Annotated in this window: 98 protein-coding genes and 1 pseudogene (2 of these 99 cut by a window edge); 72 read left to right on the plus strand and 27 right to left on the minus strand. The window is 56.5% G+C overall.

The window, feature by feature from the left end; genetic code table 11:
• The 3 genes and pseudogenes from PH7735_RS04050 to PH7735_RS04065 form a co-directional block, all read left to right on the plus strand.
• Positions 1-394: pseudogene (locus PH7735_RS04050) on the plus strand (ABC transporter substrate-binding protein); it begins 1,105 nt to the left of the window's first position.
• Positions 395-470: 76 nt separating this feature from the next.
• The gene (locus tag PH7735_RS04060) at positions 471-1,841 is read left to right on the plus strand and encodes an FAD-binding oxidoreductase (protein ID WP_058310016.1); all 1,371 of its coding nucleotides are present in this window, start codon (positions 471-473) and stop codon (positions 1,839-1,841) included.
• 15 nt (positions 1,842-1,856) lie between these two features.
• Positions 1,857-3,056, plus strand: a complete 1,200-nt coding sequence (locus tag PH7735_RS04065; RefSeq protein ID WP_058310017.1) for an aminotransferase class I/II-fold pyridoxal phosphate-dependent enzyme — start codon at positions 1,857-1,859, stop codon at positions 3,054-3,056.
• A 14-nt stretch (positions 3,057-3,070) separates the two neighbouring features.
• On the opposite strand, the gene ftrA is transcribed toward PH7735_RS04065, so the two are convergent.
• Entirely contained in the window at positions 3,071-4,057 is a 987-nt protein-coding gene (ftrA, locus tag PH7735_RS04070; RefSeq protein ID WP_082645188.1) for a transcriptional regulator FtrA, read from the minus strand.
• Positions 4,058-4,155: 98 nt separating this feature from the next.
• On the opposite strand from ftrA, the gene PH7735_RS04075 reads away from it, so the two are divergent.
• From PH7735_RS04075 to trhA, 3 genes are all read left to right on the plus strand, one after another.
• Entirely contained in the window at positions 4,156-4,539 is a 384-nt protein-coding gene (locus PH7735_RS04075; RefSeq protein WP_058310019.1) for a nuclear transport factor 2 family protein, read from the plus strand.
• 64 nt (positions 4,540-4,603) lie between these two features.
• Positions 4,604-4,984 (plus strand): VOC family protein, encoded by a 381-nt coding sequence (locus tag PH7735_RS04080; RefSeq protein WP_058310020.1) that lies wholly within the window; start codon positions 4,604-4,606, stop codon positions 4,982-4,984.
• Between the two features lie 190 nt (positions 4,985-5,174).
• Positions 5,175-5,819, plus strand: coding sequence for a PAQR family membrane homeostasis protein TrhA (gene trhA / locus PH7735_RS04085; RefSeq protein ID WP_058310021.1), 645 nt, complete (start codon positions 5,175-5,177; stop codon positions 5,817-5,819).
• Here the strand turns inward: trhA and PH7735_RS04090 are convergent.
• From PH7735_RS04090 to PH7735_RS04110, 5 genes are all read right to left on the minus strand, one after another.
• Positions 5,814-6,914 (minus strand): S-methyl thiohydantoin desulfurase family protein, encoded by a 1,101-nt coding sequence (locus PH7735_RS04090; RefSeq protein ID WP_058310022.1) that lies wholly within the window; start codon positions 6,912-6,914, stop codon positions 5,814-5,816. The two genes, trhA and PH7735_RS04090, sit on opposite strands and share 6 nt — an antisense overlap.
• A gap of 32 nt (positions 6,915-6,946) precedes the next feature.
• Entirely contained in the window at positions 6,947-7,738 is a 792-nt protein-coding gene (locus PH7735_RS04095) for an ABC transporter permease (protein ID WP_058310023.1), read from the minus strand.
• A complete protein-coding gene (locus tag PH7735_RS04100) occupies positions 7,735-8,580 on the minus strand; it encodes an ABC transporter permease (RefSeq protein WP_058310024.1) in 846 nt (281 codons plus the stop codon). Before PH7735_RS04100 ends, PH7735_RS04095 begins: the two co-directional genes overlap by 4 nt.
• Positions 8,577-9,626: an ABC transporter ATP-binding protein gene (locus tag PH7735_RS04105; protein WP_058310025.1), complete on the minus strand. Its 1,050-nt coding sequence runs from the start codon at positions 9,624-9,626 to the stop codon at positions 8,577-8,579. The genes PH7735_RS04100 and PH7735_RS04105 overlap by 4 nt, the downstream gene beginning before the upstream one ends.
• A 61-nt stretch (positions 9,627-9,687) precedes the next feature.
• Positions 9,688-10,737: an ABC transporter substrate-binding protein gene (locus tag PH7735_RS04110; protein WP_058310026.1), complete on the minus strand. Its 1,050-nt coding sequence runs from the start codon at positions 10,735-10,737 to the stop codon at positions 9,688-9,690.
• 186 nt (positions 10,738-10,923) lie between these two features.
• On the opposite strand from PH7735_RS04110, the gene PH7735_RS04115 reads away from it, so the two are divergent.
• Positions 10,924-11,835 carry a LysR family transcriptional regulator gene (locus tag PH7735_RS04115; RefSeq protein WP_058310027.1) on the plus strand — a complete coding sequence of 304 codons (912 nt, stop codon included), beginning with the start codon at positions 10,924-10,926 and terminating at the stop codon, positions 11,833-11,835.
• A 2-nt stretch (positions 11,836-11,837) separates the two neighbouring features.
• On the opposite strand, the gene PH7735_RS04120 is transcribed toward PH7735_RS04115, so the two are convergent.
• Entirely contained in the window at positions 11,838-12,524 is a 687-nt protein-coding gene (locus tag PH7735_RS04120) for a nitroreductase (protein WP_058310028.1), read from the minus strand.
• A 235-nt stretch (positions 12,525-12,759) separates the two neighbouring features.
• On the opposite strand from PH7735_RS04120, the gene PH7735_RS04130 reads away from it, so the two are divergent.
• Together PH7735_RS04130 and PH7735_RS20500 are read left to right on the plus strand one after the other, a co-directional pair.
• The gene (locus PH7735_RS04130; RefSeq protein WP_058310030.1) at positions 12,760-14,628 is read left to right on the plus strand and encodes an AMP-binding protein; all 1,869 of its coding nucleotides are present in this window, start codon (positions 12,760-12,762) and stop codon (positions 14,626-14,628) included.
• Between the two features lie 250 nt (positions 14,629-14,878).
• A complete protein-coding gene (locus PH7735_RS20500; protein WP_058310031.1) occupies positions 14,879-19,855 on the plus strand; it encodes a beta strand repeat-containing protein in 4,977 nt (1,658 codons plus the stop codon).
• A gap of 133 nt (positions 19,856-19,988) precedes the next feature.
• Here the strand turns inward: PH7735_RS20500 and PH7735_RS04140 are convergent, their stop codons facing one another.
• On the minus strand, positions 19,989-20,663 hold the full coding sequence (locus tag PH7735_RS04140; protein WP_058310032.1) for a thermonuclease family protein: 675 nt from the start codon (positions 20,661-20,663) through the stop codon (positions 19,989-19,991).
• Positions 20,664-21,033: 370 nt separating this feature from the next.
• On the opposite strand from PH7735_RS04140, the gene PH7735_RS04145 reads away from it, so the two are divergent.
• Both PH7735_RS04145 and PH7735_RS04150 read left to right on the plus strand, forming a co-directional pair.
• Positions 21,034-22,020: a helix-turn-helix transcriptional regulator gene (locus PH7735_RS04145; RefSeq protein WP_058310033.1), complete on the plus strand. Its 987-nt coding sequence runs from the start codon at positions 21,034-21,036 to the stop codon at positions 22,018-22,020.
• 87 nt (positions 22,021-22,107) lie between these two features.
• Complete coding sequence (locus tag PH7735_RS04150; protein ID WP_058310034.1) at positions 22,108-23,283, plus strand: adenylate/guanylate cyclase domain-containing protein; 1,176 nt, start codon at positions 22,108-22,110, stop codon at positions 23,281-23,283.
• Positions 23,284-23,315: 32 nt separating this feature from the next.
• On the opposite strand, the gene PH7735_RS04155 is transcribed toward PH7735_RS04150, so the two are convergent.
• Genes PH7735_RS04155 through PH7735_RS04165 form a run of 3 tightly spaced genes read right to left on the minus strand, consistent with a single transcriptional unit; the run spans position 23,316 to position 25,614 of the window.
• Positions 23,316-23,885: a TetR/AcrR family transcriptional regulator gene (locus PH7735_RS04155; RefSeq protein WP_058310035.1), complete on the minus strand. Its 570-nt coding sequence runs from the start codon at positions 23,883-23,885 to the stop codon at positions 23,316-23,318.
• A gap of 5 nt (positions 23,886-23,890) precedes the next feature.
• The gene (locus PH7735_RS04160) at positions 23,891-24,946 is read right to left on the minus strand and encodes a flavin monoamine oxidase family protein (protein ID WP_058310036.1); all 1,056 of its coding nucleotides are present in this window, start codon (positions 24,944-24,946) and stop codon (positions 23,891-23,893) included.
• Positions 24,946-25,614 carry a cupin domain-containing protein gene (locus PH7735_RS04165; RefSeq protein ID WP_058310037.1) on the minus strand — a complete coding sequence of 223 codons (669 nt, stop codon included), beginning with the start codon at positions 25,612-25,614 and terminating at the stop codon, positions 24,946-24,948. Before PH7735_RS04165 ends, PH7735_RS04160 begins: the two co-directional genes overlap by 1 nt.
• A gap of 239 nt (positions 25,615-25,853) precedes the next feature.
• Here PH7735_RS04165 and PH7735_RS04170 point away from each other — a divergent pair, with 239 nt between their 5' ends.
• The 22 genes from PH7735_RS04170 to PH7735_RS04275 all read left to right on the plus strand — a co-directional run bounded on the left by PH7735_RS04170 (position 25,854) and on the right by PH7735_RS04275 (position 51,210).
• Complete coding sequence (locus PH7735_RS04170) at positions 25,854-27,923, plus strand: oxidoreductase (RefSeq protein ID WP_058310038.1); 2,070 nt, start codon at positions 25,854-25,856, stop codon at positions 27,921-27,923.
• A gap of 317 nt (positions 27,924-28,240) precedes the next feature.
• On the plus strand, positions 28,241-29,500 hold the full coding sequence (locus PH7735_RS04175; RefSeq protein WP_058310039.1) for a flavin-containing monooxygenase: 1,260 nt from the start codon (positions 28,241-28,243) through the stop codon (positions 29,498-29,500).
• Between the two features lie 408 nt (positions 29,501-29,908).
• Positions 29,909-30,325, plus strand: a complete 417-nt coding sequence (locus PH7735_RS04180; protein WP_058310040.1) for a RidA family protein — start codon at positions 29,909-29,911, stop codon at positions 30,323-30,325.
• A gap of 4 nt (positions 30,326-30,329) precedes the next feature.
• A complete protein-coding gene (locus tag PH7735_RS04185) occupies positions 30,330-31,004 on the plus strand; it encodes a DUF1028 domain-containing protein (RefSeq protein WP_058310041.1) in 675 nt (224 codons plus the stop codon).
• Positions 31,005-31,018: 14 nt separating this feature from the next.
• On the plus strand, positions 31,019-32,515 hold the full coding sequence (locus tag PH7735_RS04190) for an aldehyde dehydrogenase (protein ID WP_058310042.1): 1,497 nt from the start codon (positions 31,019-31,021) through the stop codon (positions 32,513-32,515).
• Positions 32,516-32,543: 28 nt separating this feature from the next.
• Positions 32,544-33,467, plus strand: a complete 924-nt coding sequence (locus tag PH7735_RS04195; protein WP_058310043.1) for a LysR family transcriptional regulator — start codon at positions 32,544-32,546, stop codon at positions 33,465-33,467.
• 160 nt (positions 33,468-33,627) lie between these two features.
• Positions 33,628-34,776 carry an acetylornithine deacetylase gene (argE, locus tag PH7735_RS04200; protein WP_058310044.1) on the plus strand — a complete coding sequence of 383 codons (1,149 nt, stop codon included), beginning with the start codon at positions 33,628-33,630 and terminating at the stop codon, positions 34,774-34,776.
• A gap of 238 nt (positions 34,777-35,014) precedes the next feature.
• The gene (locus PH7735_RS04205) at positions 35,015-36,106 is read left to right on the plus strand and encodes an ABC transporter ATP-binding protein (RefSeq protein ID WP_058310045.1); all 1,092 of its coding nucleotides are present in this window, start codon (positions 35,015-35,017) and stop codon (positions 36,104-36,106) included.
• Positions 36,106-37,032 carry an ABC transporter permease gene (locus tag PH7735_RS04210; RefSeq protein WP_058310046.1) on the plus strand — a complete coding sequence of 309 codons (927 nt, stop codon included), beginning with the start codon at positions 36,106-36,108 and terminating at the stop codon, positions 37,030-37,032. Before PH7735_RS04205 ends, PH7735_RS04210 begins: the two co-directional genes overlap by 1 nt.
• Position 37,033: 1 nt before the next feature.
• Positions 37,034-37,843, plus strand: coding sequence for an ABC transporter permease (locus PH7735_RS04215; RefSeq protein ID WP_058310047.1), 810 nt, complete (start codon positions 37,034-37,036; stop codon positions 37,841-37,843).
• A 20-nt stretch (positions 37,844-37,863) separates the two neighbouring features.
• Positions 37,864-38,901, plus strand: coding sequence for an extracellular solute-binding protein (locus PH7735_RS04220; RefSeq protein ID WP_199534967.1), 1,038 nt, complete (start codon positions 37,864-37,866; stop codon positions 38,899-38,901).
• Positions 38,902-38,964: 63 nt separating this feature from the next.
• Complete coding sequence (locus PH7735_RS04225) at positions 38,965-39,726, plus strand: carbon-nitrogen hydrolase family protein (protein ID WP_145865256.1); 762 nt, start codon at positions 38,965-38,967, stop codon at positions 39,724-39,726.
• 45 nt (positions 39,727-39,771) lie between these two features.
• Positions 39,772-40,602, plus strand: a complete 831-nt coding sequence (locus PH7735_RS04230) for a helix-turn-helix domain-containing protein (protein WP_058310049.1) — start codon at positions 39,772-39,774, stop codon at positions 40,600-40,602.
• Positions 40,603-40,705: 103 nt separating this feature from the next.
• Positions 40,706-42,073: an aminotransferase gene (locus PH7735_RS04235; protein WP_058310050.1), complete on the plus strand. Its 1,368-nt coding sequence runs from the start codon at positions 40,706-40,708 to the stop codon at positions 42,071-42,073.
• A gap of 185 nt (positions 42,074-42,258) precedes the next feature.
• The gene (locus tag PH7735_RS04240; protein ID WP_058310051.1) at positions 42,259-42,738 is read left to right on the plus strand and encodes a DUF2946 family protein; all 480 of its coding nucleotides are present in this window, start codon (positions 42,259-42,261) and stop codon (positions 42,736-42,738) included.
• A gap of 50 nt (positions 42,739-42,788) precedes the next feature.
• On the plus strand, positions 42,789-44,912 hold the full coding sequence (locus PH7735_RS04245; protein ID WP_058311139.1) for a NosR/NirI family protein: 2,124 nt from the start codon (positions 42,789-42,791) through the stop codon (positions 44,910-44,912).
• Between the two features lie 20 nt (positions 44,913-44,932).
• Complete coding sequence (gene nosZ, locus PH7735_RS04250) at positions 44,933-46,846, plus strand: TAT-dependent nitrous-oxide reductase (RefSeq protein WP_058310052.1); 1,914 nt, start codon at positions 44,933-44,935, stop codon at positions 46,844-46,846.
• Positions 46,847-46,850: 4 nt separating this feature from the next.
• Entirely contained in the window at positions 46,851-48,110 is a 1,260-nt protein-coding gene (locus tag PH7735_RS04255; RefSeq protein WP_058310053.1) for a nitrous oxide reductase family maturation protein NosD, read from the plus strand.
• A complete protein-coding gene (locus tag PH7735_RS04260; RefSeq protein WP_058310054.1) occupies positions 48,100-48,993 on the plus strand; it encodes an ABC transporter ATP-binding protein in 894 nt (297 codons plus the stop codon). The genes PH7735_RS04255 and PH7735_RS04260 overlap by 11 nt, the downstream gene beginning before the upstream one ends.
• Complete coding sequence (locus PH7735_RS04265; RefSeq protein ID WP_058310055.1) at positions 48,990-49,811, plus strand: ABC transporter permease; 822 nt, start codon at positions 48,990-48,992, stop codon at positions 49,809-49,811. The genes PH7735_RS04260 and PH7735_RS04265 overlap by 4 nt, the downstream gene beginning before the upstream one ends.
• Positions 49,808-50,332: a nitrous oxide reductase accessory protein NosL gene (locus tag PH7735_RS04270; protein WP_058310056.1), complete on the plus strand. Its 525-nt coding sequence runs from the start codon at positions 49,808-49,810 to the stop codon at positions 50,330-50,332. Before PH7735_RS04265 ends, PH7735_RS04270 begins: the two co-directional genes overlap by 4 nt.
• Positions 50,329-51,210, plus strand: coding sequence for an FAD:protein FMN transferase (locus PH7735_RS04275; protein WP_058310057.1), 882 nt, complete (start codon positions 50,329-50,331; stop codon positions 51,208-51,210). The genes PH7735_RS04270 and PH7735_RS04275 overlap by 4 nt, the downstream gene beginning before the upstream one ends.
• 51 nt (positions 51,211-51,261) lie before the next feature.
• Here the strand turns inward: PH7735_RS04275 and PH7735_RS04280 are convergent, their stop codons facing one another.
• Complete coding sequence (locus tag PH7735_RS04280; RefSeq protein ID WP_233488267.1) at positions 51,262-51,558, minus strand: hypothetical protein; 297 nt, start codon at positions 51,556-51,558, stop codon at positions 51,262-51,264.
• A gap of 178 nt (positions 51,559-51,736) precedes the next feature.
• Here PH7735_RS04280 and PH7735_RS04285 point away from each other — a divergent pair, with 178 nt between their 5' ends.
• From PH7735_RS04285 to PH7735_RS04300, 4 genes are read left to right on the plus strand one after another with little or no spacing between them, the layout of a single operon-like run.
• Entirely contained in the window at positions 51,737-52,189 is a 453-nt protein-coding gene (locus tag PH7735_RS04285) for a c-type cytochrome (RefSeq protein ID WP_058310059.1), read from the plus strand.
• A 12-nt stretch (positions 52,190-52,201) separates the two neighbouring features.
• Positions 52,202-53,569 carry a cbb3-type cytochrome c oxidase subunit I gene (locus PH7735_RS04290; RefSeq protein ID WP_058310060.1) on the plus strand — a complete coding sequence of 456 codons (1,368 nt, stop codon included), beginning with the start codon at positions 52,202-52,204 and terminating at the stop codon, positions 53,567-53,569.
• Entirely contained in the window at positions 53,569-54,396 is an 828-nt protein-coding gene (locus PH7735_RS04295; RefSeq protein ID WP_058310061.1) for a CbbQ/NirQ/NorQ/GpvN family protein, read from the plus strand. The genes PH7735_RS04290 and PH7735_RS04295 overlap by 1 nt, the downstream gene beginning before the upstream one ends.
• 8 nt (positions 54,397-54,404) lie before the next feature.
• Positions 54,405-56,339 carry a nitric oxide reductase activation protein NorD gene (locus tag PH7735_RS04300; protein WP_058310062.1) on the plus strand — a complete coding sequence of 645 codons (1,935 nt, stop codon included), beginning with the start codon at positions 54,405-54,407 and terminating at the stop codon, positions 56,337-56,339.
• A gap of 60 nt (positions 56,340-56,399) precedes the next feature.
• On the opposite strand, the gene PH7735_RS04305 is transcribed toward PH7735_RS04300, so the two are convergent.
• A complete protein-coding gene (locus PH7735_RS04305) occupies positions 56,400-57,128 on the minus strand; it encodes a Crp/Fnr family transcriptional regulator (RefSeq protein ID WP_306341223.1) in 729 nt (242 codons plus the stop codon).
• Positions 57,129-57,376: 248 nt separating this feature from the next.
• Here PH7735_RS04305 and PH7735_RS04310 point away from each other — a divergent pair, with 248 nt between their 5' ends.
• Complete coding sequence (locus tag PH7735_RS04310) at positions 57,377-58,759, plus strand: ethanolamine ammonia-lyase subunit EutB (protein WP_058311141.1); 1,383 nt, start codon at positions 57,377-57,379, stop codon at positions 58,757-58,759.
• Complete coding sequence (eutC, locus tag PH7735_RS04315; RefSeq protein ID WP_058310063.1) at positions 58,756-59,514, plus strand: ethanolamine ammonia-lyase subunit EutC; 759 nt, start codon at positions 58,756-58,758, stop codon at positions 59,512-59,514. Before PH7735_RS04310 ends, eutC begins: the two co-directional genes overlap by 4 nt.
• A gap of 78 nt (positions 59,515-59,592) precedes the next feature.
• On the opposite strand, the gene PH7735_RS04320 is transcribed toward eutC, so the two are convergent.
• Both PH7735_RS04320 and PH7735_RS04325 read right to left on the minus strand, forming a co-directional pair.
• The gene (locus PH7735_RS04320) at positions 59,593-61,965 is read right to left on the minus strand and encodes a trimethylamine N-oxide demethylase (protein ID WP_058310064.1); all 2,373 of its coding nucleotides are present in this window, start codon (positions 61,963-61,965) and stop codon (positions 59,593-59,595) included.
• Between the two features lie 69 nt (positions 61,966-62,034).
• Positions 62,035-63,378: a trimethylamine monooxygenase gene (locus PH7735_RS04325; RefSeq protein WP_058310065.1), complete on the minus strand. Its 1,344-nt coding sequence runs from the start codon at positions 63,376-63,378 to the stop codon at positions 62,035-62,037.
• A gap of 174 nt (positions 63,379-63,552) precedes the next feature.
• Here PH7735_RS04325 and PH7735_RS04330 point away from each other — a divergent pair, with 174 nt between their 5' ends.
• The 6 genes from PH7735_RS04330 to glnT all read left to right on the plus strand — a co-directional run bounded on the left by PH7735_RS04330 (position 63,553) and on the right by glnT (position 70,009).
• The gene (locus PH7735_RS04330) at positions 63,553-64,836 is read left to right on the plus strand and encodes an ABC transporter substrate-binding protein (protein WP_058310066.1); all 1,284 of its coding nucleotides are present in this window, start codon (positions 63,553-63,555) and stop codon (positions 64,834-64,836) included.
• A gap of 48 nt (positions 64,837-64,884) precedes the next feature.
• Positions 64,885-65,520: a helix-turn-helix domain-containing protein gene (locus PH7735_RS04335; RefSeq protein WP_058310067.1), complete on the plus strand. Its 636-nt coding sequence runs from the start codon at positions 64,885-64,887 to the stop codon at positions 65,518-65,520.
• A gap of 190 nt (positions 65,521-65,710) precedes the next feature.
• Positions 65,711-66,601, plus strand: a complete 891-nt coding sequence (locus tag PH7735_RS04340; protein WP_058310068.1) for a class II glutamine amidotransferase — start codon at positions 65,711-65,713, stop codon at positions 66,599-66,601.
• A 3-nt stretch (positions 66,602-66,604) separates the two neighbouring features.
• Positions 66,605-67,291, plus strand: coding sequence for a GltB/FmdC/FwdC-like GXGXG domain-containing protein (locus PH7735_RS04345; RefSeq protein ID WP_082645125.1), 687 nt, complete (start codon positions 66,605-66,607; stop codon positions 67,289-67,291).
• A gap of 10 nt (positions 67,292-67,301) precedes the next feature.
• Entirely contained in the window at positions 67,302-68,627 is a 1,326-nt protein-coding gene (locus PH7735_RS04350; protein ID WP_058310069.1) for an FMN-binding glutamate synthase family protein, read from the plus strand.
• Positions 68,628-68,692: 65 nt separating this feature from the next.
• Positions 68,693-70,009, plus strand: coding sequence for a type III glutamate--ammonia ligase (gene glnT, locus PH7735_RS04355; RefSeq protein ID WP_058310070.1), 1,317 nt, complete (start codon positions 68,693-68,695; stop codon positions 70,007-70,009).
• A gap of 35 nt (positions 70,010-70,044) precedes the next feature.
• Here the strand turns inward: glnT and PH7735_RS04360 are convergent, their stop codons facing one another.
• Complete coding sequence (locus tag PH7735_RS04360; protein WP_058310071.1) at positions 70,045-70,998, minus strand: GlxA family transcriptional regulator; 954 nt, start codon at positions 70,996-70,998, stop codon at positions 70,045-70,047.
• Positions 70,999-71,101: 103 nt separating this feature from the next.
• Here PH7735_RS04360 and PH7735_RS04365 point away from each other — a divergent pair, with 103 nt between their 5' ends.
• The 18 genes from PH7735_RS04365 (at position 71,102) to PH7735_RS04445 (ending at position 92,265) form a co-directional block, all read left to right on the plus strand.
• On the plus strand, positions 71,102-72,352 hold the full coding sequence (locus tag PH7735_RS04365) for a sarcosine oxidase subunit beta family protein (RefSeq protein WP_058310072.1): 1,251 nt from the start codon (positions 71,102-71,104) through the stop codon (positions 72,350-72,352).
• A 9-nt stretch (positions 72,353-72,361) separates the two neighbouring features.
• Positions 72,362-72,649, plus strand: a complete 288-nt coding sequence (locus PH7735_RS04370; RefSeq protein WP_058310073.1) for a sarcosine oxidase subunit delta — start codon at positions 72,362-72,364, stop codon at positions 72,647-72,649.
• Positions 72,646-75,591, plus strand: coding sequence for a sarcosine oxidase subunit alpha family protein (locus PH7735_RS04375; protein ID WP_058310074.1), 2,946 nt, complete (start codon positions 72,646-72,648; stop codon positions 75,589-75,591). The genes PH7735_RS04370 and PH7735_RS04375 overlap by 4 nt, the downstream gene beginning before the upstream one ends.
• Complete coding sequence (locus PH7735_RS04380; protein ID WP_058310075.1) at positions 75,584-76,141, plus strand: sarcosine oxidase subunit gamma; 558 nt, start codon at positions 75,584-75,586, stop codon at positions 76,139-76,141. The genes PH7735_RS04375 and PH7735_RS04380 overlap by 8 nt, the downstream gene beginning before the upstream one ends.
• A gap of 111 nt (positions 76,142-76,252) precedes the next feature.
• A complete protein-coding gene (gene purU, locus PH7735_RS04385; protein ID WP_058310076.1) occupies positions 76,253-77,137 on the plus strand; it encodes a formyltetrahydrofolate deformylase in 885 nt (294 codons plus the stop codon).
• A gap of 150 nt (positions 77,138-77,287) precedes the next feature.
• Positions 77,288-78,001: a FadR/GntR family transcriptional regulator gene (locus PH7735_RS04390; protein ID WP_058310077.1), complete on the plus strand. Its 714-nt coding sequence runs from the start codon at positions 77,288-77,290 to the stop codon at positions 77,999-78,001.
• A 369-nt stretch (positions 78,002-78,370) separates the two neighbouring features.
• A complete protein-coding gene (locus PH7735_RS04395; protein ID WP_058310078.1) occupies positions 78,371-79,750 on the plus strand; it encodes an ammonium transporter in 1,380 nt (459 codons plus the stop codon).
• A 30-nt stretch (positions 79,751-79,780) separates the two neighbouring features.
• Positions 79,781-79,957 carry a hypothetical protein gene (locus tag PH7735_RS20670; RefSeq protein WP_158503176.1) on the plus strand — a complete coding sequence of 59 codons (177 nt, stop codon included), beginning with the start codon at positions 79,781-79,783 and terminating at the stop codon, positions 79,955-79,957.
• 80 nt (positions 79,958-80,037) lie between these two features.
• Positions 80,038-81,171, plus strand: coding sequence for an aminomethyl transferase family protein (locus PH7735_RS04400; protein WP_058310079.1), 1,134 nt, complete (start codon positions 80,038-80,040; stop codon positions 81,169-81,171).
• Between the two features lie 60 nt (positions 81,172-81,231).
• Positions 81,232-81,834, plus strand: coding sequence for a dimethylamine monooxygenase subunit DmmA family protein (locus tag PH7735_RS04405; protein WP_058310080.1), 603 nt, complete (start codon positions 81,232-81,234; stop codon positions 81,832-81,834).
• A complete protein-coding gene (locus PH7735_RS04410) occupies positions 81,831-82,781 on the plus strand; it encodes a PDR/VanB family oxidoreductase (RefSeq protein WP_058310081.1) in 951 nt (316 codons plus the stop codon). Before PH7735_RS04405 ends, PH7735_RS04410 begins: the two co-directional genes overlap by 4 nt.
• A 12-nt stretch (positions 82,782-82,793) precedes the next feature.
• Positions 82,794-83,846 (plus strand): heme-dependent oxidative N-demethylase family protein, encoded by a 1,053-nt coding sequence (locus tag PH7735_RS04415; RefSeq protein WP_058310082.1) that lies wholly within the window; start codon positions 82,794-82,796, stop codon positions 83,844-83,846.
• Between the two features lie 6 nt (positions 83,847-83,852).
• Positions 83,853-84,167 (plus strand): DMT family transporter, encoded by a 315-nt coding sequence (locus tag PH7735_RS04420; RefSeq protein ID WP_058310083.1) that lies wholly within the window; start codon positions 83,853-83,855, stop codon positions 84,165-84,167.
• A gap of 179 nt (positions 84,168-84,346) precedes the next feature.
• On the plus strand, positions 84,347-85,831 hold the full coding sequence (locus PH7735_RS04425) for an alkaline phosphatase (protein WP_058310084.1): 1,485 nt from the start codon (positions 84,347-84,349) through the stop codon (positions 85,829-85,831).
• Positions 85,832-85,903: 72 nt separating this feature from the next.
• The gene (locus tag PH7735_RS04430; protein WP_145865258.1) at positions 85,904-86,377 is read left to right on the plus strand and encodes a hypothetical protein; all 474 of its coding nucleotides are present in this window, start codon (positions 85,904-85,906) and stop codon (positions 86,375-86,377) included.
• Between the two features lie 485 nt (positions 86,378-86,862).
• Positions 86,863-88,209 carry an efflux RND transporter periplasmic adaptor subunit gene (locus PH7735_RS04435; RefSeq protein WP_058310086.1) on the plus strand — a complete coding sequence of 449 codons (1,347 nt, stop codon included), beginning with the start codon at positions 86,863-86,865 and terminating at the stop codon, positions 88,207-88,209.
• Positions 88,202-91,330 carry an efflux RND transporter permease subunit gene (locus tag PH7735_RS04440; RefSeq protein WP_058310087.1) on the plus strand — a complete coding sequence of 1,043 codons (3,129 nt, stop codon included), beginning with the start codon at positions 88,202-88,204 and terminating at the stop codon, positions 91,328-91,330. Before PH7735_RS04435 ends, PH7735_RS04440 begins: the two co-directional genes overlap by 8 nt.
• Positions 91,331-91,470: 140 nt before the next feature.
• Positions 91,471-92,265, plus strand: a complete 795-nt coding sequence (locus PH7735_RS04445; protein ID WP_058310088.1) for an IclR family transcriptional regulator — start codon at positions 91,471-91,473, stop codon at positions 92,263-92,265.
• Positions 92,266-92,330: 65 nt separating this feature from the next.
• Here the strand turns inward: PH7735_RS04445 and PH7735_RS04450 are convergent, their stop codons facing one another.
• Complete coding sequence (locus tag PH7735_RS04450) at positions 92,331-93,962, minus strand: GMC family oxidoreductase (RefSeq protein WP_058310089.1); 1,632 nt, start codon at positions 93,960-93,962, stop codon at positions 92,331-92,333.
• A gap of 132 nt (positions 93,963-94,094) precedes the next feature.
• On the minus strand, positions 94,095-95,141 hold the full coding sequence (locus tag PH7735_RS04455; protein WP_058310090.1) for a LacI family DNA-binding transcriptional regulator: 1,047 nt from the start codon (positions 95,139-95,141) through the stop codon (positions 94,095-94,097).
• A gap of 204 nt (positions 95,142-95,345) precedes the next feature.
• Between PH7735_RS04455 and PH7735_RS04460 the strand changes: the two genes are divergently transcribed.
• The 5 genes from PH7735_RS04460 (at position 95,346) to PH7735_RS04480 (ending at position 101,213) form a co-directional block, all read left to right on the plus strand.
• The gene (locus PH7735_RS04460; protein ID WP_058310091.1) at positions 95,346-96,869 is read left to right on the plus strand and encodes a sugar ABC transporter ATP-binding protein; all 1,524 of its coding nucleotides are present in this window, start codon (positions 95,346-95,348) and stop codon (positions 96,867-96,869) included.
• Positions 96,866-97,885, plus strand: coding sequence for an ABC transporter permease (locus PH7735_RS04465; RefSeq protein WP_058310092.1), 1,020 nt, complete (start codon positions 96,866-96,868; stop codon positions 97,883-97,885). The genes PH7735_RS04460 and PH7735_RS04465 overlap by 4 nt, the downstream gene beginning before the upstream one ends.
• A gap of 96 nt (positions 97,886-97,981) precedes the next feature.
• Positions 97,982-98,938, plus strand: coding sequence for a substrate-binding domain-containing protein (locus PH7735_RS04470; RefSeq protein WP_058310093.1), 957 nt, complete (start codon positions 97,982-97,984; stop codon positions 98,936-98,938).
• Positions 98,939-99,003: 65 nt separating this feature from the next.
• Positions 99,004-100,068 (plus strand): sugar phosphate isomerase/epimerase family protein, encoded by a 1,065-nt coding sequence (locus PH7735_RS04475; protein WP_058310094.1) that lies wholly within the window; start codon positions 99,004-99,006, stop codon positions 100,066-100,068.
• Positions 100,065-101,213 carry a Gfo/Idh/MocA family protein gene (locus PH7735_RS04480; protein WP_058310095.1) on the plus strand — a complete coding sequence of 383 codons (1,149 nt, stop codon included), beginning with the start codon at positions 100,065-100,067 and terminating at the stop codon, positions 101,211-101,213. The genes PH7735_RS04475 and PH7735_RS04480 overlap by 4 nt, the downstream gene beginning before the upstream one ends.
• 47 nt (positions 101,214-101,260) lie before the next feature.
• On the opposite strand, the gene PH7735_RS04485 is transcribed toward PH7735_RS04480, so the two are convergent.
• From PH7735_RS04485 to xylF, 4 genes are all read right to left on the minus strand, one after another.
• Positions 101,261-102,193, minus strand: a complete 933-nt coding sequence (locus PH7735_RS04485; protein ID WP_058310096.1) for a glucokinase — start codon at positions 102,191-102,193, stop codon at positions 101,261-101,263.
• A gap of 22 nt (positions 102,194-102,215) precedes the next feature.
• Positions 102,216-102,968: an ATP-binding cassette domain-containing protein gene (locus tag PH7735_RS04490; protein WP_058310097.1), complete on the minus strand. Its 753-nt coding sequence runs from the start codon at positions 102,966-102,968 to the stop codon at positions 102,216-102,218.
• Positions 102,968-104,269 (minus strand): sugar ABC transporter permease, encoded by a 1,302-nt coding sequence (locus PH7735_RS04495; RefSeq protein ID WP_058310098.1) that lies wholly within the window; start codon positions 104,267-104,269, stop codon positions 102,968-102,970. The genes PH7735_RS04490 and PH7735_RS04495 overlap by 1 nt, the downstream gene beginning before the upstream one ends.
• Positions 104,270-104,338: 69 nt before the next feature.
• On the minus strand, positions 104,339-105,364 hold the full coding sequence (xylF, locus tag PH7735_RS04500; protein ID WP_058310099.1) for a D-xylose ABC transporter substrate-binding protein: 1,026 nt from the start codon (positions 105,362-105,364) through the stop codon (positions 104,339-104,341).
• A gap of 185 nt (positions 105,365-105,549) precedes the next feature.
• Here xylF and PH7735_RS04505 point away from each other — a divergent pair, with 185 nt between their 5' ends.
• Positions 105,550-106,761: an ROK family transcriptional regulator gene (locus tag PH7735_RS04505; protein ID WP_058310100.1), complete on the plus strand. Its 1,212-nt coding sequence runs from the start codon at positions 105,550-105,552 to the stop codon at positions 106,759-106,761.
• On the plus strand, positions 106,751-108,292 hold the full coding sequence (locus PH7735_RS04510) for a CRTAC1 family protein (RefSeq protein WP_058310101.1): 1,542 nt from the start codon (positions 106,751-106,753) through the stop codon (positions 108,290-108,292). Before PH7735_RS04505 ends, PH7735_RS04510 begins: the two co-directional genes overlap by 11 nt.
• On the opposite strand, the gene PH7735_RS04515 is transcribed toward PH7735_RS04510, so the two are convergent.
• The 5 genes from PH7735_RS04515 to PH7735_RS04535 all read right to left on the minus strand — a co-directional run bounded on the left by PH7735_RS04515 (position 108,286) and on the right by PH7735_RS04535 (position 114,695).
• Entirely contained in the window at positions 108,286-109,608 is a 1,323-nt protein-coding gene (locus PH7735_RS04515) for a cytochrome-c peroxidase (protein WP_058310102.1), read from the minus strand. The two genes, PH7735_RS04510 and PH7735_RS04515, sit on opposite strands and share 7 nt — an antisense overlap.
• A complete protein-coding gene (locus PH7735_RS04520) occupies positions 109,596-110,585 on the minus strand; it encodes an aldose epimerase family protein (RefSeq protein ID WP_058310103.1) in 990 nt (329 codons plus the stop codon). Before PH7735_RS04520 ends, PH7735_RS04515 begins: the two co-directional genes overlap by 13 nt.
• Before the next feature lies 1 nt (position 110,586).
• Positions 110,587-111,891: a xylose isomerase gene (gene xylA, locus PH7735_RS04525; protein WP_058310104.1), complete on the minus strand. Its 1,305-nt coding sequence runs from the start codon at positions 111,889-111,891 to the stop codon at positions 110,587-110,589.
• Complete coding sequence (xylB, locus tag PH7735_RS04530) at positions 111,888-113,342, minus strand: xylulokinase (RefSeq protein WP_058310105.1); 1,455 nt, start codon at positions 113,340-113,342, stop codon at positions 111,888-111,890. Before xylB ends, xylA begins: the two co-directional genes overlap by 4 nt.
• Before the next feature lie 318 nt (positions 113,343-113,660).
• Positions 113,661-114,695 (minus strand): LacI family DNA-binding transcriptional regulator, encoded by a 1,035-nt coding sequence (locus tag PH7735_RS04535; RefSeq protein WP_058311143.1) that lies wholly within the window; start codon positions 114,693-114,695, stop codon positions 113,661-113,663.
• A 160-nt stretch (positions 114,696-114,855) separates the two neighbouring features.
• Between PH7735_RS04535 and PH7735_RS20790 the strand changes: the two genes are divergently transcribed.
• Positions 114,856-115,032 carry a hypothetical protein gene (locus PH7735_RS20790; protein ID WP_199534968.1) on the plus strand — a complete coding sequence of 59 codons (177 nt, stop codon included), beginning with the start codon at positions 114,856-114,858 and terminating at the stop codon, positions 115,030-115,032.
• Positions 115,033-115,065: 33 nt separating this feature from the next.
• Positions 115,066-115,343, plus strand: the start of a protein-coding gene (locus PH7735_RS04540) for a TRAP transporter substrate-binding protein (RefSeq protein ID WP_058310106.1). The gene runs 871 nt beyond the window's last position; only the first 278 of its 1,149 coding nucleotides appear in the window; its start codon is at positions 115,066-115,068; its stop codon lies off the right edge, out of view.

Below are 115,343 nucleotides of genomic sequence, written 5' to 3' on the forward strand. Positions count from 1 at the left end.
GGTTTCACGCGAACCCGAAGACGGGTATTGGTCCAACATCTGGGGCAAGAAACCGTTCTTTGCATCGCGCTGGTCGGGGCGAGCAACCGAAGACCTGATGTTGTTACTGGGTTACTCCAAAGAGGCTTTGGGCGGATATAATGCCACCAACTGGGACAATGATGCGTTCAATGTCGCGCTGACAGCTGCACGTTCGGAAAAAGATGATGCCAAACGGCGCGCTCTTTACGCCGAATGCCAGTCGATCGTGGCCGAAGATGGTGGCCTGATTGCGCCGGTCTGGGCAGATTTCCTTGATGCGAAATCAAGCAAAGTGTCCACGCCTGACGCGATATCCGGCGACTGGGATCTTGACGGCAACCGCTGTGCGGAACGCTGGTGGTTTAACGCCTAAGTTTTAGCCCACTCATGATGCGGACCGTGAGAGATCGCGGTCCGCATCCGTTTCTGACACTTACGCAAGATGCAAGATGCCTGACTCCCTGAACAACCTGCTTACGGCCCTGAAACCACAATTCGCGGATCGGCTTTTGACGTCGGACGCGGCTCGCGAACACCATGGCAGCGGTGAAAGCCACCTTACTCCGGCTTGGCCGGACGCCATTGTCATGGTTCAATCCACAGAAGAGGTTTCGGATGTATTGGCGGCCTGCACCTGCTATGGCGTACCGGTCATTCCCTTTGGAGCCGGCTCTTCGATCGAAGGCCAGATCCACGCCCCACATGGCGGGATCAGCCTTGATATGTCCGCGATGCATGCGATCCTGTCTGTGCAGGACACTGACATGGATTGCACCGTTCAATGCGGCGTGACCCGACAGGCCTTGAACGAACATTTGCGCGTCACGGGATTGTTCTTTCCGGTCGAGCTTGGGGCCCACGCAACGTTGGGGGGGATAGCGGCGACGCGTGCCTCGGGAACAACCACAGTGCGCTATGGCTCGATGCGTGATCTCGTTCTCGGGATGACCATTGTGATGCCGGATGGCGAGATTATCAAAACGGGCGGGCGGGCGCGGAAATCTTCGGCGGGCTACGATCTGACCCGCCTGTTTATCGGCTCCGAAGGGACACTTGGCGTCATCACCGAATTGAACTTGCGCCTGTTCGGTGTGCCGGAAGCGACGCAAACCGCCATGTGCAGCTTTGCGACCATCGAAGATGCCACCCAAACCGTTGTTATGGCATTGCAATGTGGTTTGTCATTGAACCGGATCGAACTGGCAGACAGGTTACAAATGCAAGCGATCAACAGGTATTCCAAAACGGATTTACCTGAATCGCCAACCCTTTGGGTCGAACTGACAGGCGCGCCTGCGACGGTTGAAAACGATATGGAAGTGTTTGAAGGGCTCGCAGAAACCGCAAGCCGGTTTGACCGCGCCACAACCGCAGAGGACGCTTCCCGGCTTTGGCGCGTGCGCCATGATGCGCTGTATGCATCCCGTGCGCTGCGTCCTGGCATCAAAGGCATTTCAACGGATGTTTGCGTGCCCATCTCGCAATTGCCCGCAATTATCAGTGAAATTCAGGATGTGATCGCAACGACGTCTATACAGGCCCCGCTTGTGGGGCATGTCGGGGACGGGAATTTTCATCTGGTTCTGCTTTATGACCCTGAAAACCAGGACGAGGCCCAAGAGGCCCGCCATATCAACACGCAACTTGTTGAGATGGCCCTTAAAATGGGGGGGACCTGTACGGGTGAACACGGCGTCGGATTGGGTAAAAAAGCCTATCTTACTGCCGAGCATGGGCCCGCTCTTGGGGTGATGCGCCGCATTAGGAACGCCCTTGATCCAGACAATATCATGAACCCCGGCAAGATCTTCGATCTTTGACCTTTAGGAAATTTTATGCTCGTATCTGCCCCTCATAACCTCATCCGCACAGACGTTACCAAGCTTCCTGACTATAACGCGGGACTGGCGCTGGATTTGTTCAAAGCCACCTATGGCATTAACTGTCTTGCCAAACTCGACAGCAACGAAAGCCCGCTTGGCCCATTACCCCGCGCCATTGCGGCCATGCAGGATGCCGCTGCTGGGGTCGGGCGTTATCCGGACGCTGCAAATACCGCGCTGCGCGACCTGATCGCCAAAACGGTTGGCACGAACAAAGACAACATCATTTTTGGCAACGGGTCCGAAGACCTGATCGGCGCACTGTTTCGGGCTGTTATTCGTCCACAAGATCAAGTTGTCACAATTTGCCCAAGCTTTGGCCTGCATGAATTCGGGGCGATGATGTTCGGCGCACATGTGACCAAAGTTCCGTTCAATTCGGATTGGTCTTTTCCGGTAGAAGGCCTGTGCGACGCCTTGCGCAACAAGCCACGCGTGCTGATTTTTTCGTCGCCCAGCAATCCCGCGGGTCCGGTGATCACCGAGGCGGAATTTCGACAGGTTATCTCGGCGGCTGATCCCGAAACTTTCATCTGTTTTGATGAGGCGTATGTTGAATTTGTTGAAGAGGATAACCGGTTCGATGCTCTGGCAATTCTGGCCGAGACAGGGAAACCTTCGATTGTGCTGCGCACCTTCTCCAAGGCCTATGGCCTTGCTGGCGCACGCGTCGGGTATGGGATCGCAAGTGATCCCCTGTTGATCAAAGCCCTGATGAAGACCCGCAATCCGTTCGGGGTGAACGCGCTGGCCGCCTGTGCTGCGGTCGAGGCAATTGGCGACACGGCCCACCTGGATCAGGTGGTGAAACTGGCAACTCTGGAACGTAAACGCGTCTCTGCTGCGCTTGCTGACAAGGGCTTTGCCTCTGCGCCGACACAAACCAATTTCGTGTTTTTTGACACAGGGGCGCCGGCCAGCATTCTGGCAGAGAATCTGCGCAATAAGGGCGTGTTGATCAAAGCATGGCAAGAAGCCCCCTTCGAAAACTGGGCGCGTGTCACCATGGGATCACCTGCCGAAAACGACCTTTTCCTGAACGCCCTATCGATTTATGAGGATCGGTTCCACATCGCAGGTCTGATCCCGAACGGCAACAAAAGGGGCGTCCCGACCTCGTGTCTGACGCCCCGCTTTACGACGATTTTCTAAAACCTGCCTTATCATCAAGGCTCATGAGGCGCCCCCAGACGCTCGCGGTATCTGATAGGGGGGACGCCCATCGTTTTGCGAAAATCCCGACGAAAGGTTTCCGCAGATCCGAACCCGCAGACTTCCCAAATGTCCGATAAAGGTGTGGTACCGTTCTCTAGCAGCTCGGCAGCGCGCGACACACGTTCTGTCTTGAGCCAGTTCAGCGGGGTTGTTCCGGATTCCTCGTGAAACCGTCGTGCCAAAGTCCGCCCGCTTGTCGCGGCGGCGCTGGCCATGCGTTCAACCGGCCAGTCCTCGTCAAGCGAGGCGCGAATGCGGTCCTGAAGGGCCGCGAGGCCCGAACCTGCGCGGGTTTTGGGTTCCGGTCGCGGCACAAACTGCCGTTGGCCTCCATCCCGCTGGGCCGGCAGAACCAACCGGCGCGCCACAGAGGCGGCAACTTGCGCGCCAAAATCCTGTCGGATGATATGCAGGCCGAGATCAAGCCCCGCTGCAGACCCCGCCGAGGTATAGACACGGTCACCTTCCACAAACAGGACGTCCGGATCGACATCAATTTCGGGAAAGCGTTCGGCAAGCAGGTCTGTGTACCGCCAATGGGTTGTTGCACTTTTCCCGTTCAAAAGCCCGGCCGCCGCCAAAACAAAGACCCCCGAACAGATTGAAGCAATGCGCGCGCCCCTGTCATATGCCGCCCGCAATGCCGAACAAAGCTCTTCGGGAACCGGTGTATCGGCGCCACGCCACCCTGGAACGATGATCAGGCTGGCGTCTTGCAGCATGCCGAGATTTTCTTCCGCGTCCAATGTGATACCACCAACCGCGCGAATGGGGCCGGGCTCCGCCTTTACGGTTGCAAACCTGTACCAATTCTCAAACTCCGGACGCGGCAGGGCAAAAAGCTCGACAGAGATCCCAAATTCAAACGTGCACAATCCGTCATAGGCAATCGCGCAAACAAGTGGGTGTTTTTCAGGAAAAGAGGCAAATTTTGTCATGTTGGCAGAATCCGACCGAATGTTGTCAATTAAGCCAGTATCGCGATCTGTGCGTTGGTGGCAAGACTGGATCATCAAAACAAAACGGAAACCGGATCATGACTTTTCAAACAGACCTTCTCGCCGCAATCGATACCTATTTTGACGCCATTCATTTTTGTGACACGGAAAAGCTGAACGCCGTTTTTCACCCTCAGTCGAGCCTGTTCGACGCTGACAACGGCACCGTTTTTGTCGAACCGATTGACAGCTTTAGCCGGGACGTCGCGGGGCGCGTGTCACCGGCCAGCACTGGCCAGCCTCTGGAGGCCGAGGTTTTGTTGATCGACTTTCTGTCCCCGATCAGTGCGACAGTGAAAATTCGAATTCGGGCACACCAAAGCATCTTTGTGGATCACCTTGGGTTTGTTCTGGGGGCAGATGGATGGCAGATCGTCTCGAAGATCTGGCATCTCGAAAACACGGTTGAAACAACGGAATAATGCGGACCGAAACGATGGTGGCGCGGATCAGAGCGCTGAAAATAACAATTGAAAGAAAAGACAAATGACAAAAATGAATGCGGTTGGATGGTTCGATATCTACGTTGATAACATGGACCGCGCCGTCGCCTTCTACGAGGCGATGCTCGAGACCAAACTAGACCCGATCATTGACCCAACCGGCGAGTCCCAGATGATGAGCTTTCCAGCCGAGATGAGCGCCTATGGTGCAGGTGGTGCTTTGACCAAAACCCCACACGCGGGTCCCGGCGTCGGTGGCACCATTGTGTATTTCATGGTCGAAGACTGCGCCGTGCAACAACAGCGCGCGCAAGAGGCGGGCGGCACCGTCATCAGACCCAAATTCTCGATTGGCGAGTTTGGCTGGGTTCTTCTCTGCCAAGATACCGAAGGGAATATGATCGGGTTTAATTCCATGACTTAGGTGTCCCCTTAGTCAATAAATTGATGGGTGGCGCAACCGCACACATTGCGCCACCCACCCGTCATTGCGCCGTTGCACTCGGTCTTGTTGTCCAAAGGTGTATGCGCAGCACGCGCTGCCTGACGTTCCGGCACACTGGACATGGAAAAAACGAGCGCCTAGACCAAGGTTGCCTTTTGACCGAGCTGCAATGACCACACCAAACTACCCAAGTTCTGAACTGTCTCATCGTCGCGCTGATCAGGTCGTGCATATTGTCGGGCTGACGTTGATCCTGACGGCAGGGGCCGTGTTGATCACAAAATCCGTTGCTCGCCTCGACACAGGGCTAACGCTCGCGGTTGTGATTTATGTTCTTTGCGCGTTGCTCTCCAACCTTGCGTCCTGCGCCTATCACTTTTTGCCGTGGCACAGTCGCCGCAAATTGCTTCGTCGTATGGATCACGCCGCGATTTACCTGAGCATCACCGGTACGTTCACGCCCTTCTTTGTTCAGGCAAATACGACGTGGACCATCACGTTGCTTTGTGTGTGCTGGGGGCTGACGCTTGCTGCGATTTGGCACAAAGTAACCCACGAAACGGTCAAAACACGCTGGTCAACGGCCTCGTATCTTGGGCTGGGCGCCATCGGGTTGAGCGCCTTTTCCGAGATGGGGACTATTCCGTCATCCAGCCTGTGGTGCATCGGGGGGGGGGCCGTGTGTTATGTTCTTGGCACGACATTCTATGCGCGCAAGACGATCCCCTATCGATATGCGATCTGGCACACTTGGGTCATTATGGGCGGTGCCGCGCTGTATGCAGGGATCTGGCTGGCGCTTCTGCCCTCATGAAACCGCTGGCCGATAGGGTTGATCAATTCCCGCATACGAGGGACCAAATGCCAAAAGGCCTTTTTCCGTCGTAAAGGGTTTGGGTGCAGGCAATACCACCACCGCAACGCTTTGGCCGGTATAGTAGTTCGGGTTGGTAACTGGCGCGCCGGTTTCCGTGTCGATCAGGCAGATCATATCGGGAATTGTGGCATGGATTTCGCCGTTTAACCTTCCGGTCATATTCTCGTTCTTGAGCCAGATTTTATATGTGTCGCTTTCAAACGACCCTGATCCGGCAATTTCGATGTTTCCGTATGTAAACCCGTCTCTGGTTTCCCAATCACAGGCGCTGACACTTCCCCGAAAGGCGACAAGGCCCGCGCCTTGATCGGCAATGGCCTGTGCGATGTCACCGCCTTTGGCGCGTGTTTCACGCCAGACCTGGCCCATTTCCAGAGCAAAGGAGATCGCGCCGGGAATGACTGCGTGCCGGATCTCGCGGATTTCCAATGCGTGGTCGATGGCTGCAATGTCGTTACGGCTGACCATGGAAAGCGCACGTACGATATGCTCGGCCCGCGCGTCGTCCAAAACATTCTCGCATATGATGGCTTCGCCAAATTCGTTGGCCATGACAATCGGGGCCGCGGGCAAACCATGGATGTAATAGGTCGAATGGGTGATTTCGGGAACCGCACGGCCCGCCGGATCGGCATCAATGATATAGGCCCCTGCCATTGCTGCCGCATAAAAGGCCGTGGCCGTGTTTGATCCGCCCAGTTCACAAGAGATAGTGCCGTAAAAGGAGCGCCCGAGATATTCCTCAAAACGCGCGTAGGCGGCAAGTATGGAAGACACATCGGACCGCGGCAAGCGATCGTAAAGGCGTTCTTCTTCTTCGGGCAAAGCCGAAATCGCCCCAAGCATATAGGGCGTGCAAACCAACGCATCCTGCGGGGCTTCGTCCAGATCAACCATGCGGAACTCTTTGCCCTTTGAAAGCGCATCATCGATCATGGCAAAGCCTTCGGACAACTCGCCCCCACCCCCGGTTCCGAGGATCGCCGCGCCATAAAGAATGTCTTCCAGATCTTGCCGAGACAGCGTTTTCATGGGTTCAGTCCTGTATCAATGCGGGACGCGGCTTAGTCGCGCGATGCCCCGAGAAGTTTCAGAAGGTCGGTGATCATCGACAGCAAAAGCAGCACGCCGATGGTCAGAATGGCAAAGCCCATCGCGGCCGAGGCCACGACCGGCGTATAGCCGTATCGCACGTTGTTAAAGATGCGGATCGGCAGGGTCTCAACGGCAAAGCCGGATACCATATAAGAGATCAGGTATTCATTCACGCTGATGATGGCGACCAGAGCATAACCCGTGATGATGTAGGGCAGAACCAGCGGGAAGATCACCTTTGCGAATGTCTGCCACGGTGTTGCGCCCATTGTGCGTGAGGCTTCGATCACATCATCCGACAACGCGGCGAACCCGCGCGCAATGATGACCAGGGGCAGGGTCACAAAGAACACCCCGTGCGAGATCACTGTAGCCTCGGCGCGGCCATACCAGCCCATCTCGGCCCAAAAGACACTTGCGCCCATAGCGATAATGATCGGCGGCAACATGAAAGGGCCGACACCCAAGGCAAAGACCAGCTTGCCAAACCCCGATTTAAGGCGCCACAGAACATAGTTGGCGGCAAGTGCGATCGTCACGGACAGCAAACCGGCAAAGGCTGCAATCACCAAAGAATTCCGGATCGGGATCAACCAGTCTTTTTGGGTCAAAAGCTCGGTATACCAACGCGCCGAAAACTCTTTTGGCGGAAACGAGATATTGCTCTCGGCGCTGATGGACACACCGGCCACAATCAGGAAGGGCAGGATCAGCCCAACGGCGATGGCCGTTACAAAAAGACGTTTCAGGAAAGCGCTCATGACGAAGCCTCCCTTTTGCGAGAGGCCAGCATCAGGCCCCCAATGATCAGAAGGGTGAAGAGCAGCATGATGACCGAAAGCGCGGCACCAAGCGGCATGTTGGCGTCACCCACGGCTTTGTCCGTGATGATGACGGTCATGTTCCAGTCTTGCGGCCGGCCAAGCATCGTGGGCATCACGAACACCCCGAGGAAATAGACAAACATCGTCGCAACAGAAGACACGATGGCGGGCGTGAAATTCGGCAATACGACCTTGTAAAAGACCCGTGCAGGCGGGGTGCCCAATGTCAAAGCGGCCTCTTCGATACTTCGGTCACGCTGTGCCATCTGCGGATAGAACATCAGCGCCACCAGCGAGAACCCCAACGTGATGAAACCAATCAGCATGGCACCGAAACTGGGCGAAAGCGACCGCGGGTTTTCCCACAGCCCGACCCAGCCAAGGAACTTGGGGATGCCCGAGCTTTCAGAAAACAGGATGAGCCAGGCAAAGCCGATAATCACTTCGCTGAGGCACATCAAAGACAGCAAAAGGATGACCCAGAACAGCTGCCACCGGCGATGCATGTCCACGATGATATACATGGCCGGAAAGGCCAGCAGGACCACGACAAGCGCGCCCAGCGACGCCGACCAGAGGGACCGCATCGAGATCGTATAGTAAAACGACGAGAAAAACTTGGCATAGTTGTCCCAGACAAACGACACCTTGTAGAACCCCAACGGGTCACGTTCGTAAAAGCTGACCACGATCATGAAAGCCAGCGGTGCCAGAAAGAACACCACCATCATGGCCAGAGGAAACAGCCCGATGAGATATGGGACAAGTGAACGCTTCATGACAGGATGACCCAGGCATGGCTGAGGTCAAACTGGATTTCCGCGCGATCTCCAACCTGAAAGTCGGGTGCGCGATCAGATACCATTGTGTGAATGAATGTGCGCTCTCCGACACTCAGTTCCGTCTCGACAGATGCCCCCAAATGCCTGACAAAATCGACCGTTCCGATGAGACCGGATTCATCGGCTGACACGGGTTTCAGGCGTACATATTCGGGGCGTACCGCGATGGTGTACTTGCCCGACAAAGCCGCAAGGTCGCCCTGTGGCGATCCCAGATCAACACCGTCCAGCATCACGGGGCCGCCTTGTGAAAACTCGGGGCTGAAAATGTTGTTGGTTCCCATAAAGTCTGCAACGAACCGTGTTTGCGGGCGGGCGTAGACTTCGGTCGGTGATCCGGCCTGTTCGATACGGCCTTCGTTCAGGATCACGATGCGATCCGCGATCGACATGGCTTCGTTCTGGTCATGGGTGACAAAGATCGTTGTGACACCCAGTTTGCGCTGCAACTTTTTGACCTCGATCTGCAGGTGTTCACGCAGACCCGCATCCAGCGCACTAAAAGGTTCGTCCATCAGGAACAGGGTTGGCTCAATCGCCAGCGCGCGGGCAATGGCCACGCGCTGGCGCTGGCCGCCCGAAAGGGCCGAAACAGGGCGCTCGAACAATCCGGTCAACCCGACCACCTCGAGCAGATCCCGGGCACGGGCCAGTCGCGTATTTTTGGCAACGCCGCGCACGTCCAGCCCGTAGGCGATGTTCTGACCAACATTGAGATGCGGAAACAACGCAAGACTTTGAAAGACCATGCCAACATTGCGTTTGTGACAATGCACCTTCGTAAGGTCGGCACCTTCCAGCAACATTTCGCCAGAGGTTTGATCCTCCAGACCGGCGATGATGCGCAGCAAGGTTGTCTTGCCACAGCCAGAGCCGCCGAGCAGGCAAATGAACTCGCCCGAGGCGATGTCCAGATTCACATCCTCAAGGGCCTGAAAGTTGCCAAAAGTCTTCTGGATGTTCTTGAGCGAAAGCCGCGCCATTGCACTGTGCCTTTTTGTGTGTCGGGTCGGCGTCTGTGCACCAACCCGACAAGAGGGTGTGTTACTGGGAGATCATCTCGAGATACTTATCCGACAACCAGTCCCCTTCGCGCAGGTGAATGTGGGTCTGGCTGCGAATGGGCGTGCCCGAGCTTCCGACCGATGCGAATTCTTCATCGGTCAGATCCATCGCGTCGCGTTTTGCGACGGGCGCAACGCCAAGGTTGCGGGCCATTTCTGCCTGCACGTCCGGACGGATCATATAGTTGATGAACTTCTCGGCGGCTTCGATGTTTTTAGAGTCGCGTGGCACGATCCAGTAAGCATCCCCCAGAATGCCGCCTTCTCGTGGGAAAGTCGAAACAACCGGCAGGCCGTCCATGGCCGACAACATTGTAACATCGTGATAGTAAAGGCCACCAACCAGCTCTCCGGCTTCAAGGCTTTGTTGGAACTGTCCCTCATCGCGATACCAAAGCTGGACCTGCGGTTTGAGTTCGGCAATCTTGGCGATCACCTTTTCCAGACCTTCGCGGGTTTCCATCACGTCATAGCTGCCAAAGAACGTGAGCGCGGTTGCTTCCATCAGGCCGCTGTTGGCATTCGAGGTCAGGCCAAGTTTCCCATCCCAATCACGGGTCCACAGATCGGCCCAAGATGTCGGTGCCTCTGCCACGGTATCGGTATTGGTCACAAATGTCGTAAACCACGATAGGGCGCCGACGGCATTCAGGTTGCCGTTATCACTTGTTTTGGTGAATCCGTCCAAAAGTGTTTGTGTGTTGGGAATATTGTCGGCGTTCAGGTTTGCCCACAAATTGATGGATTGTCCGCGAACGAAAACTTCGTCGGCAACAAGTGACAGGTCCGCTGGGGCCTTCTTGGCACGTGCGGCGTTGGTCAATTGCGTCAACCAGGCCTGATCTGCCGGTTGTGCAATCGAGCGAACGGTGATGCCGGTTTCCTCTGTGAAACCGGGGTAGATGACTTCTTTGAGGGTTTCCTCAAAAAAGCCGCCCCATGCACTGACTGTGATTTCTTCGGCAAAGACACCGCTGCCGGTCAGCGCAGCACAGCTGGCAACGAGGGTGAAAGTTTTACGCAAGCTCATCGGTAAGGCTCCCTGAGTGAAAGGCATGTGCCACGCCTTAAATCCAGGCGCGACGAATTGAATTGCCTCGACCTTAGATAGCCACCCCTGACGGAACCATATCAATCTGTTGATACAAGTATAAGCCAGTCGACATGTATCGTTTTTTTTGCTTTGCTTTCAGGCAGATCATGACTGGGGAACAAGATGCGTTTGACCGATATCGATTTGCGATTGCTGCGCGTTTTCAAGGCAGTGGTCGAGGCAGGGGGCTTTGTCAAAGCGCAGGCCGAGCTGGGAATCAGCCAACCCGCCATCAGTTCCCATATCGCCAACCTCGAACAACGCCTGAGTGTGCGATTGTGTAATCGGGGGCGTCAGGGGTTCTCTCTGACACCGCAGGGCGAACAGGTTTTGGCCGAGACAAACCAACTGCTCAATCATTTGGATTCCTATGCCAACCGGCTGAATGAAATTGGACGCACGCCGGAAATGCTGCTTCGGATCGGGGTGGTGGATTGCATGGTGACAGATACGCAGAACCCGCTTTCTGCGACGATCTCGAAAGCGGACCAGTACTTTGACAACCTGAAAGTCCGGATCGGGGTCTATGACTATCTCGATTGCATCACAGAACTGCGCTCCGGTCGGCTTGATATCGCTCTGGTCGGCATGGGGGTGAACGAAAAAGCCCCGAGCGATGTCGAGGCTAAACACTTGTACGACGAGCCGAGCGGGCTTTTTTGCAGTCCGCAACACGCGTGTAGCCGAACAGAAGATCCTGATGCGCTTGAGGGGCTGGTGCAAAACAGCAAAATCTCGGCGCACAGTTTTCTGAGCAACCCAATGGATGAGACGCTGGATATCCGCTTGCTGGAAGAGAACTCCGAGATTTCACAAGGCAATATCGAGTCGACCACCTACCTGACATTGGCAGGGTCACATGTTGGTCTGATCCCGGTGCACTTTGCAGGTTTCTGGGTGAATGAGGGCAAGCTGGTTGAACTTGCCCCCGAGCGCTACAGGGTTGTTTCTGAAATACACGCGCTCAGGCTTCAGAACCCGAAACACAGCGACGCGGTGGACTGGGTCTGGTCTCACATTCTGGATGCGCGCTAACCTCAGGAAGAGGCGTTATCGAACCCTAGAAAGCGCGTTGTATTGCTTTCGGGGCGTCTGCGCGACACCACCGAATTTGCTGCAAAGTCTTCATCCGGCCAGCCAAGTGCAACACAGGTCAAGATAACCTGATCTTCGGGAATGTTGGCCACTTCACGCACAACGGGGCTTTGCATGATGCCTTGACCGTTGATAACGGCCCCAAGACCACGGCTCCATGCCGCAAGTACCAGACCATAGGTCATCGCACCTGTGTCGAAATGGGCGATGGTATTGTCCAAAAGCGAGCGGTCGAAACACACAACAACCGAAACCGGCGCATCAAACTGGCGAAACCCGCGCATGACCCAGTCCTGGCGTTTCTCTGCGTCGTGACGTTCGATGCCCATCGCTTCGAACAGCTGAATGGCGATTTCGATCTGGCGTTCGCGGTGCGGCCCTTCATACGCAGCATAATCTTCGATCTCGCGGCTGGGCGGGACACCCCCGAGCATTTTTTCGGTATTCCCTTTGCGCACACGTTCCAGCGGCTCGCCCGTCAGCACATGCAGGTGCCAGGGTTGCGTATTCATCGACGATGGGGCGCGATTTGCCAGCGCGATAATCTCTTCCAAAAGGTCTCTGGAAACCGGCTGATCCGTAAACCCACGGATTGAGCGGCGCTGTTGAATGGCTTGGTCGAGGTTCATTTAGGCACCTTTCATGGGGGCTTGGAGCGTGTCGGAGCGGTCGAAAAAGATGGAAGCCCGAAAAGCAAATACCAAGCAACTGAAACCCGCTGGATCAGGATTGTTTCGTTCCGTCATTTCACGACAGGGACCGGACAAGGCGTGTGGGGCAACCACAGACACGGTGTGGCGCAGGGTTGCTTTGTGATCCTCTTCGGGCAAGGCTGACCCCTGTCAGTATCCGGGGGGACACATCATGGCCGTTTTTAGCGCAGACCCAATTCGCACCTTTGACGATCTTCAGACATTCGAGACCGAGCTCACGCTGGAACAACGCCTTCCAGAGCGCAGTATTCTGGACGTGTTTGTCGCGAGCGCGGTAAAACACCCCGATGCAACGGCGATTACCATGCTGATGACCGGAGCCGCGGACGAGGAACCAAGGCGCGTGTCTTACAGTGCGCTTCTTGGCATGATCCAAGGTGCCGCAAACATGTTTACGGCGCTTGGCGGGCCGGTTCCGGGGGTGGCCTATATGCTGCCGTCGCTTGTCGAAACCTATGTAACCTTGTGGGGGGCAGAGACGGCAGGCACTGCAGTGCCAATCAATTTCCTGCTTCAGCCGGACAGTATCACAGAGCTGATCCGTGCCTCGGGGGCAAAGATCCTCGTGGCGCTTGGGCCCCATCCTCAACTGGATATCTGGGAAAAAGCAATGCACATAAGGGATCAGGTGCCCGGCTTGATACTGGTTCGCGTTTCTCCTCCCGGAACACCGGCAGAGGACGGTGTTGTGGATTTCGGAACCACATTGCCCCAGTACCCTCAGGACAGACTGTCCTTTGGAGATGCGCGCAGCGGCGATGATGTTGCTGCTTATTTCCACACAGGCGGGACAACGGGTGTTCCAAAACTTGTCGCACACACCCACCGAAGCCAGCTTGTCGCGGCGTTTGGGGGCGCGGCAATGTGTGGGTACACGCCTGACGATACTCTCACGGCGACTTTGCCCCTGTTTCATGTCGCGGGCACAATCGTCGCGGGGCTAAGTGCGTTTATGGCAGGGGTTGAATTGCTGGTGATGACACCGGGCGGCTTGCGCAACCCTGTGATCGTCGAGAGCTTTTGGCGTCTTGTCGACCAATACAAGGCAACCTTGGTAGGAGGCGTGCCGACCGCGATTGGAGCCGTGTTGCAAACCCCTGCCGATGACTGCGACCTGAGTGCATTGCGCGCGGGCCTGACGGGGGCGGCGCTTCTGCCACCCGCGGTCAGGGATCGGTTCAAGGAGGTGACAGGGCGCAATCTTTACGAAATTCTGGGCATGACCGAGGCCTCGGGATTGATCAGCATCGATCCGTTGAGCGGGCCGGGTGGCGTTGGCTCCGTTGGCTGGGCCTTGCCCTATACGCAGGTCGATGTTTTGACCCTGACACAGGATGGTCGTCTGGGAGATCCCTGCAAACCCGGAGATATCGGTGTGATCGCGATCAAGGGCGATCATATCTCTCCGGGATACCGCAATCCCGCGCACAACGCAGGCGTCTTTGAGAATGGCCTGCTGAATTCGGGTGATCTTGGGTACAAGGATGCCGCGGGGCGTCTTTACGTGGCAGGACGGTCCAAAGACCTTATCATTCGAAGCGGTCACAACATTGATCCGGCCATGATTGAGAACGCCTTGAGCGCCCATCCCGCAGTGGCTGTTGCGGCGGCGGTTGGCATGCCCGATGCCTATGCCGGAGAGCTTCCCATCTGTTTTGTTGAGCTGCACGAAGGTGCAGAAGCCAGCATCGAAGATTTGATGCAGCATGCGCAATCGCACATTGACGAACGCCCCGCGTGGCCCAAGCAGATTCATGTGATCGAGACCGTGCCCCTGACCTCTGTTGGCAAGATTTACAAACCCGGCCTGCGATGTGATGCGGCCAGACTGATGGTTTCGGACCTTGTCCAAACCGTCTTGGGGGCGGGGACTGCCAAGGTGGACGTCAAAGAAGGCGGGGCACGTGGGATGGTGGTCGAGGTCGCGCTGGGCCCAGCAGATCAAGAGGTCGCATCAAAGGTTGAACAGGCGCTGGCAACGTTTCTTTTCGAGGCGAAAGTTTACACTCAAACGGGGTAATGACGATGGTCTGCTGAGGCAGGGCGCCGTCGCCGTTCCCGTGATCTTTTGACGTGTCTCGGCCTTCTGCCACCCATTTCGTACCAGTGCCAAAACGCCAGTTTTGCAGGTTTCCCGTGCAAAATAGCACTATTTTATGCGTTTCACGCAAACCTACTATTATATATCAATATTAAGATGTCTCGGTTGAGGCATATCAATGCTGTGACGCCAATTCCCAAATAAAATTGAGGGAAGAGGAGAGATATCTATGGCTGATTATTTTGTGACCAACGTCTACACAGACGATGACGACAACACGATTCATGGCGGCGGAAGCAATGATCGGTTGACCTATTCCTATACGATCCCGAACACCGGCGTTACGACGGGCTATTTCTCGGGCGGTCTGCCCGGTGGGTATTCGGGGCTTTTTGATGGAAGCGGTAGCAACAACGCTTGGTATAGCGGCATGGAGCACCTGACCTTCCTGACGTCCGTAGCGGGCAACGACAATATCCGCTCCGGCGACGGAAACGACTCGTTGATGTCAGGGGCGGGCAACGACACGCTGAGTTCCGGCGGTGGCCATGATACGATTGATGGCGGATCAGGCGTGGACTACTGGAATGCGGACCGCTCGGCCGATGCCACGGTTTCTATCGATCTCAACGGTGTGAGCACACTGACCGGCGGTGGTTCGGTGCGCAACATGGAAGGGTTTCATCTGACCACAGGCTCGGGCAATGACAACGTGACCGGTTTTATCAACAGCACGTTGCACGATTGGGTGTCCACTGGCGACGGGAATGATCTGATCACCATGTGGAGCGGTGGCACGGACGAAATCCATGGTGGCTTGGGGAATGACAGGCTTGTGCTAACGAATGCGCTTGGGCCTGTCTCGACCAGCTATTGGTCTGGTGACCTGACCCAAGGCTACAGCGGTCTGTTTGATGGCCCCGGCGGGGCGAATACCTGGTTCTATGGAATTGAGAATTTCACCTACACCGACGAGGCAGGGGGCGCCGACGTCATCCGCACGGGCGATGGCAATGACAGCATTTCAACGGCGTTGGGCAACGATACGATCAATTCAGGCGGTGGCGTCGACACGCTTGATGGCGGGGAGGGCACAGACTACTGGCAGGCAGATCTATCTGGTCATGCATTGGTCAATGTAAACCTCAACGAACCTTCGACACTTGAAGGCGGCGGATCGGTGCAGAATATGGAAGGTTTCCATCTGACCACCGGCGCTGGCAACGATAGTATCACCGGACATGTCGACAGCGTCCTGACGGATCGGGTTTACAGTGGCGCGGGTGACGACCTGATCACCATGTGGGTGGGCAACACGGACGAAATTCACGGCGGTGCCGGAGAAGACCGTTTGGTCGTGATCAATGACTCCGGGGCGATCAACACAAGCTATTGGACCGTGGACACGGGCAATGGCGGCTATAATGGCCTGTTTGATGGTCCGGGTGGCGATAACATGTGGTTCTATGGCATTGACCACTTCACCTATACCGATCTGGCGGGTGAAAATGACAGGGTACGCACCGGTTATGGCAACGATAGCGTTCTTGCGGGAGACGGAAACGATACCCTGAATTCTGCTGGTGGTGACGATACGCTAGACGGAGGCGCGGGCACCGATTACTGGATCGCGGATTTGTCCGGTCACGCGATGGTTGACGTCGACCTGAACGAGGTTTCGGACTTTGAAGGCAACGGCACCGTTCGCAATATGGAAGGCTTTAATCTGACGACGGGTGATGGTGATGACCGCATCACCGGCCACCGGGAAGGCGCATTGAATGACCGTGTCGCTGGCGGCGAGGGTGATGACCTCATCACCATGTGGACGGGCGGAGACAACCAAATATACGGCGGACCGGGGGACGACCGGTTGGTGGTGACCAATGAAGTCGGCGCAACCACGACCAGTTATTGGGCCTTGGACGCCGATCATGGGGGCTATAACGGCTTGCTTGATGGTCCGGCTGGGAACAACACCTGGTTCTATGGCATCAACCATTTCACCTATACCGGCACAATCGATGAAAATGACAATATCCGCACAGGGGACGGGAACGACAGCGTCACAACTGCTGGCGGCAATGACATCATTCATTCCGGCGGTGGACACGATACGGTGGACGGCGGCGCCGGAACCGATTACTGGCATGCGGATCGCAGTGCCGATGACGTTGTAGACGTGGACCTGAACGTGGTCTCGGACCTCACAGGGGGCGGTTCTGTCCGCAACATGGAAGGGTTCAACATAACCGCAGGTGCCGGCAATGACAGCATCACCGGCTTTGAGGCCAACTCGTCCAATGACTTTGTCTATGGTGGTGACGGGGATGACCTGATCCGTATGTGGATGGGGGGCACGGACGAGATTCGCGGCCAAGGCGGGTCGGACCGGCTGGTCTTGACCAATGCCCAAGGCGCCACCAACACCAGCTACTGGTCAGGAAATGCTACGGACGGCTACAGCGGTTTGTTCGATGGTCCGGGGGCTGCCAATACATGGTTCTATGGAATTGAGCATTTCACCTATACCGACGAGGCAGGAGAGAACGACAACCTTCGAACCGGCGCTGGCGATGACAGCATTGCAAGTGCCGGCGGCAATGACACGGTCAATTCGAACGCTGGCGACGATACCGTCGACGGCGGGGCAGGGACCGACTTCTGGCTGGCAGATCGCAGCGCGGATGCTCTGGTCGACGTAAACCTGAATGAAACCTCCATGCTGACGGGCGGTGGCTCGGTCCAGAATATGGAAGGCTTCAACATCACCACCGGAAGCGGCAACGACAGCGTCACGGGCCACACCGACAGCGCATTCGGGGACTATGTGAACACTGGCAGTGGTGACGACCTGATCACCATGTGGATGGGAAACACTGACGAAATCCATGGTGGGGCCGGATCGGATCAGCTGGTCCTGACAAACGCCCAAGGGGCCATCAGCACGAGCTATTGGTCAGGCAACGCCACTGATGGGTACAGCGGGTTGTATGACGGTCCGGGTGGGCACAATACCTGGTTCTACGGGATCGAAAGCTTTGTCTACGTTGATGACGCTGGCGGAAGTGACACCATCAGAACCGGCGACGGCGATGACAGTATTGCCGCCGGTGCGGGCAACGATACCATCTTGTCCGGTGCAGGCGACGATACGGTTGATGGCGGGGCAGGCACCGATCGCATGGTCTGTTCAATCGCAAGCACGGCGATCTCAAGCGTTTCGATGGATGGCTCTCATTTTTACATCAACACCAGCGCTGGGCGCGATACTGTTTCGCGGAATGTCGAGTTCTTCGATTTCACCGATATGTCGCTGACAAACGCAGAACTTCTGGCATATGCGGGCCAGGCGCCAACAGGTGAGGTCGTTGTTACGGGCACGCCGGAACAGGGGCAAACCCTGATCGCAGACTCATCAACGCTCGACGATGCAGACGGTCTGGGCCCATTGTCCTATCAATGGTTGCGGGATGGCGCGGACATCACGGGTGCGACCGGCGACTCTTATGGTCTTGGACAGGAAGATGTCGGCACCGCAATCTCGGTGCGGGTCAGCTTTGTTGACGGGGCAGGCACACCGGAAACGGTCACCAGCAGTGCTACGGCGTACATCGCGAACGTGAATGACCCCGTGGAAGGCGCGCCTGTGATTACCGGCGATGCGACACAAGGGGAAACCCTTTCGGTGGACACATCAGGTCTGTCTGATCCCGATGGGTTGGGTCCATTGTCCTATCAATGGTTGCGCGATGGCGCGGACATCACGGGCGCGACCGGCGACTCTTATGGTCTTGGACAGGAAGATGTCGGCACCGCGCTCTCGGTGCGTGTCAGCTATGTTGACGGCTCGGGCACACCGGAAACGGTCACCAGCATTGCCACTACAGACATCGCCAACGTGAATGACCCCGTGGAAGGCGCGCCTGTGATTACCGGTGATGCGACACAGGGGGAAACCTTGTCTGTGGATACATCAGGTCTGTCTGATCTTGATGGGCTGGGAGCGTTCTCCTATCAATGGTTGCGGGACGGCGCGGATATCACTGGCGCGACCGGCGACTCTTATGGTCTTGGGCAAGAAGATGTCGGCACCGCGATCTCGGTGCGTGTCAGCTATGTTGACGGCTCGGGCACACCGGAAACGGTCACCAGCATTGCCACTACAGACATCGCCAACGTGAATGACCCCGTGGAAGGCGCGCCTGTGATTACCGGTGATGCGACACAGGGGGAAACCTTGTCTGTGGATACATCAGGTCTGTCTGATCCCGATGGGCTGGGAGCGTTCTCCTATCAATGGTTGCGGGACGGCGCGGACACCACCGGAGCCACGTCTGACAGCTATATTCTTGGCGCGGAAGACGCAGATGCCGCCATATCGGTCAGGGTCGCTTACACGGACGGTCAAGGCACAGCCGAGGCCGTGACAAGTGCCGCAACTGATCCGGTTATGGGCTCAGGCCTGCATCTGATCGGGACCTTGGGGGCTGACAGGTTGGATGGCGGCGTCGGAGATGACACATTGGAAGGTCTGGCTGGGCCTGACCGCCTGAACGGGCAAGACGGTGATGACAGCATCTTTGGCGGCGATGGCGTCGACACGTTGATTGGTGGAGAAGGTGACGACATGATCGTCGGCGGCGATACCGATGCCGATCTGCGCGACGTGGTCTATGGTGGCGGCGGACATGACAGCATTGACGGTGGTTATGGTAATGACGAGCTGCGCGGTGATGCGGGCAATGACACCATCGCGGGGGGCTTTGGCGCCGATACGGTGATCGGGGGCACCGGCAACGACACCCTGACGGGGTCTGCCTTTGCCGACCAGATCTTTGGCAGCGCCGGAGATGACTTTGTGAACGGCGGCTTCGGGCATGATCTGTTGAACGGGGGCGCTGGCGGCGACCGGTTCTTCCACATCGGGATCTTCGATCACGGGTCAGACTGGATTCAGGATTACAACGCGGCGGATGGCGATGTTCTGCACTTTGGCAACGCCTCTGCCTCGATCAGCCAGTTTCAGGTCAACACAACCCATACGGCCACGGCCGCCGGAGAACGATCGGGGGATGACGACGTCGAAGAAGCGTTCGTTATCTACCGTCCCACAGGACAGATCATGTGGGCGCTTGTGGATGGCGGTGGTCAGTCATCGATCAACCTGCAGATCGGCGGAGATGTCTTTGATCTGATGGCATAGACTGTTCAATAAACGCTAAGGAGCCCGCCATGATACTTGGCGGGCTTTTCTGTTTACCCGAGCGCGACAGCACGTTCCGGCTGGCCCTAGCCAATCAAGCCGAGGGAATGCAGATGTTCGTCGTCTCATGTTGTCAGCGTGCGCGACGCCATCCGGCGTTACGTGCATCGGCTTCTGAACAGAACCAACGTTCGCCGTAGCGTTCGCTGATTTTTGTGCGGCTGTACCATTTGGTTCCGGGCATGTGGTAAATGCGTGCGCCTTTGGAGCTGATGTTGCCCTTGATGTTGCAGTTACCGCTTTGCGGTGCGGCGCGCACAGGCGTATGCGCCTCAAGCCGCGCCCCATTTCTCCATTTGTCGGGACGCACAAAACTGCCCTGCCAGAGCCCCAGTTCGGCATTCTGTGCATAGCGTTCATGCGCGGTGTAGTCGTTTGAATACTTGCGATAGGCGACGGCCCAACCGTTTTGAACCATCCATCCATTGAGATCGGTATCCCCGACAGAACAGGTGCCAATCAGGCGGTCATACCGGTCTTTGCCGGTAATTCTGCAGGTGACTCTTTGCCGGTCTATCGCGTGATCAAGAGCCCAAGCCGCCTTTTGCCCGCACCGCCAGCTTTTGCTTTTGGCGTCCTGACACCTCTGGCCGCTCTCGGGCGCATCAATGCCATGCAGGCGGATACGCGTGCCGTGCAGATCAATTGTATCGCCATCAATGACACTGGCCCGGCCAGACAGGGTCGGGGGCTCGGCAGCAAATGCAGGAGAAGACAAGGCCAGCAAGAGGGAAATCAGACGGATCATGGGATCACTCACAGTTTGGTTAATATTTGGTTAATTATTCGCGGGATACAAGGCGGCTGGAATTGGTTCGATCATGTCAGGATCTCGAGGATTGGGGGCAGATGACGCTTTCGAAGCCGCGTTTGGTGCGGCTCTCACATTGGTCTCGTCTGCCGTTCGAACCGATGATCCGCCTTGGTTAACTTGACCATGAGATACGGGGAACTGGCCGCCCATGTTTGGTTTTTCACGTCAGCCTTTATTGAAAACCAGCCAAGTTTTGCTTTCGAAACAGGTGAATATGGCGTTTTATGCTCTTGGTGTTCCGATTGGGCCGCCTCGACCCGACGCCGGCGCCGGACTGCGGGAAACCAACTAGGACAGGTGAGTCATGAACGTAGACAGTTTTCGCTTGCGGTTTCTCATGGAACAATTGCGACAGCGGTCTGATGATCAAACCGTGCAGGACGTGCTCAAGGTGATCGGCATCCGGAATCCCGAAAACCCAATCGAGGCGGTGGACGAAGCACAATTTATCAGGGTCGCCTGCGATGTTCTGAAAGATTCGTTGTTTGGTATCAAAGCCGGTTTGAACTTTCGCCATTCGACAACTTTGGTGGGATATGTCGCCAAGTATTCGCGGTCTCTCGAGATGGCGATCAGGAACGCGCGGCGCATCAACGGGGCCGTTTTTCCCGCCTATGATTATCTACTGACCGTGTCGGGAAATGCGGCGTCTTTCGAGCTTTCCGCGATTGATGCCCAGCTGTCAAAGTTTCACCGGCATCGGGAAATGCTGATGTTCGGCGCTTTGTCCTATTTGCGTGAACTCACACAAACGGGGTTCTATCCCTTGGAGATGCGGTTTGATCACCTTGTCGGAGGGCGAGAGGCCGACATCCGCAAAATGGCGGGGTGTCCGGTTATGTTTGGAGCAGAAAAGCTTGAGATGATCCTGCCGCTTTCGGCGCTGGATATTCCTGTGCCAACCTATGAGCCCGCGCTTCGAGACCACCTTATCGCATATGGGGAACGTCTGGTCGCGGACCAGCCGAACCAGAACCCGAGCCTGCGCGCACGTGTCGAGGGGATACTTGTCAGTGGCCTTCCTGACAGGCTTGTCCCGGCCGAGGAAGTGGCATCTGACATTGGTATGAGCCCGCGCACAATGGCCCGCAGATTGAAAGACGAGGGTCTGACTTTTCGCAGTATTGTGGATGACCTGCGGCTTGATCTTGGCAAGACCTACCTGAAATCCGGGATCAGTGTCACCGAAGTGGCGTTTCTTCTGGATTACGCAGACACCGCCGGTTTTTCCACGGCCTTCAAGCGCTGGACCGGGGTGTCACCACGACAGTTCGCACATGCCACCGAATAGAGACGTGTTGGGTTAACTGTCGAGGGTACCAAGAGGGGCGTGGTTTTGTGCTTTGCACATTTGGCAAGCCAAGCCTAACCTGCTTTCATGGATGCCATTGATAAACTCACGCACTGGATGATCACCGAGGGGCGTCGCTCGGGGGATCCGGTGAAAGTGGTGTCGCATTTTTGTTCTTCCCTCATTGAGGCTGGTGTTCCGTTTTGGCGCGTGAATATCGGCCAGCGTTTTGCCAATCCGTTGCTCATCGCGTGGGGGGTCGTTTGGACACCTGACGGCACCGAAAGCTATGACGTGACCCACGAGCGGATGCTGACCGATGGCTATGTCGGAAGTTCGTTCGAACACCTGATGATCCATAGGGCACCCCTTCACAAAAGCCTGCGTGGGCTTGATCCGGAGAGTGACCACCTTTCCTACATCGAATTCGCAGAGATGGGCGGCACGGATTACTATGCGACCCTGATGTATTACGGGGATGGGTCTCTGCACGGATGTACGTTTGTCACGCAGTCCGATGCGGGATTTCTGCCGGAACATGTGAAGATGATCGAAGCGGCATTGCCCGCCTTATCGGCCGCGATGGAACCCATCACCATGCGCAAGTCGTCTCAAAGCCTGTTGAGAACGTATCTCGGGGCCGGACCCTCTCGGGCTGTTTGGGACGGGTCGATCAGGCGTGGCGAACGAACCTCGCTGGAAGCCGTGGTGATGTTTTCCGACCTGCGTGGCTTTACCGCGCTTTCCGACACCGCAAAGGAAGAAGACCTCTTTGGTGCCCTGAACGGCTATTTCGATGTTGTTGTTCAGGCGGTCGAGGAAATGCAGGGCGATGTGCTCAAGTTTATGGGGGACGGTATTTTGTCCATATTTCCAATCGCTTCCCCCGATGAGCGGACGCATCAGTGTCGCCAGTCCGTTTTGGCCGCGCAGAAAATTCTGGCAGACCTGGCCGTATTGAACCTGGACCGGTCAAAGGCGCATCTTACCCCGCTTGAAATTGGCATCGGTCTCAATTCGGGCCAGGTCAGCTATGGCAATATTGGCAGTCCCGGCAGGCTGGATTTCACGGTGCTGGGTGGGGCGGTCAACGTCGCCAGCCGGATCGAAGGATTGACCAAATCCCTCGGCCACCGCCTGCTGGCCACCAAGGCAATCGCGCAGGAAACCCCTGAGTGTTTTGAACCATGCGGTACACACGATGTTCGCGGTCTGGATCGCCAGATTGATCTGTTCCACTTGATCGAGGCGGAATCTGGATAAGGCAGCAGGGGCGGCCCGTCCGGCAGGACCGGTCACCCCGAGAGGCGCCCCTTCAAGAGTTTGAGCGCCATATCAAACAGGACGACATCTTCTTCTGCACGCGCAGCAAGCTGTGCTCCTTCCAGCACGGCAAGAGCAGCCGCACTCTCTAGTTCAGGGTGCGCTACGCCGGCAATGCTGCCATCCGTTTGACCCGCTTCGAATGTCTTGGTGAGCCAACCAATCAGCATGGCGCGAAACTGTCTGATTTGCGCGATGACTTCGGGCGGAAGGCTTTCGGGACTTGAGGAAAAAGACACACACAGGCACAGGCTTTTCCCGTTCTCCAAGGCCTCTCTATAGATATCGATCAAGGCCAGCAGGCGCGCACCGCCGCTGGTCTTTTCCTCGTGGATCCTCAGAATCTCCGTTTCAAAGGCTTCGGCATACCTGCGCATGAGTGCGACAGACAGGTTTGCCTTTGACGGAAAGTGATGGTGGATGCTGGCTTTGCGGATGCCGACATCTGTTGCAAGATCGGCATAGCTAAAGCCGTCGAAACCACGCGCGCGCGCGGCCCGTTCAGCAGAGTTCAACAGAGCGGTTTTCGTATCGGCTGGCATTGCATTTACCTCTTTTCAGCCATCAGCATCTGCAGGGCGCTTTCCGCAGCTTCCAAAGCACCTTCGAGATAGCCACCAAACTCTGATGCCACTTCTGTACCGGACAACACCAGTTGCCCGTCCCAGAGGGTGCTCAACGCTTGCGGCAACCCATAGGTTGGATGTGCATAAAGGGGGGCTTTGTCGGCCTCGATCGATGTGTGCGGGTCGCTTGCCCAGTCTTTGATATAGATTTGCCTTGGCGTTACGGCGTCAGGCCCGAACAGGCGGGTTAATTGAGCCTGAACTTGATCGCGTAAGACCTCTTGATCTTCGCGGGCGCCGGGCGGAATTCCGATAAACCCGAACAATGCATAAGGCCCGCCCGTTGCAGGCGACGCATCATGAATTTCAACCATAGGCCCAATCCGGCTTTGTGCATCGCCAGACAGACCGGCGTTGCGCCAGAAAGGGGTGTCATACACGGCAAGCGCCTTGGCTTGTCCTGCCATCCAGGTGGCAATGCTCTGCATCGTTTGCACCGCTGGTTGGGGCAGGGGCGGCGTGAACCTGATTTGCGTTGCGACACGTGGCGGTAGGGCCAGAACCACTCGATCTGCCCTCACAACCTCACCGTTTTGGCAGGTTGCGGTGATGCCCATTTCTGTTCGCTCAAGCGCAGTGACAACAGAATTCAGCCGTTTTCGTGCGTCGGGGATGCGATCCGCAAGGGCCGCGGTCAGAGCCGCAAGCCCGCCTTTGAGCCGCCATGACCCTTGCATTGATGAAAACCCCCGCCCGCGCTGCACCTGTCCGCGTTCATTTTCATACATCAGATCGCCGCTGGCAAACTGGTCAAACTGTTCTAACCCGAGCCTGTCGATCAAAGCGGCCATGCGCGGCTGTCCGGGCCAAAACCAGGCAGGCCCCATGTCGAAATATCCGCTGTCGAGGTGTTCGGTCTTGATACGACCGCCAAACCGGCTTCGCGCTTCGACAAACTCATAGTTTTGGTTGAAGGACTGCAAGGTTTCTGCGAGGGCAAGGCCCGACAAACCGCCGCCGATGATCAGGGTTTTCATTAGACAGTTGGCGCCTGTGCAAAGGGCAGATGACCGGTTTTGATCCACACCTTCGCGCCATCTGGCCCTGCGGTTATGGACAATGCTTGCCCCTCGGGAAGACGCAGCCACCCCCCTTTGCCCAGTGTATCCGTATCTTGTGTCACCTCTCCATCGATGACCAACATTTCTATTCCGCCGGTATCCGTGTTTGCCAGCACAGCGCCAGCATCCAAATGGCTGTATGTCACGGTTTCGCGGACGTCGCGGTGCAACACTGCCGTGGCAACGCCGTCGACGGGGGCGTTCAACTCGTCGGCCATGTATTTGCGGAACTGCGTGCGATCCTCTGGATCAAACTGCCAGAGCTTGACGAAAATGGTGCACCCGCCCTCAGATCCGGGCGTGTGCGCGCTTGTCGGAGGATTGCGCACATAGGTGCCTGCGGGAAAGTCACCATGTTCGTCCTGAAACACACCTTCCAGCACAATAAATTCCTCGCCACCCGTATGGGTGTGCGCCGAGAATTTGCTGTTGGGGGCGTATCGCACGATGGATGTGGCACGCGCGACTTCGGCGCCCAGCCGATCCAGCATACGCCGATCGACCCCGGGCATAGGGGACGCGACCCAGTCAATCTGATCCGAATGGACAACGACACGTTTTTTGAAATCTGCGTTCAGTTCCATTTTTTCCTATCCCGTTTTGCTCTGACCGGGCACGGCCTGTCTTGTTTACGATCATCAACCTATCAGTAGGTAGGCGAATTCGTCAATTGCCCTTCCCGAGGCAGCAGGACACTTCGAAAAGAAGAAAATTTAAACAGAAGCTTAGGCACAGGCTAATCAACGCTTTTACAAGCTTAACTGTCACCAACGCCCTGATAGGGTATTCATTCACAATAATCTGCTTTTGAAGGAGCCGGTGGATGCGCGATCCTCGCTATGATATTTTGTTTGAACAGGTCAAAATTGGTCCCCTAACGACCAAAAACCGGTTCTATCAGGTGCCGCACTGTAACGGCGGCGGCTACCGGGATCCTTCGGCAGCGGCTGAGATGCGCGGGATCAAGGCCGAAGGTGGCTGGGGTGTCATCTTTACCGAACAGTGCGAGATGCACCATACCTCGGAAATCACGCCGTTTATCGAGCTGCGCCTGTGGGAAGACAAAGACATTCCCCAGCTTCGCAAGATGTCGGAAAAGATGAAGACCTATGGTGCCCTGGCAGGGATTCAGTTGGCCTATTCCGGGATCAACGGCCCGAACCTTTATACAAAAGAAGTGCCCTTGGCGCCATCGGCCCTGCCTATCCGGACCTTTACCAATGACCCTGTACAGGCACGCGCGCTTGATAAAACAGACATCAAGAACCTGCGCCGCTGGTTCGTCAACGCGGCGCTGCGCTCGAAAGAGGCTGGTTTTGATCTGATCAACCTCTATGGCGCCCACGGGTTTGGTATTTTTCAACACTTTCTGAGCCGCGCCACCAATCAGCGCAGCGACGAATATGGCGGCAGCCTTGAAAATCGGGCGCGGTTCTCGCAAGAGGTGATCAGTGACATCAAGGATGCCGTTGGCGACACCATGGGGATTGCCCTGCGGATTTCGCTCGACGAATCCATCGGCGATCTGGGGTTTTCCAACGCCGAGGTGCGCGACTATATCGAGATGAACAAAGACCTTCCCGATCTCTGGGATCTGGCCCAAGGCACTTGGGAGGATTGTTCTGGTCCCTCACGGTTCAAAGGCGAGGCTGCACAGCAGGATCTTGTGCGTGGCATCCATGAATTGACAGACAAACCCGTTGTTGGCGTGGGGCGTTTCACATCGGCTGATACGATGGCCAAACAGGTAAAATCGGGTCTGCTTGACATGATCGGCTGCGCCCGCCCATCGATCGCTGATCCTTTCCTGCCGAAAAAGATCGAAGAAGGCCGGATTGAAGACATTCGCGAATGCATTGGCTGCAATATCTGCATCACCGGCGACATGACCATGTCGATCAGCCGCTGCACCCAGAACCCGACCTTCATGGAAGAATGGCGTAAAGGGTGGCACCCAGAGCGGATGAATACTAAAGGCAATAGCGACAACGTGCTGGTTGTCGGATCAGGGCCTGCCGGTCTTGAAGCGGCACGTGCCTTGTCCGAGCGGGGCTATGATGTGGCGATTGCCGAAGCGGGTACGGAACTGGGGGGGCGCGTTGCAAAGGAACGCAAACTGCCGGGCCTGAGCGCCTGGGGCAGGGTGCTGGAATATCGCGAGTATCAGATCAGCCAGAAACCCAATGTCGAAACCTATTTCGACAGCGAGTTGGACGCCGAAAGCATTCTTGAGTTTGGCTTTGAAAACATCTGCCTTGCGACCGGTTCAAAATGGCGCAGAGATGGCGTCGCTCGCCAGCACGTCGTGCCCATGCCAATTTCGCCCGACGCCAAAATCTATACGCCCGATGATCTGATGGACGGCACCGTCCCGTCCGGCAAAGTGATCGTGTTTGATGACGATCACTACTACATGGGCGGGGTGCTGGCTGAACTTCTGGCTAAACAGGGCGCGGATGTGACTTTGATCACACCAGCAGCCTATGTGAGCGACTGGACCAATAACACACTGGAACAAGCTACAATTCACCTCAAACTGGTCGAGGCTGGCGTTGATATCGAGTTGAACCGTGGTGTCACCGAAATCCATGCTGACCACGTGGTCAGCAACTGTGTCTACACCGGCAGAACGCAAAACGTCGAAGCAGATGCAGTTGTGGTTGTCGCGGCGCGTCTGGAAGAGAACGGTGTTTATAACGACCTCAAGGCGCGCGAAGCCGAATGGGCAGATGCCGGTATCAAATCGGTCGAACTCATCGGCGATGCCAATGCTCCGGGGCCGATTGCATGGGCGACCTATGCCGGACACCGCTATGCCCGCGAACTGGACGGCGAAGACATCGGTGATGCTTTGCCCTTCAGACGGGAAATCACCGAATTGGCTGTGGATTAAGCCCCTTTAAACAAGGTGTACCAAGATCTGCGACGGGTGACCGCTTCACGGGCCGACAGGTAAGCTCCCCCTTTTGAGGGGGGCTTCTACGCTGCTTCCGGCTTCTGGATTGGAGTCAGACCTCTGATGCCCGTGTCTGCCTTGCTTTGACAAGAAAACCACCGCACCCAATCCCCCTTAGTTTTCAGGTGCTCCCTGATTAGCCACAGCCAAACCAACGCTTCTTGATTCCGTATTTTCGGCCTGTCGAAGGCTCCACTAGGGTGAATGCAAGATGCCTCCTACGGCGGCAAATACCTCGATCAAAGGATCTACAAATGTCGATTGAAAAAACCGATACGCTTGTTGTGGGCGGTGGGCAGGCGGGCATCGCGATGAGCGAACACCTGCGTGCAAACGGAATTGAACACCTCGTTCTGGAAAAGAACCGGGTGGCCGAGGCATGGCGGTCCGGTCGGTGGGATTCTCTTGTTGCCAACGGTCCAACATGGCATGACCGCTTCCCCAACCTGGGGTTCGACGATTGTGATCAGGACGCGTTCGCCAGCAAAGAACGGATTGCCGATTATCTGGTGGATTACGCCAAGATGATTGACGCGCCGATCCGTGCGGGCGTCGAAGTGACCAAGGCCGAGCGCACGGCAGATGGCGGGGCTTTTCTGGTGGAAACCAGCGACGGGACCATCGAAGCCAAGAACATCGTCGCCGCCACTGGCGCATTTCAAACACCTGTCATCCCGCCCATCGTGCCCGCCGACACGGATATCAAACAGCTGCATTCGTTTAACTACAAGAACCCCGAACAACTGCCCGAAGGCGCCGTAATGGTTGTTGGCGCTGGGTCCTCAGGTGCCCAGATCGCAGACGAATTGAACCGTGCGGGCCGCAAGGTGTTCCTGTCGGTCGGACCACATGATCGCCCGCCACGCGCCTATCGCGGGCGAGATTTCGTATGGTGGCTGGGCGTTCTCGGCCTTTGGGATGTGGCCGCGATGAAACCCGGTACTGAACATGTCACGATTTCCGTCAGCGGTGCCTATGGCGGCCAGACGATGGATTTCCGCCGCTTGGCTGGCGAAGGCGTCACGCTGACCGGCCTGACAGACGCCTTCAAAGAGGGTGTGCTGACCTTCAAAGGCGATCTTAGGGACAACATCGCGGCAGGGGATGCCAACTATGCTGAAATGCTGGACATGGCAGACGCCTATGTCGCGCGCACCGGCATCGACCTTCCCGAAGAGCCGGAAGCGCGCACCTCATTTCCTGATCCAGCGTGCCTGACAACGCCGGTCACTGAACTGGACCTCGCCAAAGAAGGCATCACGACAATCATCTGGGCAACAGGTTTTCGTCAGGATTTCAGCTGGCTCAAGGCGGATGCCTTTGACGAAAAGGGCGCACCCAAGCATCAACGCGGCGTGTCGAGTGAACCTAACATCTTTTTCCTTGGTCTTCCGTGGCAGTCCCGCCGGGGGTCCACATTTATCTGGGGCGTTTGGCATGATGCAAAACATGTGGCGGACCAGATCTCGATCAAGAAAGCCTATTTGAACTATCGCGCCCCGACAGAGGGCTAATTCCCAAAACCCAAGGGCTCTGCCTTGCAGGTGTCGAAAGGGAATGGACAGACCTAATCAGTTTCTCTGATTGATTAGGCGTTGCCTATCCGATGCTGAGCGAAACGATGCTTTCCATGTCGTTCACCAGCGTGACATCTTTTGCGCAGTTCCGGGCCCGCGGGCTGCTTTTTGGTCAAGTGCGCTTTGAAGGTCGAGACATGTTTCCAGCAGATGTCCAATCTCTTGTCTTCCTTCACCAAAGCCGCAACACCCACCTGATCCGAGGGCGCAGAATGCGCTGAACGATCTGCTTTGGGCCTTGGCCCGCGACAGGGCGCAGGTTCGGGGGATGCTCCCCTGATCCTCCCTGAAAAAACACCGGTGCAGACAGATCTGTCTGCAACTTGAAACACGACGGAGACCCCAATGGCGCACACGCGGATACGTAAATTCAACACGTCTAAAACCTACCCCGAACAAAATCTGGACAACGACCTGTGTCAGGCAGTTGTGACCACGGGCGGCAAAACTGTCTGGCTGCGCGGACAATGCCCGCAAAATCTGGATGATGCCGTGAACATCGACAGCCATGATCCGGTCGAGCAGACCCACAAAGTCATGCAAAACATCAAACAGCTGATCGAAGAGGCCGGCGGGTCAATGGAGCATCTGGTGAAAGTGGTGGTTTACATCACCGACGTGCGCCACCGTGAAGACGTCTATCGCACCATGGGCGAATACATCAAAGGGGTGCATCCGGTTTCCACCGGTCTCGTGGTTCAGGCTCTGGCCCGTCCTGATTGGCTGGTTGAAATCGACGGCACCGCCGTTATTCCGGATTGATGCCATGACATTTTCACTGGTTGCCCGTTGTGTCGAAACCGGAATGTTCGGCATTGCCATCTCATCATCGTCCCCCGCGGTTGCGGCCCGCTGTTCGTTCGCGCGGGCGGGTGTTGGGGTGGTTGCTTCGCAAAATGTAACGGACCCGTCTTTGGGGCCGTTGACGCTCGACCACATGGCACAGGGGCTGTCTGCGGCCCAAGCTGTGGCCGCCGTTGTCAAACAGGGCAAATTTATCGAATACCGACAGGTTCTGGCCGTCGACAACGCAGGCACAACCGCCATTCATTCAGGTCCCAACTCGTTGGGAATCTGGACGCAGGCCTCGGCCGAGAATGTTGCGTCCGGTGGAAACCTTCTGGCCAACGACACCATCCCGCAGGCGGTGGTGGATGGATTTTTGTCCGCAACCGGACATCTGGGTGACCGCCTGATTGCTGCCATGCGCGCGGGTCTTGCGGCAGGTGGCGAAGCGGGGCCGGTTCATTCGGCCGGTATGAAAATCGTCGACAAGGTCAGCTGGCCCGTTGTCGACCTGCGCTGTGACTGGAGCGAAGGGTGTCCGATCGAAAACATCGCCACGGCTTGGGACGTCTATAAACCACAACTGGATGCCTACATCCAACGGGCCTTGGACCCACGCGAGGCACCGTCTTATGGCGTGCCCGGAAACGAATAAGGACAGAGACGATCATGTTGGATTACACCAATCAAGACTGGAAATCACGCGCATCAGAGCTGTCTTTTCGAGGGCAGGCGTTCATCGAGGGCGCTTTTGTGAATGCCGTTTCGGGAAAGACCTTCGACAATATCAACCCTGCAACCGGAGAGATCCTGAATCAGGTTGCTGAATGCGATGCGGCAGACATTGACCTTGCCGTGGCGGCGGGGCGCCGCGCGTTCGAAGATGGCCGGTGGTCACGGATGGCACCGGAAGGACGCAAGGCGATCCTGCTCAAACTGGCGGATTTGATCCGCGCCAACCTCGTTGAAATGGCGCTGCTGGACAGCCTTGATATGGGCAAGTTGATCACCGATGCCGTCACTGTCGACGCCCCGGGAAGTGCCCATTTCTTCCAGTGGTATGCGGAGTCTATCGACAAGGTCTATGACGAGGTTGCCCCAACTGCACCGGGTGATCTGGCGCTGGTGCGCCGTGTGCCGTTGGGCGTTGTCGGGGCTGTAACCCCATGGAATTTCCCGTTGGATATGGCGACGTGGAAGGGCGCGGCTGCCTTGGCCGCAGGCAATTCCGTCGTGCTGAAACCAGCCGAACAATCGCCCCTGTCCGCGTTGCGCCTTGCAGAGCTTGCCGCCGAGGCTGGCGTGCCGGATGGCGTCTTTAACGTGGTGCCGGGCTTTGGGGCCACAGCAGGTCAGGCGCTGGGTCTGCACATGGATGTGGATTGTCTGGCCTTTACCGGATCAACGCAGATCGGCAAGCGCTTTATGGAGTACTCCGGCCAATCCAACCTCAAACAGGTGTGGCCCGAGACCGGCGGCAAAAGCCCCAATTTGGTTTTTGCGGATTGTGAAGATCTTGATGCTGCTGCCGACATGGCGGCATTCGGAATCTTCTTTAACCAAGGCGAGGTTTGTTCCGCCAATTCAAGGCTTTATGTCGAACGCTCAATAAAGGACCAGTTCGTCGAGAAAATGATCGAACGGGCAAAGGGCATGCAGCCGGGCGATCCCCTTGATCCGGCTTCGAAAATGGGGGCGATCGTCAACGAACGGCAAACACAGGGCATCATGCGCTTTGTCGAGGCTGGCAAGGAAACGGCGAATTTGGTCGCCGGTGGCGAACGTGTTACGGTCGATGGCAAGGGCTGTTTTGTCCAGCCGACGATCTTTGACGGTGTGACCCACGATAACCCATTGGCCCGAGACGAAATTTTCGGGCCCGTTTTGTCCGTCATCGCGTTTGATACAGAAGAAGAGGCCGTGTCGATGGCCAATGATTCAATCTATGGCCTCGCGGCATCGGTGTGGACAGACAACCTCAGCCAGGCTTGCCGCGTCGCTGACAACCTGCATGTGGGCACGGTTTCGGTCAACACGGTGGATGCTTTGTCCGCCCAGACCCCGTTTGGCGGAATGAAGCAATCTGGATTTGGGCGTGACTTGTCGCTTCATTCTCTCGATAAATACACGGCACTCAAAACGACCTGGATCAAATACAAACCCTGACCAACCCACCCAAGGCACAGGAGAGAACATGCTGAGATACACTCTCAGGCAACTGGAATATTTTGTTGCTGTCGGCGAAGCCGGCAGCATTTCTCTTGCGTCTGAAAAGGTCAACGTGTCGTCGCCCTCCATCTCGGCGGCGATCAACCAGCTGGAAAAGGAATTTGGTCTGCCGCTGTTCGTGCGCCAGCATGCACAGGGGTTGTCTTTGTCCCAAGCGGGCCGCCGGATGTTGGTTCAAGCGAAGCTGGTGCTGAAAAACGCCGAAGGCCTCATGGCACTGGCAGGAGACATTTCCGGCGTGGTGCGCGGACCGCTGGCCGTGGGATGTCTGATGACCTTCGCTCAGGTCGTTTTACCCTCGGTGAGAAAAAGCTTTGAGACCGAAAATCCAGAGGTCGACGTCTCGCAATACGAACTGGATCAATCCGCAATTTTCAATCAACTTCGGCGGGCCGAGATTGATGTCGCGCTGACCTATGATTTGAACCTGCCCGCAGACCTGCAATTTGTATCCCTGCTAGAGCTGCCGCCCTATGCGCTTGTGGACGAGACCCACCCGCTGGCCCATTTGTCAGAGGTCTCTGTCACCACCCTCAAGGACCATCCGATGGTTCTTTTGGATTTGCCCTTCAGCGCGGACTATTTCCTGTCCTTTTTTTCGCAGGCTGATGTCACCCCGAATATTGCCGAGCGCACAAAAGACATGGCCGTGATGCGAAGTCTTGTGGCCAACGGATTCGGGTATTCGATTGCCAATGTCAGGCCCGTGAACGATCGCTCGCCAGACGGCAAGCTGCTCAAGTTTATCCCCCTCGTCGGAGATGTTCGGCCTATGCGGCTGGGGTGCCTGATGTCGCAAGATGCCGACACCTCCAGCGTTGTGCGTGCATTTGTCGACCATTGCGTCGAACAGCTCAAGAATGACAACTTCGCAGGGCTGGAAGGATGACAAGCGTCCCTCCATAAATATCTTAGGCATAGCCTAAGCATTGCGAATGAAGGCTCTTCTTTCTGCCCGTTGATCCAATTGTATGATGAGTGGGATGGTATCGGCATCACGCCGCCCGTCGTCGGAAGACGTCCGCACAGGATTTGAAACTGGAAGAGCAATGACACTGACCCTTGAAACACTTGAAAAACTGATTGGTTTCAATTCAGTAAGTGCGCGTTCAAATCTGGATATCATCGCCTTTATTGAAGATTTCCTTCAGACCCGCGGCTTTCGGCTGACACGCATTCCTGATGCGTCGGGACAAAAGGCGGGCCTCTTTGCCGAAATCGGCCCCTCCGAAGGCGGGGTTCTCTTGTCCGGGCACACCGATGTGGTGCCAACCGAAGGTCAAAACTGGACCAAAGACCCTTTCCGGCTGTCTCGTGAAGAAGATCGCGTCTACGGGCGCGGCACCACCGATATGAAGGGGTATCTTGCCGCCATGCTCACCGTTGCGGATGCGGCGGCCAGTCGGGATTTGAAAGAACCGCTCAAGCTGGTGTTTTCCTACGACGAAGAAATCGGCTGCGTAGGCATTCAGCACATGTTGCCAGCGTTGAAACCTCTGTTGGGCGCCCCGCGAATGTGTCTGGTGGGAGAGCCGACAGAAATGCAGGTTGCGGTCGGGCACAAAGGCAAGGCAGCGATCCGCGCCAGATGTTTTGGCCAAAACGGGCATTCCGCACTGGCCCCGATGTTTGTGAATGCCCTGCATCTTGCCACCGATTTTGTCGCCGTACTGCGCCACATTCAGGCCGAGTATGCCCAAAATGGCAGCCAAGACGCGGCCTATTCCATCCCGTACACCACGTTACATGTCGGCAAACTGTCTGGTGGCATGGCGTTGAACATTGTGCCCGACAGCGCCGAAGTTGTATTTGAATACCGGCATCTGGCGGCGGACGATCCTGAAGATATCATGGACCGGATCGCGCGCGCTGCCGAAGCTATCGCCCGAAAATACCGCCCCGACTTTGCCGAAGCGGATATCGTTCTGGATCGCTATAACGCCTATCCCGGATTGGACGTTTCCCAAGATGCCCGAATTGCGGGCATCGCCCAAAGATTGGCTGAAAATCAAAGCATCACCAAAGTTGCCTTCGGAACCGAGGCTGGATTTTTCTCGAATTTGGGGATTGAAACGGTGGTGTGCGGACCGGGGTCAATGGCGGGGCAGGGACATAAGCCGGACGAATATATTGCTCTCGACCAGTTGGACGCTTGTGACCGCATGTTGATGCGCACATTGGATGAATTATCACAATAAAACAGTTTGTTACGATTGTTTGACGGTGGCTTTTAGATGCAGTTTTTCGTGCAGAAAAGCTCCGCTCACCCGGTGCTACCCGCGATGCAATACACGGTTTTGCGGTGTCCTGCCGCTGTAAGGAAATAGACGATGACGAGAAGGCGCAACATGCATGAGCAGACCTATCCCCCATCCGGGGGACACGACACCTCGCGGCCGCGACCTTTAGAGTTTTGCCGACAAAGGAGCGATCGCAATGAACGATGAGACCCTGAGCGCAGTCGATGTGCGGGATGCTGTGAAACGCTATGGCGACTTCACCGCCTTGAAGACGATATCACTTTCGATCAAAGACAATGAGTTCTTTACGCTGCTTGGTCCCTCCGGTTGCGGCAAGACCACATTGTTGCGGATGATCGCCGGTTTTGAAGATGTGACCGAAGGCGCGATATTCCTCTACGGGGACGAGATCGAGAACCTGCCGCCGCACCAGCGGCCAGTGAACACCGTGTTTCAGAACTATGCGCTGTTCCCCCAAATGACCATTCTCGACAATGTCGCCTTTGGCGTCGAGATGCGCGGCAATTCCAAGGCCGAGGCCCGCCGTCGGGCCGGTGAGATGCTCGAACTTGTCCAGCTGTCGCAGTTTTCATCTCGCAAGCCTTCGCAGCTGTCCGGCGGACAGCAGCAACGCGTGGCGCTGGCACGTGCCTTGGCTCCGGAACCCAAGGTTTTGTTGCTGGACGAACCTTTGTCGGCGCTTGACCTGAAACTTCGCAAGGCCATGCAGCTCGAGCTGAAGCACCTGCAGCGCGAAACGGGCATCACCTTTATTTTTGTTACCCACGATCAGGAAGAAGCCCTGACCATGTCGGATCGTATCGCGGTCATGTCCGCTGGGGAGCTTCAGCAACTGGGTGCACCAACAGATATTTACGAGCGGCCGCACAACATGTTCGTGGCGGATTTCATCGGGGAAACCAATCTTCTCGAAGTGTCCGTCGACAAGATCGCGCAAGGCCGTGCAACCTGTCACCTTGGGGGCGGTCACGAGCTGACCTGCAATCAGGTGGATGACATTGGCGTCGGCGCAAAGGTACACATGTCGATCCGCCCCGAGCGCCTGTTCATGTCCGACATTCCCGCAGAAGCCGAGAGCCTCAAGGGGACGGTCAAGGAAAACATCTTTGCCGGAACGGACATCACAACCATTGTGGCGCTGGCCGAAGGTCCCGATTTCATCGTGCGCACCTCGAATTCGGATCGCGGTAACAAACGTATCTTCGAGCCGGGAACAGAGATGTACGTCAACATGGAGATGGGGGCAGGTCGCCTCCTCGTAGACTGATGGCCGGTGGCGCAGCAAGCGGTGGCAGTGCAACCACCGATACCTACAAGGACGCGCGAGGCTGGCTGTTGATGCCTGCATGGAGCGTGTTGCTTGTGCTGTCACTGGCTCCTGTATTTATGATGCTGGTGTATTCGTTCCTGACCAAGGAATTCAGAGGCGGCGTGATCTGGGAATTCAGCCTGGCCGCCTATGACCAGTTCTTCTTTGACAGGGGGTTGTTTGGCGACGACCCGCCCGTGATTGAATGGACCTATCTGACGATTTTCTGGCGTTCCATCTGGCAAGCAGGGGCCGCCACAATCCTGAGCCTGCTTATCGGGTTTCCAACGGCCTATTACATTGCGACGCGCCCCGAAAACGTGCGCCCTGTCTGGCTGTTTCTCATCACGATCCCTTACTGGGTGAACCTGTTGATCCGCACGGTGTCGATGAAATTCCTGTTGCGTGATCAGGGGCCGTTGAATGACCTGTTGATGTCGACCGGATTGATCAGCGAACCCATCCACATCATCAACACCAATCTGGCGGTTCAACTGGGCCTGTTCTATTCCTACCTGCCTTTCATGGTCCTGCCGATCTATGCCGCCGTCGAACGGTACAACTTTGCCCTCTCCGAAGCGGCCGCCGACCTCTATGCAAACAAATGGGTCACATTGCGCAGGGTGCTTTTGCCTGCCGTGAAGCCCGGTGTCGTGGCCGGCTGTATTCTGGTGTTCGTGCCGTCATTGGGCGCGTTCCTTGCGCCGGACCTGTTGGGCGGTGCCAAGAACTTTATGATCGGTTCCCTGATCGAAGAACAGTTCAAGGGCAATGCCGGCAACTGGCCCTTTGGCGCGGCGGCTTCGATGGTGCTTTTGACGATGGTGCTCATCATCCTGCTGATCTGTGCGCGCCAACAATCCAAAGCCGGAAAGGAGGTCTGACATGGCAACTCCAGGAAACGATATCAAATCCTATCCCGGCTTCCGGTTCATCACGATTGCCTGCCTGATTATCCTTTATGCGCCACTTGTGGTGGTCACGATCTATTCGTTCAACGCCTCGAAATCGATCACGGTCTGGGAAGGGCTTTCGCTGCACTGGTATGCGGATGTCTTCACAGGCCCCGACAGCGGAAAATTCAAACTGGCGGCGCGCAATTCCTTTGTGATTGCGATCATTGCCGCCTCGGTTTCAACGGCCATTGCAACACTCGCGGCGACGGCAATGGTGCGCGGCGGACAGTTCAAGCTGCGCACCGTGTCGTTCGGGCTGATTTCATTGCCCCTCATGGTGCCCGAAATCGTGACGGCGGTTGCCACATTGATCTTTTTCAACGCCATCGGCTTTGATCGTGGGTTGATGACCATCCTTGTGGCCCATATCGCGTTCTGTATTCCGTTCGCCTATCTGCCGATCTCGGCGCGGATGCAGGGCATCGAAGACACCTATGAGCAGGCGGCAATGGATCTCTATGCCACCAAGCGGCAGGCCTTCACAAAGATCCTGATGCCCTTGATGATGCCCGGTATCATTTCGGGGTTTCTGCTCGCCTTTATCGTCAGCCTTGATGACTTCATCATCACCAATTTCGTCAAAGGGGCAGGGGTCGAAACACTGCCCACGGCGATCTTCGGATCCGTCAAACAAGGGATCAAACCCAACATCATGGCGATATCCACCATGCTGCTTGGCCTGTCCATCGTGATGGTCACCATCAGCTATTTCGTAAGCAAGACCGACAATACAAAATAAACGACAACACGGAGAAAGACATGAAACACATGATCAAAGCGTCAGCCACAGCAATGGCTCTTGCCCTTGCCGCGACAGGTGCCAGCGCCGAAGGTAAACTGGTCGTCTATCACTGGTTCGAGTACATTCCGCAGGACCTGCTGGACAAGTTCACGGCCGAAACCGGCATCGAAGTGACCATGGACACTTACGACTCGAACGAAGCCATGCTCGCTTCGCTCAAGGCCGGTGCAATCGGCACGTATGATGTTGCGGTCCCCGGTGATTACATGGTGTCGATCATGGCGGGCGAAGGTCTGCTGGACACGATCGCAGACGGCGAATTGGCCAACAAGGGCAACATCTCTTCGGATTGGGCCGACCCGTCTTTTGATCCCGGCCGTATGCATTCAATCCCCTACCAGTGGGGCTCGACCGCGTTCATGGTGGATACAGCGTCCTATTCCGGCGACATCAACTCGACAGACATCCTGTTCAACCCGCCTGCGGAACTCTCTGGCAAGATCAACATGCTGGACAGCCAGGGGGAAGTCATGGCGATGGCAGCCCTGCACTTGGGAATGGAGCAATGCTCGACCGACCGTGACAAACTCAAGGCGCTGAACGCAATGCTGCAAGAGGCCAAGGGCCACTGGGCCAGCTTCAACTCGGATACGGCCAAAGAAGTGCTGGTCTCGGGCGATGTTTCGGTCGGCATGATCTATGACGGTTTCGGCGCCAAAGCCCGCAGCGAAAAAGCCTCGCTGAAGTATGCGTTCCCCTCACAGGGCTATGTCGTCTGGATGGACAACGTCGTTCTTTTGAAAGACGCGCCCAACCGCGACAGCGCGATCAAGTTCATGGACTTTCTGCTTGAGCCGGAAAACATCGCCGCTGTTTCCAACTATGCGCGTTACGGCCTTGGTGTGAATGGCGCCGGAGAGTTCCTTGATCCCGAACTGGCCACCTTGCCAGAGTCCAACCCGCCCGCAGAAGCAGGCGCAGGTGTGTTCATCGAAGTGTGTGACGAAGCAACACAAGCGGTCTATGACAAGATCTGGACCAACCTGAAAAAGTAATCAGCACAAAAGGCCGCGCGTTTGCGCGGCCTTTTCTTCGCTCTTATTCGCGGTTTTCAAACTATGATCGTCGGCTTTTACCAATGCCCGTCTCCAAAGGGCGATTTGGATGTGGGGTTAGGGGCCGTGGAAACGGCGCTTCAATCTGCGGCAGACGCAAATGCCGATATGTTGGTCATGCCCGAGGTTTTCCTGCCGGGATATGGCGCAACAACCCAAGCCGCACCCGAAGGCTGGGACAGGGTTGAGCTGCGTTTATCCGAGTTGTGCCAGCACTACGGCACGGCTCTCACCATTGGATTGCCAGACTATCAATCAGGGCAGGTGTTCAACACGGCGGTGGTCTTTGACCCTGACGGAGGCACGCTGGCGCGCTATCGCAAGATCCAGCTTTTCGGAGAGGCCGAGAAAGCCCTTTACTCCCCCGGTACGGACCATGTTGTTTTTGGCTATCGCGGAAAAAAGTGGGGGTTGCTGATCTGTTACGATGTCGAGTTCCCCGAACACGTGCGCGCCCTCGTACGTGCGGGCGCTGACATCGTTCTGGTGCCAACCGCCAATATGAAGCCTTTCGTGAACGTCAATCGGATCATGGTGCCCAGTCGCGCGGCAGAAAACGGCGTGCCGCTGGTCTATGCCAATTATTGTGGAACCGAAGGCGCATTGTCCTACACCGGCATGTCTGTGATTTGCGGACCGGACGGCACCGCGCTTGCATCACAGGACCAGTCCACCGGTCTGTGCGTTGCCGAAATATTGGGCAACCCCGACGCGCAAGACATTCCCTTATCCACCCAACTGGCCGATTTTCAGCAACCGGGCTAGGCTAGGCGCTTTCTTTTTGGCGTGTTCTCGGGCAACATCCGGCGTATGGACTTGATACTGACTGACGATGAAACCGAGCTGGTCGCCGCTTGCGTCAACGCGATCGGGACCCCTGATTTTCCTCGCTTTATTGGCCAGCTTTGCGCGTCGCTTTGCAGTTCGGACAATGTATACCTTACTGTTCTGTTTGACAGTCTGGCGCCGGTCGCCCTTTACAGCAATCACGGCAAGGCCTCACAGCATGAACTGTTGAAACTATACCTTGAGGCCGCCTATTTGCTGGATCCGTTTGTTCTGCAGTTTCGCAGAAAACTGGGCGATCAGGTTCTGTCACTGGATGAAGTCGCCCCCGACGATTTCAAACAATCCGAATATTTCGCCAAGTTCTTTCGCGATATGGGGCTGCGTGACGAATGCGGCATGATCCTGCATTTTGATGCGCAAACTGCCCTGTTCTTTTCCATGGGCAACGAACTGTCTGGTGCTTCGGCCAAACCCGAACGTCTGAAAAATGCCTATCCGATTGTGTCCTCTCTTGCGCGTCGGCACTGGACCAACCTGTCACCGGACAACACGGATGGCGCGGGCCGGCTTGGGGCGCACCTGCAAGCCGCGTTTGATGCCTTCGGAACGTCCGTACTCAGCCCGCGAGAGGGCGAAATCGTGCGCATGATCCTCAAAGGGCACTCGTCCAAATCGATTGCGCGCGCTTTTGACAACAGCCCCGAAACCATCAAGGTGCACCGCAAGCGGATCTACACCAAGCTTGGCGTCGCCTCGCAGGGCGAGCTGCTATCGATTTTCCTCGAGGCATTGTCCAATATGCCTGCCACCGCAACGTGCGACCCTCTCGAATTTTATCTGATCACCGAGTGAACTGGCGCCACACCATCAGGGCAGTACCCCTTACAGGGGACTGATTGGCACCTTCGGTATGGCCTAGCATCAACGGCATGAACCGGAGTGAGGATAACCCGTCATGACCAAAACAGATGCCAATTCCGCTTGGGCCAAAGACCGGAACCATGTGTTGCACCCCTACACGGATTTTTCGACCTTCAAGGAAGAAGGCAGTCAGGTGATCGAGACCGCCAAAGGCATGTATGTGACCGACACGGACGGGCGCAAGTTGCTCGACGGGATTGCAGGGCTCTGGTGCGTGAACATCGGCCATGGCCGGCGCGAGATGGCCGAGGCCATTTCCGATCAGGTCCTGAAAATGCAGTATTACAACCCCTTTGGTCACTCGACCAGCGAACCGGCTGCAGAACTGGGTTACTGGCTGGCCAGCCATGCCCCCGGCAGCCTGAACCACGTCTATTACACGACGGGCGGCTCAACGGCGAATGACGCCGCCATCCGGCTGGTGCACTACTATTTCACAATGCGGGGACAGCACCGCAAGAAAAAGATCATCTCGCGCAATGATGCCTATCACGGCTCCACCTATGTGGCTGCAGAGCTGACCGGCATCCACGCCACCAAGAACAGCTTTGACAAGGTGGCCGAAAACCTGATCCATCATGTGTCGGCTGCGAACATGTATGCCAAACCACAGGACATGTCCGAAGAGGCCTACTGTGATTTCCTTGTGCAAGAGTTCGAGACCCGCATTCAACAGCTTGGTCCCGACAATTGCGCCGCCTTTATTGCCGAACCTGTGATGGGGGCAGGCGGCGTTCTGGTTGCGCCCAAAGGATATCACCGGCGTATGTGGGAGGTCTGCAAACGCCACGATATGCTCTATATCGCTGACGAAGTTGTCACCGCCTTCGGACGGCTTGGCGCGTGGTTCGCGTCCGAGGACGTGTTCGATTATCAGCCCGACATTCTGGTGTCCGCCAAAGGGGTCACCTCGGGGTATATTCCCTTGGGCGTGACGCTGATTTCGGATGAAATCTATGACGTGATCAGCCGCCCGCAATGCGAAGGGGGCGTCTTTTCCATGGGCTTGACCTATTTCGGTCATCCGGTTGCCTGCACCGCCGCCTTGAAGAATATCGAGATCATGGAAACCGAAGGCCTGCTGGCCAATTCCCGCGACGTCGGCAGCTATTTTCACGAGGCCGCACAAGGCCTCACCGATCTGGACATTGTGGGGGATGTCCGGGGGCACGGTCTTATGCTGGCGGTGGATCTGGTGGCTGACAAAGCTACGAAAGAAGGCTTCCCTGTCACCTCTCAAATGGGCGCGCGCGTGTTCAAGAAATGCATCGAAAACGGCGTTGTTGTGCGCCCTGTCGGGGACCGGATTGTCCTGTCTCCTCCGATCATTATCTCCAAAGACGAGGTGAACACGATTGTCTCGGCACTGCACAGTGCAATCACAGACGTCAGCAACGGTTGACCAAGGCGCCCTTCCAAAATCAACTGCCGAGGCCCCCTGGCCTCGGTATCCCAAACTTCGGGAAACGCTCTGGCAGTCGCATCCAAACAATTTTCAAGAAACGTCGTTGGAGCTAACAAAAGTCAAGTCGCGGATCGGGTGATCGCTTCATTCTCACACGCAGAATGTAACCGATGGATTCGTAAATGCCCGCCTCTGTGCTCTCTGCTGCCAACCCGATCCCGCCGCTCGCCGGACGGATCCGTATGGTGCATGGGGCAATCGTTGTGGCCACCGTTTTGCTGTTTGTTCTGCAAATGGCGCTCCCGTCTCTGGCACATGACGCAAAAGGCGAATGGATCGAAATCTGCTCGGAATACGGGATTTCGATGGTTCAGATCGAGGTCGACGAAGCCGGCACCCCACAAGAGAAACCCTGTCCCGAATGCGAGGATTGCGTGTGTAGCGCAGCCGCTGATGTGTCCCCGTTCCTGAACAGCGCCATGGGCGTTGCGCACTGGGTGGCTTTGGGGGCAGGGGCGAAGGCTGCGCCATTTGATATCTTGCCCCCCAATCGGAAAATCCGGCCCGAAACACGTGGCCCCCCGACCGCCCCCAATTTCATAACAACGCGCGCGCCGCGTGTGTTCAAAGCGTCATTCCCATCAAAAGGAGGTGCGCTGTGAACTCGAAGCGCGCAATCTACTCTTGGTTAACTGTGCTGATCGTCTCTTTGATGTCGATCATCCCTATGCAGGCACAGGCCGACAGTCTCGCCAGTTTTTTGCCGGATATCGCGCCTGCTGACCTTGCGCCGGACGCCGATGCATTTGGCCCCATTCGCGAAGACGTGGGTGTCGCACCTGTTCTGAAAGGCGGCGAAACCATCGCTTGGGCCTTTCTGACCTCTGATTTTGTTGGCACCACCGGGTACTCGGGCAAGCCTATCCATGTGATTGCATCCATCGATGCCGACGCCGTTTTGACCGGTGTAAAGCTGGTCAAACACTCGGAACCGATTGTGTTGATCGGTATTCCCAACTCGAAAATGCTGAAGCTGACCGAAGGCTATGCGGGTCTTGACCTCAAGGTCGAGGCGGAAACCGGCGGCGAAGGCCATGACCTCGACATCATTTCGGGGGCGACCGTCACCATCATGGTGATTGACGACAGCATTGTGCGCGCAGGTCTCAAAGTTTCTCGTGCCCTCGGGTTGGGCGGTTTGTCTCCCATCACGTCCGACGGCCCCAAACGTGAAATCGACATGACCATTGATCGGGCTCTGGATTGGGACACAATGACCGGAGACGGATCTGTGCGCCGCATGACGCTGGACATTGGCCAGATCAACAAAGCCTTTGAAGACACCGGCGATGAACGGGCCGCAAAACGCCCCGAAGCGGGCGCGGTGGACGACACCTTTATCGACATGCATATGGCGCTGGTCAGCGTGCCCTCGATCGGCCGCAGCCTGCTCGGAGACGCCGAATACGAGAACCTTGTTGCGTGGCTGGAACCGGGTGAGCAGGCGATCCTTGTTCTGGGCCGTGGCGCCTACAGCTTTAAAGGGTCGGGATATGTTCGGGGCGGCATTTTTGATCGCATCCAGCTTATCCAGGGCGACAATGGCGTGCGTTTCTTTGACAAACAACAGCGCCGCTTGGGGGCTTTGGCCACAGGGGACAGCCCCTCTTTCACCGAGCTGGACATCTTCAAAATTCCCGCAGACGCCGAATTTGACCCCACCGAACCCTTCCGTCTTCAGCTTCTGGTCCAACGTGCGGTTGGCGCAATCGAGAAGATCTTTCTGACCTATGACCTCGGCTATAAACTGCCCGAGAGTTTCCTGCTGCCCGTCGCTGCGCCCGTAGTCGTCGATGACGCCACAGACGAGGCCGCCGCCAAGTCCGCGCTTTGGAAACGCATCTGGAAAGACAAACAGGTGGAAATCGCCGTGCTGGGCCTCATGCTTCTGGTGCTGACGGCTGTCTTCTTCTTCCAGTTTCAGGCGACGATGAATGCGCGTGTCTTCTACTGGTTCCGCATCGGCTACCTGTCTGTCACGCTGGTCTTTCTGGGATGGTATGCCAACGCCCAACTGTCCGTCGTCAACCTGATGGCGCTGGCGGGCAGCCTCAGATCAGGCTTTACGTGGGACGCGTTCCTGATGGACCCTCTGGTGTTCATCCAGTGGTTCGCGGTGGCCGCTGCCCTGCTGTTCTGGGGACGTGGCGCCTATTGCGGCTGGCTGTGCCCCTTTGGTGCCCTGCAAGAGCTGACCAACAAACTCGCCTGTGCGCTGAAGGTGCCGCAATGGACCTTGCCATGGGGGCTGCACGAACGCCTCTGGCCCCTGAAATACATGATCTTCCTCGGCCTCTTTGCCTTGTCGATGGTGTCGATCCCGCTGGCCGAAACCTATGCCGAGATCGAGCCGTTCAAAACCGCGATCATTCTGAAGTTCGTGCGTGACTGGCCGTTCGTCGTGTTTGCCTTGCTGCTGCTGTTGGCCGGTCTGTTCATCGAACGCTTCTATTGCCGTTACCTGTGCCCGCTCGGGGGGGCATTGGCCATCCCCGCGCGCATCCGCATGTTCGACTGGCTGCGCCGATACAAGGAATGCGGCAGCCCCTGCCAGACATGCGCCAATGAATGCCCCGTTCAGGCGATCCACCCCACCGGTGAAATCAACCCGAACGAATGTGTCGACTGCCTGCACTGTCAGGTTCTCTACCAGTCCGAAACCAAATGTCCGGTCGTCATCCGTCAGCTCAAGCGACGGGCGAAGGTCGGCTCGGCTGAGATCAAGATCCCTGTGGGTCAACCGCCGAAAAATCACCCGAATGCCAAACCGACTTAGGATTCTTGAAGGAGGAAACCATGTCTGAAGAAATCAAAAAAGGCCTATCGATGACCCGCCGCGGTATGCTCGGCGCCACTGCAACCGGAGCCGTTCTGGCCACCACCGGTGTCGGCGGCTCAATGCTCGGCGCCACCCCCGCCCAGGCGGCTGGTGCCAAGGTGAACCTCGCGCCGGGCGAGCTCGACGAATACTACGGTTTCTGGTCCTCGGGCCAGACCGGCGAGCTGCGCATTCTGGGCATGCCGTCGATGCGTGAACTGATGCGCGTGCCCGTGTTCAACCGCTGCTCGGCCACCGGCTGGGGCCAAACCAACGAGTCCCTGAAAATCCTGACCGAGGGCCTCTTGCCCGAGACCAAGGAATTCCTCGCCGCCAACGGCAAGGTCACCTATGACAACGGCGACCTGCACCACCCGCACATGTCGTTCACCGATGGCACCTATGATGGCCGCTATCTGTTCATGAACGACAAGGCCAACACCCGTGTGGCCCGCGTGCGTTGCGATGTGATGAAAACAGACAAGATCATCGAAATCCCCAACGCCCATGACATCCACGGTCTGCGCCCGCAAAAATTCCCACGCACGGGCTATGTCTTTGCCAATGGCGAACACGAAGCCCCGCTGGTGAACGATGGCAAAATCCTTGATGACCCGTCGCAATATGTGAACATCTTTACCGCCATTGATGGCGACGAGATGGAAGTCGCATGGCAGGTGATCGTGTCGGGCAACCTCGACAACACCGATTGCGATTATCAAGGCAAATATGCCTTCTCGACCTCGTATAACTCGGAAATGGGTGTGAACCTCTCCGAGATGACCGAGAACGAGATGGACCACGTTGTTGTCTTCAACATCAAGGCCATCGAAGAGGCCATCGCCGCTGGAAACTATCAGGAACTGAAAGGCGCCAAGGTTGTCGACGGCCGTAAAGAAGCCAAAAGCAACTTTACCCGCTACATCCCGATCCCGAACTCGCCCCACGGCGTGAACGCGGCACCGGACAAACGCCACATCTGTATCAACGGCAAACTGTCCCCCACCGTTTCGGTGATTGATGTTCAGAAACTGGATGCGCTGTTCACCGATGGTGCCGACGAACGCTCGGCGATTGTGGCCGAACCACAGCTGGGCCTTGGCCCGCTTCACACCGCGTTCGACAACAAGGGCAACGCCTATACAACGCTGTTCCTCGACAGCCAGGTTGTGAAATGGAACATCGAAGATGCCATCGCGGCCTTTGCTGGCAAAGACGTGGATCCGATCAAAGACAAGGTCGACGTGCATTACCAACCGGGTCACAACTCGACTTCGATGGGCGAAACCTCCGAGGCTGACGGCAAGTGGCTGATTTCGATGAACAAGTTCTCGAAAGACCGCTTCCTGAATGTCGGTCCGCTGAAGCCTGAAAACGAACAGTTGATCGATATCTCGGGCGACAAGATGAAGGTGGTCCATGATGGCCCGACCTTTGCTGAACCGCACGATTCCATCATTGTGCACCGCTCGAAGGTGAACCCCGTCGATGTCTGGGACCGGAACGATCCGATGTGGGCCGACGCGCGCGCACAGGCCGAGGTCGACGGCATCGATCTGGACGATTGGCAGGACACTGTCATCCGCGACGGCAACAAGGTCCGCGTCTACATGTCCAGCCAGGCCCCGAACTTTGCTCTCGAGCAGTTCTCGGTCAAGCAAGGCGACGAGGTCACCGTGATTGTTACCAACCTTGATGACATCGATGACCTGACCCACGGCTTCTGTATGGCGAACTTTGGCGTTGCCATGGAAATCGGCCCACAAGCCACCGCATCCGTGACCTTCGTTGCGGAACGTCCCGGTGTGCACTGGTTCTATTGCCAGTGGTTCTGTCACGCCCTCCACATGGAGATGCGCGGCCGGATGTTTGTAGAACCTCGCGAGGCATAAACCGATGAAATGGCTTCTGACCGCTCTGACATTACTGACCGCTGACTGCGTCCTGGCGGCGGATTGGGACGTGCCGGCGCGGGCCGGAGCCATTTCAAAAACTCTGGCGCAGGCGGCGGATGGGGACACCCTTCGCCTGCGTCCCGGCCTCTATCTCGAAAATGTCGTGCTGGACCGGCCTGTCATTCTGGACGGGCAGGGGCACGCGACAATTGACGGGCAGGGCAACGGCAGTGTGATCACGGTCACCGGCACAGACATCACCGTCACAGGCGTGACCGTGATCGGGTCCGGTTCCTCTCACGAGACGATCGACAGCGGCATCAAGCTGACCAAGACCGCACGCGCGCCGCAGATTACCGACAATGTTGTTTTGGGAAACCTCTATGGCATCGACATCCACGGGGCGCGCAATGCCTATGTCGCGGGAAACCGGATCGAAGGACGTCTGGATCACCACGTGAACGCGCGCGGCAACGGTGTGTATGTCTGGAATGCCCCCGGCGCCGTGGTTGACGGCAATGACATCCGGTTCGGGCGGGACGGTATCTTTGTCAATTCAAGCCGTAAGAACATCTTTCGCAACAACCTGTTTCGCGACCTGCGTTTCGCGGTGCATTATATGTATGCCGACGACAGCGAAGTCTCGGGCAACGTCTCGATCGGCAACGATCTGGGGTATGCGGTGATGTTTTCGACGCGGGTGCGGGTGGTCGACAACGTGTCGGTCAACGACCGCGAACATGGCGTGATGCTGAACTATACCAACCGCAGCGAGATCCGCGGGAACTATGTACAAAACGCACAAGAGAAGTGCACATTTTTGTACAATTCACACAAAAACCAGTTTTCGGACAACTGGTTCGAAGGGTGTGGCATCGGAATCCACTTTACCGCAGGCAGCCAGAAAAACCGCATTCTGGGAAATGCCTTTGTCGGAAACCGGACGCAGGTGAAATTTGTCTCTTCCAAATGGCACGAGTGGTCCGAAGAGGGCCGCGGCAACTATTGGAGCGACAATGCGGCCTATGATGTGAACGGCGACGGGATCGGCGATGCCCCGTACCGCCCGAATGACAGTATGGACCATGTTTTATGGACCCAACCTGCGGCGAAGATGTTGCTTGGATCGCCCGCAGTTCAACTGGTGCGCTGGTCTCAGGCCGCCTTTCCGGCCCTGTTGCCGGGCGGCGTGATTGACAGCAATCCCCTTATGAAACCCGTCAGACCAGACGTTAGCGAAAAGGTGCCTCATGACGGATAAGGCTCTGGAAATAAGTCAAGTTTTCAAAAAACGGGGCGCGACACCGGTATTGCAGGACGTGACCCTGAACGTCGCCACCGGAGAGCGCGTTGCCCTGCTTGGTCACAACGGTGCCGGTAAATCAACGTTGATCAAATCGGTGCTGGGGCTGACCCCGATCCACGGCGGTTCAATCCGCGTGTCGGACGCCAAACCGGGCAGCGGCAAGGCCCGCCGCCTGACCTCGTTTTTGCCCGAGGCAATCAGCTTTCATCCGGCTCTGACGGGGCGCGAACAGCTCACCCTGTTTGCTCAGCTGTCGGGCGAAAAACCGGATATCGCGGCACTGCTGGAGCGTGTCGGTCTGGCCGACGCCCTTGATCGCCGCATTGGCACCTATTCCAAAGGCATGCGCCAGCGTCTGGGTCTGGCACAAGTTCTTTTGGGCAAACCTGCGGTGGCTCTTCTGGACGAGCCGACCAGCGGTCTTGACCCGATCTCGCGTCAGGATCTATATGAAATCATTGATGAATTAGCGGGTCAGGGCACAGCCGTCTTGATCGCCAGCCACGCCCTGACCGAGGTTGAGGCCCGCACGGATCGCATCGCCATCATGCGCAAGGGACGCGTCGTTGCGGATGACACGCTTGCGGGACTAAGCCGCCGCGCGGGACTTCAAACCAAAATACGCATCCGTGCCTCGCACAATGCAGATCTGATCGCGCGCCACATCGGGGGGCAGCGGATCAATGGGGCTTCTGTCGAAATTGCCTGTGACGTTGGTGACAAAATGGCGGCGCTTCGCCAGATCACCAGCCTTGGCGGCGAGGTCGAGGACATCGAAATCACCCCGCCGGGTCTGGAAGACCTGTACCGCCACTACGCACAGGAGATCAGACAATGACACGTTTTCTTGCCATCGCATCTTGCGAGATGCGCATTCTTCGCCGCAACAGATGGTTGTTCATGGCCACGCTGATCATGGTTTTGTTCGCCCTTGCGCTGACTTTTGCAGGCAGCGCGCCAACGGGTGCCCTTGGCGTTGATATGTTGACGATATCCGTTGCCTCGATGACAACGCTTTCCGTTTATCTTGCCCCTCTTTTGGCACTGATGATCTCATTCGACGCGATTGCAGGGGACGCCGACCGAGGCAGTCTGGCCCTGTTGCTGTCCTATCCCGCCAGCCGTGGCGAGGTTCTTTTGGGTAAGTTCGCGGCGCATCTGGCGGCCTTGGCCTTTGCCATGATTGTGGGCTTTGGGGCTGCGGGGGCCGTTGCGGCGTGGTTCGGCGGCGCGGGCACGGACAGCCTGATCGCGCTGGGCCGGTTGATCGCAACCTCGATCTTGCTCGGGGGCGTGTTTCTAACACTTGGATATCTGATGTCTGCACTCAGCAAAAGCGCAACCTCGGCCGCAGGCATGTCTGCCGGATTGTGGGTGATTTTTGTGGTGTTGTTTGATCTTGGCCTTTTGGGGGCCGTTGTGGCCGATGACGGTGGCATGTTCACCAAGAAGATATTCCCGTGGGTCATGGTGGCCAATCCCGCCGATGCGTTTCGGGTGTGGAATATGGCGGCCTCAGATGGCGTTGCCCTGGCCAGCGGGATGACAAGCGCGGCGAAAGCCTTGCCCGTTTGGGCCGCGCCTTTGTCTCTCATGATTTGGCCGTTTCTGGGGTTCGCGGCGGCGCGCGGTGTTTTTGCAAGGATAGAGCCATGAAACAATTTGCCTTGGTATTGATGGCACTCGCCGTGTTGGGCGGTTGCAAGGAAGAGGCTGCAAAGGCTCCTCCGGCGCCTGTTGATCTGACCGAAACGGCGCTCAGCTATTTCTGTCAGATGAACATTGCGGAACATGGGGGCCCGAAAGGGCAAATCCATCTTGAGGGCTATCCCGCGCCGATCTTCTTTGCGCAGGTGCGCGACCTCGTGGTGTATCTGAAAAGCCCCGAAAGAGACGCCGATATTGTTGCCATCTATGTGAGCGATATGAACGCCGCGTCGAGCTGGGAAGAGCCGGGGTTTGACAATTGGATCATGGCGCAGGAAGCGGTGTTTGTCGTCGGCGCACGCGTCGCAGGCGGCATGGGCGCACAGGAAGTGGTCCCTTTCTCGGATGCAGAGGGCGCGCAGGCTTTCGTCGAAAACTATGGGGGGGCGGCAATGACATTGGACGATATCCCGGATGAAGACGTGCTGGGGCCAATTGATTTCAAAATGAAGCTGGAGACACCGTCATGAGCCTGTTGAACCGCCGAGGTTTTCTGACGATTGCGGCTGCGAGCGCCGTTGTTCCTGTGGGGGCCAGAGCCAGCCAGCCGGCGGTTTGGTCGGGCCGCGCGATGGGCGCAGCTGTGTCCATGCAACTTGTCGGAGTGGATGAAACCAGATCGGAAATGGTCTTTCAAAAGGTCGAAAATGAACTGGAGAGATTGGAATACATCTTCAGCCTGTTTCGCACCGAGTCCGAGATAAGTCGTTTGAACCGCGATGGGGTTCTGCGGTTGCCTTCGCCTGATCTTTTGGCCGTTCTGGGGCTGGCGGGCACAGTGCACCGCGCCAGCGCTGGGCGTTTTGATCCGACGATCCAACCTGTTTGGCAGGCTTTGGCGGAAGGACGACCCGTTGAAGAGGTCACGGACAAGGTGGGCTGGTCGCGGCTGCGCTTTGACGCAGGCATAGTTGAAGTCGATGGGGCGCTGACCTTGAATGGTATTGCGCAGGGCGCGATCACCGATCGCATTGTTGCGTTGTTGCGGTCTTTGGGGTTGCGCGACGTTCTGGTTGATATGGGTGAGATCGCAGCTTTGGGTCATCGGGCAGATGGACATCCATGGGCGGTTGGGGTTGCCGATCCGGACGCACGGATCGTGGCGCGGTTGAACCTGTCCAACCGTGCCGTGGCTACCTCGGCACCACGGGCAACGTTGGTGGGGGCAGGGCAAGGTCACATCCTGTCGCCGGTCGGGGCCACGACCATGCACAACCTTGTATCGATTTCGGCGCCTCACGCGGCCTTGGCGGATGCCCTGTCGACGGCTGCTTGTCTTATGCCCGCGCATGAAATCGACGGGATGCTTGCCACATTTTCGGGAACCAAACTCGAAGTGCTGGCCTGAACGATCAAGGTCATCGGGGAAAAGGGGGCAGCTTATCGGGCTGCCCTTTTTCTATTTATCCGAAAGGTGTGGGGGCGCGTCTGCCTCATCCATCAGGCCTCGCACCCATTTGCCCAAAAGCCATGTTGCCGGAATTCCCAACGGGACAGAGCACCAAAGCGCCAGATGCGGGGAAATGGCGGGCAAGCCGATGGCCTGCCACATCAGCCCGAGAAGAAACAGGTTGATGGCCACCGCTGCCATCGCAAACGGATAAAACACGAGGGAGAGTTTTCTGACGGTCCATCGGGTTTGCGCGTCGGGCATAAAGGCAGTCTCACATAGTTTCTGGGTTGGTCTGAGGGCCATGTTGTGCATCCCTTTTCGGGCTTTGCATTGACTTTGGTTAGGTGTTTTTTCCTTTTATTTTCAAGGCGCACGCGGCTGCTGCACACAAAACCTGATCTGCTTGACTTTCGTTAAGGCCCTCCGCGTTCAGGATCGGCATTTTCTCTAAATCAACAATCAAGGCGCAAAGGAGAGCCCAATGCGCGAAGTCATGACCAAAAGCATGGCCCGGAACATATTCTATGGCGGGTCCCTGTTTTTCATCATCATCTTCCTGGGACTATCAATCCACTCGCATCGCTACATCGTCACAACCTCGACCAATGCAGAGACGCTGACCGAAAGCGTCGCCGCCGGCAAAAAGGTTTGGGAAGACAAGGCATGCATCAACTGTCATTCGATCCTTGGGGAGGGTGCCTATTTCGCGCCCGAAGTCGCCAATGTGATGACCCGCTGGGGCGTCGCTGACGACCCCGAAGGCGCGTTTGACATGCTCAAAGGCTGGATGGATGCCCAGCCGACCGGCATCGAAGGCCGCCGTCAAATGCCCCAGTTCAACCTGAGCGACGAAGAGGTCCAGAACCTGACCGACTTTTTCCTCTGGGTCGAGACAATCGACGCGCAGGGCTGGCCACCGAATGAAGCGGGCTAAGGAGACAGAGACATGAAATATCAAACGCAAAGAATTGCCCTCGTCTATTTTGCCGTGGCGATGGGCCTGTTCGTGGTGCAGGTTCTGGGCGGCCTTCTGGCTGGCTGGATCTATGTGGCACCAAACACGCTTTCCGAGGTGCTGCCGTTCAACATCGTGCGTATGCTGCATACCAATTCGCTTATTGTGTGGCTGATCACCGGCTTCTTCGGTGCCGCCTATTTCCTGATACCGGAAGAGGCGGAACGCGAAATCCACAGCGAAAAACTGGCCTATATCCAGCTGGCGATCCTTGTGATCGGCACATTGGGTGTGGTCGTGACCTATACCTTCAACCTGTTCGAGGGGAACTGGCTTCTGGGCAAAGAAGGCCGCGAGTTCATCGAACAGCCCAAATGGGTCAAGGCGGGGATCGTCGTCGCGGCGCTGATCTTTCTTTACAACGTGTCGATGACGGTTCTGAAGGGCCGGAAAACCGCAATCACAAATATCCTTCTTCTGGGGCTTTGGGGATTGGCGCTTCTATTCCTGTTCAGCTTTTACAATCCCGACAACCTGTCGCTCGACAAACAGTACTGGTGGTACATCGTCCACCTGTGGGTTGAGGGTGTTTGGGAGCTGATCATGGCGTCCATTCTGGCCTATCTGATGCTGAAACTGACGGGTGTGGACCGTGAAGTGGTCGAAAAGTGGCTCTATGTCATTGTCGCGGCTGCGTTGTTCTCGGGTATCCTTGGCACCGGCCACCACTATTACTGGATCGGGACCCCGGGATACTGGCAGTGGATCGGGTCGATCTTCTCGGCGCTCGAGGTTGTTCCGTTCTTTGCCATGATGGCTTTTGCCTTCGTCATGGTCTGGAAGGGGCGCCGCGACCATCCCAACAAAGCCGCTCTTTTGTGGTCGCTCGGCTGTGCGACGCTGGCGTTCTTTGGCGCAGGTGTCTGGGGCTTTCTGCATACGCTACACGGGGTGAACTACTATACTCACGGAACGCAGATCACGGCGGCCCACGGACATCTCGCCTTCTTCGGGGCCTATGTTTCCTTGAACCTCGCGATCTTCAGCTACGCCATGCCGATCCTGCGCGGGCGCGATCCCTATAACCAGGTGCTGAACATGGCGTCGTTCTGGATGATGTCGGGCGGTATGGTCTTCATGACCTTCGTGCTGACGTTTGCGGGGACCATCCAGACACATCTGCAACGTGTTCTGGGCGATTACTTCATGGACGTGCAGGACCAGCTGGCGATCTTCTATTGGATGCGCTTCGGGTCCGGCGCGGTGTTTGTGATCGGGGCAATCTTGTTTGTCTATGCCATGTGGGTGCCGCGCAAAGAGGTGATTGACACCGGCGCTGCCCAAAGCCCTGCGGAGTGATGGATATGGATGGATCAATTCCGCCGAAGACTGAAAAAGGGACGGGGGCGGCTGACGCCCCCTTCTACCTCGCTCAAAGTGATGAGCGCGAGGTGTTCAGGGCCGCCGCAGACAACAACCTACCGATTCTTCTCAAAGGTCCAACCGGATGCGGCAAAACCCGCTTTGTGGCGCATATGGCCGCGCAGTTGGAGCGCCCTTTATACACGGTTGCCTGTCACGATGATCTGGCGGCGTCCGACCTGATCGGGCGCTACCTTTTAAAAGGGGGAGAAACCATCTGGGTGGATGGGCCGCTGACTCGCGCAGTGCGCGAAGGCGCGATCTGCTATCTGGATGAGGTGGTCGAGGCCCGCAAGGATGTAACCGTTGTGTTGCACCCGCTGACCGACGACCGGCGTATTCTGCCCATTGATCGCACCGGCGAAGAGCTCGAGGCGGCACCGGGCTTCATGCTCGTGGCGTCCTATAATCCTGGCTATCAGAGCATTCTGAAAACTTTGAAACCGTCAACGCGGCAACGTTTCATTTCGGTGGAATTCGATTTTCCCGCACCTGACGTCGAAATTCGGGTGGTCGCCGCAGAAAGTGGTTTGCCGATCGACCGCGTGAAGCCGCTGGTGCGTCTGGCCGGAAAGCTGCGCGATCTCAAAGGGCAGGATCTGGAAGAGGGCGTGTCGACACGGCTGGTGGTTTATGCGGCGACCCTGATTGCCCAAGGCATGAACGTAGATCGCGCCATTCGCGCCGCAATGATCGAACCACTGACCGATGACGAAGACATCAAACGGGGCTTGCTTGATTTGGTCGCAGCGGTCTTTGGATAGAGGCGGATATGGTCAAAATCGACTTTGAACCTTGGGAGCCCGAAGAAACCGTCGGAAAGATATGGCACAGTTTTGCCAGCCGTCTTGATGCGCCAGAAGTACATGACGGTGCGGCTGTTGCCCTGTCAGAGGTCGCGGGCCGGTTGGCGGTGCTGTTTCGTGGTTTGGGGGGGAACCCAAGTGTCGAGCTTCGGCCGGTCGCAGACGAGGTTTCGCACCACCGGCTAAGCTGGCGTCGCAGATTGGGGACCGAGGTTGAATTGGTTCCCTGCGCCAGCTTTGATGGGGAAGTGCTGCGCTTGCCTGCCCGCCTTGCGGTGTTGCCGACGCGCGAAGCGAACGCCGCGTTGTATGTCTGGCTGGCAGCGGTTTCGGCCCACACGCAATCGGCTGTTGATGACGCCGATCCGCTGGTGTCGGACCTGCGCAGGCTTTGGTGCGTGCGCCGTATGGTCGAGGCCACGTTAAAAAATGCGCCGGGCATGCGGGATCTTTATGCCGCCTTGTGCGAGGGTATCTTGCATTATCGCGCCCAAACAGAGGCAGCAGGGATCGAAGGGCAAGTCGAGGCGCTGGTGCGTCATCTCTTGGGGCGCTCGTTGCCCGCCCATGCCAGCACACTGTGGCAGGCCCTTGAAACCGGCGATTTCGAAGGGTTGGTTGCTCCAAAGAATTACCGTCCGTTTCGGCCGGTTCCCGTGTGGCCGGATGTTCGCGCTGTGCGTTTTTCACAGCCTCATGAAGTCGAACACCCCGAGGTCGAAGGCGTGGCCGAAGACCCCACTGAAGAGAAAACTCGCCGCGCCACGCGGCGCAAGTCGGATCAGGCAGAGCGCAGTGACAGCTTCATCCTGCACAAGTTCGAAGCCATTCTGAGTTGGGCTGAATTCCTGAACCTGAACCGTCGTGTAGATGACGATGATCCTGACAATGCCAAAAAGGCCGTTGATGATCAGGACGAGATCGGTCTGGGGCAAATCTCGAAAGCTCCGCCGACAAAACTTAAGCTGCATCTTGATCTGGCCCCTGAAGATGTTGATCGCGAACGGCTTTCGGGACGGGTTCTCTATCCGGAATGGGATGTGCGCAGCGGTCAATATCTGCCTGATCATTGTTGTGTTTTGACCAGCACTGTTGTCCCCACTAAAGACCAATCCCTGTTCACGCATGATGCGGCCGCGGCCAGACGCATTCGCACCGTGAAACGTCAGTTCGAGGCGCTGCGTCCGGGGCGGGTGACCACGCGGGGGCATCTGGACGGCGATCTTCTGGACATGGATGCTGCCGTTCGGGCGCAGGTGGATCACCATGCAAAGGGCGACGGCAGCGACCGCATATGGCTTCAATCCCGCCCCGAGGCGCGCGACCTTGCAGTGTCGATCTTGTTGGACGTGAGCCGGTCAACCGAAAGCTCGGTGTCGGGGCGCGCGGTCATCGATATCGAACGCGAGGCCCTGGATGCTTTGGCGTGGGGGTTACAGGCATGCGGCGATGATTTTGCGATACACGCGTTTTCATCGTTAAAGCGTGATCGGGTCTACATCCAGAAATGCAAAGGTTTTGACGAGCCGATGGGGGCGCTTGTTGAGCAACGCATCGCCAGTCTGTCGCCCGGTTTTTATACCCGTTTGGGGGCGGCCATACGCCATATGTCGGCAGACCTGTCCGCACAACGCCAAAAGCGCAGGCTTTTGTTGGTGATCACGGATGGCAAGCCCAATGATCTTGATCATTATGAAGGGCGGCACGGGATAGAAGACACGCATATGGCAGTACGCGAAGCCCGCCGCGCAGGCCACACGGTGTATGGTGTGACGGTTGACCGAACGGGCAAAAGATGGTTCGCGCGGATGTTCGGCCAAGGCAAATTTACGGTTGTGCCCGAGCCGGACAGATTGATCTTTGCGCTACCGCAAATCTATAAACAGCTGGTCGCGGGATAACTGTACCCGCACGCATTTGGGGCCGTCAGGGATATCAAAAAGGCCGTATCGCACCTTTGATCACTCGGCGTTGTCAACAAAGGTTTGAAGCACGCCGATGTCTTCGATCAAGGCGTGGTTCTTTTCGATTTTTACGCCAAACTGTTTCAGGCGCATAAAGGCGCGCGAAAGGCTTTCCGGTTTCATACCAAGCTTTCCAGCAATCAGCACCTTGTCATAAGGCAAGGTCACCATACAGCTTCCCTCTCTGCAATCACTCAGATCCAGCAAAAACTCAGCGACCCGTTGACCACCGGTTTGTGCCTTGAGTTGTTCCAGCTGGGCAACCAGCGAATGCAGGTGCGTAAAGGTTGACGACAACACGGACAATGCCACTTCGGTGTCGTGACGGATCAGATCAATCAGAACCGATGTGGGGATATGCATGACATGGCACCGCGTCGCGGCCATTCCGGACACCGGATACGGCAGGTTCTTGAGCGCGACCGCCTCGCCAAAGCTTTCGCCTTTGGTAAAGATGCTGACAACGGCCTCGGTGCCGTTTGGCGTGACACGATACAGTTTGACCCATCCGTCGATCACGACGTGGATCACGTTTGCCACTTCTTCCTGAATGAACAACGTCTCTCCGCGTTCATGTTGTTTCCAGATGGCTTTGGACAACACGGCGTCAACGTGTTGCGCTGGCAAGGACTTTATCAAAAGCGAATTGCGCGCAATCGCCTTTTGCATTTGATGCGGCATGGGGGCGCCTTTCATGTCGTGGTCTGCGTTTGACGCAAGCCACATGTGTAAAGCCTAGGCGCGCCTCGCACAAGAACCACTCCGGCTGTACCGAAATCCAAAGAGGGCAGCGGGGCGGGCGTGACGGCGAGGGGCAGCGGAAAATGATGCAGGAAAGGGCAGAAGCGGTTTTCGGGGGGCAACTGCGCTCTGCTTTCTGGTGTGACGCTTGAAGACAATTTGAAATCGGGTACGTTTTGAACACCTGCGGCACACTGGGCTGTTCGCGCGATCTCAATACAACAGGTTCAATCATGCCAAAATACAGAACTCTTCTTGGCGGCGAGATGCATGACTTTGGAACGCTGGCCCGCCTTATGGCGGCGGCCACGCCACCCCGATCTGGTGATAGCCTTGCAGGACTGGCCGCCCGAACCGAGGTTGAACGCGTTGCCGCCCAGATGGTTCTGGCCGATCTGCCCTTGCGCGTGTTTTGCCGAGAGGCGCTTGTCCCCTACGAGACTGACGAGGTGACCCGCCTGATTATCGATACCCATGATGCGGATGCCTTTGGCGTTGTGGCCCATATGACGGTTGGACAATTTCGTGACTGGTTGCTGTCCGAGGCCGCGACGGGCGCCGTTCTGGCGCGGCTTGCCCCCGGTTTGACACCTGAAATGGTCGCAGCGGTGTCCAAGTTGATGCGCAATCGGGATTTGATTGCAGTTGCGCGAAAGATCACCGTCAAAACGGCGTTCCGGACAACCTTAGGGCTGCCGGGGCGGATCGGATCACGGTTGCAACCCAACCACCCGACGGATGATCTGGCAGGTATTGCGGTCTCGACACTGGATGGGCTTGTGTTTGGGGTGGGGGATGCGGTGCTGGGCGTGAATCCGGCGACCGACAATATTCCAACGGCGATGGCAATTCTCGACATGTTGGAGGACCTGAGGTGCCGCCATGCCATCCCCACACAAACCTGTGTGCTAACCCACATCACAAACTCGATCCAGATGATCGAACGTGGCGCGCCGGTTGATCTTGTGTTCCAGTCGGTCGCAGGAACGGAGGCAGCGAACAAGGGATTTGGTGTTGATATGTCCTTGTTGCACGAAGCCCATGATGCGGCGCGGTCGCTGGATCGGGGCACTGTGGGCCAGAACGTCATGTACCTTGAAACCGGGCAGGGGGCGGCGTTGTCGGCAGATGCGCACCACGGCGTCGATCAACAAACCCTCGAGGCACGTGCCTATGCGGTTGCGCGGGCGGTTGAGCCGCTGATCGTGAATACCGTGGTCGGGTTTATCGGCCCAGAATACCTGTTTGACGGTAAGGAAATTATTCGCGCCGGTCTGGAAGACCATTTTTGCGGCAAGATGCTTGGCCTGCCGATGGGGGTGGATGTTTGCTATACCAACCACGCCGAGGCTGATCAGAATGATATGGATGTGCTGATGACCCTTTTGGCATCGGCAGGGGTGCACTTCCTGATCGCCGTACCGGGGGCGGATGACATCATGTTGAATTACCAAAGCCTGTCTTATCACGACATTGCCTATCTTCGAAACGCGCTGGGCTTTCGTGCGGCACCAGAATTCGAAGCCTGGCTTGAGGAAATGGGGTTTGTGGATACGGCGGGGGCGTTGCTGCCTGATGCCGCGCCGTCACGCCGATTGCTGGAGATGGCGCAATGAGCACACCCACCAAGGACCCTTGGGCGCGGGTGCGCGCCGCCACACCGGCACGTGTTGGTCTCGGCCGCAGTGGGACAGCCCTGCCCACCAAACACAGTCTTGAATTCCAGTATGCCCACGCAAGGGCCCGTGATGCGGTGCACAGGCAAGTTGATCTGGCATGTCTTGAGGACGATCTGGCCCCTCTTGAGGTAGTGCGGGTCAATAGCGCCGCTGCGGACCGCGCAACCTATCTCAGGCGGCCGGATCTTGGGCGCCGTCTGGAGGAGGGAAGCAGGCTTAGCCCCGAAATCAGCACCGCGCCGGATATCGTCTTTGTCATTGCCGACGGCCTGTCTGCGGATGCCGTGCAAACCCATGCTGCGGCAGTGACGCGCGCTGCAATGGAGGCTTTGCCAGAGTTCACCATTGCGCCGGTATTTCTGGCGTCGCAGGCGCGGGTGGCAATCGGGGACGAAATTGGCGCGATGCTGGGCGCGCGTCTTGTCATCCTGCTGGTGGGTGAACGGCCCGGCCTGACCGTTGCGGACAGTTTGGGGGCCTATCTCACCTACCGTCCCGAAGTGGGACGCAGAGACAGCGAACGCAATTGCATTTCAAACATTCACGGTCAGGGTGGGTTGGACTATGCCACGGCGGCGCGAAAAATCGCGTGGTTGACGCGCGAGGCCCTGCGCATCGGTGTGACTGGCACGGCATTGAAAGAAGATGCCGAGGTCTTGGGCGACACCACGGTGGATATATTGCCCGACTAACGGGTCGTCATCGACCTGTTCTGCAAGGTAGGTTTCCAGCGATGGGTACATCGCCAGAAATGTCTGTATGATCCGGTGTTACGACCTTGGGCGTTCTTTTTTCGGATCGTAATGTGGAAACGCCGCAACCCGCGCCGCAAGGCGTTTGATATGGCCGTCCAGCCGTCCCACCTCGACCTCTGTTCCCTCTGCTGCGTGGGCCACATCAAGGCGCGCCAAAGCAATCCATTGCCCTGTACGAGGCGAGCGCATTGCTGAACAGACTTCGCCGATTTGGGCGCGGCCGATGCGGACACAGTCGCCGTGGGCGATCGGGTCCTGCCCATCGACCTCAAGCCCGACGAATTTGCGGGCGGGGGTTTCTTTGCGCCGGATCAGTGCGTCGCGGCCAACAAAATCGGCGGTTTTTGATTTCAAGGGCACGGTAAACCCGACGCCGGCCTCGAAAGGATCGGTCTGGTCGCTAAAGTCGTAGCCTGCAAAAACCAAGCCCGCTTCGATACGCACAAGATCCAGTCCGGCAAGCCCCATCGGTTTGATGCCAAGGGGCAGGCCCGCCTCCCAGATGGCTTTGAAAATGGCATCGCCGTCTTTGGGGTGGCAGAACACTTCATAGCCCAATTCGCCCGTGTAACCGGTACGGGAAATCACCACGGGGATGCCTTCGGCACCGCCAAGTCGGGCAGGCGTGAACCGGAACCACCCCATTTCCTGAAGGTCGGTTTGGTGTGGTGGTGTCCAGAAGATCGACGTGATCAGTTCGCGCGATTTGGGTCCTTGAACGGCAAGGTTGTGCATTTGGTCTGTGGAGGCGCGGATCATCACGCTCAGCCCCAGACGGGCCGCTTCTTCCCGCATCCAGACGCCGCCTTCATCAGAGCCGCCAATCCAGCGGAAATTCTGTTCTCCCAAACGGAACAAGGTGCCGTCGTCGATCATACCGCCATGCGGATAACACATCGCGGAATAGACGACCTGTCCGATGCCCAGTTTTTCGACGTTGCGTGTCAGAACCCAGTTCATCAATGCTTCGGCGTCGGTGCCGGTGATCTCGAATTTGCGCAAGGCCGACAGGTCCACGGCGACCACGCCTTCGCGACAGGCCCAGTAGCTTTCAACCGCGTCTGTTTGAGGAAAACTGTTTGGAAGCCAGAACCCGTTATATTCGACGAAATCCTGTGTCATCTCGGCAAAGTTTGCTTGAAAGGCGCTTTCTCGCGTCATGATCGGGTCCTCGTCGGTGGTAGAGCGCCAGGCGACAGCGCGGGAAAAAGATTGGTTGGCATCATAGGTGCGCACGTGAATATCGCTGAGGTGCCATCCATTGGCCGCCGACGTATCGTCGGGGCAGGCAGACGAGACACAGATCAAATCCGTCAGGGCCCGCAGCAGGACATAATCACCGGGGCGTGACCACGGTTCGTCGGCATACAGCACGCCGTGCTCATCAATGCCCGTGTTGAAAAAGAAATTTGCCGCCATCCATCCCGGACGCCCGGCAATTCCAAAATCCTTGAGCGCGGCGTTGAAATTGTCGGAACAGTTGACGTGTCCGGGATACCCGATGTCGTCATAGTATTTTGCGTTACAGGCCATTGCGAACGTGTCATGGCGCCCGCAAGTGTCCTGAACGACCTCGATCAAGGGGGTCAGATCCCGATCATAGTATTTCCCGTGCAATCCCGGCATCGGGTAGGCGTGTCCAAGCGTCGTGCGCGTTGTTGTGACGTCCAGCGGGTGAAAAATCCCGCGGTCGACTTTTCGCGCATCAAAACACTGAAAATCGGTGCATTGGCGTCCGTCCACATCCATGATCTGGATATAGTCCCCTTTGCGAACGGTATACGCTTTGGCGGTTGCCGAGGCGACACGCAGGTCTTGCACCGGATCCGCCAGAGGGTCGGGCAGGGCAAAGCTGCCGACCGCGCGCGGTGTGGCACGGGTGATGGTCACCGAAAGGGGCGTCGCGGTGTCTTGGCGCGTGTAGTCCATTTTGGCCGCGGGGGCGGTGATCAAAAGCCATCCGTCGTCCTCGGCATTGAACGTGCCGGTGTCGCCAGCAGGGCTTGATGCCGAGAAAAGGCCGATTGCGGGCGCATTCGTAAGGTCGATGCCCCGTTTTTCGAGGCCGGACCGCAACCGCGAGATGCCCGAGCTGTCGTCCGTCATCACGGCACGCAGCCCCTCACCGGATGTATCCGCCCGAATATCTAAGAGGGCACTGTCGACCGTGCCGTTCGATCTGGCGGCCAGAATTTCGCAATACTGGCCGCCTTCGGTATTTGTAATCGTGATCCTGTCACCGGTTTTGATTTCCAACAAAGACGCGCCACCGCCTGCAACCGTGTACCGCTCTTCATTTGATGCCAGTCGATAGGCTGCTGCCCGCCTTGCGACCGACCCTTTCGGAGGACCGGGACGGGTGAGGTGCCCGTAGGGATCAAGGATCATGTGCGCGTTCCTTTACGTTGGAAAAAAGCACCCGAGAGCACGCTGGCTCTCGGGGCGGGGGAGTGGGGATCAGTTTTGCAGGTACACTTCGAGTGAATCGTCCAAAGCGTCTTTCCAAGGGGTGTGGTGCTTTGGTGCCAGCGTGCCGGTGATAACCGATGTGTACGAGTTGTTGCGGAACGCCATGATGTCTTCGGCTTTGTGCTTTTTCCATTCAAAGAAGGCTTCACAGGCGCCATCAATGTTGAAGCTGGGATAGTCCGTTTCGGCCACCAGTTCCTTGACGTAGTCCGCCTGATATTTGATTGCGTATTTTACGTCATCCGAGGCGTCTTCGCGGGCGACACGTTCCGCAACATCCGCAAGCAGGGTCTCTTTGTCGGCGGGCACGGCAATGCGGTCCATGATCACGTCGCGCACATACCATGCTTGGGCGTCAAACATGTTGAAGGTGAACCACTGGTCCTGCATGCCCAGATAGAACATCTTGGGATTGTTGACGTAAACCACGCCCTTATAAAGATCCGCCGTGGCCAACCGGTTGGCTGTTTTCAGGCGCAAATCGTCCGGCAGGAATGGGAAATAGTGTTTATAGCCGGTGCACAAGATGATGGCGTCGATGTCTTTTGTCGTGCCATCCACAAAATAGGCCGTGCGCCCCTCGACTTTCTCGAGTGCGGGTTTTTCTTCCCAGTTGTCCGGCCAGTCAAAGCCCATCGGCGCGCTGCGGTATGAGGTCGTGACCGTTTTTGCACCGTATTTCCAGCACTGCGATCCGATGTCTTCCGCTGAATAGGACGCGCCAAGCAGCAGCACGTCTTTGTCGGCGAATTCACGGGCATCGCGAAAATCATGCGCATGCACAATCCGTCCGTTGAAGGCCGCAAAACCGGGGTATTCGGGTACATTGGGGGACGAAAAGTGACCAGAGGCGCAGATGAAATTGTCAAAGCGTTCTTTATAGACGGTGTCGTTTTCCATGTCGTGCACGGTGATTTCAAAGTCACCTTTTTCGTCGTCATATTCGACAAAGCGCACGACGGTCGAGAACTTGATCCACTTGCGTACATCGGCCTTGAGAACGCGCCCTTCGATATAGTCAAACAGCACGGCCCGTGGCGGATAGGACGCGATCTGTTTTCCAAAATGTTCTTCAAAGGAATAATCTGCGAATTCAAGACCTTCCTTGGGGCCGTTTGACCATAGATACCGGTACATTGAGCCATGTACAGGCTCGCCGTTTTCATCGACGCCAGTGCGCCAAGTATAGTTCCAAAGGCCACCCCAGTTCGACTGCTTTTCAAAGCACACGATTTCAGGAATGTCCGCGCCGTTTTGTGCAGCGGACTGAAAGGCGCGAAGCTGGGCAAGTCCAGAGGGGCCAGCGCCGATGACGGCAACGCGTTTGCTCATTGATGTTCTCCCGTTTGGTTCGTTGGTATGGACCAAAAGCGGAAACTGGTGCAATTGGCTGTTATTGGTGTGGGCCAAAAATTTTCCGGTGGTCAATGAATTTTCTTTAGAGGAATATATGATTCATAAAGTGATCGAGGTGTTTGGGTTGTTTTTTAAGCGTGAGGTGAAAAAATGAGCAGCGTTTCTCTTGCGCAGCGTCTCGCAGTTGCCGGGAATCTTCCGCGTCTTTCCGTGCAGGATCGTGCCCCCATCAAGATCGGGGCTTTGGTGCCTTTATCTGGGTCGGAAGAGGCATGGGGGCGGCCCGGTGTCGAGGGCAGCCAGATTTGGGTCGACTGGATCAACAACCGCGGGGGCATGATGATTGGCGGCCATCGCCGACCTGTCGAGTTGATTGTGCATGACAGTGCCCACTCGGCGCAGAGTGCCTTTGATGCGGCGCGCCAGATGGTCGAGACAGATCAGGTGTGTCTTGTGCTGACATTGGGTGGGGGGCAGCTTGCCCTTGCCTTGGACTATTTGATGCAGCGGCGCGTTCTGACCACAACCTTGCTGCCGTCTGATCTATCGCCGGATCATCCCTGCTTGATCGCACCTGCCGAGGTGCACCCGTTCTTTAATGTGACAGGGGTTGAGTGGTTGGCGCGCACCCAGCCAGAGGCGCGGCGCGTGGCCTTGTGTTCGCAACGTGACCTGTTGGGCTTGCCCTCGCTGGCCACATATCGCGCGGCCTTTGGTGTTGCGGGGCGGGACCTTGTCAAAGAGGTGATTTACGAGCCGGAAGAGGGCAGCGCCACCGAGATCGTGGCGGCGTTAATGGCCGAAGCACCGGATGTTCTGTGCTGGTGTTCGGCCGCGCCGCAGATGATGGAAGACCTCACCGTCGCGGCATATGAGCAGGGATTTCAAGGGCAGATCATCGCCTGTACCTGCGATCACTACGACAGGATGATAGAGCGCACATCGCCGGAATTTATGGAGCGGTTTACCTTTCAGTTCCCTGACTTTGATGATCCGGCACTTGCAGAGATGGCGTTTTTCTTTCACCGGCCGGGTGCGTTTTTTGAAGAGTTCAATCAGCGGTTTCCTGGAAAATGGAGTGCGGTTAGCTGGGAATATGCTTCAATTCTGGATATTTGGCACAATGCCGTTGAAACTGCGGACAGTGTGAATACCGCGCCTGTTCTTGCGGCTCTGAAGCGGGGACGGCAAATGCCGAACGCCTTTGGGCAAGCGAACTGGTGGGGTAAAGACGTGTTCGGCATCGACAATGCCTTGGTTGGAGATTGGCCCGTTGTCGCCATTCGAGATGGCAAGGCGCGCATACAGGAATTTGGATCGGTTCTGCGTTGGGTCGAGGCCAACGGCACAGAGTTGGCCCGCGAACTCGAACGGTTGGGCCAGCTTTGGTATCAGAAAATGCCGTCTGATCTTGCCGGTGCATTGGCCAAGTGATCGGCCAAGTCCCCCGTGATGGAAATAGTAAAGTAAAAGGAGATTGGTTTGAGCAAAGGTGACAAGGCCCTTCGGCAGAACCCCCACGCGACACGAGAAGCGCGAGAAAAAAACCTTGAGGTTGCGATCGGACGGCAGGTGCGTGAATTGCGCAAACGTCAGCGGATGACCGGATCGGATCTTGCGGCACAAACAGGTGTTTCTGTCGGAATGCTCTCAAAGATCGAGAACGGGGTCATCTCGCCCTCTCTGAATACCATCTCCGCTTTGGCGGATGCACTGAAGGTGCCCCTCATTCAGTTGTTCTCCGGGTACGAGGAAGAGCGTGGATGTATGCACGTGAAAGCGGGGGAAGGTGTCGAGATCGAACGCGAAGGCACAAGGGCCGGTCACCAATACAGCCTGTTGGGGCACATTGGGTCCAACAATTCGGGCGTTGTGGTCGAGCCTTATCTGATCACCCTCACCAGCGAGAGTGACAGGTTCCCCGCCTTTCAGCATGAAGGCATCGAGATGCTCTATGTTCTTGAGGGGAAAGTTCAGTACCGCCACGGCGACAAGACATATGAATTGGGGGCAGGGGATACGTTGCTGTTTGATGCGGACGCCCCGCACGGGCCCGAAGTGATCCTTGAGCTGCCGGTGCGATTCCTTTCGATCATCACCTATCCACAGCAAAGATAGGTTCGGCATTCGCACAAAAAGTAATCATTCGCTCAATTGATGGTCAGACAACCCTTCGGGAGTGAATGAGCACGGTCAACTTTCGGGAATTTTCCGGTACCGACAAAAAGTTTCTTGAAGGGAAAATAGATTTCCCATTAGGAAGGGTGCAACGACCCCGTGCGGGTCGAGGCAACTAATGGAGGTACCAATGTGTGGAATCGTTGGTCTGTTTCTGAAAAAGGACGAGCTGCGCCCGCAATTGGGTGACATGCTGACAGATATGCTCATCACGATGACGGATCGTGGCCCGGATAGCGCCGGGATCGCAATCTACGGTGAAGAGACCGAAGGCATGGTCAAAATCACGGTTCAGTCGGACACGCCGGAAGAGGCTTTTGCCGAACTCGATGGTGCGCTGACGTCGGCCATCCACAGCCCTGTGTCGATGAAAGTTATCGACACCCATGCCGTGTTGACTGTCGCCGATAGCGTCGAGGCCAAAGCGATTGAGGTGCTGGAAGAAAAAGGCCTGCGCATCATGGGGTCGGGCCAGACGATGGAAATCTACAAGGAAGTTGGTCTTCCCAAAAATGTCGCGTCCCGCTTTGGGCTGCGTGACATGGGCGGAAGCCACGGCATTGGCCACACACGCATGGCCACCGAAAGTGCCGTAACCACAATGGGCGCGCATCCATTTTCGACCGCAGATGACCAGTGCCTCGTGCACAACGGATCGCTGTCGAACCACAACCAGATGCGTCGCAAGCTGGCCAAAAAGGGTGTCTTTACCCGCTCGGAAAACGACACAGAGGTCGGGGCCGCCTATATTTCGTCGCGCATTGCAGACGGGGCTACACTGGGCGAAGCGCTGGAAGGCACCATTGAAGACCTTGATGGGTTCTTTACCTTTGTCACCGGCACCAAGGATGGGTTCGGCGTTGTCCGTGATCCGATTGCCTGCAAACCCGCTGTCATGGCCGAAACAGACGACTATGTCGCCTTTGCCTCGGAATACCGTGCCTTTGCGGACCTGCCCGGCATTGATGGTGCACGCGTCTGGGAACCTGAACCCGCAACTGTTTATTTCTGGGAGCGCTGAACCATGAGCATTTCTCTTGATATGGCGCAGACCGAACTGCGCGAGGTAAATACAACCCTGCAAGCCGCCGCCAAGGCGCAAGCCAACGAAGACTATGTCATCGAAAACCCGCGCGGCAGCCATGCCGTGGCCTGTGGTCTTGATGGCCCTGTGAGCGTCACCGTCAAAGGATCAACCGGATATTACTGCGCCGGTATGAACAAAGACGCAGAGGTCACGGTCGAAGGATCGGCCGGTCCGGGTGTTGCGGAAAACATGATGTCCGGCGTTGTCACGATCGAAGGTGACGCCAGCCAATACGCAGGTGCAACCGGACATGGCGGCCTTTTGAACATCAAAGGCAATGCAAGTTCGCGTTGTGGCATTTCGATGAAGGGTATCGACATCGTCGTGCACGGAAACATCGGCCACATGTCCGCGTTCATGGCACAAAAAGGCAACCTTGTTGTGTTGGGCGACGCAGGAGACGCATTGGGTGACTCGCTGTACGAGGCCTGTTTGTTTGTGCGCGGCGACGTCAAGTCTTTGGGTGCGGATTGCATCGAAAAAGAACTGCGCCCCGAGCATATCGAGGTTTTGGCAGACCTTCTGGCCAAAGCCGGGGCCGATGCCAAGCCCGAAGAGTTCAAACGCTATGGCTCTGCCCGCACCCTCTATAATTTCAACATCGACAACGCTGACGCATACTAAGGAGCGCGATATGGAAAAGACACCTGACACCGAACCGCGCCAGTCCTGGACGTTTTCGAACGACACCAACTCGGAAATCCGCCGTGCAGCGGCCACCGGCATCTATGACATTCGTGGAGGTGGCGCCAAACGCCGCGTGCCGCATTTTGATGACCTGTTGTTCCTTGGCGCCTCGATGAGCCGCTATCCCTTGGAAGGCTATCGCGAGAAATGCGATACTTCGGTCACATTGGGCACACGGTTTGCGAAAAAGCCGATTGAGCTGAAAATCCCGATCACCATTGCGGGCATGTCCTTTGGCTCGCTGTCTGGTCCTGCAAAAGAGGCACTGGGACGCGGGGCTTCCATGGCCGGAACGTCCACCACCACTGGTGACGGCGGCATGACCGAAGAAGAGCGCGGCCATTCCGAAAAGCTGATCTATCAGTACCTGCCATCGCGCTATGGTATGAACCCTGACGATCTGCGCCGTGCAGATGCTATCGAAGTCGTGGTTGGCCAAGGTGCCAAACCGGGCGGCGGTGGTATGCTTCTGGGTCAGAAGATCACCGAACGTGTTGCGGGCATGCGGTGCTTGCCCGAAGGTATCGACCAGCGGTCGGCCTGTCGTCACCCGGACTGGACTGGACCGGATGACCTTGAAATCAAAATTCTCGAGCTGCGTGAAATCACCAACTGGGAAAAGCCGATTTACATCAAGGTTGGTGGCGCGCGCCCCTACTATGACACGGCTTTGGCGGTGAAGGCCGGCGCGGATGTGATCGTTCTGGATGGGATGCAGGGCGGTACGGCGGCGACACAGGATGTGTTTATCGAACACGTCGGTCAGCCGACACTGGCATGCATTCGACCTGCTGTTCAGGCGCTTCAGGATCTGGGTATGCACCGTGAGGTACAGCTTGTTGTTTCCGGCGGCATTCGCACCGGTGCAGATGTGGCCAAAGCGCTGGCGCTGGGCGCGGATGCGGTTTCGATCGGTACTGCGGCGCTGGTGGCGCTGGGGGACAACGATCCGAAATGGGAAGCGGAATACCAGAAACTGGGCACGACGACGGGCGCCTATGATGACTGGCACGAGGGTCGCGACCCTGCGGGTATCACCACGCAGGATCCCGAACTGATGAAGCGCCTGGATCCCGAAGCCGCTGGTCGCCGTTTGCGCAACTATCTGAATGTGCTGACACTGGAATGCCAGACACTGGCGCGGGCCTGTGGTCACAACCACGTTCACAACCTCGAGCCCGAGGACCTGTGCGCGCTGACCATGGAGGCCGCTGCGATGGCGCAGGTGCCTTTGGCGGGCACCAACTGGTATCCCGGCAAAACCGGCTTCTGAAACTTGAATAAAGAGGGGCTGCGCGCCCCTCTTTGACCATCCAAAACGGAAACGAGGAGAACGATATGAGTGTTCTTGCTAAATTTGCCGAAGAAAATGGCGTTAAGTACTTCATGGTGTCCTACACGGATCTGTTTGGCGGACAGCGCGCCAAGCTGGTTCCGGCACAGGCCATTGCCGATATGGAAGAAGACGGTGCAGGTTTCGCCGGTTTCGCGACATGGTTCGACATGACCCCCGCGCACCCGGATATGCTGGCCGTGCCGGATCCATCCGCGGTGATCCAGCTGCCATGGAAACCCGAAGTGGCTTGGGTGCCCGCCGATTGCGTCATGGAAGGCCAGCCGGTTGAGCAGGCACCACGTCAGGTCTTGAAAAAGCTGGTTGCCGAAGCTGCCGAGGCTGGCTTGCGCGTCAAAACTGGCATCGAAGCCGAGTTCTTTCTGCTGACGCCGGAAGGAAACGAGATTTCCGATCCGTTCGATACTGCCGAAAAGCCGTGTTATGACCAGCAGGCCGTGATGCGCCGCTATGACGTGATCGCCGAGATCTGCGATTACATGCTGGATCTGGGCTGGGGCCCTTACCAAAACGATCATGAAGATGCGAATGGCCAGTTTGAAATGAACTGGGAATTCGACGATGCCTTGGTCACCGCCGACCGCCATTCGTTCTTCAAGTTCATGGTCAAATCGGTTGCCGAAAAATACGGATACCGTGCGACCTTCATGCCGAAACCTGTCGAAGGTTTGACCGGCAACGGATGTCACGCCCACATTTCGGTCTGGGATCTGGACGGCAAAACAAACGCCTTCGCGGGCGATGCCGGTGGTCAAATCGGTGAAGTCGGTCTGTCCGAGCAGGGCGGGTTTTTCCTTGGCGGGATCATGAAGCACGCCGAAGCTTTGGCGGCCCTCACAAACCCGACCGTCAACAGCTACAAGCGTATCAACGCACCGCGCACGATGTCTGGGGCCACCTGGGCGCCAAACACCGTGACGTGGACGGGCAACAACCGCACACATATGGTGCGCGTGCCCGGTCCGGGCCGGTTCGAACTGCGCCTTCCTGATGGTGCGGTGAACCCCTATCTCTTGCAGGCGGTCATCATTGCGGCAGGTCTCTCGGGCATCGGGTCCAAAGCAGATCCCGGCCCACGGTATGACATTGATATGTATGCAGAAGGCCAATCCATCACGGATGCGCCGAAGCTGCCTCTCAATATGCTGGACGCCATCCGCAACTTTGACGCGGATGTAGAGCTGAAGTCAAAACTCGGTGACAGTTTCTCGGCCAGCTACATCAAAATGAAGCATCAGGAATGGAACGCGTTTGTGACCCATTTCTCGGCTTGGGAAAAACAAAACACCCTCGACATCTGAGCGGTTTGAAACCTCTTCCTCCCTGCGGGTCCGACCTAGGTCGGGCCCGTTTTTTTGCGTCTGGCAGACGGGGTGATGCCAAAGGTGCGCCGGAAGATGTCAGAGAAATGCGCCTGACTTGAGAAACCGGTCATGCGCGCGATTTCACCCACGCTTAGGTTTGATGACAGAAGCAATTCTTGTCCTGTTTCCAGACGGATACGCCGGTAGGTTTCCATCAAGGATGTTCCAAAACTGTCGCGAAACTGGCGCTGCAATTGTCGTGTGGACAGGCCCGAAAGATGTGCGATCTGGTCTTGATCCAAGGGGTCCGCGATGTGGGTTTCCATCAGTTCCAGTGCCGCGCTTACGGGGCGTGGTAAAACACCGTAACGTGCTGAGATGGACGCGGTTTGCGGGGCTTCGGCACCGCGCACTTCTGTCTGAATGAACCAGTCTGAAATACGCTGCGCAAAGGGCGTTCCAAAGTCACGCGCAATGATCGCGTGCATCATATCCAGCGGGGCCGACCCGCCCGCACATGTATAGCGGTCACGGTCGATCACGAACAATCGCCGCTCCAACAACCAATTGCCAGGCAGCGTTTCAAAGTCTTCGTAGTGGTGCCAATGCACAGTAAAACGGTGCTGGTTCAAAAGATCCGCACGCGCCAGAATGACCGAGCCGCCCGATATCCCGCCAAGCGCCACGCCTGCGCGATCCGCGCGGCGCAGCCATGCAAACAGAGACGGGTCGTTCATTCGCGCCGGATCGCCGCCAGCAACCACAAAAATCAGATCAAAATCAGGCTCGCATTCCCGAAAGGAGCGGGTTTCGAACTGCGCCCCAATCGACGATTTTGCGACGGAATCCCTGTCTGACAACAGGGTAATGTCGTACCGCGGCGGGTCGGAAAACATGTTGGCAGCCCGCAAAGGTTCGAGCGCGGCGGCGGTCGATAAAAGGGCGAATCCATCAACCAAAACAAAGGCGATTTTAAACAACGACATATGAGCTTTGCTTTGTCCTGAATGTGAATGAAAAAGACCTGATATTGAAAGAATGACTTATTTCCAACCGTTAGAAAAGAGGGGAATTGCAAGGAGCAGGTTGATGAAGTTCTCCGGTTTTCGGGTCGTCAAAGAAGCCCTAACAGGGCACAAAGGCTGGGGCGCACTCTGGCGCAACCCCGAGCCGAAGCCCGACTATGACATCGTGATCATCGGCGGCGGCGGGCATGGCCTTGCAACCGCGTTTTATCTTGCCAAAACCTTTGGCAAGGCGCGGGTCGCGGTTCTGGAAAAAGGGTGGCTTGGATCGGGAAACATTGGTCGCAACACGACGATCATCCGGTCGAACTATCTTTTGCCGGGCAACGAGCCTTTTTACGAGTTCTCCATGAAGCTCTGGGAGAACCTCGAGCAGGAAACCAACTTTAACTCGATGGTCAGCCAGCGCGGGATCATCAATCTGTTCCACACGGATGGTCAGCGGGACGCGTTCAGACGGCGGGGCAACGCGATGATGTTGGCCGGAGCGGATGCGCGTTTGCTGGACCAGTCAGAGTTGCGCAAGATGGCCCCCTTCCTGAACTTTGATAATGCCCGCTTCCCGATCAAGGGCGGCCTGATGCAATCGCGCGCCGGTACAGCCCGTCACGATGGTGTGGTCTGGGGGTATGCGCGCGGCGCGGACATGCGTGGCGTGGACATTATCCAGAATTGCGAAGTCACCGGTTTCCGGATTGAAAACGGTGCGGTCAAAGGCGTTGAAACCTCGCGCGGATATATTGGCGCGGGCAAGGTCGGTGTTGCCGTCGCCGGCAACTCGAGCCGGGTCATGGCGAAGGCGGGCATGCGTCTTCCGATGGAAAGCCACGTGTTGCAGGCCTTTGTGTCCGAAGGGCTGAAACCAACCATACCGGGGGTCATTACCTTTGGGGCAGGGCACTTCTATGTCAGCCAGTCCGACAAAGGGGGCTTGGTCTTTGGTGGTGATATCGACGGCTATAACTCGTATGCGCAACGCGGCAACCTGCCTGTTGTCGAAGACGTTCTGGAAGGCGGAATGGCCTTGATGCCAATGATTGGCCGCGGGCGATTGCTGCGCAGCTGGGGCGGCGTCATGGACATGTCGATGGATGGCTCGCCGATCATTGATCGTACGGACATTGAAGGTCTCTATTTCAACGGGGGCTGGTGTTACGGCGGGTTCAAGGCGGCACCCGCATCTGGATACGCCTTCGCGCATCTTCTTGCCACGGACCGCCCGCATGAGACGGCCAGCGCCTATCGGTTCGACCGGTTCGCACGCGGCCATATTATTGATGAAAAGGGCGTCGGTGCCCAACCCAACTTGCATTGAGGTGAAAAGATGCTGATCCCTCATCCCCTTCTTGGCCTGCGTGATGCGCAAGAGTTCACCTATCTTGGTGATGCGTCATTGATGGACCGTCCGGACCCTACACTAGACAACGCCGAGACCGCGTTCTGCGACTATGTGTTCATGCGAGACAACCCCGCCGGTGTGCACCGAGAATTGTGGTTCCATGAACAGGGCGACCGGTCCTGGCTGGTTGTGACACGCAACACGATCACACATGAAATTCTGGGTGCTGAACTGGCCAAAGATCTCAAGTTGAACCGGAAGGACGCGCAATGAGCCGTTTGCAAGGTGGTCACATTGACCGGAACGCACCCCTGAATTTCAGTTTCAACGGGCAGTGTTACCAAGGATACCAGGGCGACACGCTCGCTTCGGCGCTCTTGGCGAATGATGTGCAACTCATGGGGCGGAGTTTCAAATATCACCGCCCGAGAGGCGTGTTTTCGGCCGGTTCGGAAGAGCCGAACGCCATGGTCGAACTGCGATCCGGAGCACGAAAAGAGCCCAACACGCGGGTCACCGTGACCGAGCTGTTCGAAGGGCTTGAGGCGCAAAGCCAAAACCACATCGGGCCGCTGAACCGTGATCTTCTGGCGGTGAATGATTTGTTCGCCCCGTTCTTTGCCGCAGGGTTTTATTACAAGACATTCATGTGGCCCCGTGCCTTTTGGGAAAAGCTGTATGAACCGGTGATCCGAAGTGCGGCGGGCCTTGGACGCTTGTCGATGGAGGCCGACCCTGACAGCTATGATCGTGGGTTTCTGCACTGTGATGTTCTGATCATCGGCGGGGGCGCCGCAGGTCTGGCAGCTGCGTTGACGGCAGCACGAGCGGGCGCTCAGGTGCTTCTCGCGGATGAAGATTTTCAGTTCGGCGGGCGATTGTCTTCAGAGAGCCATACACTTGACGGGGCATCTGCTTCGGAGTGGGTAGGGCAGACTCTGGCAGAACTCGACGCCCTTCCAAACGTCAAACTCATGACGCGAACAACCGTGTTCGGGGCCTATGATCACGGCGTGTTTGGCGCGGTCGAACGGGTGTCAGATCACCTTGCTACTCCGGGTGAAGGCGTGCGCCAAACCTTGTGGCGGATCACGGCAAAACGCACGGTTTTGGCCGCCGGAGCCACGGAACGGCACATCCCGTTTGCGAATAACGATCGCCCCGGCATCATGCTGGCTGGCGCGATGCGGTCTTATGCCAATCGCTGGGCCGTTTCACCGACGCGTTCCGATGCCGATGCTGTCGCCATTTTTGCCAACAATGATGACGGCCACCTGACAGCGCTCGACCTGATGGCAAAAGGTGTCAACGTGCTCGGGGTGATTGATCCTCGGGAAGATGCACCGCGCCTTGGCAATTATGACCTGTTTGCCGGTGGCGTTGTGAGCGGCACCAAAGGGCGGTTGGGATTGAAATCCATTCAGATTACCAAAAACGGCCAGTCGCAATGGCATGACTGTGGTGCGCTTGGCGTGTCTGGCGGGTGGAACCCCAACATTCATCTGTCTTCACATCATCGCGGTCGCCCTGTTTGGGACGAGAGCATTCTGGCCTTTGTCCCTGGAAAAGACGGTCCTGCGGGATTGATACCGGCAGGGGCGGCCAATGGGCAGGGCAGCACAGCCGCGGCATTGGCCGGCGGCAAGGCCGCAGCCCAAGAGGCGCTTGGCGATCTGGGACTGGCCATTAGGGATGTCGTCCTGCCCGAAGCAGAAGATGCCGAGATCGCACAGGCGGCGTTCTGGCATGTTCCGGGGAAGGGGCGCGCATGGGTCGATTTCCAGAACGATGTGACGGTTAAAGACATTGATCTGGCCCATAAGGAAAACATGCGTCCGGTCGAACATCTGAAACGCTGGACCACTTTGGGCATGGCAACGGATCAGGGCAAGACGGCAAATATTTCCGCCCTTGCGGTGATGGCCGAACTGACCGAGAAATCCATTCCGGAAACCGGCACAACCATGTTCCGCCCCCCTTACACAGGGGTATCTCTGGGGGTTCTGGGCGGCGGCGATACAGGGTCGAATTTTCGCCCGCGCCGTTTGACGCCGACCCATCATTGGGCGGCCGGTCTGGGCGCAGAGTTTGTCGAGGTCGGCCCGTGGATGCGCGCGCAGTATTTCCCCAAAGATGGCGAGTCTCATTGGCGTGAAACCGTTGATCGTGAAGTGCTGGCTGTGCGGTCGGGCGTGGGCCTCTGTGATGTGACGACCTTGGGCAAGGTTGACGTACAGGGCGCAGATGCGGGTGAATTCCTTAACCGTCTTTATGCCAATATGATAGCAACGCTTCCCGTGGGCAAAGTGCGCTATGGATTGATGCTGCGCGAAGACGGCCATGCCTATGACGATGGCACATGCGCGCGGTTGGCCGAAGACCACTATGTCGTCACGACCACCACCGCGAATGCGGGTCCGGTCTATCGCAATATGGAGTTTGCGCATCAGTGCCTGTGGCCCGAATTGGATGTGCAGATGATTTCAACAACGGATGCTTGGGCGCAGGTGGCTGTTGCGGGACCAAACTCGCGGGCGTTGTTGGAACGTATCGTGGATGATCTTGATCTTTCTAACGAGGCCTTTCCCTTTATGGGGTGTGCCGAACTTACCATCTGTGGCGGTTTGCGGGCGCGGTTGTTCAGGATTTCGTTCTCTGGCGAGTTGGCCTATGAGCTCGCGGTGCCTGCGCGCTATGGGCATGCGTTGATGCAGCGTTTGATGGATCTGGGCCAAGATCTTGGCGTGACGCCTTATGGTACCGAAACCTTGGGTGTTTTGCGGATCGAAAAGGGGCACGCCGCCGGTGCCGAACTGAATGGCCAAACCACACCGACGATGTTGGGCATGGACCGCATGGTGTCGAAAAAGAAAGACAGCATCGGTGCAATCATGTCGCGTCGCGAAGGGTTGTCCGAAAACACCCGCCGTCTGATTGGGCTCAAGCCCGTTGATCCTGATGCGCCTGTTGTGGCCGGGTCGCACCTTTTTGCCAAAGGCGCGGCTCAGGACACACACAGCGATCAGGGGTGGATCACATCGGCGTGTTTCTCTCCGCATCTCGGGTGCCACATTGGTCTGGGATATCTGGAAAACGGCGATACGCGTCTTGGTGAAATCATCACAGCCGCCAATCCGCTCGAGGGTCAGGAAATGCAGCTTGAAGTGGTTTCCGCCCATTTTGTTGACCCTGAAGGAGGACGTCTGCGTGACTGATCTTACACCGATTACAGCTCTTGGGGGCACATCCGCGCGTGTTCAGAAGTTCGGCGCTTTGACAATTTCGGAGAATACAGAACTTGGGCTGGCGTCTTTGTCCCTGCGATCCGGGCAAGCGGCGCCGTCTCCCTTCGGTCTCATCCTGCCAGATATCGGACGTTCAAGTGCCATTGAAGGGTTTGCGGCGTTCTGGACGGCCACAGGGCAATGGATGATCGAAGCAGACGGTCAGGCGGATCGCGATTTCGCAAAAGCGCTCAAATCTGAGGCACCACAGTGTTCCGTCACAGAACAGACCGATGGATTTGTCGCATTCGAGATTGAATCCATTGACGGCGCCGGACCGATCAACGACGTGATGGCCAAGCTGGTCAATATCGACCCGCTGGGCTTTGACGAAGGATCGGCGCTGCGGACTGGACTTGAACATATGAGTGTCTTTCTGGTGCGCCGCAGTGCAGGACATATTGCGGTGATCGGGATGCGCACGCTGGCAGACTCACTGTGGCATGCATTGTCCACGGCGGCCGCCCGACAGAACACCTAAAACAAGGGGCTGGCGACAATGACCAGCCCACTGACAACGATAACAACATTTAACATGATCCCATCAGGTGTGCTCTGGGGAGTGCCGCCTGTCCCTCCTGTGGAGAAAAAAATGACCAAATACTGCCTGACTGTTACTTGCGAGAGCCGCCGCGGCATCGTCGCTGCGATTGCGACGTTCCTTGCGGATCATGGCTGTAACATCACCGACTCGTCTCAGTTTGATGATCTGGACACGGGCCAGTTCTTTATGCGCGTGAGCTTTGGTTCCGAAACTGGCGCAGACCACGTTGCCCTGTCCGAGGCCTTTGGCGAAATTGCCGAAGGGTTCGGCATGAACTTTGCGTTCCATGACGAGAGCGAAAAGATGAAGATCGTCATCATGGTGTCGCGCTTTGGGCACTGTCTGAACGATCTTTTGTACCGTGTGCGCATCGGCGCCCTGCCGGTCGAGATTGTGGCGGTGATATCGAACCATATGGATTATCAGAAAGTTGTCGTGAACAACGATATTCCGTTCCACTGCATCAAGGTTACCAAAGAAAACAAACCGACCGCCGAAGCCGCGATTATGCAGGTTGTGGAAGAATCCGGTGCCGAATTGATTGTTCTGGCGCGCTACATGCAGATCCTTTCGGATGAAATGTGCACGAAGATGTCGGGAAAAATCATCAACATCCACCACTCGTTCCTTCCTTCGTTCAAAGGCGCAAACCCTTACAAACAGGCCTTTGCGCGGGGCGTGAAACTTATCGGGGCGACCTCGCACTATGTCACGGCAGACCTTGATGAAGGTCCGATCATCGAGCAGGACATTGTGCGGATTTCCCACGCCCAAAGCCCGAACGACTATGTTTCGCTGGGGCGGGATGTCGAAAGTCAGGTTCTGGCGCGGGCCATTCATGCCCATGCCAACAACCGCGTCTTTTTGAATGGCAACAAAACCGTTGTGTTTGAAGCTTCGCCAGGCAGCTACTCGAGTGAACGCATGGGCTAGTGTGCTCAAACAGGTTTGGAAGAGGGCCCGCCAATTGAGCGGGCCCTTTTTGTTTGCGGCACTTTAGGGCAGCTTGCGCTGGACCCCGGGGGCGCTGCCGCGTTATCTTGCTGTGCGCTCGTTCCGAGACAATTGCAAAGGATCGCCCCTGTGACTCACCCTGCGAACACGCCACCTCTGACCACGCTTCCGGGATCGACGGTGAAATACGTGATCGAAACGTTGAACTCGCGGATCGTGACACAGGAATACGCCACGGAAGAACGCCTTCCCTCGGAAAGGCAATTGGCGCAAGAGCTGGGTGTGGCGCGAAATACGGTCCGCGAAGCCTTGGACCAGCTCGAGATGCGCGGCATGATCCGGCGCCGTGCCGGTTCAGGGTCTTTTGTTACCTATGATCCGGACGGCTCTGGCGAAGCGATCTCACCCATTGCATCGGAAACCGGCCCTTTGCAGTTGCAGGTGATGCGCGGCATTCTTGAACCGGAAATGGTCCGTCTGGCCATCGTAAACATGCCGCCCAAACAGATCGAAGCCCTGTCTGCAACACTGTCCAAAATGGAAGCGGTTCAGACGGATGCAACGGCGTTTGTCCGTCTTGAAGAGGAGTTTCATCGTCTCATTGCCGAAGGCACGGGCAACCCGTTGTTGGTGGCCTGTTACAATCTGGTGATTGACGCACGTCGGCAATCGTTCCGCGCGGCCATGTATCGCCGCCACCTTACGCCTGCGCGCATTGCGACGTATCAGCGGGCTTATAACGGCCTGTTCAACGCGATTGCGGCACGCGATATCGAGGAAGCAACCGAGTTTATGAAGCTTGCTCTGATCGAAGATCAGCGGCTGTTGCTTCAGGATGAATAAGACCAATTGAACCAATTTCCAAATTGGCCGGCCTGCAGCCATAGCTTTCCTTTTCCGATGCCCTGTCCCCCGATTCTCTGAGTTTGCGCCGCGCCCGTTTGGGGCGAGTGTACCCCCAGTACTTCCCTTCTTGTTTCTGAAGTCCAGCGTTTGTTGGTTTTTCACACGCCTAAGATTTGATCTTTGCCGTGCCTAAGGCGCTATTTTTGATCGCCTCAGTAGGTAAATAAAAATTCCCTGTAGGAAAAAAGTTTGCTTGAGAGGGTGTTTGGCCCCCTACTTGTTTTACTAAATGAGCCAGTTTGAGAAATTGGATCAAACCAAAGCTGGCTACAAACCTGGTGAACGACAAAGGACAAGGAGAAGGACTTGGAACAGGATCTGGAATCTTTGGCGACCGCGGTTGCTGAGCTAACAGAGAAGGTGGCCGCGACAAATGGCACGTTCTCGGAAACTTTCTATTATTTAACGATCCCGCTCATGGTGCTGATCCATGTCGGGTTTCTGGCCTATGAAATGGGGGCCTCGCGTTCGAAAAACGCATTGGCGTCAGGCATCAAGAACATCCTCGCCTTTGCGATGATTGTGCCGTTCTTCTATTTCGTTGGTTGGTGGGTGTATTGGGCCTTCCCAACAGGATTGACCCTGTCCGAAGGTGCCATGGGCATTTCGGGACTGGCCTATGCCAACGAAGTGGCCGCGCCGTGGAGCGCATACATGGGCCCCAACCTTGATGACCGCGCGTCGGGCGTCTTCTGGGGGGCGTTTGTTCTGTTTGCCGCAACAACGGCTTCTATCCTGTCGGGTGGTGTCATCGAACGGATCAAGCTGACCGGTTTTGTGGTTCTGGCGATTGTTCTGGGCGCATTTGTCTGGATTCTGGCAGGCGCGTGGGGCTGGCACTCTGATGGCTGGCTGGTCACGAAATTCGGTTATCACGACTTTGGTGCGGCTGGTGTTGTACACATGATCGCGGGCTTCTTTACCCTAGGTGTGTTGCTCAACCTTGGGCCACGGATCGGCAAGTTTAACGCCGACGGCAGTGCAAACCATATTGCGGGCCACTCGATGCCGATGACCTTGATCGGTCTTATGCTGATCATCGCGGGTTTCTGGGGCTTCCTGATGGGGTGTGTGATCGTTCCGGGCGAGGCCTGGTCCTGGTCGAACACGATCGAAGGCACCATTTATGGTACGCCGATGACCATTTCGGGCATGACTTTCAACACATTGATGGGCTTTGCCGGCGGTATCATTGGCGCATGGATGGTCACACGTGACCCGTTCTGGATGATGTCCGGTGCCCTTGGCGGGATTATCTCTTGCGCGGCTGGTCTTGATCTTTGGTATCCGCCCATGGCCTTTGCCATTGGTTTCATCGGTGCCGTTGCCATGCCGTTCGTTGCCTCTTTCATCGAAAAACTGGGCATTGACGACGCCGTAGGCGCAGTCACCGTGCACGGTTTCCTTGGCCTGTGGGGACTGATCGCTGTCGGTATCGCCGCACAAGGTTATCCGGCGATGTTTGGTGAAGATGTCATCACAATCTCGTTCTTCGGTCAGCTGGTTGGTGCTGTTGTCATGGCGCTGCTGGGCTTTGTTCCCGGCTATGTGGTCTCTTTCATCCTGAAAGCAACCGGTCAGCTGCGTGTTCCAGCCGAAGCCGAGATCATGGGTCTGGATGCGGTGAAGGTTCCTGCCGACGCCTATCCAGAAGCCCTGCACCCGTCGGTGAGCCCGGCTGAGTAACTGCAACTGCAAAGTGAAAGGACAAGACCAATGGAAGCACCTTTTGAAGTCAACACATGGGACGGCGTTACCGGAGCCATCTACACCGGATACGGATCTGGCGAAATGCTCTGGCTGCTGGTCATGCTTGCCCTGATTGTTGTCGCGCTGTTCCTTGGCTGGCGCCATGAAGAGCACGCCTACAAGGCCACCAAAAGTCAGGGCTAAATCCTGACCGGGCCGGCGTTTCCCCCCTTTTTCCCGCCGGCCCAACCAACACCTAAAATTCCACCTGAAGGACAACTAGAATGATCGCATCATGGAGATTTTCTGCACTGGCAGATCGGCACCGCGCCATGGGCTCCACCCTTGAAGACTGGAGCGGAATGGGCACTGCCTGGACCTATGACAAGGATCAGACCGAAGAATACTTGGCGATCCGCACCAAGGCAGGTGTCATGGATGTATCGGGCCTCAAGAAAGTGCACCTCATGGGCCCTCACGCCCAATACGTGATCGACAAGGCCACTACACGCGATATCGAAAAGCTGAAACCTGGCCGGTCCACTTATGCGACCATGCTGAACGACGACGGCAAATTTGTGGACGATTGCGTGATCTACCGCATGGGGCCGCACAGCTTTATGGTTGTTCACGGATCGGGTGCGGGCCACGAACAGCTGAGCATGTACGCCGCTGGCCGCAATGTTTCGATGATTTTTGACGACGACCTGCACGACATTTCCCTGCAGGGACCACTTGCCGTGGATTTCCTTGAAAAACACGTGCCCGGCATCCGTGATGTGATCTATTTCAGCCACATCCAGACAACCCTGTTTGGCAAACCCGTCATGATTTCGCGCACCGGGTACACCGGCGAACGCGGATATGAAATTTTCTGCCGTCGTCAGGATGCTGTCGAAATCTGGGATACGATTGTCGCCGAGGGCGGCGAAATGGGTATCATTCCGACACGTTTCACAACACTCGATCTGTTGCGGGCCGAAAGCTATTTGCTGTTCTTCCCTTATGACAACTCCGAGATGTATCCGTTCGAAAACGAGGGGCCGGGCGACACGCTTTGGGAACTTGGTCTCGACTTTACCGTGTCCAAAGGCAAAACCGGTTTCCGCGGCGCGGAAGAGCACTATCGCCTTGAAGGCAAAGAACGTTTCAAGATCTACGGCGTCAAACTGGAAGGCACCGAACCTGCGGGCGAAGGCGTGCCTTTGCTGAAGGACGGCGAACCTGTCGGCATCGTCACGGTCGGAATGTACTCGCCTCTGAACGAACACAACGTCGGCATTGCGCGCATGCCGGTGGATTGCGCAGTCGAGGGAACACCACTCACGGTTCAAAACCCCGACGGCGAAATCGCCGCCATCGCGCATCCCATGCCCTTCTACGACGTTGATAAGAAGCGTCGCACAGTCAAAGGCTGAACCACGCATTCTTCGGGCGGGGCGAGGGTCCCGCCCTTTGAGAGCAATAGGAAAGACGCCATGTCGAATACCCAATTTACCCCCTCAATTACCAGCCGTCCGGTCTATCCGGGGCTGACCTCGCTGGGCAATGTACCGGCCATCATGATTGCGGATGCTTCTGGTCAGGAAGCCCTGAAAGAACTGGCCGCTGCGGATTCCTCGGTCATGGATCAGGCGCATGTGTTGTTGGTGACAACGTCGCCAGCTTTGGCCGACAAATTGCAGGATCTGCGCCCCGCTTCGATTGAAACAGTGTCTGATCTGGATGCGGCTGTCCCTTCGTTTGAACGGTTGCTCAGCACGGCCAAAATGGGCACCCAGCTCTATCTGGCGGGGTCCGAGGGCCTGATCGGCTTTTTCTCGGCCCGTGCCCTTGGCAGCGGATTGCCCCAAGAGGCGATCCAGTCCGAACACCGCGGCCCGATCTCGCGCCGCATGCAATGTGTGCATTGCAAGGGTGTGACCGAAGACGTCACCACGGACCCGTTCACCTGTTCCCATTGCGGGCTCACATTGTTTGTGCGCGATCACTTTTCACGACGCCTTGGTGTGTTCCAAGGGGTGTGTGTGGATGCCGAAGTCCCGGGTGAAGTGCCCGAAACAGAGGAGATTCAGCCATGATTTCCAAACTGAACCTCAAAGTCGTAGAAATCGAAGACCTGTCCCCATTGGTCAAGCGGTTCCGCTTTGAAGATCCCGACAAAGCGGCGCTGCCTGTGTTTTCAGGCGGCGCTCACGTCAGCGTTGAAATGCCCGATGGCGAGATGCTGCGCCATAATTCCTATTCCTTGATCTCCGACCCTTATGACGCGACCGGTTATGAAATTGCGGTGCGACGTGAAGATCAGGGGCGTGGCGGGTCCAAATTTATGCACGAAAAGGTGGCCGTCGGCGACATTTTGAAACTGTCGATGCCGGCCAACCTGTTTCAATTGGATCTGCGTGCGAAAAAGCACGTGTTGATTGGCGGTGGTATCGGGATCACGCCTTTCCTGTCCCAAATGCGCCAGCTCGAGATGCATGGACAGGCGTATGAGTTGCACTATGCCACGCATTCGCGGGAAGAGGCCGCAGGTCTGGCCCTTTTGCCAGAGGCCGCACACATCCATGTCCATATCTCGGAAGACGGGTCCCGTATGGATCTTGGCGCCATGCTGGCAGATCAGCCGCTGGGATGCCATGTCTACACCTGTGGTCCGGAAGGTTTGATCGCCGCTGTGGCCGAGCAGGCTGCAATGCTTGGCTGGCCTGCGACCTCTGTTCATTCCGAGGCCTTTACGGCCCCGCCACCGGGCGCACCATTCGAGGTGACCATCGCCTCGACCGGACAAGTGGTTCCGGTCGCCGCCAATCAAAGCCTTTTGGAAGCGCTCGAAGCGGCAAGTGTTGTCGTCGATTACTCCTGTCGCGGCGGCGGTTGTGGTCGTTGTGAAACCACAGTGACCTCCTGCGACGGTGATATCGAGCACAATGACTTTTGGCTCAGCAAAGAAGAACGCGCCGAAAAGAAAAAGATCATGCCCTGCATGTCCCGCTTCAAGGGGCTCGCGCTGGTTCTGGATCTCTGAGGGAGATGTAAAATGACAATGCAATTCAACGAAGAAACGTTCCGCGGCGATTACACCTATTTCAATTCGCCCGCTGCGATCCGCCGGTTTCCGTTTCCGTTCGATCAAGACGCCTACATGTATTCGGTCAACATCGAACAGCATCCCGGCGGCCCCGAAGGAAGCCCTTTCGAGTTCGCGTTTGATGTCGATGAACACTATGTCGCCGAGATGCAGGACCGCGCCATCACCTTGGCAGGCGATCCGATGCGATGCCAATCCTTGCCGCATATGGAACTGGCGGGCTGGGACCTGCTCGAGGCGATCATGGTGGCCAAAGCGCGCGATTATCCCGATCTGTTCAGCCTCACCATTGATGGTGACACATGGCACTGGATCAACCGCCCGATGGGGATTGACGATACATTTACGTTCCTTGATCCCGCGACATTGCCCTATCCCCCGCTAGAGTACATCACGCGTCAGGCCCAAGGTGACTTTGCCTTGTTGCACGAACGTGACGGAAACCTGTGGCTTGATGCGGGCATGGTGACATCCCAAGCGGACTGGTCGTTGGATTTTGATGTCGGGATGAACTTTTTCGAATGGCACGCACCTGTTCCCAAAGCCGGGAAAATGGGTGTGTTCGACAAAGCGTTGAAGTTCCTTCTCGCGATGAACCAGGGGCAATCCTATCGCCGTCTGAACTGGACCATGACGGTGAACCCGCGCTTGGATACATCGCCCGAGAACTATCACAAATGGGGACCTGAAAAGCGGACTGTCACCCCCGAAAACGTGGGCCAGAAACAGTTTGTGCGGGTCGAGTTGCAGACCTTCTGGCGTCTGCCACGCTCAAACGCGCTGGCCTTTCCTATCCGGTGTTATCTCGCCAATCTCGAGGACATCTGCACCTATCCAAAATGGGGGCGTCGGTTGCATCGTGTGTTGCGCGATATTGATCCGGATCTCGCCGACTACAAGGGCTTTGCCGTGAACCAGGAAATCATCGTCAACTACTTGGCCCAATTCGATGATGGTGCGCCAACATCTCCGGGAATCTTTCCCGTTGATCAGGAAGGCTGACCAACTATGCCATGGATTATCTTGTTTGTTGCGGGTGTGCTTGAGGTGATTTGGGCCACCGCGATGAAATCATCCAATGGCTTCACAATTCTTGTGCCAAGCGTGGTGACTGTCGTGACCATGCTTGGCTCGTTTTTTCTACTGTCGATCGCCATGCGCAGCTTGCCTTTGGGGACGTCGTATATGGTATGGACGGGCATCGGGGCTGTCGGGGCCTTTATTGCAGGCATCATTCTGCATGGTGAGGCCGTTACCGCGCAACGCATGGCCGCCGCGGGCATGATCATTCTGGGCATGCTCATGATGAAAAGCGCGAGCTGACCTGCAACGCGCTTGGCCCCAGTTGAGGGCCCGATTGGGCATCACTGAAAGCCGTGAATTTCCTGTTGGTCTTTTGGATCAGTGTAATACGATTGCGCGGAACATGCTCAATCGGTTGCATGTTGAGTCGTGGATGCCACGTCTGCATTTTTCCAATAGGTCCCGCTGGGAGACACAGCATGACATTCAAACACACCCTTGCGTTTTTGATGACGCTAAGCGTGACCTCAGCCACAGCAGAAGAGTTGCCGCAAGCAGGGAATGCATGGTTCAAAGCCGCGCAGGACACGTTGGCCGAGACCCTGAAGCAACAACCCAACACCGACACCGCGAAGAACGTGATTATCCTGATCTCTGATGGAAACGGGGTCGGGTCGAACTATGCCACGCGTCTTTATTCGGGACAGCTGGAGGGCGGATATGGCGATGACTATGTACAGCCGTTTGAAACCTTCCCCAACCTTGCCTTGGTGAAAACGTATAACGTCAATGCCCAGACACCCGATTCAGCTGGGACGGGCACGGCAATCATGACTGGTATCAAGACCAATTCGGGGGTGCTTGGGGTCAACGAAAATGTCAGGCGCGGCGATTGCACCACCATTGTGGGCAATGAGGTCGCGACACTCAATGAAGTCATGACCGATATGGGCAAGGCCACCGGAGTTGTCTCGACAGCGCGTTTGACGCACGCAACACCAGCCTCTGGGTACGCGCATACGGTTGACCGCAGATTTGAATACAAGCTGCCCGAAGGGTGCACGCAGCAAGCCGACATCGCGACACAGTTGATTGATGCTATGGAAGCCGGCACCATTGATATCGCTTTGGGCGGGGGGCGTCGTAACTTTATCGGCAAAGACATCACGGACGAAGAGGGCAGAAAGGGCAAGCGCGCCAAAGGTGAAAACCTGATCGCGCGGGCCGAGCGTTTGGGCGTTCAATATGTCTGGGATGACATGGGCATGGCATTGGCCAAGACGGACGGCACCCCGGTGCTCGGGTTGTTTGAAAGATCACACATGATGTATGAGACTGAGCGAACCGGAGAGCCGTCCTTGGCCGAGATGACCGCGTTTGCGATCAAAGCGCTGTCTGCCAAAGGTGGAGATCAGGGCTTCTTTCTACAGGTCGAAGCCGGACGCGTGGACCACGCCAGCCATGCAAGCAATGCCGCGCGCATGGTTGCAGATGGCAAGGCCTTTGCGGATGCCGTGGCAATGGCGGATGCGCTGACCGATGATGGCGATACGTTGATTGTTGTGACGGCTGATCATGAACATGCGGTCGCTTTTAACGGATACTGTGGGCGGGGAACAAATATCCTTGGTCTTTGTATGGAGATTGACGATGCGGGCGTTGAACACACCGGCGAACCTGCACTGGCCAAAGATGGAAAGCCTTATACGGTTATCGGGTATCTGAATGGTCCGGGCAGCATTCTTCGAAAAGACAGAAACTGGAACGGAGGGCGCCCCGACCTGACGCAGGAAGAAGCCTTGGATATTGATAACGTGCAACAGGCGTTGATACCGCGCTCCTCTGAAACCCATTCGGGGGAAGATGTTGCAGTTTATGCCAAGGGCCCGTGGGCGCATCTGTTAGAGGGAACGCTCGAGCAGAACGTGATTTTTCATGTGATGTACCATGCTGCAACGCAATAGATGCGATCCCCTTTTGCGGGTCCAAGGTTGGGTGGCGAAGGCCTGTGGCACTGCAAGTCAAAAGGTGGCGCCATGAAACGACGGGAGTTTCTGCTTAATTCCGGTGGATTTGCGGCCTGCGTCCCAACCGTCGGGTGGGCGGACACTTCGCCGGTTCCGAAACTGGAAGCGTTCCAATCAAAGATGAAACATGGCGCGTTTCGCATTCGGGACCTTTATAACCGTGATCAGAGTTTTTCGGATCTTGCGCTGGCGTGTGAGGGGCAACGCGTTACGTTTCGGGGATACATGACGCCGCCGATCAAAGAAGAGCTGGCGTTTTTTGTCCTGACCAATATTCCCATGGCCGTTTGTCCGTTTTGCGAACCTGATCTGGACTGGCCGAACGACATTCTGCCGATTTATACCAACCGGATCGTTTGGCCCTTGCCCTTTAACGTGCGGATCACGGCAACGGGCGTGTTTGCAACCGGCGCTTTTACGGATGAAGAAACGGGTTTCTACAGTCTCGCTCGTCTGGTGGATGCGACGTATCGAGAAGGGTAATGCGCTTGATAAGTCGTTATTCCCTTGCGGACTGACACATGCGCTTGAGGTTGTTTGATACATTGATGCGCCCCGCGCGGTCTGTTGCTGGGATTGGTTTTGGGGCGGGTTTTGTTTTCAAGACCTGATTGGACAGCCAGGGCAAAGCCTCAGGCTAGGTCCAAACCAAGAAAATTCACGAAATTTGCAAAAAACTCCGACGGAAAACGCCAACTCGACCGTCTAATATGGGTGTGGGTTTGTCTTTTGGCGGCCTTGGGTGAAGTGGCATATCCTGACGTGGAGTTTGAACAGCAAAAACAGGCCGGTAAGGGTGCGGCGCTTGGGCCTGCCTGCGGGACGGATTGCGCTGTTCTTCTTTGATCAGAGGATTATGGTCTTAGCATCCTCAGTTTGCTGCGACCCCCTGCAAACCACGGTCTGCATTGACGCTCGCACATTGAAACAAAAGCCGTGTAAAGCGGTGAAGCAACGGAATTTGAAGTATGAACCTGCGCCCCCTTATGATCGTTCCTCCGATTGCAATTGCGATTGGCGTGTTTATCACCATGAACCGTGAGGCGCCGGACACGGGTGGCGCACCCGAGGAACGGGCCGTCGCAGTGCGCGTTCAAACCATAGAACCCACAGAGGTGACAGGCACCGCAATCGGTTATGGGCGCGCAGAAGCCGTCCGAAACTGGTCCGCCGTCGCAGAAGTGCAGGGGCGCATCACCTTTATGCACGAGGGGCATGCCGTCGGCAGCATTGTCGACGAAGGGACGGTTCTGATCGAAATTGACACGACCGACTATGAATTGGCGCGCAAAAAAGCACTGGCCAACATCGCGGCGGTCGAGGCGCAAATTGCCGAATTGGAGCAAGAAGAAGCAAACTCAATCGCCATGCTGGAAGTGGAAGAGCGTATTCTTGGCGTTGCAGAAGATGAATTTGACCGGATTGTAAGTCTGGTTGAACGGGGCGCATCCAGCCAGTCGGTGCTGGATGGGTCGCGGCGGGCCATGCTGGCACAAACCGTGTCTGTCGCCAGTCTGCGCAACGCCATTTCGCTTTTCCCGTCCAAGCGTCAATCTCTTGAGGCCACGATGTCGTTGCGCCAGTCCGAGATTGCAGAGGCGGAGCGGTCAATCGAAAAAGCCAAGATTGTTGCCCCGTTTCGCGGGCGCGTCTCAGAGGCAAATGTAGAAGCCGGCCAATATGTGCGTGTCGGCGACCGGTTGATGAGCGTCGATGACGTCTCGGCAGTGGAAATTACCGCCGAAGTCCAGCCCTCGGAATTCGGGCCGATGATTTCACTGGCGTTCAAAGGAGAGCTGGAGCCTGACGAAAACATCGACACGTCACAGGCTGTTACGTTGCTCACCCGTGCAGGCGTCACGGCCGAGGTTGCCATGGCGCAATCCGGCTTTCAGGCGACGTGGCCTGCCGAACTTGTCAGAACGCGGGGCACGCTGGATGCAGACACAGGTGCGCTTGGCGTGGTGGTGCGGGTGAATGATCCACTGGTCAGCGTCCGTCCGATCAACCGTCCGCCTTTGAATTCCGGAACCTTTGTTGCGGTGCGGTTCACGACCGGACCACGCGCCGGTGTGATTGTTATTCCCAGAACGGCTGTGCGCTATGACGATGACGGGGTTCCGTTTGTTTATACTGCCGACAATGAAAACCGGCTCACGGTGACGCGGATCAAGGCGGGTCCTGTTCTCGGGGCGGATGTCGTTATCCAAGAGGGGCTGAGCGGAGGCGAGACGCTGGTCCTGTCTTTGCCGCGTCCGCCGGTTCCGGGCATGAAGCTTGCGCTGATTTCGCAAGAGGACGTCCAGAATGATTGATTGGTTTGTCCGCCATCCGGTTGCAGCCAACCTTTTGATGGCCCTGATTTGTGTTCTGGGGCTGACCTCCATCAGCCAGATCAAACGCGAAACTTTTCCGGACATCACCCCGTCGACCGTTGAGGTCAGCGTCGTCTATACGGGGTCTTCTGCCGTCGACGTGGATGAGGAAATATGTACCCCTATCGAAGATGCGTTGACGGGCACCGAGGGCCTCGAAGAACTGACGTGTCTTTCGGTTGACGGCATGGCCACGGCAACAGCCGAGCTGGAAGAAGGCGGAGACGTCAGCGAATTTTACAACGATGTGTTTTCGGCCGTTTCCGAAATCAGTGACTTTCCAGCCGACGCCGAGGCCCCTTCGGTCAAAATGGGGGGGCGGACAGAGCTGATCGCAATGATCGCCGTTTCGGGCATTGAAGGCAAAGAAGGGCTGAAATCCTATTCGGATGAATTGTCAGAAACCCTGCAACAGGTGTCTGGCGTGTCCGAGGCGCGGGTGTCGGGGATCACGGATCGTGAACTGAGAGTGACCTTTGACGAGCAAGCCTTGCGTCGCTTTGGTCTTTCGGGACGGGATATCGTGTCTGCCATCAATGCGCGCAGTTTGCGACAGCCGCTTGGCAGTTTGGAAGCCGATGAGGGCAGCATTGTCTTGCGCTATTCGGACGCGCGCCGCACGATCACCGAGTTGCAAGATCTGATTGTACTGGAAAACGATGCGGGCAGCATGGTCCGCCTGAGTGATCTCGCGGAAATCCGGCTTGTTGATCAGGATGAAAACCAACAGTCCTTTATCGACGGAGATCAGGCGGCGATCATTTATGTGTTCAAGGCGGCCGAAGCCGATGCCATTCGCACCTTTGAAAGTGTTGAATCCGTTCTGGCGGCAGAAGAAGAAGCCTATCCCGATCCGTTCAAGCTTACGATTACCTTCAACATGACGGACCTCGTGGAAGAGCGGTTGACGCTGATTTTGAAAAACACCGCGATCGGGCTTTTCCTTGTGTTCGGGACAATGTGGTTGTTCTTTTCCTTCGGGCAATCCTTGTGGATTTCCGCCTCGTTGCCAGTGTCGTTCCTGGGCACATTGTTCCTGATGCAGGCGCTGGGCGTGTCGATCAACATGCTGACCCTTGTCGCATTGTTGATGGCGGTTGGATTGATCATGGATGACTCGATCGTCATTGCCGAAAATATTGATCGCCACAGACGCACCAAGCCACCGATGGAGGCAGCATCAAGGGGAACGCTTGAGGTTATGCCGGGGGTTGCGTCCTCTTTCTTGACCACGGCATGCGTTTTCGCGCCTTTGATGTTCCTGTCCGGCGATATGGGGCAGGTTCTGAAGTTTATTCCGATTGTGCTGCTGCTCACGCTGGGGCTGTCGCTGGTCGAGGCGTTTTTGATCCTGCCGCATCACCTTGCCCATGCCAGCGGGCACACCGTGGGCGACAAATCAGAGAGCCGCGCGTCGCTTGCGTTGAACCGCATGAAAGAAGCGGCGGTTATTCCGGTTGTGCGGCAATTCGTGCGCTTTCGATATCTCACTTTGGGCACTGTGTTCGGCGCGCTGATCGTGACTGTAGGGCTGGTGACATCGGGCGCGGTCAAGGTTGTGGGCTTTCCAACTGTTGAAGGCGACACCGTTCAGGTGCGCTTTGCACTGGACTCTGGCATCGCGCGGGAAAGAACGGTGAAAACGGTTGACCAGATGCTGGCCGCACTTGAGCGCGTTGACGAGACATACACGCCTTTGACAGACGGGCAGGAGCCCTTGGTTGAGCGTGTCATGGTGCAGTACGGCACCAATTCCGATGTCAAAGACAATGGATCGCATACCGCGACAATCGTTGTGGATTTGCTGGAAAGCTCGCGCCGGAATGTCAGCGCAAACGAGATGCTGCGCGTGTGGCGGGAAGAAACCGGCCCCTTGCCGGATTTGGTCCAGTCCAGCTATGCCCAGTCCGAGATCGGCCCGGGTGGCTCGGATCTGGATGTCGAGGTGGCGGGGCGTGATCTGGAAGACGTGGAAAAGGCCGCGACGGAAATCCTGCGGGCGCTGCGTGACAAAGAAGGCGTGACCGAAGTTTTTCAGGACTTCTTTGGCGGGCGTCAGGAGGTGCAGCTGACATTGAATACCTATGGTTATGCGGTCGGGCTGACACCGCAATCGCTTGCCGAACAGTTGCGGAATGCTTTTGCTGGTGCAGAGACCGATAGTTTCCGCTCGGGGGCGTCCAATGTAGCGGTGCGGGTTCAGATTGGCGATACCATTGCGAACCTGACCGAGTTGGAGAACTTTCCGATTGTCGTCGGGCAGGGCAAGAAAACGTCTTTGAGCACGGTGGCAGAGTTGCGGCTGGCGGCGAGCTATCCCAACATCACACGTCGCAACGGCAAGGTCATTGCCCGTGTGGTCGGGCAGCTGGATCGCAACGTGACATCGCCGAATGAAATCGCGGCCTTTGTCACGAATGTCGCGGCCCCCGACGTGCAGCAACGCTTTCCCGATGTTGTGATCGCCAATCGCGGTGCGGTCGAGGATCAACAGAAATCCCAGAATTCGATCATGGGGAAGCTCATCATTGGATTGGTGGGTGTGTATTCTGTTTTGGCGTTCCAGTTCCGCAGCTACACCCTTCCGATTGTGATCATGATGTCGATCCCTTTCGCACTGATTGGCACAATCTTGGGGCATTGGGGGGCCGGAATTGATCTCGCCATGCCGAGCTTTATCGGCTTTGCGTCGCTGGCAGGTATCGTGGTTAACAATGCCATCCTGTTCCTGACCTTTTTCCAGACCAATCTTAAGGAAGAAGATCACGTGTCTGCCGCAATTGACGCGGTTCGCGATCGTTTCAGACCTATTCTGATTTCGACGGGCACAACGATTGCGGGGCTCTTGCCCCTGATCTCGGACGGCAGCCCGCAGGTGCAGACAATGGTGCCATTGGTTGTGGCCGTGGCGTCTGGTTTGGCGGCGTCCATGGTGCTTGTTGTTCTGGTTCTGCCGGCCATGTTGACGATCTACTTCGACTTTGCCTCGGTCACTGGATGGAAAGCAAAATTTGGCGACGAAGAGACGTTCGAGCCGAAACAGGTACCATCCAAGGCCTAAACGCGCTCTGGGTGATAAAACGAAAGGGGGGCGGCACATTTATGGTGCCGCCCCTCAGAGGTTTTGCGGCCAAATTTTGGGTTTTCGTATCAATGAAATTCTATATTCTGGAATTTCACTGAGCCACGGACCCCGAAGCGATGCCCGATCTGAAAGAGGACAAACGATATGCGAACACGCTGGCGCGGGGGCTGCGGATTTTGCGAGCCTTTCGTCCAACAGATGACGGGTTGAGCAATCTCCAGATTTCGGATCGCACCGGCATTCCCCGCTCAACTGTTTCACGTCTGACGTTTACGCTTTGTGCTTTGGGGTATCTGACCCATGGACGCCATCATGACAGATATCGGTTGGGGCCTTCGGCGCTGGCCTTGGGCAATATTGCGGCGGCCTCTTTCGGGTTTGTCGAGACCGCAACACCGATCATGCAGGCCCTTGCGAATGAAACAAAAACGCTGGTCGGGGTCGCAATTCATGACGATGACCGGATGTTATTGGTGAAAACGTGGCGGCCGGAAAACACGACAACCGTCTGGTTGAATGTCGGCTATCGCATTCCTTTGTCGAGTTCCTCGACGGGAGCCGCCTATCTGGGGGCTTTGAGTGATGCCGAGTTTGAGAAACTCACCGGACCCATGGACGAGTCCTCACGATCAGAATGTGCGGCGCTGCGGATGCAGTTTCAGGATATGCTGTTAACACGCGGGTTTGCAATTGCGGACACGGCCAAGCGGTTCAATGCCTCGATCAACGCGATTGCCAGCCCATACAGGCCCACAGATTTTGCACAACCTGTTGCGTTTCTGGCCAGCGCGCGTACCGAAGATTTGACGTTTGAACGTGCCCAAACCGAGGTGGGCCCCGCATTGGTGAATGCGTTGTACCAGCTTCAGGATGTCACCGGCCAACAGCATTCGGCGCTGCCGGGGATTTGAGCCACAGAAGTGATGGCCCCGCTGCTTTGGTTTAAGCTCTAAACCGGAAGAGTCTGCCCTAATCCTTAGGCCGGCGTGACCATTCCATAATCCGATTTGATCATGTCAGCACATTTTTCGCCGATCATGATGCTTGGGGCATTTGTGTTGCCGGAGACGACATTCGGCATGATGGAAGCATCCGCGACCCGCAGCCCTTCCAGCCCGTGAACACGCAATTGTGGGTCAACAACCGCCATCTCGTCGATGCCCATTTTGCAGCTCCCTGCAGGGTGATAGACCGTGTCGGCCCGATTGCGGATGTGCTGTTCCCATTCGGCGTCTGTCGTGTCGTCGTTCACACCGAACAGTTCCTTGTGCTTGTATTTGGCCATTGCGGGGGCTTCCATGATCGCGCGGGTCTTTTTGGCCGCTTTGATCAGGGTTTGAAGATCGCGCTCATCAGACAGGAACTTCGGATCAATTCCGGGGTCGGCCATCGGATCGCTGGATTTCAGGAAAACTTCGCCTTTCGAATGCGGGCGCAACGCACATACATGGCACGAATAGCCATTCCCGAGATGCAGTTTGCGGGCATGGTCGTCTACGATGGAAATCACGAAATGCGTTTGCACATCGGCGCGATCCACCGAAGGGTCGGATTTGAAGAAAGACCCTGCTTCGGCGATGGTTGACGCAGCCATCGAGTTTCCGGTTTTACGCCACTTCAGAATTTCCTTGAACAGTTTGAGGCCCGGGCCCAATCCAATCCCAAGATTGTTTTTATCCTTGGTTTTGTACGACAGGATAAAGTCGAGGTGATCTTGAAGGTTTTTACCCACGCCGGGCAGGTCATGCACAAGGTCGATACCATGCTGTGATATCGCCTGTTCTTCACCCACCCCCGACAACAAAAGCAACTGCGGGGATTGAAACGCGCCACCGGACAGGATCACTTCCTTTTTAGCGTGAATCTCTGTGTCGGTCTTGCCTTTGCGATAGGCGACACCCACAGCTCTTTTGCCATCGAAAAGAACTTTGGTGGCACGCGCCTTTGTGATGATCGTCAGGTTGGGGCGCTGCTCCATCACGGGATGAAGATAGGCCGCCGCAGCAGAGCAGCGTTCACCGTTTTTGTCCGGTGAATGGAACTGCGTGCATTGATAGATTGCGGCGCCTTCGTTGTCGCCGGTGTTGAAATCCGGTGTTTCGCGAATTTGAACCTGCGTGTTGGCCTCGACAAACGCTTTCGAAATAGGGCGAGGGGCCTTTGCATCCGAAACCTGAAGGGGGCCAGCGCCGCCATGAAATGCGTCATCGCCCTTGATGTTGTTTTCGGACTTTTTGAAAAAGGGAAGGACCTCGTCCCAACTCCAGCCATGGCAGCCGGCAGCAGACCATTCGTCATAGTCTTCTTTCTGGCCGCGAATATAGAGCATCGCGTTTATGGCGCTCGACCCGCCAAGGGTTTTGCCGCGGGGTTGGTATCCGGTACGGCCGTTCAGACCGGGTTGTGGTTCGGTTTTGAAGGCCCAATTGTTGATCTTGCCGTATCCCGGCAACATCGCGACAACGCCAACCGGCATGCGGATCAAGATGTCCTTTCCGCTGCCGCCTGCCTCTAGCAGGCAAACAGAGGTGTTCGGATCTTCGCTCAGCCGCGATGCAATCGTCGCACCGGCAGAGCCCCCACCAACAATGATAAAGTCGTAAGCCATCTTTCCCCCCAATCGCGGCAACCGGATAGGTCCAGCCGCCTGAACAGGAGAAAAGGTTTTGGGCGTTGAGTCCAGAACGTTCCTTCGCCGACGCCACGTCACTTGATCGTCTGGACCTGCGCGGTCCGTGGCTTAACTGCGGCGCGTTACGTATACGGCGGCGGCAGGGCCACAGCTTTCGCGCACAACAAGATCGCCATGCAACAACACATCGCCCGCCTGCGTGTCTTCTCCGGCCAGTTTGTCCAGCAGCTGGTTCATGGCGTGTTCCCCGATCTGGCTGCGAGGTTGGCGTATTGTTGTCAGGGCAGGGGTGATGTTGTTCGAGAACGGGATATCGTCAAATCCGATCACCGAAAAATCCTTTGGCACATCATACCCGCGCAGCTGAAGGGCGCCGATTACGCCGATTGCCGTATCGTCGTTGAAACAGAAAAACGCCGTAGGCAACGTGTCTTTGATAAACAGCCGCTCGACCGCCGCGCGCCCACCTTCGCTGGACCCGTCACCCTCGATAATCCACTCGTCAAGTACGCCTGCGGCCTCGGCCAAACCGCGGCGATACCCGTCCGAGCGCAAATCGGACACTGCATCTGTTGAAGATGATGAGACATAGACGATCTTTTGATGCCCGAGCGAGATCAGGTATTCTGTCGCCATCTTGGCGGCTGACACGTTGTCGACGCCGATGTAGGACACTTCGGGGCGCTCGATAGGACGCGTCGCGGCAACCATTGGCGGAAACGCAGATGTCGGGCTTTGGGGTTGGCCGGCGACGGGCAAATGTCCGGTCAGAAGGATCAGCCCATCCACCATGCCCGAAGACAGGAACCGCAAGTGGTTCTCTTCCAGCGCGATTGAACCTTCGGTGTTTCCGATCAGAACGCCATAGTCCCGGGCGTTGGCGACCTTCTCAAGACCGATCAGAATGCCGGGAAAGTTCGGGTCGGCAATGGACGGGGTCAGCACCATAACCATGCGGGATCGCTTCATGCGCAGGTTCTGGGCCATGGCGTTCGCGGTATAGCCCGTTCGGGCAATCGCGGCGGTGACGCGCTTGCGTGTACTTTCCGCCACCTTCTCGGGCATTCGAATCGCGCGGCTGACCGTGGCGATTGAGACCCCGGCAAGCTTGGCGACGTCTTCGATTGTGGCTGGCTTGGCTGGCGGTTTGCTCAAGTTCTACGATCCAAATTTGGCGTCGGGAGAGTGTCGGAATCGGTATTTCTTTCCAACCACTTAATTGGTGTTATAGAGCCCCGAACGGGATCTGAAAAGGTTTACATGCAAGAATGTAAAGGTTTACATTATTTATGAAAAGGTTTACATGAGACGTTATGACACGCGCATTTGAGGAGATGTGATGGTGTTTGAGGGGGGACAATGCCGGACGGTATTAATGACATATTTTCGGTGCTTCAGGCCGACCGCATAAGCAAGTCTTTCGGCTCTGTGCCGGTTTTGTTTAGCGTCAACATGGATGTACGTCCGGGTGAGGTGCATGCGTTGATCGGCGAAAACGGCGCTGGTAAATCAACCTTGATGAAGATCCTGTCGGGCTTTCATGATCCGACATCGGGACGGATTTTGTTCGACGGAGAAGAGGTGGTCCTGCCACCCAATGGTGGGGCCGAGATGTTGGGCATCGTGCTGATCCATCAGGAACTCAACCTCGCCGAACAAATGACCGTCGAAGAAAACATCTTCCTTGGTCGCGAATTAACAAAAAATGGCATTCTTGACCGCCAGCGGATGCAGGCGCAGGTGCAGGAATATCTGCAAGACATCGGTCTTGATATCGCGCCGACAGCGCGGATTTCCGATCTGTCCATTGCGGAAAAGCAAATGGTCGAGATCGTGAAAGCAATCAGCCGCAACGCGCGCGTTTTGATCATGGATGAGCCAACGGCAGTTCTGACCGAGGCCGAAACCGAAGTCTTTTTCCGGCAGGTTACAAAGCTCAAGGAAAAGGGCGTCGCGATCGTGTTCGTGTCACATAAACTGTCCGAGGTGAAAGAAATCTCTGACCGGATCACCATCTTGCGGGATGGGCAATGGATTGGCACCAAAGAGGCCGGTGATATGTCGCTGGACGCGATGGCGCAGATGATGGTGGGGCGTGAATTATCAGACCTGTATCCGCCCATGCGAGAAGCGGACGTTGATGCGGATCGTGTGCTTCAGGTTGCGAACCTGACTGCGGCCGGTGTCAAGGATGTGAGCTTTGACCTGAAACGCGGTGAAATTCTCGGGTTTTCGGGATTGATCGGAGCCGGACGGACATCTGTTTTTGAGGCGATTTGTGGTCTTGAACCAATCATATCGGGCACAATACATGTAAACGGGGCAGAAACGCGCTTTGCGTCCGTTGCGGCGGCCCGTGATGCGGGAATTGCCTATCTTACCAAAGACCGTAAGGCAAAGGGGCTGCTTCTTGACAAGAAGATGCGTCCGAACCTGACGCTGTTCTCGCTGCCAAAGTTCGTAAAACGCTTTGGTCTGGACATCAAATCAGAGGACGCAGCATTGGAACGTGCGGTTCGCCGGTTTGATATTCGCGCCCGTGATCCTGATATTTCTGTTGGCGACATGTCCGGTGGTAATCAGCAAAAGCTGTTGCTGGCCAAGGTTATGGAGAGCGAACCACAGATCGTCATCATCGACGAACCGACACGCGGTATCGATGTGGGCACCAAACAGCAGGTCTATCACTTTGTCACGGCTCTGGCCGCAGAGGGGGTGTCTGTTGTGGTGATCTCGTCCGAGATGCCCGAAATTATCGGGCTGTGCCATCGGGTGATTGTGATGCGCGACGGGCGCACTACCGGAACTCTGGAAGGCGACGGTATCAATGAAACCGAAATCGTCCGCTATGCGGCCGGTCTCAAGGGGGAGGGGCTCGAATGACTCTTTCGACAGCAAACACGACGGCAAAGGGAAGAAGCATGAAGTTCGATGTCAAAACCGCCGGTCCCGCAATTGCATTGATCTTGCTTTGTATTATCGGGTTTTCGTTGAATCCGGCATTCCTGAGCGAAGGGAACCTGTCCAATCTTTTGACGCGGTCTGCCTTTATCGGGATCATTGCGATTGGCGCAACTTTTGTCATCACGGCTGGCGGGATTGACCTTTCGGTTGGCTCTATGGCCGCGGCCATTGCCGGTGTCATGATCATCATCATGAACAATGCCGTTGATATGTTGGGCACGGGTGTTGCCACGGTCTTGCTTGGGTGCGGGTGTTCCATACTTTTGGGGATCGGTGCGGGCTGGATAAACGGTGTCCTGACGACCAAAGGCAAGATCGAAGCCTTTATCGTCACGTTGGGGACCATGGGCATCTACCGCTCGCTGGTGACGTATTTTGCCGATGGCGGCACGCTCTCGCTGGATTTCGCAATTCGGGGTGCCTATCGCCCGGTGTATTATGACAGCTTTCTGGGTCTGCCCATTCCGGTCTGGGTGTTCATCGTGGTGTCTATTGTGGGATGGTTCCTGCTGAACCGAACGGCATTCGGGCGCTATTGCACTGCTATCGGATCGAACGAAGGCGTTGCCAAATACTCTGCCATCAAAGTCGACCGCGTGAAAACGATCACCTACATGATCCAGGGTCTGTGTGTGTCGCTGGCGACCATCATCTATGTGCCGCGTCTTGGGTCCGCGTCGTCTTCGACAGGGGTTCTTTGGGAGCTTGAAGCAATCGCGGCCGTCATCATCGGCGGAACAGTTCTCAAAGGGGGGTATGGCCGGATCGGCGGCACCATTCTGGGGGCTCTGATCCTGACGACAATCGGCAATATCCTGAACTTTACCGATCTCATTTCGAACTATCTGAACGGAACCATGCAAGGTCTCATCATCATCATCGCGGTCTGGTTACAGCGCGGTGACTGGGGCAAGGCAAAGGCCAGCAAAACTTAAAACTTTCACGAAGCAAGCGGGGTCCTGTCCCCAGAGTGAAAACAAACCGGGCGCCACCGGACAGGAGAGGTGCGTCCAAATTTGGGAGGAGACAAAATGAAACCTTTTAGCAAATTGGGCGCAATGGTCATGACCGGGGCGCTGGCAATGTCAGCAACGCTGGCACATGCCGACACAATCAAGATCGGGGTCAGCTATCCGACACCCACCCACGCGTGGGCTGCAGGTATGAACTGGCACGCAGAACAGGCTGAAAAACGGCTTGAGGCCTTATATCCGGATGTGGACATGATCCTAGTGAACTCTTCCGATCCAAGCGCACAGGCAAGTGCTCTGGAAGATCTGGTTTCGGTGCACAAGATCGACGCATTGGTGGTTCTGCCTTTCGAGTCCGAGCCGCTGACTGATCCGGTGCTGAACGTCAAAAAGTCAGGCGCGTTGATCACAGTGGTGGATCGCGGCCTCAGCCAACCGGGTATCGAAGACATTTATGTAGCTGGCAACAATCCGGAACTGGGACGTGTTTCCGCACAATACATGAAGACCCGCCTGAAATCCGGTGACAACATTGTTGTGCTGCGCGGTATTCCAACATTGATCGACAATGAACGGTTTGATGCCTTCATGGCCGAAATGGAAGGATCGGGCGTAAACATTCTGGATCACAAACACGCTAACTGGAACCGTGATGACGGCTTCGAAGTGATGCAGGATTTCCTGTCCCGTTTCCCAGATATCGATGCAGTCTGGGCACAGGATGATGACATTGCAATTGGTGTAGTTGCAGCCCTCAAGCAGGCTGGTCGTGATGGCGACGGCATGTTTGTCGTCGGCGGTGCCGGCATGAAGGAAACGATCAAGGCGATCATGGATGGGGAAACACTTGTTCCTGTCGATGTGCTTTACCCGCCTTCCATGATTGCAACAGCGATGGACGTTACCGTTGCGGCGTTCAAGTCGAACGGACCGGTTGCGGGCCGCTATATTCTTGGCGCGACACTGATCACGCCAGAGAACGCTGCCTCTTTCTACTTCCCGGATTCTCCCTTCTGAGAAGTTGAAACTGTGCATCGGGAAAGAGGCGCGTTTGCCTCTTTCCCACATTGGAGGATGAATTCATGAAAAACCTTAAAGGTCCGGCTCTGTTTCTGGCTCAATTCGCGGGAGATGACGCGCCATTCAACAGCTGGAACAGCATTACAAAATGGGCTGCGGACTGCGGCTACAAAGGGGTCCAGATCCCAAGCTGGGATGAGCGTATCTTTGATCTGGGCAAGGCCGCGAGTTCACGATCCTATTGTGAGGAACTTGTCGGGGTCGCGCGCGAAAACGGCGTTGAGATTACCGAGCTTTCGACCCATCTTCAGGGACAGCTGGTCGCGGTGCATCCGGCATATGACACAGCGTTTGACGGGTTTGCGGCACCTCAGGTGCGGGGCAATCCCAAAGCGCGACAGGCATGGGCCGTAGAGCAGGTCAAACTGGCCATCACGGCAAGCTATAACCTTGGCATCGGGGCACACGCGACATTTTCAGGAGCGTTGGCCTGGCCTTATCTTTACCCGTGGCCCCAGCGCCCGCCGGGATTGGTTGAAGCGGCCTTTGATGAGCTGGCCGCGCGATGGCGCCCTATTCTGGATCACGCCGACACGATGGGCGTGGATGTGTGTTATGAAATTCACCCTGGTGAAGATCTTCATGACGGGGTGACGTTCGAAATGTTTCTGGAACGGGTCGGCAACCATCCACGTGCCAATATGCTCTATGATCCATCGCATTATGTCCTGCAGTGTCTGGATTATCTTGACAATATTGACATCTACAAAGACCGGATCAAAATGTTTCACGTCAAAGATGCCGAGTTCAATCCAACCGGGCGACAGGGCGTTTATTCAGGATATCAATCTTGGGTGGATCGCGCGGGACGGTTCCGGTCGCTTGGCGACGGGCAGGTCGATTTCGGAGCGATCTTTTCCAAGATGGCTGCCAATGATTTTGACGGCTGGGCTGTTGTGGAATGGGAATGCTGCCTGAAACATCCCGAAGACGGCGCCCGCGAAGGGGCGCAGTTTGTCAAAGACCACATTATCCGCGTGACCGAAAAAGCCTTTGATGACTTTGCCGACGGCGGCACGGATGACGCGGCCAATAGCAGAATGCTTGGGCTGGAGGTGGGTTCATGACCGGGCAGGGACCTCTCAAACTGGGTATGGTGGGCGGTGGCAATGATGCCTTTATCGGCGCGGTCCACCGCATTGCCGCGCGTATCGATGGCGAGTTCACGCTTGTGGCGGGGGCGTTGTCGTCTACGCCGGAACGGGCGCAGGCCTCTGGCGCGGCTTTGGGGCTGGCAGAAGACCGCATTTATGACGACTTCAAAGCGATGGCGATCCGCGAGGCTCGCCTGAAAGAGGGGATAGATGCCGTGGCAATCGTGACGCCGAACCACATGCACTATCCCGCTGCCCGCGAGTTCCTGAAACGTGGCATCCACGTTATCTGTGACAAGCCTTTGACGGCGACATTGAGCGAAGCCAAAAAGCTGGTCAAGGCAGCACAAGAATCCGAAGCGTTGTTTGTTCTGACACACAATTACACCGGATATCCCATGATCCGTCAGGCCCGCCAGATGATTGCCGAAGGTGCCTTGGGGGATCTTCGCGTGGTGCAGGCCGAATATCCGCAGGACTGGTTGACCGAAGCGGAAGAGGCCCAAGACAACAAACAGGCCGAGTGGCGTACCGATCCCGCGCGATCGGGGGCCGGTGGGTGTGTCGGGGATATCGGCACGCATGCGTTCAACTTGTTGAGCTTTGTGACAGGTCTGAAAACAGAGAGCCTTGCCGCCGATCTGCAAACCTTTGTGCCTGGCAGGCGGTTGGACGACAATGTGCATGTGATGATGCGGTTCAACGGTGGGGCACGCGGCATGCTGTGGTCCAGTCAGGTCGCCCCCGGAAATGAAAACGCTTTGAAGCTTCGCGTTTACGGCTCCAAGGGGGGATTGGAGTGGGCGCAAGAGGATCCGAACTATTTGTGGTTCACCCCGTTTGGAGAGCCAAAGCGCCTGCTGACGCGCGGCGGGGTCGGCGCCACGGGTGTTGCCGAGCGCCTGACGCGCACACCGGGAGGGCACCCCGAAGGGTATCTGGAAGGGTTCGCAAATATCTATAGCGAGGCGGCGACGGCCATACGTGCCAAAAACGCCGGTGATCACATTCCGGCCGACCTTCATTTCCCAACTGTGGAAGACGGTTTGGCGGGCGTGCAGTTCATTGACGCCTGTGTCAGGTCGTCAAACCGAAATGGTGCCTGGACATCGTTTTAAGTGAACGTTGAAGAAAAAGGGGCTCGCCTTGGATGGCGGGCCCCATTTTATGTGGAGTGTTGGTCCAGCAAGACCCGCAAACACCCTTGCAAGGCGGCGGCGTCGTCTTCGATCAGGGAAATCGGGATTTCTGACAGGTCGGCAACGCGGACCGCGCCAGACAGATAGGTTTGCAGAAAGGTGTCAAAGCTGGCTTGGGTCAAAATGCTGCGTGCGACACTGCCTGCGAAAACCAAACCAGCGCGCGGCATATACTGATAGATCAATTGACGGCTCAAGAGACCAAGAACCCTTGCAAACAAAAGCGCTGAGGTTTCTGCGTCAGGGTCAGACTGCGCGCCAAATCGTGTCATAATTTCGCGGCTTGAAAGCTTTTTTCCGCTAACGCCATGATACATGCGCTCAAACCCCGAACCACAAAGCCAGTCTTCGACACGGGTGAAATCCGCGACTTGTGGCCCAAGGATGTCGCGCAGCGCCTGCCAGACCGTGATCGGCAGGGCGGCGTGGCCCAATTCGGCCTCGAAAGCGATTGTTTTGCCATCATCCGTGCGCTTGGAGAGGCTGACGTTGAACCCGGTTCCAATGCCAACAACAAGGCTTTGCGTCGCAGACGCCGCTGCGCCGGGGCCGCCAAGGTGCGTCATCTCCAAAGAGGGAAGTGCGTGGCTGAGTGCCGAAAGGTCATTTACCAACAGAACCCGATCCGTGCCGAGTTTGCATTGTAATTTAGCGCTTTCAAAAACCCAGTCGCGATTGGTCAAAGACGCACGGGTTGCACCGACGGGACCTGCAATTGCAAGACATACGTCGGCAATGCTCTGCGTGCCGAGTTCAGGCAGATAGAGGTCCAAGACGTCTTCGAACTTTGAAAATCCGGCATTATCGAAATGGCGCTGGGTGCCATGGCGCACACCTGTGTGATCCGCCAACGCAAGGCGCGTGTTCGTCCCTCCGATGTCGCCCACCAGATAGGTCATTCTACCATTCCTTTTCGCGGGTCTAACATTCAACGCCTTCGGGTTTCTTGCCCAGAATAATCATGCCCAACAGGTCGTCATCTGTGACATCGTCGACATCGACAACCCCGACAAGTTTTCCGTTTTTCATCACGCTGGCCCGATCACAAAGATGCATCACGTCGTGAATGTCGTGGCTGATCAGGAAAATTCCGATGCCTTCCGCTTTAAGTTGCTCGATCAATTCCGAAACCATTTTTGTTTCATGGGGACCGAGCGCAGCCGTCGGTTCGTCCATGATCAGGATCTTGGCATTGAAATAGACCGCGCGTGCAATCGCAACGGATTGGCGCTGACCACCTGACAGGGCAGATACCGGCTCGCTGAACTTTTGAAAGTTCGGATTGAGCCGTGCCATAATCTTGCGCGTTTCCGCTTCCATGGCATCGTCATCGACCAGACCGAAAGGGGTCACAAGCTCGCGCCCGAGGAACAGGTTTGAGGCCGCATCCAGATTGTCGGCCAAGGCCAGTGTCTGATAGATCGTTTCTATCTGATGTGCGCGTGCGTCACGCGGATTGTTAATCTCGACTTTATTGCCATTAATCAGGATTTCACCGCTGTCGGCCTGATAGGCCCCCGATAAGATCTTGATCAGAGTGGATTTTCCGGCACCGTTGTGCCCCAGAAGACCCACAACCTCGCCGGGGTGAAGATCGACGCTCACATGGTCGACAGCATGGACCCCCCCGAAGGAGATACAGATGTCGCGCATTTCAACAAGAGGAGAGGTCATCAGGCAGCTCCAGTCCGTTTACGATAGATGATGTCGATAAGAACGGCCAACACAAGGACCGCGCCCACCACGATGTTTTGCAAAGGGGCGTCCACGCCAACCATGGCCATGCCAGACTGCAATGACTGCATGATCAAAGCGCCGAGAATGGCACCGTGGATGGTGCCAACGCCACCAGCCAGCGCCGTTCCGCCAATGACCGCTGCTGCGATGACGCGCAATTCGTCCAGTGTACCAATGTCGTTCGAGTGGTTGGTCAACCGGGCAGAGGCGACAACCGCCGACAGGGCGCAAAGTGCCCCCATCAGGGCGAAAATCTTGACCGTCAACAGGCGTGTGTTGATCCCCGAAAGTTCGGCGGCGTCCGGATTGCCTCCGGTTGCGAAAATATAGCGCCCCAAACGTGTGCGCTGGGCCACGATGGTCATGCCGATTGCAATCGCCACCAGCACGAGAACCGAAATCGGAATGCCGTAGGCTTGGGTAAAGCCCTCTGGCATGACTTCGCCGCTGGCCTCAAACATGCGCTGGAGTTTGCGCGTGGGCACGTCATAGGCATTCAGTGTCGCCACAAAACCCAAGATGGCTGTGGCTGCAATGCCGGCCAGTGCGAATTCTGCCCACAAAGGTTTGACGGCAAACCCGTGTTTCACCTTGTTGCGCCGTGCGTTGTAAAGGCCGAACAGCGCGACGGCGGTGGCAATCACGCCAACAATCCAGGATCCTGATGCACCAAGCGTGCCATTGATCCCGCCGAATTTTTGAAAAGTGGGGTCCAGAGGACCGATGGTTTTGCCGCTGGTCAGGTACCACGCGACATTGCGCCAGACCAGCAGGCCGCCAAGTGTGACGATAAAGGCGGGAATGGTCAGATATCCCACCAGAAAGCCGTGGAACGCCCCGATTGTGGTGCCGGCGATCACACCAACAAGAATTGTGATCCACGGGGTCAGGGCATTGTCAAAACCTAGGCCAAGCCAATGTGGCAAAAGCTGTGTTTGCATCATCGCCATGATCGCCGAACAGGTCGCAAGCAAAGCTCCGACGCTAAGATCGATATGGCGGGTCACGATCACGAAAACCATGCCCGTGGCCATGATCGCAACGGAAACGGTCTGGATCGTGAGGTTGAAAATATTCCGCGGGGTGAGAAAGCGCCCGCCGGTTGCGATATCAAAACCAACGCAAAGGATGACAAAGGCGCCGACCATGCCCAACAGGCGCAAGTCGATTTCCAGTGTTTGAAAGAAACCGCGTTTTTTCTTGTCGAGTGATGTGTCTGGAGTGTCTGTCTGGGACATGGGAATACCCTGTCAAAAGAGGTTGTTAAAGCTTTCGTCCCGAACGGGCCGGGACGAAAGCAAGTCACATTAGTTGCAAGGCGCAGGGCCACTGGAAACACCCTGACACAGGGCGTCTTTGGTGATCCAACCCGCATCTACAACAGCAGACAGGTTGTCTTTGGTGACTGGAACAGGGGCCAGGAATTTGGCTGTCATGGCCGTGCCAGCAGGAGAGGTCCAGCTGCCTGCGCCGTCGACGTCACCCATGGCGCTTCCACCTGCCAAAGCGACGGCAATTTCGCCAGCAGCCTTGCCCAGTTCACGGGCGTCTTTCCAGACAGATACGGTTTGATGTCCCTTTGCCACGCGGTTCAAGGCAGCATGATCGCCGTCCTGACCGGATACAGGAATGCCTTCCATGCCCTGTGCCGTCAGAGCCGCCACAACGCCACCGGCGGTGCCGTCGTTCGAAGCGACAACAGCGTCAACGCCGTTGTTTGTTGCGGTCAGGATTTGTTCCATGTTGCGCTGGGCGTTGGCGGGCAGCCAGCCGTCTGTATAGGCTTCTCCGACGATTTCGATGTCACCTGCGTCAATTGCGGCCTGAATGATTTCTTGCTGGCCACCGCGCAGGAAGTCTGCGTTTGGATCTGTCGGAGACCCTTTGATCATGACATAGCGGCCTTTGGGCATTTCCGAAAACACGGCGCGGGCCTGCATGCGTCCGACTTCGACATTGTCGAACGTCAGATAGAAGGCACGCGGGTCTTCAATCAGGCGGTCATATCCAACGACCGGAACACCTTCGTCTGACGCTGCCTGTACCGCTGGTCCAATGGCCTGTGCGTCTTGTGCCAGAATGATCAGAGCATCTGCGCCTTGTGCGATCAGGCTTTCAACATCCGACAGTTGTTTGGATGCCGAGCTTTGCGCATCCGAAGAGATGTACGTGGCGCCGGCGGCATCAAGCGCCGATTTGATCGCGGCCTCATCTGTTTTCCAGCGCTCTTCCTGAAAATTGGACCAGCTTACTCCGACAACCAGACTGTCGGCGAAAGCGGTTCCTCCCAAAAGCGTGCTGAAGACGACTGCAGCAGTGGTAAATAGTTTCATGATCTTCCTCCCTAGAATTCGTTGCCCGGCCCCCAAATGATGGTTCGGGGGCGGGCGGCCTCAGTGTTACCTAAATAAATTTGCAAATCAAATTAAATCAAATAGACTGGTGTTAAGGCCATATTCACGGCACGTTGAGGGGTGAATTTGGCTTTGAAGAACTGCGGTTATTTTTGGGGTAAGCTATGGAAAAAACTAAGCTAATACCGAGCGAGATCCGCAGAAGTGGCAGGCGTGCCTTGTTGGCCGAGATCCGGCGCTACAAAAAAATTCCACGGATCGATCTTTCCGAATCAACGGGAATCAGCCGCGCCACGGTGACGACAATCACCGCCGACCTTTTGAAAGAGGGGTTGATCGAAGAGGTGCGTTCAGAGACGCCCGAGAAGGACCTGCGGCGCGGGCGTCCCAAGGTGGATTTGAAAATTCGCGGCGCGGCCCATCATGTTGTGGGCATCAAGATTGCCAACAAGTCGCTGTCGACCGTTCTTCATGATTTCGAGGGAATCCAGATCGCCGACCATGAAGTCGCTCTTGAAGAAAGCGTGTTTGAGGCGGACGCCCTTGCGGATGAGGTTTCGAAGGCCATCGAAGGCTTAACGTCCACAGCGGGTTTGAGCGCAGAGGAGGTCTCCGGCGTTGGTGTCGGGATCGCAGGAACTGTGGATGCCTTGCAAGGGTTTGTGTACTGGTCGCCTTCGCTGCATCAGCGCAACGTGGAACTGGGGCAGGTTCTTGAGGATCGCCTTGGGGTGCCAGTTTTTCTGGACAACGATGCGAACCTTGTTGCTGTTGCCGAGCGCGCCTTTGGCTTGGCGAAAGAGAATTCCGATTTCATTGTCATCACGATCGAAAGCGGTGTTGGCATGGGCATCGTGATTGGCAATGAATTGTATCGCGGTAATCGCGGGTGCGGCGCCGAGTTGGGACATACCAAGGTGCAATTGGACGGCGCATTGTGTCGATGTGGCCAGCGCGGGTGCCTCGAAGCATATGTTGCGGACTATGCCCTGCTGCGCGAAGCCGGCATTTCCGGCAGGCACAAATCGGTATCCAAGGTCGAAGACCTTCTGAGCGCGGCGCGAGACGGCGATTCCGTCGCAAAGTCGATCGTGGATCGGGCCGGCCGTATGTTTGCCATGGGATTGGCCAATATCGTCAACATTTTCGACCCCGAACTGATCATTCTTTCCGGAGAGCAGATGCACTCAGATCACCTCTATGCGTCAGAGGTCATTGACGCGATGCGCAATTCTGTCGTGCACATCGACAAACCCGGACCAGAAGTTGTGATCCACAAATGGGGGGATCTGATGTGGGCGCGCGGCGCGGCGGCGTTTGCCTTGGACGAGGTGTCCGAAATCGCGATCACCGGACATCGTGAAAATGCGCAATAGCGGTTTGGTTCTGGGGGCGGTGTTCTGTGCGTCGACAGGCACGGCCGATCCACGGTTCGTGGCGCAAACGGTGCCAGAGCATGTCTATGATGGCGGTTGGGAGCATTATGTTGGCGGTGGACTGGCGGTTTTCGACTGTAACGGGGACACCCGCCCGGATATTTTTGCTGCGGGTGGAGAGAACGTCGCCCAATTGATGCGCAACACCTCTGAGGATGGGCGCGATCTGACGTTTCAGGCCGAGACCTCTGCGAATTTGGCCATGACGGGGGTGATCGGGGCCTATCCTTTTGATTTTGACAGTGATGGCATTGTCGATTTGGCGGTTATGCGCGTGGATGAAAATCGTCTGATGCGCGGGCTTGGAGGATGCACCTTCGAAACTTTCGCGCCAGACTGGTTTGATGGCGGGAAGAGTTGGACAACCGCCTTTTCTGCCACTTGGGAGCAGGGGCAAGACCGGCCGACATTTGCCTTTGGGAACTATGTTGACAGGACAGATCCCGATGGCCCCTTTGGAACCTGTGACCAAAACTGGCTGTATCGTCCAAAAGGCGACGGTTACGATGTAACCCCTTTGGAGCCAGCCCACTGTCCGCTTTCCATGTTGTTTAGCGATTGGAACCGCAAGGGGCGCGCGGACCTGCGGATCAGCAATGACCGCCATTATTATGTGACGGGCGGGCAAGAACAGCTTTGGGCGATGGAAAACACCCCACGGCTCTATACCGAGGCGGACGGCTGGAAACCCTATGCCCTCTGGGGCATGGGAATTGCGTCTCGTGATCTGGACTTCGATGGCGCGCCAGAGGTGTATTTGACCTCAATGGGGGATCAACGCCTTCAACGCATGGCGGGCAACAACCGCCCCCAATGGGACGACGCGCCTTATGAGGCGGGCGCCACGGCGCATCGGCCCTATGCAGGGGGGGACGGACGGCCGTCAACCGGATGGCACGTGAGTTTTGGGGATGTGCAAAACGATGGGCTGGACGATATCTTTGTTGCCAAGGGCAATGTCGAACAGATGCCGGGTAGTGCTATGGAGGACCCCAACAACCTGCTTCTCCAGACCCGTGACGGCACATTTGTCGAGGCTGGTTTGCAAGGCAGTCTAGATAGCCTTCATCGCGGACGCGGGGCTGCACTTGTGGATTTTAACAACGATGGTCTTTTGGACGTCGCGGTGGTCAACAGACGCGCGCCTTTGGAGGTTTTTCGAAATATCACGGAAAACACAGGGAACTGGATCTCTATTCGCCTGCAACAACCTGCCCCGAACAGAGATGCGGTGGGGGCCTTTATCGAAGTACGTGTTCAAGGCAAAACCATCACGCGAGAGGTCTATGTCGGCGGGGGGCACGCGGGGGGCGTTTCCGGTCCAGAGCATTTTGGCCTTGGCAAGGCTGAGGCAGTGCAGGCTCGCGTCATCTGGCCCGATCAGGAAAAAAGCGACTGGTTTGACGTCTCGGTAAACCAACGGGTGTCCGTGCAACGCGGGGCGCTTGGCCCGCAGATCGACAGCTATTGATCGACGGGCAGGCCGCTTGGAACCTTTTTGGGAATGCCCAGCCGTCCCGCAAGGCTTTGATCGTCTTTCAGCGTTTTCAGAAATGCAATGATTTCGGATACTTCGTCGTTACTCAGCTTTTGTGCAGGCAGCTCGTTGGCCTTTGCGATGGCGTCACGTTCGACCGTATCCTGCATCAGCTTGTTATCCGTCTCGAATGACATCTTGGGCCAGGTCGCATTCGAAATGGAGTAATTCTCTAGTGCCTCAACAGGTGACAGGTGGTGGCGGATGACAGCCTCAAGCGAGGAATAGGCGCCGCTATGTCCGTAGGGGCCGGTTTCCGTCACGTTGCGCAATGAAGGCGTTCGGAATTTATAGGCGTCGACCGGATGTCCCGTGACGCGCATGCGCCCTGTGTCACGCTGGTGGCGTTCAAACCGCGCGGCCTTGCCCGGGCCGATCTGGGGCATGGCGATGGCATGGAACCCCTGATCTGTCTGGAAAATACCCGAGTGGCAAGAATCGCATCCAGCTTTGCCATAGAACAACGACATGCCCGCCATGGCTTTGTCTGGCAACGGTGTGCCCTGTCTCAAGTGCAGGTCAAAGGGGCTTTGATCCGCCCGCCATTCAAACGCCATGAAATCAGCGATGACATTGGCGATATCGGTAAACGCCACAGGCCGGGATGATCCGTATACCTTTTTAAACATCTGCTTGTAGGTATCGATGTTATCGACGCGCGCAGACAGGATGGCCCATGCCCCGTTTTCGCCAGTGAGAAATCCCTGTCGCACGGCCTTGGCCACGTCATTCTCTGAATAATGACCAGCCATCTCATCCCCTGACAACACGGGAAACATCGCCTGCGCCGCAAGCGCGGATTTGAAGCCTTTTTCCATTTCGGCCCCCAGAGGGGTGCGAATACCAGAGGGGCGGGACGGGTCTTGTTCCAGTCGGCCATCATGGAAAAAGCGGGTAAACTCTGTAGCCCCCAAATTGAATAAAGAGGGCGCGTTTCTTGGAATGCGTTGTTCCGGTACATTTTCCGGATCTGGTCTTCGGTCTGGCCCAAGTCCAAGACCTCCATCACCAAGGCCGAGAGAAACACCATCCGACGTGGCAAAACGTGGATGATGGCAGGTCGCACATGACACGGTTTTGCTGCCGCTCAGAATCGGGTCATAGAATAACAGCTGGCCAAGTTTCACGGCCTCCATCTTGACCGGCGGAAACCGGGTTTCGGGATCGGGCAGTGGGCCGGTCATCCCGCCAGAAGGTACAAGACCTGTCACAAAAAGCACGGCAAGGATCATTGGGGTCACTCTGCGCATATGCTCACCTTGAGAAGTTGCCGGTAAGGATGGTCCGGAGTGACAATCGTCTTTGGGAATGCAGGGATGTTGACCGCGTTTGGATATCCCTGTGGTTCAAGACACAGACCGTAAAAAGGCGCATGTGTTTGTTCGGACAGGGGCGGATGCCAGGATTGCAGTTTGCTGGCGGTATAAAATTGAAGACAGGGTTGGTCGGTTTCCAGCCTAAGTGAAAGGCCATTGGGCGCTGTCACCTTGGCCGCACAGGGCGACGCGTGCGATAGAACGAAATTTTGATCGTAGCCCAACGCCGAGGGATCTGCGGTCACAAGCTCTTTAGGAGAGGTGAAGTCATATCGCGTTCCCGAAACGGTCTGTGTTTGTCCGTTTGCGATGTTCTGACTGTCTGTCTGTGTGATACTTTCGGCGGCAAGGCAAAGACGGTGGCGGGTGATGTCTTCGCTTCCTCCCATGAGATTATAATACGAATGCTGTGCCAGATTTATGGGGGTGGGACGGTCTACCTTTGCCCGCATGTCATAGGTCAGGGTGTTTCCAGCAAGCGAGATTGTGACTTCAAAATCCACTCGCCCCGGAAACCCTTGATCCCCATGCTCAGAGCGCAAATTTAGCTGAACAGCCTTGTCACCGTCCGGCGACATCTCCCAAAGGCGTTTGCCAATGCCCAATGGGCCGCCGTGCAAGCAATGGTCGCCTTCATTGGCCACAAGATCGAACCGTTCGCCATCGATCGCAAAGGATGCGTTTTCAATACGGTTTGCCACCCGCCCCGCAATCGGCCCCAGAAAGTTGGGGTTATGCAAATAATCTTGCGGTGACGCGTATCCCAGAACAACCGGTATGTGTTCCCCGCCCAAGGGAACGCGCCAGTCCTGCGTGATGCATCCCAGATTGAGGATAGACACCGAAACGTCACCATCCGACAGACGGTGACGTTTGACGCTATCTCTCTCAAGGCTGGCTCGTGCCCCCATATCAGACGAAACGATTGACGTAGTTTTCCAGAATCTCCTGACGTCCCGATGTGGGCTGGGGATTGATTTGACCGGAATGCACCTGATTAAAGATCGCGCTCAGGTCGCTGTCCAGCATCTCTTTTGCCGATGCGCTGTCCCAACCGGAATACCGTGCGGCCAGTGCCTTGTCCAAACCACCATCTTCGATCATGGCAGCTGCGGCTTTGAACCCGCGGGCACAGATATCCATCCCGCCAATATGGGCCGCGACAAGGTCTTCGGCGTCCAGAGACTGGCGGCGCAATTTGGCATCAAAGTTGGTGCCGCCCGTCGAGAAGCCGCCATCTTTCAGGATGTGATAATAGGCCAGCGCGACCTCGGGTGTGTTGTTGGGAAACTGGTCTGTGTCCCATCCGGACTGATAATCGTTCCGGTTCATGTCGATTGACCCCAGCACCCCAAGGGCCGCCGCCGTTGCGATCTCGTGCTCGAATGAATGGCCCGCCAGAATGGCATGCCCCTGTTCGAGGTTCAGTTTGACCTCATTCTCGAGCCCGTATTTTTGCAGGAACCCGTAACAGGTGGCCGCGTCATAGTCATATTGGTGCTTGGAGGGTTCTTGCGGCTTTGGCTCGACAAGGATCGTGCCTTTGAAGCCAATCTTGTGTTTGTAGTCGACCACCATATTGAGGAACCGGCCCATGTGGTCCAGTTCGCGGCCCATATCGGTGTTGAGAAGCGTTTCGTACCCTTCACGACCGCCCCACAACACATAGTTTTCACCGTTCAGACGATGGGTTGCATCCATGCAGGTTTTCACCGTCGCAGCGGAATAGGCAAAGATATCTGGGTCCGGGTTCGTCGATGCACCGGACATCCAGCGCCGGTGGCTGAACATATTGGCGGTGCCCCACAGCAGTTTGATCTTCCGCGATGACATCTTTTCTTCGAAATAATCGATGATGGTTTCAAAGTTCGAAAGAGAGGCCGCAAAACTGTCGCCTTCAGGCCGAATGTCTGCGTCGTGCCAGCAGAAATAGGGCTGGCCCAGAATGTCGAACAAATCAAACGCTGCATCTGCTTTGGTTTTGGCCCGCCCGATATCATCCTGGGGATGCCAAGGGCGCTCGAACGTTTGCCCGCCAAACGGGTCGCCGCCTTCCCACGCAAAAGAATGCCAATACGCAACGGCAAAGCGAAGATGCTCCTCCATGCGTTTTCCCATGATCACTTCATCAGGGTTATAGTGGCGGAACGCCAGCGGTGATGTGCTGTCTGGTCCTTCATAGGCGATCGGATCGATCCCATGGAAAAAGTTGCTCATGCGTGGTCCCCCCTCAACTTCGGATATAGGTTTTTGAAAGAAGCGTAGGCTTCTTCATATGCATCAACCAAATCGGCCCGTGGCGCGATTGTGGTTGAAATGTTTGGTTTGGTCATGACGTCCTCGGCGCGTGCGCCGGTAACCCCGCAAATAGCGAGACGTGCTGCGCCCAATGCAGCGCCGAACTCGCCTTGTTCCGGTATCTCAAGTGGCAGGTTCAGAACCGTCGCAATCAGTTCAAGCCAATAGGCAGACCGCGAACCGCCCCCTATGGCGATGGCACTGTCCAGCCGCGCGCCGGTCGATTTCAACGCTTCGAGATTGTCTCGAAGGGCAAAGGAAACCCCTTCCAGAACCGCGCGTGTCAGGTCCTGTTGCGAGGTGTTGATATCCAACCCGATCAACGCGCCGCGGATTGCGCTATCGTTGTGGGGGGTGCGTTCGCCAGACAGATACGGCAAGAACTGCACCTTGCCGGGCGCTTCCAGCGAGGTGCCAAGGGTCTGGGTCAGATGTGCCGGGTCTTCCTGAAGTGTGCGTGACAGCCAGTTAAGACTGTCTGTTGCAGCAAGAATGACCCCCATCTGATACCATTTCTGGGGCACCGCATGGCAAAACGTGTGTACGGCGCTTGCGGGCTGTGGGGCAAAGCTGTCGCGCGCAGCCAAAAGAACCCCGGATGTGCCCAATGAGACAAACCCGTCTCCTTCGATCAAGGCGCCAATGCCACATGCGGCGGCGGCGTTGTCTCCGGCACCGGCTGCGACCTCGACAGTTGAAGGAAGCTCCAGCTCTGATGCGAGATCCGGACGCAGTGTGCCGACAATATCCGTCCCCTCGAAAAGTTGGGGCATCTGGTCTTCGCGCATGTTGCTTGCGGAAAGCAGGGTTTCGGACCAACTGCGTTTGCCTACATCAAGCCAAGACGTGCCGGCACTGTCCGACATGTCAGATGTCAGGTTCCCGGTCAGCCAGAATGTAAGGAAATCCTTTGGCAGAAGGACCGTTTCGACCTGTGCAAAGATCTGTGCCTCATGATCTGCGATCCAGGCCAGTTTGGGCGCGGTGAATCCCGGAAAAACGCTGTTTCCGCTTAGGTCGCGGACACTTGGGGTGTCATCTAGCAGTGCGGCTTGATCTGCGCTGCGGGTGTCGTTCCACATGATGCAAGGGCGCAGGACGGCAGCGTCCTTTCCAAGAAGCGTTGCACCGTGCATGTGACCCGAACAGGCCACGCCGCGCAGGTGGGCCATCGCTTTGGGGGCCTGCGCCTTGAGGTCAAGCAAAACCTCTTTGCAGGCTGCGATCCAATCGGCAGGGTCCTGTTCGCTCCAACCGGGCAGGGGGTGTTGAGTGTCATACTCCGTTTCGCTTGAGGCAATGACATTTTGGGCCTCATCGACCAACAGGCCACGAAGCCCGGAAGTGCCAAGATCGAGTCCAACAAACATGACCGGTCGTCCCATATTACCAACTTAGTGAATAAATTTTAGACACAAACTAAATAAGAAATCAATCACTGGATTCGTCGGTTTGTCTTCCGGCCTTCGCTGACGGAATACGCAAGAACCCCAGTGAAGCAGCCACCTTGAGGTTTGAAGATGTTAGGCGAGAGACTGAAATCAACCTGCTTGAACAGCGGATTTTCTGCTACGGGTTCACATAAATTATTCTTTTATAATAACAGGTTGGCGCGTTCTAGTGTGCCAGATTGAATTTAGACACAAAGGCATTTTCGTCTTCATCGCCCCACACCGGCGCGAGGGGATCTAATCTCTCGGCGGTGCCAATGAATCGCGGATTTGCAAAGACGTCTCGATCAGGATTTTCATGTTGGTGTCTTTGTCGTTCACCATGTCGATCAGCAATATGGCGGCCTCTTTGCCCATCCGGCGGTGGGGGACATGAACGGTGGTCAATGTCGGAGACGAGATCTTGGCAATCTCGATATCATCAAATCCGGTGACAGACAGATCGTCAGGAATGCGCAGCCCCATTTCTTTCGCCCGTGCAATTGCCCCAACTGCGAGAACGTCGTTGCCGCACATCACGACCGTGGGGCGATCCGGGAGGCCCAGAACTTTTTCCAAGGCGGCACCGCCTTCGTCGATGCCGTAGGTGGTTTCGAGAATTGAAAGCTGCTCTGCGGGGATGTCTGCTTCGGCCATCGCCGCATGGATGCCTCTGAGGCGTTCACTGGCTCTGTCGTTGTCATGTACGGCTGCAGTGATGGTGGCAATACGCCTGTGGCCCATCGCAATCACTTGCTCCGCCAAGGACTTCATTGCGGTGAAATTGTCAAAACCAACTGTCGGCACCACGGCGTCCTGATCAAACACCCATGCAACAACGGCAGGAATCCCCTGACGCCTTAGAAAGTCGTATATTTTCGGGTCGCGATTGTACCCGATCAGGAACAAAGCATCGGCGCCACGCGAAACCAGTGAGCGGATTTGTTCTTCTTCCGTGTCGGCCTGATAAGACGACGATGCCACCAGAAGGGTGATGCCATTTCGGCCCAGTTCTTCCTGAAAGGCTTGCAAGCCCCGCGCAAAAATCGCGTTCTCCATGGTCGGAATAATGGCGCCGATTGTGTTGGTTCGTTTGGCTGCCAGCGCCCGAGCGTTAAAGTTTGGCGTGTACCCCAATTCTCGTACTGCGTTCAGTACCTTGGTTCTGGTTTTTTCGACAACACGCTCGGGAGAATTCAGGCAACGAGACACCGTCGCGGTCGACACTTTTGCGTGCCGCGCGACATCTGCAAGGGTGGGATTTCGTTCGGTGGGTGTGTCGTCTCTGTTCATTGCTGCGAGTTTTACCGCGTTTTCCCAAACGCTGCACTTCAAATTTTGCAATTGGCGGATTGAAAGTTGGGTGAAAAATGTAAGCGCTTGCACAAGTGTCGTGCAAGCGCTTACATTGACGGGGCGAATCAGGATTTTCACCGTCTTTCCGGAGATACACATGCTTTTGACCCTTTCCGTTGTGCTGTTCGGTGCCTTTGGCACCAACGTGGTTTTAGGGTCGATGGGACTGGGAGGGTTCCTTGGGGATGTGTCTGAAATGCTGACCTTGCTTGCCGCTTCGATCTTTTTCGTAGCGGCGATTTTGCAAAAAGAAGCCGCGGAAAAAAATAAATAACAGACGCGCTGAACAGTCCAACTGGAGGAAAACATGAATCGGAATAACAAAGATCTTGCGTCGGCCGAGCGCCGTAATTTTTTGAAACTTGCCGGAACGGGAAGCTTTACCGCAGCTTTGGTTGCCGGTGCCGCGGGGACACTCTGGTCCACCGAAGCAGCCGCACAAACCAACAAAGAAGAACGTGAGCGCGAAAAGGCAGCGGATCATGTCATGACATTGGCAACGGCCTATGTTCTGGGGGCGACGCGCAGCTATCCGATCATGCAGCTGGACCTGAAAGAGAACATTCAAAACGCAACCAACGGCAA

Source organism: Shimia thalassica (genome assembly GCF_001458215.1).
Classification (GTDB): Bacteria; Pseudomonadota; Alphaproteobacteria; order Rhodobacterales; family Rhodobacteraceae; genus Shimia; species Shimia thalassica.

Coding starts and splice junctions, on each gene's coding strand:
- PH7735_RS04060 (WP_058310016.1), top strand. CDS start 471: ATGCCTGACTCCCTGAACAACCTGCTTACGGCCCTGAAACCACAATTC.
- PH7735_RS04065 (WP_058310017.1), top strand. CDS start 1,857: ATGCTCGTATCTGCCCCTCATAACCTCATCCGCACAGACGTTACCAAG.
- ftrA (WP_082645188.1), bottom strand. CDS start 4,057: ATGACAAAATTTGCCTCTTTTCCTGAAAAACACCCACTTGTTTGCGCG.
- PH7735_RS04075 (WP_058310019.1), top strand. CDS start 4,156: ATGACTTTTCAAACAGACCTTCTCGCCGCAATCGATACCTATTTTGAC.
- PH7735_RS04080 (WP_058310020.1), top strand. CDS start 4,604: ATGACAAAAATGAATGCGGTTGGATGGTTCGATATCTACGTTGATAAC.
- trhA (WP_058310021.1), top strand. CDS start 5,175: ATGACCACACCAAACTACCCAAGTTCTGAACTGTCTCATCGTCGCGCT.
- PH7735_RS04090 (WP_058310022.1), bottom strand. CDS start 6,914: ATGAAAACGCTGTCTCGGCAAGATCTGGAAGACATTCTTTATGGCGCG.
- PH7735_RS04095 (WP_058310023.1), bottom strand. CDS start 7,738: ATGAGCGCTTTCCTGAAACGTCTTTTTGTAACGGCCATCGCCGTTGGG.
- PH7735_RS04100 (WP_058310024.1), bottom strand. CDS start 8,580: ATGAAGCGTTCACTTGTCCCATATCTCATCGGGCTGTTTCCTCTGGCC.
- PH7735_RS04105 (WP_058310025.1), bottom strand. CDS start 9,626: ATGGCGCGGCTTTCGCTCAAGAACATCCAGAAGACTTTTGGCAACTTT.
- PH7735_RS04110 (WP_058310026.1), bottom strand. CDS start 10,737: ATGAGCTTGCGTAAAACTTTCACCCTCGTTGCCAGCTGTGCTGCGCTG.
- PH7735_RS04115 (WP_058310027.1), top strand. CDS start 10,924: ATGCGTTTGACCGATATCGATTTGCGATTGCTGCGCGTTTTCAAGGCA.
- PH7735_RS04120 (WP_058310028.1), bottom strand. CDS start 12,524: ATGAACCTCGACCAAGCCATTCAACAGCGCCGCTCAATCCGTGGGTTT.
- PH7735_RS04130 (WP_058310030.1), top strand. CDS start 12,760: ATGGCCGTTTTTAGCGCAGACCCAATTCGCACCTTTGACGATCTTCAG.
- PH7735_RS20500 (WP_058310031.1), top strand. CDS start 14,879: ATGGCTGATTATTTTGTGACCAACGTCTACACAGACGATGACGACAAC.
- PH7735_RS04140 (WP_058310032.1), bottom strand. CDS start 20,663: ATGATCCGTCTGATTTCCCTCTTGCTGGCCTTGTCTTCTCCTGCATTT.
- PH7735_RS04145 (WP_058310033.1), top strand. CDS start 21,034: ATGAACGTAGACAGTTTTCGCTTGCGGTTTCTCATGGAACAATTGCGA.
- PH7735_RS04150 (WP_058310034.1), top strand. CDS start 22,108: ATGGATGCCATTGATAAACTCACGCACTGGATGATCACCGAGGGGCGT.
- PH7735_RS04155 (WP_058310035.1), bottom strand. CDS start 23,885: ATGCCAGCCGATACGAAAACCGCTCTGTTGAACTCTGCTGAACGGGCC.
- PH7735_RS04160 (WP_058310036.1), bottom strand. CDS start 24,946: ATGAAAACCCTGATCATCGGCGGCGGTTTGTCGGGCCTTGCCCTCGCA.
- PH7735_RS04165 (WP_058310037.1), bottom strand. CDS start 25,614: ATGGAACTGAACGCAGATTTCAAAAAACGTGTCGTTGTCCATTCGGAT.
- PH7735_RS04170 (WP_058310038.1), top strand. CDS start 25,854: ATGCGCGATCCTCGCTATGATATTTTGTTTGAACAGGTCAAAATTGGT.
- PH7735_RS04175 (WP_058310039.1), top strand. CDS start 28,241: ATGTCGATTGAAAAAACCGATACGCTTGTTGTGGGCGGTGGGCAGGCG.
- PH7735_RS04180 (WP_058310040.1), top strand. CDS start 29,909: ATGGCGCACACGCGGATACGTAAATTCAACACGTCTAAAACCTACCCC.
- PH7735_RS04185 (WP_058310041.1), top strand. CDS start 30,330: ATGACATTTTCACTGGTTGCCCGTTGTGTCGAAACCGGAATGTTCGGC.
- PH7735_RS04190 (WP_058310042.1), top strand. CDS start 31,019: ATGTTGGATTACACCAATCAAGACTGGAAATCACGCGCATCAGAGCTG.
- PH7735_RS04195 (WP_058310043.1), top strand. CDS start 32,544: ATGCTGAGATACACTCTCAGGCAACTGGAATATTTTGTTGCTGTCGGC.
- argE (WP_058310044.1), top strand. CDS start 33,628: ATGACACTGACCCTTGAAACACTTGAAAAACTGATTGGTTTCAATTCA.
- PH7735_RS04205 (WP_058310045.1), top strand. CDS start 35,015: ATGAACGATGAGACCCTGAGCGCAGTCGATGTGCGGGATGCTGTGAAA.
- PH7735_RS04210 (WP_058310046.1), top strand. CDS start 36,106: ATGGCCGGTGGCGCAGCAAGCGGTGGCAGTGCAACCACCGATACCTAC.
- PH7735_RS04215 (WP_058310047.1), top strand. CDS start 37,034: ATGGCAACTCCAGGAAACGATATCAAATCCTATCCCGGCTTCCGGTTC.
- PH7735_RS04220 (WP_199534967.1), top strand. CDS start 37,864: ATGAAACACATGATCAAAGCGTCAGCCACAGCAATGGCTCTTGCCCTT.
- PH7735_RS04225 (WP_145865256.1), top strand. CDS start 38,965: ATGATCGTCGGCTTTTACCAATGCCCGTCTCCAAAGGGCGATTTGGAT.
- PH7735_RS04230 (WP_058310049.1), top strand. CDS start 39,772: ATGGACTTGATACTGACTGACGATGAAACCGAGCTGGTCGCCGCTTGC.
- PH7735_RS04235 (WP_058310050.1), top strand. CDS start 40,706: ATGACCAAAACAGATGCCAATTCCGCTTGGGCCAAAGACCGGAACCAT.
- PH7735_RS04240 (WP_058310051.1), top strand. CDS start 42,259: ATGCCCGCCTCTGTGCTCTCTGCTGCCAACCCGATCCCGCCGCTCGCC.
- PH7735_RS04245 (WP_058311139.1), top strand. CDS start 42,789: ATGTCGATCATCCCTATGCAGGCACAGGCCGACAGTCTCGCCAGTTTT.
- nosZ (WP_058310052.1), top strand. CDS start 44,933: ATGTCTGAAGAAATCAAAAAAGGCCTATCGATGACCCGCCGCGGTATG.
- PH7735_RS04255 (WP_058310053.1), top strand. CDS start 46,851: ATGAAATGGCTTCTGACCGCTCTGACATTACTGACCGCTGACTGCGTC.
- PH7735_RS04260 (WP_058310054.1), top strand. CDS start 48,100: ATGACGGATAAGGCTCTGGAAATAAGTCAAGTTTTCAAAAAACGGGGC.
- PH7735_RS04265 (WP_058310055.1), top strand. CDS start 48,990: ATGACACGTTTTCTTGCCATCGCATCTTGCGAGATGCGCATTCTTCGC.
- PH7735_RS04270 (WP_058310056.1), top strand. CDS start 49,808: ATGAAACAATTTGCCTTGGTATTGATGGCACTCGCCGTGTTGGGCGGT.
- PH7735_RS04275 (WP_058310057.1), top strand. CDS start 50,329: ATGAGCCTGTTGAACCGCCGAGGTTTTCTGACGATTGCGGCTGCGAGC.
- PH7735_RS04280 (WP_233488267.1), bottom strand. CDS start 51,558: ATGGCCCTCAGACCAACCCAGAAACTATGTGAGACTGCCTTTATGCCC.
- PH7735_RS04285 (WP_058310059.1), top strand. CDS start 51,737: ATGCGCGAAGTCATGACCAAAAGCATGGCCCGGAACATATTCTATGGC.
- PH7735_RS04290 (WP_058310060.1), top strand. CDS start 52,202: ATGAAATATCAAACGCAAAGAATTGCCCTCGTCTATTTTGCCGTGGCG.
- PH7735_RS04295 (WP_058310061.1), top strand. CDS start 53,569: ATGGATATGGATGGATCAATTCCGCCGAAGACTGAAAAAGGGACGGGG.
- PH7735_RS04300 (WP_058310062.1), top strand. CDS start 54,405: ATGGTCAAAATCGACTTTGAACCTTGGGAGCCCGAAGAAACCGTCGGA.
- PH7735_RS04305 (WP_306341223.1), bottom strand. CDS start 57,128: ATGTGGCTTGCGTCAAACGCAGACCACGACATGAAAGGCGCCCCCATG.
- PH7735_RS04310 (WP_058311141.1), top strand. CDS start 57,377: ATGCCAAAATACAGAACTCTTCTTGGCGGCGAGATGCATGACTTTGGA.
- eutC (WP_058310063.1), top strand. CDS start 58,756: ATGAGCACACCCACCAAGGACCCTTGGGCGCGGGTGCGCGCCGCCACA.
- PH7735_RS04320 (WP_058310064.1), bottom strand. CDS start 61,965: ATGATCCTTGATCCCTACGGGCACCTCACCCGTCCCGGTCCTCCGAAA.
- PH7735_RS04325 (WP_058310065.1), bottom strand. CDS start 63,378: ATGAGCAAACGCGTTGCCGTCATCGGCGCTGGCCCCTCTGGACTTGCC.
- PH7735_RS04330 (WP_058310066.1), top strand. CDS start 63,553: ATGAGCAGCGTTTCTCTTGCGCAGCGTCTCGCAGTTGCCGGGAATCTT.
- PH7735_RS04340 (WP_058310068.1), top strand. CDS start 65,711: ATGTGTGGAATCGTTGGTCTGTTTCTGAAAAAGGACGAGCTGCGCCCG.
- PH7735_RS04345 (WP_082645125.1), top strand. CDS start 66,605: ATGAGCATTTCTCTTGATATGGCGCAGACCGAACTGCGCGAGGTAAAT.
- PH7735_RS04350 (WP_058310069.1), top strand. CDS start 67,302: ATGGAAAAGACACCTGACACCGAACCGCGCCAGTCCTGGACGTTTTCG.
- glnT (WP_058310070.1), top strand. CDS start 68,693: ATGAGTGTTCTTGCTAAATTTGCCGAAGAAAATGGCGTTAAGTACTTC.
- PH7735_RS04360 (WP_058310071.1), bottom strand. CDS start 70,998: ATGTCGTTGTTTAAAATCGCCTTTGTTTTGGTTGATGGATTCGCCCTT.
- PH7735_RS04365 (WP_058310072.1), top strand. CDS start 71,102: ATGAAGTTCTCCGGTTTTCGGGTCGTCAAAGAAGCCCTAACAGGGCAC.
- PH7735_RS04370 (WP_058310073.1), top strand. CDS start 72,362: ATGCTGATCCCTCATCCCCTTCTTGGCCTGCGTGATGCGCAAGAGTTC.
- PH7735_RS04375 (WP_058310074.1), top strand. CDS start 72,646: ATGAGCCGTTTGCAAGGTGGTCACATTGACCGGAACGCACCCCTGAAT.
- purU (WP_058310076.1), top strand. CDS start 76,253: ATGACCAAATACTGCCTGACTGTTACTTGCGAGAGCCGCCGCGGCATC.
- PH7735_RS20670 (WP_158503176.1), top strand. CDS start 79,781: ATGGAAGCACCTTTTGAAGTCAACACATGGGACGGCGTTACCGGAGCC.
- PH7735_RS04400 (WP_058310079.1), top strand. CDS start 80,038: ATGATCGCATCATGGAGATTTTCTGCACTGGCAGATCGGCACCGCGCC.
- PH7735_RS04405 (WP_058310080.1), top strand. CDS start 81,232: ATGTCGAATACCCAATTTACCCCCTCAATTACCAGCCGTCCGGTCTAT.
- PH7735_RS04410 (WP_058310081.1), top strand. CDS start 81,831: ATGATTTCCAAACTGAACCTCAAAGTCGTAGAAATCGAAGACCTGTCC.
- PH7735_RS04415 (WP_058310082.1), top strand. CDS start 82,794: ATGACAATGCAATTCAACGAAGAAACGTTCCGCGGCGATTACACCTAT.
- PH7735_RS04420 (WP_058310083.1), top strand. CDS start 83,853: ATGCCATGGATTATCTTGTTTGTTGCGGGTGTGCTTGAGGTGATTTGG.
- PH7735_RS04425 (WP_058310084.1), top strand. CDS start 84,347: ATGACATTCAAACACACCCTTGCGTTTTTGATGACGCTAAGCGTGACC.
- PH7735_RS04430 (WP_145865258.1), top strand. CDS start 85,904: ATGAAACGACGGGAGTTTCTGCTTAATTCCGGTGGATTTGCGGCCTGC.
- PH7735_RS04435 (WP_058310086.1), top strand. CDS start 86,863: ATGAACCTGCGCCCCCTTATGATCGTTCCTCCGATTGCAATTGCGATT.
- PH7735_RS04440 (WP_058310087.1), top strand. CDS start 88,202: ATGATTGATTGGTTTGTCCGCCATCCGGTTGCAGCCAACCTTTTGATG.
- PH7735_RS04445 (WP_058310088.1), top strand. CDS start 91,471: ATGCCCGATCTGAAAGAGGACAAACGATATGCGAACACGCTGGCGCGG.
- PH7735_RS04450 (WP_058310089.1), bottom strand. CDS start 93,962: ATGGCTTACGACTTTATCATTGTTGGTGGGGGCTCTGCCGGTGCGACG.
- PH7735_RS04460 (WP_058310091.1), top strand. CDS start 95,346: ATGCCGGACGGTATTAATGACATATTTTCGGTGCTTCAGGCCGACCGC.
- PH7735_RS04465 (WP_058310092.1), top strand. CDS start 96,866: ATGACTCTTTCGACAGCAAACACGACGGCAAAGGGAAGAAGCATGAAG.
- PH7735_RS04470 (WP_058310093.1), top strand. CDS start 97,982: ATGAAACCTTTTAGCAAATTGGGCGCAATGGTCATGACCGGGGCGCTG.
- PH7735_RS04475 (WP_058310094.1), top strand. CDS start 99,004: ATGAAAAACCTTAAAGGTCCGGCTCTGTTTCTGGCTCAATTCGCGGGA.
- PH7735_RS04480 (WP_058310095.1), top strand. CDS start 100,065: ATGACCGGGCAGGGACCTCTCAAACTGGGTATGGTGGGCGGTGGCAAT.
- PH7735_RS04485 (WP_058310096.1), bottom strand. CDS start 102,193: ATGACCTATCTGGTGGGCGACATCGGAGGGACGAACACGCGCCTTGCG.
- PH7735_RS04490 (WP_058310097.1), bottom strand. CDS start 102,968: ATGACCTCTCCTCTTGTTGAAATGCGCGACATCTGTATCTCCTTCGGG.
- PH7735_RS04495 (WP_058310098.1), bottom strand. CDS start 104,269: ATGTCCCAGACAGACACTCCAGACACATCACTCGACAAGAAAAAACGC.
- xylF (WP_058310099.1), bottom strand. CDS start 105,364: ATGAAACTATTTACCACTGCTGCAGTCGTCTTCAGCACGCTTTTGGGA.
- PH7735_RS04505 (WP_058310100.1), top strand. CDS start 105,550: ATGGAAAAAACTAAGCTAATACCGAGCGAGATCCGCAGAAGTGGCAGG.
- PH7735_RS04510 (WP_058310101.1), top strand. CDS start 106,751: ATGCGCAATAGCGGTTTGGTTCTGGGGGCGGTGTTCTGTGCGTCGACA.
- PH7735_RS04515 (WP_058310102.1), bottom strand. CDS start 109,608: ATGCGCAGAGTGACCCCAATGATCCTTGCCGTGCTTTTTGTGACAGGT.
- PH7735_RS04520 (WP_058310103.1), bottom strand. CDS start 110,585: ATGGGGGCACGAGCCAGCCTTGAGAGAGATAGCGTCAAACGTCACCGT.
- xylA (WP_058310104.1), bottom strand. CDS start 111,891: ATGAGCAACTTTTTCCATGGGATCGATCCGATCGCCTATGAAGGACCA.
- xylB (WP_058310105.1), bottom strand. CDS start 113,342: ATGTTTGTTGGACTCGATCTTGGCACTTCCGGGCTTCGTGGCCTGTTG.
- PH7735_RS04535 (WP_058311143.1), bottom strand. CDS start 114,695: ATGAACAGAGACGACACACCCACCGAACGAAATCCCACCCTTGCAGAT.
- PH7735_RS20790 (WP_199534968.1), top strand. CDS start 114,856: ATGCTTTTGACCCTTTCCGTTGTGCTGTTCGGTGCCTTTGGCACCAAC.